The sequence below is a fragment of the Paenibacillus abyssi genome, from assembly GCF_014640295.1.
Lineage (GTDB): Bacteria > Bacillota > Bacilli > Paenibacillales > Paenibacillaceae > Paenibacillus_D > Paenibacillus_D abyssi.
Genome location: NZ_BMGR01000015.1, coordinates 1 through 115,343, shown reverse-complemented (window position 1 = coordinate 115,343; position 115,343 = coordinate 1). Strand labels below are relative to the sequence as shown.

Sequence of the window (115,343 nt, the reverse complement as noted above, 5' to 3'; positions counted from 1 at the left end):
TGCAGCAGCTATGCATCCGCAGCTGGATCTATCGGCGCTGAAGGATGCTGTGCAAAGCGGCAAAAGCGCGGCGACGCATCCGCTCGTTTATAGCGTGATCTGTTACCGGCTCGGCGCTCCGATCGAGCAAGCAGTTCAAGGTTATTTATATAGCTGTATTGTAACTTGCATTAATAGTGCACTAAGGCTTATTTCCATGGGGCAGACAGAAGGGCAGGCCATTATAGCGAAGCTGATACCCGAAGCCATGATGGCCTGGCGGTTGATCGAGGCGTTAGAGCCGGAAGATGCATGGACGAATATGCCGCTCGCGGAGCTCGGGATGATTCGCCATGAAACCCTATATTCAAGGCTCTTCATGTCTTAAATGTTGTATGAATGTTACGAAATCATGAAGCGGAGGAATGACATATGTGCCAAGGTCAAGGACATCATCATCATGAGTGGGAGAAATCGCCGCTCGATCGGTCACGGCCGGTTCGGATCGGTATCGGAGGTCCTGTCGGATCGGGGAAAACGGCATTAGTTGAAAAAATAACGCGCGAATTAAGCGATAAATACAGTCTGGCCGTGATCACAAACGATATCTATACCAAAGAAGACGCCCAAATTTTGATGAGAACCGGCGTGCTGCCGGAAGAACGGATTATCGGCGTAGAAACAGGCGGCTGTCCGCATACGGCGATCCGTGAGGATGCCTCGATGAATTTTGAAGCAGTGGAAGAGCTGGAGCGCCGTTTTCAGCCGCTTGATATTATTTTCATTGAAAGCGGCGGCGATAACCTGGCCGCTGCGTTTAGCCCGGAACTCGTTGACCGGTTTATCTACATTATAGATGTAGCGCAAGGTGAGAAGCTGCCGCGTAAAGGCGGTCCCGGCATTACCCGTTCCGATCTGCTGTTGGTCAACAAGATTGACCTTGCGCCCTATGTGGGTGCCAGCCTGGAGGTTATGGAATCCGATACGAAGCGCGTAAGAGCCGGACGCCCCTATATCTTCTCCAATCTGCTGGGCGGTCAAGGCGTTGACAGAATCGTCGAGTGGATCGAGCATGAAATGGCCCATGCGCACGGGATCGAGCACAGTCATCACCACGCCTGATCTAACAGTTCCAGACAGGCAGGCCTCCATTTTGCGGGCGTCCTTCGCTTTGCGGCATGGAGAAACGGCAATAACGGGCAAATATCACACCGCACCGATCAAAATCGCCAAGACGTTTCCGCTCGACGGGCAGCTTGGCGTGATGATGATGGATGTTTCGCCCGGTCTGCTGGCTGGAGACGGCTATGAGTTAAGCTGGCAAGCGGGCAGAGATACGCGCCTGTATCTCACCAATCAAAGTTATACAAAGGTGCATCCATGTCCGGACGGTACGTCCGCTTCAATGAAACAGCGGTTTCTTGTGGATGACGGCGCTTATATTGAAAATATGATGGAGCCTGTTATGCTTTATAAGGATGCTGCTTATACCAATGAGACGGAGGTATTTCTTGGCCGTGGCTCGGTGTGGATGCAGGCTGAGGTGCTCAGTCCGGGGAGACTGCTCAGGGGAGAAAAATTTCAATACCGCAGATACGATAATCGGATGCGTGTATATTATGAAGAGGAAATGATTTTTGCACAGCGTCAATTGATTGAACCGGCCACGCAGCAGTTGGACGCTCCGGGAGCCTGGGAGGATTGGAGCCATATCGGCAGCTTTTATTGCTTCTCCGATGCGATCGAATCCGTGCATGCAGATACGCTGCGGGCAGCGCTTCAAGCGCTGCCGGAGCGGCTGGGGCAGCCAATCAAGTATGGTGTATCGTTAACGTACCGCCATGGGCTGGCGGTTGCCGTCGCCGGCCATACGGCTTGGCAGCTGCAGGAATTGCTGCAGTCGGCATGGACGGTTATGCGTTGCGAATTAATGAAGCTGCCGCCTATACGCTTTCGTAAATGAAAGGAAAAATATCGATAATAAATAAAGGAACCCGAATGAGCTGATACTAGGCTTAAGGGTTCCTTTATTTAGGTTTGACGAATAAGGCCGGATGTTTTATTATATTTTAGTACTAAAATATTTTGGACTAAATTATATATTACTAAATGAATAGACGTGAAAGCGAGGCTGTTAATGGAGGAGAATAAGGGTAGTACCCCACAGTATCGGGACGACATGATCCGTCTGGAAGAAGCATTCCGGCTGCTTCGCAAACAGCTGTTGGCGGAGTGGGGAAAGGAAAACATCGCAAGCCTTGGCTTGACGCAAGCGAGAGTATTGCTGATTTTATCGGAAGCCGGGCCACAGAAGGTATCTGTATTGGCAGATATGCTGTTCATTACTTCCGGTGCGGTGACAGGCATGGCGGATAGCTTGATTCGTCTAGGGTTAATTCGCCGGGAAAGAGGGGAATCCGACCGCCGAGTTGTAATGCTTGAGATTACAGAAGCGGGACAGCAGCATGTGAAGGCCATTAAAGAGAAACGAATCGCCATTATGGAGCGGATAACAACGGGATTAACCGATCAAGAGATACATGATTTGACTGGTCTGCTTATGAAAATAGTGGACTCCTCACATTAAGGAGCGGGTAAAGAAATGGAGAATTTAGACCATCGCAAGAAGATAACAATTATGGTGGCGGTCATGGCCGCGCTTTTATTTGCCGCGCTGAATCAAACCATTATCAGCACAGCGCTGCCGACGATCATAGAGCGTCTGGGCGGTATGGAGTATTACAGCTGGGTGTTTACCGTTTATATGCTCACATCGAGCATTACAACGATTCTGGTAGGCAAGCTATCCGATATATATGGCCGTAAACCGTTCATCTTAGTCGGCATTGGTGTGTTTGTCGTCGGGTCCTTGCTGTGCGGGCTTTCCGAAAATATTATGCAGCTCATTGTCTACCGGGGGATTCAAGGATTAGGCGGCGGGATGATTATGTCTACCGCATTTACGGCAGTTGGTGATTTATTCGCTCCGCGGGAGCGCGGACGGTGGCAAGGTTTGATGACGGGTGTCTTTGGATTAGCAAGTGTGTTCGGCCCGACACTCGGCGGGTATATCGTTGACCATACGGAATGGCATTGGGTATTTTGGGTGTTTTTGCCGTTTGGCATCATCGCTTTCGTAATGATCTGGATGATGTTTCCCAAAGTTGAGCGCAAACGGGGCGAATCGATCGATTATCTCGGCTCGCTTTTCCTGACGCTGACGATGGTTCCGTTATTGCTTGCTTTTTCATGGGCGGGCACGACGTATGCGTGGGGATCGGTTCAAATTATTGGACTGCTCAGTGGCGCGCTGGCTGCGCTGATTTTATTTATCATCTCCGAGCTCAAGGTGAAAAGCCCTGTTGTTCCGCTTCATTTGTTCAAGAACAGCGTATATTCCATTTCTAACCTTGTGAGCTTTCTTCTCGGAGCGGGAATGTTCGGAGCGATCATGTATATGCCATGGTTTATTCAGGGCGTACTTGGTACTTCCGCTACATTATCGGGGTATGTCGTCATGCCGATGACGCTGAGCTTGGTGCTTGGAAGTGCGATCGGCGGACAAATGATGACAAGAACAGGAAAATACAAGACGCTTGCATTAATCGGAATCGTAATTATGGGGATTGGCATGCTGATGTTATCCAGGATGGATACAAGCACAACGACGCTCACAGCAATTATAAATATGATCGTAACGGGGCTTGGTTTAGGGTTGGCAATGCCTGTCTTTACGCTGACCGTCCAGAATTCGGTAGAGGATAAAATGCTGGGAGTGGCCACGGCTTCATCGCAGCTGTTCCGTTCATTGGGCGGAACGATCGGCGTCTCCGTCATGTCCACCATTATGGTGCACCGTTTATCAAGCAGAATGATGGAAACTTCGGCCGGGATGCAGCGAAACGGACCTGTGCAGATACCGGAGGAAGCAGCGGCTGCCTTTAACTTATTAAAAGATCCTCAAGCACTGCTCGACTCGCAGAAGCTTGCAGCGGCTGCTGAATCACTGCCTGCTGAGCTGCGGACGATGTTCGATCAGGCGGTTTTACTGTTAAGGGAAGCGCTTGGTTATTCGCTGTCCGGGGTGTTTATTTCCGGTGCGGCTGTCATTGGGCTGGCATTTATTTGTACGATCTTCATCAAAGAGATTCCACTTCGCAGCGCCATGAAGAAAGACGGTTCTGAAGAAGTATCCGGCAGCGCGTCAAAGGGTAAGCCGGCAAGGCAAAATTAGAAGGAGCCAAAAAGGGCCCAAAAGGGCCTTTTTTTGCATTCCAGCGGGCTTGGCATACAGCTTTCGATTTATGCTGTGGATTGGCTTTATAGCGATCTGGTTAATGTATAATGTATAATTGATCCATATTATTAATCTTACAGACTGGAGTTGTACTATGAAGTGTTCTTCCTGCAGCAGCGTTTCAACGATTTACGATCAAGGAAATGTATTTCTGAGATCTGCCCGTGGAGACGAGATTTCAATGGCGTATGACAACAAAGAGCAATTGTTTGATCTGCTGAATAAGCTTGAAATCAGCGATGAAGAGCAGTATGTAAGAATTACCGGCCATTCCGATCCGTTTCAGATGGACAGCGATTATATACCGCTTAGCAACTTTAAAACACGGTTGGAGCATTCGGATCTGATTGCGATTATCAGCCGACGGAAATTTTGCTCCCATATGCAGCCGATCATTAGTGCGAAGGATGAAAAGATTTACGCCTATGAATTTTTGCTTCGTCCGCTGCCGGGAGAGCCGGATTTTCAACCGTTTCAATTATTTGATGTTGCCCGCCAATCCGGCCTTCATTCGTTTTTGGACCGTCAAGCCCGGATTAGCGCGATCGAGACGAGTGCAAGAAAACTTCCGCACGGTATCAAACGATTTATTAATTTTTTGCCTTCTTCCATTTATAATCCGAACTATTGCTTAAGCCATACGTTTGAAGCGATAGAGAAATATAACTTAGATCCTTCCGATTTTGTCTTTGAAGTTGTAGAAACCGAAAAAATCGACGATGTGAATCATTTGCAGAATGTGTTTGACGTCTATCGGCAAAGCGGCATTCGGGTTGCTCTTGATGATGTGGGGGCAGGGTTTTCGACAACGCAGCTGGTAGAAGAGCTTAAACCGGATTTCGTAAAAATCGATCGTGATATCATTCGAAACTGTGAGCAGGGGGCAGGAAAGCAGCGAGTCATTCAAGCCATCGTAGACACGGCTCAAAGCTATAACGGCATCGTCTTGGCTGAAGGGATAGAGCGTTTAGAGGAATGGGAATATTTGAAACATGCGGGCGTTGATTTGGGGCAGGGCTTTTTATTCGGCAGCCCGCAGCTAGAGCCGATCGATTATACATAGAATAGGATACATCGAATAAGCCGGATGCGGATCGCATCCGGATTTTTTTCGTTCGGAGCCGTTGCTTTAAGGCAAACGAACATCACAAAATTTCCATTTGTTATTACAGAAAAGCGTTCTGAATCCGATATTATTTTACAACAGATGAACGATTAGAGGTGACCCGGTGTCGATTACCTGGCGGTTTGTGTTATTTGTTAGCGTGACAATTATCATACTGCTTTGCAGCAGTATTATATTTATACAAATGGTGCTTAGAGAGACGACAAATTATTCTTCTGAAATCCTTAGGAATCAGTTAGATGACAGGATAAAGCTGGTGGAACGAAGCGTAGAATCGCAAGTTTCCTACATAACAAAATCAGCGAAGCTGCTTGCCGAGCAATGGGCAACCGACGAGGATGTGATCCTGGGCATACAAACCGGGGATGCGGCATTAATCCATCAAGCGCTCGGTGACAATGCGGCCATTGCCAGAGAACAGCTTGGCATTGATCTGGTCTGGGTTACAAGGCTCACGGATAGAACTCCGGAAGGCAAAACTCCGATTCTGGCTTGTCCGAGCAATCCGCTGTTCGACGGTAATGATCAGCTCTCCTATGATTCTACCAACGAGGCGATGGATGGAGGCAGATCGGTTGTATCATGGGAAGTTAACGATGAAGACGGGAAGCTGCAGATTACGACACCGATTCGAGATGGTGATGGAACGGTAATCGGTGCGATCGTCGTAGGTCAACAAACATATTCCCGGATGCTGAATCAAATCGCTCTAAGCTCAGAAACAGGAATGACCTTGTTTATCGCAACTGGACAAGACGACTTCTACTTAATGTCGGATGTGCAAAATGATGAGATTGGGAATCGGTTGTTTTTTGATTCCCACGAAAAACGGAGAGACCAATCCCTAAATTTGCAGCAGTTAGCTGAACATAATGACGTATATCACACGTTATTGCCGATTCTGCAGGAGGTGCAGCGAAGCGGACAAGCGGCCATGCGGACGATAACACTAGATGGAGTCCCGTACGCGTCTTATTTTACGCCGCAGTTTGACTATAAGGGAGAAATAAGAAGCGTGCTGCTCAGCCGGATTCCGGGTTATGTTGCTACTGAGCAAGAAATTATGCAAAAAACCGAGTCTCTTGTCTGGATGTCGTATACGTTTTTTTTGATTTTATCGATATTCGGGATGATAGCGGCCTTCTTTGCGGCGAGGCGAATTACCCGTCCGCTGCAGACAATTGCGTCACTGGTCAAACGGATCGCCGGAGGGGATCTTTCAACAACGATTGCAGTACATCGTTCGGATGAGGTCGGCAGCTTGGCAAAAGATATTAATAAGATGACAGACAATCTGCAGTCTCTTCTCACGGATGTTTCCTATAAGGGTTCACATGATCTGTTAACCGGATTATACAACCGGTCTGAAATGAATGAATATATCGAGGCGGCAATAAAACAGCGGAAAAAAAATGAAAGGCTTGCATTAATCAATATTGATCTGGACCAATTTAAGCTAATCAATGATGTTTTTGATCATATTGTCGGGGACGAGCTGCTGCGCGAGGTGGCCGGCAGAATTACACAGATTGTTGATAATCAAGGGAAGATCGCTAGATCAGACGGCGATGAGTTCATCGTTATGATACGCCATGTCAAGAGTGTAGAACATCTGGAGACGATGGCATTCACGCTGTTATCGGTCATTGCGGAGCCCTATTTAATAAATGGGAGGCAGTTTATGATTACGGCCAGCATCGGGATCGGGCTGTATGAAAGTCCGGAAAGCGGCCCGGTCTGGTTGAAGAAGGCTGATACGGCGATGTATATCGCGAAGAAACAGCGGAACAGCTATCGTTTATTCGAGTCATCCATGAGTCAGCTGCCATCACGGGAGCAGCAGCTTGAGCGCAGGATGCCCGTCGCATTGGAGCAAGGTGAATTCACAGTCTATTATCAACCAAAGCTGAGTTTGGATTCGAATACGATCATCGGTGCGGAAGCGCTTCTGCGGTGGAAGCATCCGGAGCTCGGCATGATCTCTCCGCAGGAATTCATTCCGATCGCTGAACGGACAGGGTTTATTATCAAGCTGGGGGAGTGGGTCATCCATACCGTCTGCAAACATCTCAAACAATGGGATCTTGAAGGGCTGCCGCCGTTTTCTGCCAGCGTGAACTTGTCCATGATTCAATTTAGGCAGCGGGATCTCATCCAGTTCATCTCGCAATGTATTGAGCAAAATGGCATTACTGCGGAGCGCATTGATCTGGAGCTGACAGAAAGCGTGTTTATGCACAATCCCCATTCTACCATTCAATTGATGCGGGAGCTGAAGAGTATAGGGGTACAAATGTCGTTGGACGATTTTGGAACGGGTTTTTCATCGCTCAGTTATTTGAAAAACATTCCCGTGGACTGCTTGAAGCTGGATAAATCGTTTATCGAACATATTGCGACCGTTGAGAAGGACCAGGCCATCGTCAGGTCGGTGATCGAGATTGCCCACACACTCGGGTTGACAGTCGTCACGGAAGGCGTTGAAACAAAGGAGCAGATGGACATCTTGAAATTGCAGAACTGCGATGCTATTCAAGGCTACGTATTCTGCCCTCCGCTTCCTGCCGGGCAATTTCTGGCGTTCTGTAAGGAGTCGCAGCCTGTATGAGACATACGGATGAGCCTTAAGCGTAGCGAATCCGTATGCCTTCGGTTTGCGCATAGGCGGGATGCCATTTGGGCGGACCGTATTTTTCGATATAACCCAGCTTGTTAAGCTGGTCGTCAATCGGCTGTTCTTCATTGAACTTTTTTAGCAGCTGCCAGCATGCAAGCACATCATAATCGGCGCGATGCCCCTGTTCCAACGCAATGCCGTACCGGTCACACATATCCTTTAAGGTATGCGGATAAGTTTGGCGAAGACGGCTGATCGTTAATGTATCGATAAAATCATTTTTGAACGTCCTGCCGGCAAGCCTCATCAGTGTGTGGTGGAGAAAGCCTAAATCGAATGCGGCATTATGGGCGACGATAATGTTGGAGCCGATCATCCGGTTCAGAATGCGAAAGGCCGTCTCCTCATCCATTCCTCCGATCAGCATATCGGACGTAATGCCGGTAAGCTCCGTAATTTTCGGTGAAAGATAGCCTTCAAAATGGATGAGGGTGCTGAAGTGGCCGACAATTTCTCCGCCATGACAGCGAATGGCACATAACTCAATAACGCGATCTTTTGCAGGATCAAGACCGCTTGTTTCAAAATCGATGACTGTGATGTTATCTAATTTCATTGCTTCACCTCAAAAATATAGATCAGGTATGTATATCCACATGAATTTCGACAAAAAACTGCCTATTTCCTTCTTTCGTGTCTGGCAACTATTTCTAAGCCCAATTGTCCATGTTATAATATTGGATGAGTCTGAGTCATCCCGATCTCATTTTCCTCTCGTCTTATACATTGCGATTAGATACAGATTATCGATGTTGTTCAGCTAAAGGGAGGCATCCATGGAAAGCCGGGAACCTAGAGTGATTTCTTATAAAGAATTAAGTGACTCTCTTACTGTGGCAATGGAAAGAATTCAGAACGGAAGCAATCAAGAACAGCAATTTGCTATTTTTTTGTTGGATATCGACCGGTTCAACCAGATTAATCTTTCACTAGGACATGCATATGGCGATCTCCTGTTACAACAGGTTGAACTGCGACTAAGCTCTGTCACGGATGAAATGGCCGTGTACCGGATCGGGGACGATGAGTTTGCTTTTTTGATCCGGTTTGACCAATTTGAAGACTTGGTATCCATATCCGAACAAATACAGCAGCTGTTTAGATTATCCTTCTGGCTGCAGGACATTGAATGCATGGTAAGCGCAAGCATCGGGATTGATGTTATTTCCAGCGGTGAACGAGGCTTGGAGTGCTCCATCCAGAGGGTAGGAATAGCGCTGTTAACGGCCAAGCGAAACGGAAAGAACAGAGTATGCTTTTATGACGATTCGCTTTCTTCGATGCCGATCGACCGACTGAGGATGGAGACCGAGCTATGTAAAGCGATTGCAACGGAGCAGTTGGTTTTGTATTATCAGCCTCGACTGGAGTTAGCCTCCGGTAAGATTATATGTCTGGAGGCCCTTGTGCGGTGGAACCATCCCGTTCAAGGCATAATTCCTCCCGCTGAATTTATTCCGCTGGCGGAAGAGACCGGCCTGATCGTTGAATTAGGGAATTGGGTGCTGCGGAGCGCATGTGAACAAAAGAAACGGTGGCAGGAAGCAGGGATTATCGGTGCGCAAATCGCCGTCAACATTTCCCCGGTCCAATTTCAAGATCTTTCGTTTGCAGACAATGTGAAGCAAATTATCGAACAGTCAGAATTAGTCCCGGATTTTCTGGAATTGGAGATTACAGAGAGCTCGATTATGCACGATATGGATAAAACCGTTGCGATTTTAGAGCGACTATCGGCAATCGGCATCTCGATCTCGATTGATGACTTTGGGATCGGATACTCATCGCTTAATTATTTAAAGCATTTTCCGATTCAATGTTTGAAAATTGATCGTTCCTTTGTAAAAAACATACATAATGACCAAAGTGATCTGGCGATCACACACGCTATTATTAATCTGGGCCATTCCTTGAATCTGCAAATCGTCGCGGAAGGCGTGGAAGAGGTTAGCCAATTGGAAATATTGAAAGAAACAAAATGCACAACCATTCAAGGCTACCTGCTCAGTCCGCCGATTTCGGCAGATGAGCTTGAAGCGCTTTTTTTGAGTGACCGTTTAGTTTGTTGACAAATTGAAAGCCTGGCGGTGATCTTTCCGTCAGGTTTTTCTTAAAAGATATAGCAGCTAAGAAACTGTTGAATCAGGAGTGAACGAAATTGACTGTGCATTCACAAGCGCTAACACCACAGATCAAGATAGGCATCATAGGAACGGATGCGGTGATCGACAAGATCAAAAAAGTGCTTCCAACCTTTCCAACTTTTTCTCCGATTTTTCGTGACGTACGTAATGAGGAGGAAGCGCCGGCAATTGCGGAGCAATTGGTTGGAGAAGTGGAAGTGCTTTTGGTGTCCGGTGTGCTGTCCCATCGCATCGTCAAGGAGAAGATGCCTGTATCGGTACCGGTGTTTTACGTTCCTTTGACTGGAGCGGGGCTGTACAAAGCGCTGTTTCTTTCGTTACAATCCGATCGGCTGACAGGTGGCATTTCGATCGATACGCTGACCAAAACGATGGTCCTGCGTACGCAAAAGGATCTTGAAATGAGCCATACGAAAGTGGCCGTATATGATGGTCCTGCTTATGCACCCTCGGATAAACTTATCGCTTTTCACAAAAAACAGGCGGAGGAAGGAATATGCTCTGTCGCATTTACGGGTGTGGAATCTGTCGCGCAGGAGCTCTCGAATCTAGGCGTGCCTAACATACTGCTGCTTCCTTCGGAGCAGGATATTATCGTGACGCTGGAGCGGGCGCTGCTGGCAACGGAATCGCGCCGCGGCAAGGAATCGCAGATCGTGGTCGGGATGATTAATGTCGATGAATTCGGCAAGCTGGTGCAGAAGCGAAACAATGAGCATGAAGTACAAAAGCTGAAGCTGGATATTCACCGGATGGTACTGGAATATGTCGAATCACTCGACGGTTATTTAACGCCGCTCGGAGGGGATGAGTACCTCTTTTTTACAACGCGCGGTATATTCGAACGTGAAACGGGAGGTTACAAGACAATCCCTCTGGCGAAGGACGCAAGTAAAACGTATGGCATCTCGCTCAGCCTTGGGGTAGGCTTTGGCGCAACGGCCAATGAAGCAGGCACAAATGCGCGGTCAGCGCTGCAAAAATCCAAAGATGCGGGAGGAAATACTTGTTTTATCGTTCGCGAAGACAGAACGCTAATCGGCCCGTTAGAGATGGCGGACCCGGTTCAGAATGTTTTATCGCCTATGAACCCAGCATTGATCAAAAAGGCGGAGGATGCCGGGATGACCAGCGCTTATCTCAGTAAGCTTCTAAACAATATGGCGCGCTTTGGAAAGTATGAATACAAGGTGCATGAGCTCTCATTTTTGCTTAATATTACAGTTAGAAGTGCTCACCGGCTGGTGCTGCTCTGGATGGATAACGGCTTAGTGGAAATTGCGGGAATGGAAAAAATGCCGAAGGGAAGACCGCGGCAGATTTTTCGTTTTCCGTTTTTAAATGATGTATGAAGGAGGGGGCGATCCAAAAGTCATTGAATGGGCAGAGGGATGGCCCTTTCGACCGGAACGATCTGCGCCGGTTCTTGATCCGCTGAAGCAAGCTATCCTGGAAAACCTCCCGCTAATTCATCCTTCAAGGCTTCCGGAAGAAGGAAAGCTGGAAATCCTCATGCTAATTTTATCAGTTGAGCTGATCATGTCGCTTGAGCGCCGAATTAGCAGGAGAAATTCCAGTTTGGCGGGTAAATTTGTACGAAGGTAATTAGATTTACGGGAGAATTTCCCGTTAGCATTCCTCACTATAGTCCTCAAATGGAGCATTCTGCATATAGCGATTCAATTCCACTTTTTTCACCATAGATTTATACAAACATCACGCATGCTTTTTCCGCACCAGCGCGTCCAAACCGATCTGCGAAAGTTCTAATTCTCATCAATTGGGTTTCCGGACAGCCTAAAAAATCCGTCCCCATCTTCATTTAGAGACAATTAAAAGATTTGTCTTTATATAGTTTGAATCGGTATCATAGAAGCATAACGATTTGGAGAGGGGAATATGGCATGAGAACAGTGGCTGAATTGGAAGCAATATTAGCGGAGCCATCGGATGCATTAGTTCAGGATCTGGCATCTGTGGAGGGGGATATTATCCTGCTTGGCGTTGGAGGAAAGATGGGGCCGAGCCTCGCAAGGTTGGCGATGAATGCAATCCGCAAGGGTGGGCTTTCCAAGCGTGTCATCGGTGTGTCCCGCTTCTCAAACGAGGAGGCCCGGCGGGAGCTGGAGGAGGCAGGCGTAGAAACGGTCTCCTGCGACTTGCTCAACGATGAGGAGCTAAAACAGCTTCCTGACGCGCAAAATGTGATTTATATGGCAGGCAATAAATTCGGTACGACGGGCAAGGAATATTTCACTTGGGCGATGAATGCTTATCTTCCCGGCCGAGTAGCTGAGAAATATAAAGATTCGCGCATCGTTGTTTTTTCATCAGGCAACGTATATCCCTTTATGCCGGTTGGGGGCGGGGGAGCAGCGGAAGATATGGCACCGGAACCGATCGGAGAGTATGCCCAATCCTGTCTCGGACGTGAGCGTATCTTTGAATACCATTCACATAAAAATGGAACGCCGATGGTTTTCTACCGCTTAAACTATGCGATTGATATGCGTTATGGCGTGCTTCTGGAAATCGCCAAGGCGGTCAATGAAGGCCGTCCGGTTAATGTGGCGATGGGCCATGCCAATGTCATCTGGCAAGGGGATGCGAATGCGATGGCCTTGCGCTGCCTAACGTCCTGTTCGAATCCGCCTAATATTGTCAATATTACCGGACCGGAGACGATGTCTATTCGCTGGGCGGCCGCCGAGTTTGCAGCCCGCTTAGGCAAGAATGCGATCATCGAAGGCACTGAATCCGAAACGGCGTTATTAAATAACGCATCCAAGTCACACCAGATGTTTGGTTATCCAAGCGTACCGCTGCTGCAAATGATCGATTGGATGGCGGAGTGGGTGCAGCTGGGCGGAGCGACCTGGAACAAGCCGACACACTTTCAAGAAAGGAAGGGGAAGTTTTAATGAGAACTGGAAAGACGTTAGCTGCTGAGTTAACTGAAGCGCTTCATGAAGGGCTCGTTATACCGGCGCACCCGCTTGCATTGGATGAACAGCGTAAGCTGGATGAAAAGCACCAGCGGGCATTGACGCGTTATTACATGGCTTCCGGCGCTGGCGGAATAGCAGTAGGCGTTCACTCCACGCAATTCGAAATCCGCGACAAGGAGTTTAACTTATATGAGCCGGTCCTGCGAATGGCGGCGGAAGAGATTGAAAAAGCCAATCTGCAGCGGCCGTTTATCAAGGTTGCCGGTATCTGCGGTCCGACGGAGCAGGCGGTTCATGAAACGCAAATCGCTCTGCGTTTGGGTTATGATGCCGGATTGCTGAGTATGGGCGGGCTGACCGGCTGGAGCGAAGAAGATATTTTGCAGCGCACGGAGCGCATCGCAGAGCTGATCCCGGTGATCGGTTTTTATCTGCAGCCTTCGGTAGGCGGACGGATATTCAGCTATGAGTTTTGGCGGAAATTTGCAGAAATCCCGAATGTCGTTGCGATAAAAATGGCGCCGTTCAATCGCTATCAGACCATCGACGTGGCCCGTGCGGTATGCAGCTCCAGCCGCAAGAACGAGATTGCCCTTTATACGGGCAATGACGATAACATTATCAATGATCTTCTCACCACGTACCGGTTTGAAGTGGACGGAGCCGTGGTGGAGAAAAAGGTAGTCGGCGGACTGCTTGGCCACTGGGCGGTATGGACCCAAAAAGCGGTAGAGCTGCTGGAGGAAATCAAGGCGATCCGGGATAAAGGAGAACTTTCGGCAGAGTGGCTGACACGGAATATTCAAGTGACGGATTCGAATGCTGCATTTTTTGATCCGGCACATCATTTCGAAGGATGTATACCCGGCATCCACGAGGTGCTGCGCAGACAAGGATTGCTGAAAGGAACTTGGTGCTTGAATCCGCAGGAGACCTTATCACCGGGGCAGTCGGAGGAAATCGACCGGGTATATCGGGAGTATCCGCATCTGAACGATGATGAATTCGTGGCTGCGCATCTTCATGAGTGGCTGGAGCAAGCATAACAGGCAATGCGGCATCCGGCAGGAAGCGAGGAATCTAACATGCGGTTTAAGGATGTATTCTCCATTATCGGTCCCAGCATGATCGGACCTTCCAGCTCTCACACGGCCGGCGCTGTCCGGCTGGGACGGACTGCCCGGCGTATTCTGGGCTGCCTGCCGGAGCAAGCCGATATTGTGATCTATGGATCGTTCGCTGCAACCTATCAGGGACATGGAACGGATCTGGCGATCACAGCCGGATTGCTGGATTACGATACGGATGATATGAGAATCAAAGACGCCGCTGTCCTGGCAGAGGAAGCCGGATTAAAGGTGAAGTTTCACACTTCGAGCCTGCCGGTTGCCCACCCGAACACCGTAAAGATTATGGTGAGGAATGGGGAGCGGGAAGAGAGCGTCACCGGCTGTTCGATCGGCGGCGGAAATATCGAGATTGTAAGCGTCAATCATTTTGATATTAAATTTACAGCGGGTTATCCCACATTGCTCATTTTTCACAAGGACCGCCCGGGACTCATCGCTGATATCACAGATATTGTGAAGCAGGCGGGGGCTAATATCGGTTACATGGAGGTCGACCGCAAATCGCGGAAAGGCGATGTGCTCACCGTGATTGAGAGCGATGAAGCCATAACTTCAGCGCTGATCTGTCGAATGGAGCAAATACCGGATATTCAGCGTGTATGTCTGATTGATCTTACAAGCAAAGAAGGGATGCCATGAGATTCTCGAGCTTGAATGAACTGGTAGCACTGTGTACTCAAGAATCGGTAACAATCGGAAAGCTGATGGTGCAGGAGCAGGCACAGGAGACCGGAAAAACAGAGCAGGAAATAGTAGAGCAAATGGCATCTTACTACCAAGTCATGAAAGAGGCTGTAAGCAAAGGGCTCTCCGAAAATACAAAATCCCGGAGCGGGCTAACCGGCGGTGACGCCCAGCGCGTGCAAAGCTTCAGAATGAATCATGTACCATCACTTGGCGACAAAGCGTCCAAGGCGCTGGCTTATGCATTAGCGGTCTCTGAAGTGAACGCTTCGATGGGGCGCATTATTGCAACGCCAACGGCCGGATCGTGCGGGATCATACCCGGTGTGTTCGTAAGCGCGCAGGAAACCTTCGGGTGGGAGGATGAGCAGCTGGTTTACGGGCTGTTCACTGCCGGCGCCATCGGTTATGTCATTGCTAATAATTCATTTATATCCGGCGCTGAAGGAGGCTGCCAGGCTGAGGTAGGCTCTGCCATCGGCATGGCGGCGGGTGCGCTCACCGAGCTGCGCGGCGGCACCCCGGAGCAAACCGTGCACGCGGTAGGCCTTGCTTTGAAAAATTCATTGGGGCTCATCTGCGATCCGGTTGGCGGCCTGGTTGAAATTCCCTGCATCGTGCGCAACGGCTTTGGCGCGGTCACGGCTCAGGCAGTCTCGGATATGGCACTGGCCGGCGTTCGAAGCGTTATTCCCTCGGACGAGGTCATTCATGTAATGCTGGACGTCGGCACGGCGATGCCGGAGAAGCACAGGGAAACTGCAAAAGGCGGCTTAGCGCAGACGCCTACAGGCCGGAAAATTATGAAGGAGCTGTATGGCAACAAGGATCAGCCCGCCAGGAACAGGGGGAATGGCAAGTGAGCTTGTTAGAGCAAGGAAAATCATATGCTTCGCAATGGATTGCTTTTCGCAGAGAGCTGCATCGTTATCCGGAATTAAGCTTTCAAGAATCTCGGACGGCAGCAAAGGTAGCCGGCCAGCTGCAGCAGCTGGGCGTGCCTTACAAGAGGGAGGTAGGCGGCCATGGCATCGTTGCGGAGCTGAAGGGTGCAGGCGCTGGCCCTGTTATCGCGCTGCGCGCCGATATGGATGCCCTTCCGATTCAAGAGGAAACCGGTTTGGAATTTGCTTCAGCCTATCCGGGCATTATGCATGCCTGTGGACATGATGCCCATACGGCTATACTGCTTGGGGCAGTAAAGCTGTTAACGCAAGAGACGTTTAACGGTACCGTTCGTTTTCTATTTCAATCTGCAGAAGAGATCAATGCCGGGGCGAAGGCGATGATCGAACAAGGCGCTTTGAACGGAGTGGATGAAATTTACGGACTGCATAATCTGCCGACTTTGCCGGCAGGCATGGCTGCCACGCGTTACGGAGCGTTGATGGGCTCGGTTGACAGAATCGAATTGACGATCACGGGTAAAGGCGGGCACGGTGCGATTCCCGATCAATGCTTCGATCCGGTTGTCTGTGCATCGGCAATCGTTATGGGGCTGCAGATCATCGTCAGCCGGGAGCTTTCTCCCTTCGACCCTGCGGTGGTGACGATCGGCAGCATTCGGGCGGGCGAAGCGAACAACGTGATCCCGCATACTGCGGTAATGACCGGTACAGTCCGTACCTTCGAGCCGCGGGTGCAGGAGCAGATGGCCGGCAGGCTGGAGAGGATCATTAAACATATAGCCGCAGGTTACCGCTGTGAAGCAGAGCTGCACTACATCAGACAGACCCCGGTGCTGGTCAATCATGATGAAAATATGCGGCATGTCGATCAGGTTATCGATGATATACTTGGCGCGGAGCGCAGAATTACAGCGGCTCCGACAATGGCCGGTGAAGATTTCTCCGTTTATTTGCAGCAGGTGCCCGGCTGCTTTTTTTGGCTTGGCTCCGGACCGGCTGAGGGTGCAGGCGAGGCGTATGGGCTCCACCACCCGAAATATTCGTTGAATGAGGATTGTATTCCTTTAGGGGCTTCATTGTTAGCGGGGATTGCGTTAGCGCGGTTATCTGCAGCTCCTGCAGACGGGGCCGGATAAAAAGGAGGAAAATGATGGGTGATTTGCGAATTGGAATTATTGGAACGGATACTTCCCATGCCGCCGCATTTACGCGGCTGTTGAACGATCCGTCGGATCCGCATCATGTCCCGGGTGGGAAGGTGATTGCCGCGTTTCCCGGCGGGTCACCGGATTTCCCGCTCAGCATTAACCGTGTGGAAGCGTATATGGAAAAACTCCGTTCCGAATATGGGGTTCAAGCAACGGAATCTCCCGAGGATGTTGCGGCCCAGTGTGACGCGATCTTATTGGAAGCGGCGGACGGCCGTGTCCATCTCGAGCTGTTTAAGCGTATTGCCTCTTACGGTAAGCCTGTCTTTATCGATAAGCCCTTGGCTTTGACAACCCGGGATGCGGGTGAGATGTTAACAATTGCAGCGGAACAGGGCATCCCGGTCATGAGCTGTTCGGCATTGCGTTATGCCGAACAGCTCACTGCAGTGCTGGAACAAAACGGGCGTACCGGAATTTTAGGCACTGATGTGTACGGACCGATGAGTGTGGAGCCGACGCAGGGCCACTATTTCTGGTACGGGATTCATTCGGTTGAAATGTTGTATGCGGTTATGGGTCCGGGATGTGTGGAACTGACGGCTGTTTCCAATGACAATCACGATCTGATCACCGCAGTGTGGGAGGATGGACGGATTGCAACGGTCAGAGGCAGCCGGGCCGGGAATCCCCGGTTTGGAGCTTTTATTCACCGGGAGCATGAAACGGCTGTAGTGGACATTGGGGCCGGGACGACGCCTTTCTACGCCAGCTTGCTGCAGCAGGTCATGAGTTTTTTTCGGAAGTGCCAGCCGCCGCTGGATTGGTCTGAAACCCTTGAAATTATAAGCTTCTTGCAGGCTGCAGAAAAAAGCAGAATAAGCAAAACGACAGTCCGGCTTACCAAAAAAAGGGGATAACGAGAGGAGAATTTGAACATGTCTACAATTAAAGTTGGTGTTATCGGTGCAGGATCCATTTCGGAGGTCCACTTGCAGTCTTATAAAAATAACCCTGAGGCTGAGATTTACGCGATTTGCGATTTGAATGAAGCGCGGGCCCGTGAGAAAGCGTTTTCATATGACGCATCCAAAGTATTTACGGATTATAACGAGCTGCTTGCGCTGCCTGAAATTCATGCGGTCAGCATCTGTACCTGGAATAATTCGCATGCGGAGATCGCAATCGCCGCATTAGAGGCCGGTAAGCATGTTTTGGTGGAGAAGCCGCTTTGCAAAACGGTTGAGGAAGCCCTTCGCGTAGAAGAGGCCGTGAAAAAGAGCGGCAAACTGCTCCAGGTTGGCTTTGTCAGACGTTATGCCGGCAACACGCAGATTTTGAAGCAATACATCGATGATTCCGAATTGGGTGAGATTTATTATGCCAAAGCCTCCTGTCTGCGGAGATTAGGCAACCCCGGGGGCTGGTTTTCGGATCAGGAGCGCTCGGGCGGCGGCCCACTAATTGATTTGGGTGTACATATGATCGACATTTGCTGGTACTTGATGGGCAAACCAAAAGTGAAATCTGTCAGCGGTAACACCTACAACCGGCTCGGTAACCGTGCAAATGTTAAAAATCTGAAGTTTTATCGAGCGGCCGATTACGATGCTTCGCTGAACTCCGTTGAAGATTTGGCCAATGCTTTGATCCGGTTTGAGAACGGCGCTTCCCTCATGGTTGACGTCAGCTTTACGCTGCATGCCAAAAAGGATGAGCTGTCGGTGAAAATTTACGGAGAGCGCGGCGGGGCTGAGCTTGAGCCGGAATTCACGCTTGTGTCTGAAAAATACGATACGATATTAAATGTGACGCCTCAGGTGGATCACAGTTCATTTGTGTTTCAGGAGGCTTTTCAAAATGAAATCAATCATTTTGTCGAAGCTGTGCTTGGCCGCAAACTAACCTTAAGTCCGGTGGAGGACGGCGTGGAAATGATGAAAATTTTATGTGCCATCTATGAATCGGCGAGTACAGGCCGTGAAATCGAATTCTCTTAGGGGAGGGAAAGAGTCGATGGAGTTAGAAGCTTGTTTCAGCATAGAAAGGAGAGATCAGCTTGAAATTAGGGTTAAGCAGCTATAGCTTGTTCCGCGCGATTCGCGATGGCCAGTTAACTGTTACTGATGCGATTAATTGGATTGCGGAGCATGGAGGAGAGCATATTGAGATCGTACCGATGGGCTTTAATTTGCAAGAGAATCCGGAATTAATCGATGAGATCACGCAAGCGGCTCAGAAAGCGGGCATTGATATCTCGAATTATGCGATAGGCGCTAATTTTGTAACGGACAGTGATGAAGAATTTGCAGCCAAGATTGCGGAAGTGAAGGCTCAAGTTGATATCGCTAATCGTCTGGGTGTAAAGCTCATGCGCCACGATGTGGCATCAAGACCTATAGAAATAGCGACAATTCGGCAGTTCGAGCTTGATCTGCCTCGCTTGGTGGAGGCCTGCCGGCATGTTGCCGATTATGCATCGCAGTACGGCATTACAACAAGCGTGGAAAATCACGGCTATTACATTCAGGCTGCTGACCGGGTGCAGCGCCTTGTTAACGAAGTGGACCGCGATAATTTTAAAACGACCTTGGATATCGGGAATTTTATGTGTGTGGACGAGAATCCGGTTGTATCCGTGAAAAAGAATCTTCCGCTTGCCTCCATCATTCATTTGAAGGATTTCTATTTGCGGCCTGAGGGCCAGAATCCCGGGGAAGGCTGGTTTAGAACCGCCGGCGGCAACTACCTGCGAGGCGCAATTACCGGACAGGGCGACATCAACATGCGCGAAGTTTTGCGCGTGATTAAACAATCCGGTTATGATGGTTATATCTCGATCGAATTTGAAGGCATGGAGGATTGCCTGACAGGCTCCAGAATCGGACTGAACCAAGTACGGAAGCTTTGGAACGAAGTATAATTAATCAAACTATCCCCCTGCCTCTTTGAGTTAGGGGGAAGTTTGTGTGCGAAGAAGAAAAAACGATGTCAATGTGTTCGTTTTCTACCGCATTAGCATTTTCTACAGATGGGGAACCCTTGATAATAAAGGATTTTTAGGCCGTTTCATAATTTGATGTGAAAAACTTAAAACGGATGAAAACGGATGGTTTACGACAAATGAAAGCGCTTTTATATTTGGGGTATGCCAATGGAAATCCAACATCCCCATTGGTGAGATTGCTCAGATCAGAGCAGCTCGAAACGAAAAGGGAGGAAAGAAAAATGAAACGAAAATGGCTTTATCTACTCCTGACGTTTACGCTTGTTTTCTCCGTACTGGCTGCATGCAGCGGCGGTGGAAACAGCAACAACAGCACAGATACCGGGGGCAGCAACACAGGGGCGGTCAATTCAGGCGGAAGCACAAATGGAACGAATGCCAAAGAAGAAACGCCGCCTGCGGACACGAGCGAGCAGTACGGTGACACCGGCGGGCTGCAGCTGCCGCTGGTTGACGAACCAACGACCTTATCCTGGATGTTAGTCAGTGAAAACACAAATCTGAATACAAGCCTGATTGCAACAGAGATTGAGAAGAGAACCGGAATCAAGCTGGATATTCAGGCCTACCCTTCCAGTACGTATAAAGACAAGTTAAAGGTCGTCTTGGCTTCAGGTAATTTGCCGGATATTTTCCATGGCCTAACGATTGCGGAAATTAACGACATGGGCAGTCAAGATGTGGTAACACCGATTAACGAATATATTGATCAGCTGCCAAACTTCAAAAAGCTGTATGCAGAAGAAAACGATTGGGTCATGAAATCGTATTCCGATGATAAAGGGAACATGTATCACTGGCCGATCTTCGGCGTTAACCGCGAGGTCAACCATGGCTTCCTGTACCGTAAAGACGTATTTGACGCAAACGGCATTCCGCTCTGGAATAATACCGATGAGTTCTACGAAGCGATGAAAAAGCTGAAGGAGATCTACCCGGATTCCTATCCGATCGCTTCGAAGACAAAAGAGTTCTTCTTCAGAGACTGGGGTTACGGCTGGGGGGTAGTCGGGGCCGATTATCCGATGTTCTACGACGAGAACGACAAGACATGGGGCCTGACCTTTACGCAGCCGGAATATAAAGAAATGCTGGATTTTGCGAAGAAGCTTTACAACGAAGGTTTATTGGATCCGGAATTTATTACCGATACGGCCGCTTCCTGGACATCGAAGATGACGACGGCCAACCGTTCATTTGTCACATTCGACTGGATCGGCGTACTGGATACGTTCCATAACCAGGTGAAAGCAGAAATTCCGGAATATGACCTGCGTTATGGCAATCCGGTAGGCCCGACCAATACGATCCGGAGCCTGCCTCAAGTATCTGTGTTTGGCCTGACGGTGACCAACAATGATAAGAAAGAAGCCGCACTCAAGCTGCTTGATTATCTCTCCAGCCCTTCGGGCGCCGAACTCGTCATGCTGGGTGTAGAAGGCGTATCGTTCGTGGAAGGAGCTGACGGCAGCATCTCCTATCCAGAGCTTGCAGACGCTGAAAAAGTCGATATCAAACTGCTGGAAGAGAAATACGGACTGTGGTTGGAGGGCATGTATCTCCGTGCCGATGAGCGCAGCGTATACTTTAACTTCACCGAGAAAGAACAGGAAGCGCAGGATAACATGAAGGATAAGAGACAGCCGCTTGATCCGGTCTTGAAATTTACGAATGAAGAGAACACGGCTAAAGCGGATCTCTACAATGCGATTTATCAGGCGGGTGTTGAGTTCAGCACGAAATATATTTTGAACAAAAACCATGGCGATGCAGAGTGGGAAGCATGGCTTGCCCAAGCGAAAAAATTGGGCGAGGACAAGTACGTTGAAGTATACAAGAACGCCCAAGCCAGATTCGACGGGCAATAAGCAAGGGAAGAAGGATAAACGGTGTACCCGGATTAATCCGGGTGCACCGTTACCATATCCGATTAGAGCTTTCCTACAGGCGAGGAGGGAACCGATTGCAGCAGGCTAATCTGGAACAGGCACGGATCACAAAGAGCGAGTCATCAAGGTGGATCAAGATATGGCGCCATATCAAGCGGGACCGCCAGCTTCTGATCCTTTTTATCCCTTGTATTATATTTTATATTTTATTCCGTTACGGACCGCTGTACGGTATGATTATCGCTTTTAAGGATTACAACGTATTTCGGGGCATTCTGGACAGCAATTGGGTTGGGTTGAAGCATTTCCGCAATTTTTTCGACAGCGCTGACTTCTGGCTGCTGTTCAAAAATACGATATTGCTCGGATTCTACTCCTTGCTGTGGGGCTTCCCGTTTCCGATCATTTTTGCCATTTTGTTGAATGAAGTGCGGTTCATTAAATTTAAGAAAACGGTTCAGACCTTAAGTTATCTGCCGGCATTTCTATCTGTTGTCATTATCAGCAGCATGGTTATCGATTTTCTATCACCGAACCGGGGATTGATCAATCAATTCATTGCCTGGATCGGCTTTGAGAAAATCTATTTTCTGATTGCGCCGGAATGGTTTCGCACAATTTATGTCGCATCCGATATTTGGGCGACGATGGGTTACGCAGCCATCATCTATCTAGCGGCCATTGCCGGAATTAATCCGACCTTGTATGAGGCTGCCCGGGTGGACGGCTGCAGACGATGGCATATGATGCGTTATATTACGCTGCCAAGCTTGATGCCTACGATCCTGATCATGTTTATTATTAATGCGGGCAATATGTTCCGGATCGGCTATGAGAAAATATTGCTGTTATACAACCCGATGACCTATGAAGTGGCGGATGTTTTCTCTACCTATGTTTACCGTAAAGGGCTGCTCGAAACCAACTACAGCTATGCATCGGCGGTCGGTATTTTTGAAGCCGTTATCGCTTTGATCATGCTCGCATTAACGAATGTGATAAGCCGGAAAATGGGAGGGAGAAGCATATGGTAGGCGAGAAGAGGCTATCCCTTTTCAGCATCGTTAACACGATCCTATTAACGTTCATTGCGATTGCCACGGTTTATCCGGTTCTGTACATCATTGCCATTTCGTTCAGCGATACGGCATCGATTGTGCAGGGGAAAGTGTTTTTATGGCCGCTCGGCTTTAATATTGATGCATATGTGCAGATCCTGTCCGAGGATCGGGTGCCGCGGGCTTATCTCAATACGATTCTATATACCGGACTAGGCACATTTATCAATCTGGCGATGACGGCGATCGCCGCTTACCCGTTATCGAGAGTCACCTTTTTCGGACGGAAGTTTTTTATGATTGCGATCGTGCTGACGATGTTCTTTAACGGGGGCATGATCCCGACGTATCTCATTGTGCAGCAGCTCGGCATGATCGATACGATCTGGGCGATTGTCATTCCCAATGCGATCTGGACGATCGAGTTATTGATTTTGAAGAGCTTTTATGAAAACATGTCCGATTCCTTGCGTGAATCGGCAGTCATTGACGGCGCTTCGGAATACCGCATTTTATTCAGCATCATCATTCCGCTTTCCAAGCCTGCACTGGCCTCGATCGGCCTGTTTTACTTCATGGGCCACTGGAACAGCTTCTTCATCCCGATGATTTATTTGAACGATGTCAACAAATATCCGCTGCAGGTCGTATTGAGGGATATGCTCATATTTGCTACGGCGGAGCAAACGAACAGCCTGGTCGATCGGGTGACCCTTGCGCCTGAAGCGATGAAAAACGCGACGATTTTTATTACGATGATTCCCGTGTTAATGATTTATCCGTTTGCGCAGAAGTATTTTGCTAAGGGTGTTATGCTCGGATCCGAGAAAGGATAATTGTTCCAAATCATGTATAATGGAAGTAAGTGTTTGATTGAAATACCCCAGTGTTGCGGGGAGGTGGGAAATATTGCAATTCATCCGATTGTTGGCGAACAAAAGCTTCCTGCAAATCTTTTTTGCCCTGTTGTTGGTTGTGCTGTTGATGTTTGTTTCTAATTATATTGTATTTAATAATTCCATCGACGGTATATACGAACAGGTAAAAGAAAACAACAAGCTGGTCGTCACCAATATTGTGCAGTCCTTTGATGATGTTTTTCGTGATATCAACAACCTTGTTTATTCAGTTCATAGTCTTGCTTACAACGGAGCCACGGACAATGGCTCTCTTGACATGTCTAGTGTATATGAAATGCAGCGGGACTTGGCTACCCTTATTAATTCATCTAATGGGAATGAATACATGGAAGACGTGATCGTTTTCTTTGACAATTCGGATCTGGCAATTACAAAATCGGGTACGATTGATTTTAATGAGCTTTTTAATAACAAATATCACCATCGTCTGTACAATTCGGTTTATTGGAGGTCATTGTCGAGCCAAACGCATGCCATGCGGATTTATCCCGCGGAGGATTACGTCGAAAGATTTACAAATAACCTGGAGCGACGAAGGAAATTAATCGTTGTGGCCGGAAATAACCAGCTATCCAATAAAAATGTGTTCATCATCATTGACCTGCAAAAGCTGCTAAGGCATGTCAGACAGTCAACGATGATGCAGGGCTCCTCATTAATCGTACTCGATCAGAACCGGAACGTGATCTTAAGTACGGAAAGTAATTGGAATCTTGTGGAAATGTTAAGCGGACTCTATCTTGATGACGGTAGAGAACGGACACTGAAGCAGAATGATTACGAGTATAATTTGTATAAATCAGAATATAACGGTTTTACCTATATTGATAAAGTTCCCTATCAATTCGCGAATATCAAGTCAGTCACGAAAGCAAACCAGACGATTCTTTACTTTACGATTGCATCGGCTATTCTATTATCGGTTCTTCTAAGTATCTATTTGTACAAACCCGTTAGGGAAATCGTTTTGCTGCTTGGCGGAGGGTACAACCGTCGGGCCGACTATCGAAGCATTCAAAGCGATATCGTCAAGATTCAAGAGGAGAATGAATCGTACCGATCAAAGATGGGGTTTGTCGATGGAGAATTGCGCAGAGGCATGATCTTGGATGCAATCGATGAGAGTCCGATGTCCAGAGAATTTGAACAGCGGATGTTGGAGTATTTCGCCGATCTGTTTGAAAAACGCTTTTTTCTTATGGTCAGCCTGCACCTGCAGCCTAACGGGGGAAAGGATCGTGCCGTACTCTCCACCCAGGAAGTTTCAAAGCTGCTCGAGCATCAAGTGAAATTAAATTGGCCGCATGCGGTGTCCTTCCATGCCGGTAATCTGCGGTACCTGGTCCTCATCGCTTTAAATCACAAATCTGAGCGTACCGGTATTATCGCCGCGCTTCGAAAAACGGTGAAAAAGCCGGATATTATGTTGTTGAACAATTACTTCATATGGGCTGCCGTCAGCGGAGTGTACGAGTCCAAAACGGATCATTGGCGATCAGCGTATAAAGATGTTACAGATGTAATGATGTACAGAAACATCAGTGAGAAAGGTCCGGTCTTTGACATTGAGTCGATTCGCCGGTCAGTTAAAGTTTATTTTCCGTTCGACCAATTCGAGAAGCTGTCCAGCTCTCTTATTCACGCTGACGAAGCGCAAAGCATCAAGCTGGTGGATGAAATTATGGAGGAGAATGCTTCACGCGATATCCATTATCACCAATTCATGGACGTTGCCAAAATGATGTTTTATTATATGGTTAAGCATCTCTCGAATAATGAGACAAGTACGCAGCAATTTCAAGATATGGAGGCCGCTTTCATCAATAAAGTGAAGCATGCCTTGGATTATCGAAGCGTTCAAGATGAACTCATACGCATCGCGAAGTATGTGTGCGAAAAAGGCAAGCAAGTGCCGAAAACGAAAATGGATCAGACATTTATCGCTCAATATATCGAGAAAAATTACATGAATAATTTGTATCTTGACCATATGGCGGCACTCTTAGAGACGACGCCGAAGTATTTCTCCAATTATTTCAAGAAAACGTTTGGGGTCGGGTATGTAGAATATTTAAATAAGGTACGGTTATCACACGCGAGAAAATTGTTGAAGGAAACAGAGATGTCTGTCGCGGAAATCGGCGAGAAGACCGGATATTTGAACTCCTCGACTTTTACAACCACCTTTAAAAAGTATTATGGCATATCCCCAAGCGAGTATCGAAAAAGCTAGTTCATCTAACAACACTAATCTACTATAAGTATCGAGAGGGATCATTATGAAAGCCATTGCTGCCCAGTCAGGAAAGATTGTCATTGCGGAATTAAATAAACCTCAGCCGCTACCCGGCCATGTGCTTATTCGCACTGAATATTCAGCAATCAGCCCCGGAACGGAGCTCGGTTTTGTTAAACGCGCAGCCCATGAGCAGGCCTTATTAGGCTACAGTGCAGCCGGAATCGTAGAGCAAATCGGAGAAGGCGTCATGGATGTAGAGATCGGCCAGCGGGTTGCTTGCTATGGCGCACCATACGTACAGCATGCGGAGTGGTTATTGGTGCCATCCAATCTAACCGCTGTCGTCCCCGTCCATGTATCCCCTCAGGAAGCGGCCTTTGCAGGCTTAGGCGCAATCGCGATTCATGCGCTTCGCATTGCTGACCTCAGGTTCGGGGAATCCGCAGTTGTCGTGGGCCTGGGCATATTAGGAAACCTGATTGCACAGATTAGCCATGCGGCAGCTTATCGGACGTCCGGTATTGATCTGAATCCGGAACGGACGGCGATGTTAAGGCAGCAGGGATTAGCGCATGTCTACAATGACCAGGCACAGTTGGAACAAAGCTTATCGGATGCTTGCGGGCCTCATGGGGCGGATGCCGTTATCCTCTGCGCAAGCGGCAGAGGCGAAGAGCTCATTAACTGCTCATTCTCCTGGTTGCGGGATCGCGGGAAAATTGTCATCGTCGGCGACCTGACCACGGAATTTTCCAGAGGTCTTATGTTCGGCAAGGAAGCCCAAATATTGATCTCACGGGCAGGCGGCCCTGGCCGATATGACGAAAATTATGAGAAAGAGAACCAGGACTATCCAGTCGGGTATGTACGTTGGACGGAGGGAAGAAATATCGGCGAATATATCCGCTTGTTAGCAGAGGGACGGATCTCCCTGAAGCCGTTGATTACCGATATCTATCCGCTTCTTCAAGCGGCCGAGGCGTATGAAAACTACCAGAGGCCGAACAAAACGATAGGTACGCTTATCCAATATTAAACTTCGCTGCCAGCTACTCAGTTTAAATCACCCGTGTTATTATAGTAGATATTCTGAATTGTGTGGGTGAACACGGTGATAGCACGAATCAAGAACAGCATGGACGATCTCATGGACGATCTCAGCCTTACCTATAGAAAGCTCTTGTTGTTCGAAGCATTCTACATGCTAATTACAAGCTTTTTATTTGTTCCGATCATAGCGTTTATTTTCAATCGCATGTTAAGGGCAATGGGAACGAACTTCTTGCTGAATAGCGATGTCTATCAGATCGGTTTGAGTTATAAGGGTCTCATTGGCCTGACTTTGATCGGTTTAGTGTGCGTGATCGTATTATTTATCGAGTTCGGGGTCATTCTTATCATTGCGCAAAAGCAGGTGTTTGGCAAAGAGGTTCTTATTGCTGATGCTCTCATGACAACGCTGCGAGCGATTCCGAAGCTGATAAGCTTTGGTTTTATCCAGCTTATACTGCTGTTTTTATTTTTGATTCCGTTCATTGATACGCCTTTGTTCGGGAGTTTATTCGGCAGCTTTAATATTCCGATATTAATTACCAATCATCTTCACGGATCACAACTGCTTCTTGCTTTATATGCGGTTGTTTTCTTGACTGCTGTCTACCTGTTCATCCGATGGATATTTGCGCTTCATTTTATTATTATTGAAAGAAAATCAACAAGAGAAGCGATCAAAAGCAGTTTTGCTCTGACGAAGTCGTATAAAATAAAAATCTTGCTGCAATTGATTTTGTTGAACATTATTATTTTCTCAGTGGGCTTTGCTGTTCTTTCGGCCCTGTCTTTTATTTTTTCACTGCTGGACATTCCATTTGTTAAATTTGTGATCAATGATTTGTTTCTTACTTTCTCCAGCGTGATCACATTTGTGTTTACGCTGTTATTAATACCTGTGAATATGATCTTTATCACCCGGCTGTTTTATCAGTTTCAGAAGGATCAGGGCGTGCAGATTCAGGATCAACTGAGGGTATATAAGAGCAGGCTTTTCGCTGCTTTAGAACTGAAAGCGAGTACGTATTTTAAAACACGCACAAAGAGGTTTTACCTTATATTAACGTTAATCCTTTATCTCGCAGGAACATTCGTATTGAACCATTCGATTAACAGCAATCTGGTTTATTTGAAGTGGAATGTGTCCGTGGCCGGCCATCGAGGCGATCTGTATCATGCTCCGGAAAACTCAATGAGCAGCATTTGGTCAGCCATCAACAAAAACGTGGATGCCGTTGAAATTGATGTTCAAATGACAAAGGATGGCATTGTCGTCCTCAATCACGATTATACGTTGAATAGAGTCGCCGGCGTTAATTCAAGTGTGCATGATTTAACTTACGCGGAGATTGCGGACTTAGAGATCGGCAGCCACTTTTCGGATGATTTTCAAGGTGAACCGATCCCGACTCTGATCGAGGTGCTTGAGGAGGTCAAGGGAAAGACCAAGCTGATTGTTGAAATCAAGCCGTATGGCGAAAAGGATGAATTAGCGAGGAAAGTGGCAGCGCTCATCGAATCGTATGACATGACAGCCGATTGTTATGTTCAGTCCTTCGATTATCACGTATTGAATATCATCAGAAGTATGAATAACGATATTAAAATCGGCCAGATTTTGTACTTGGCAGCAGGCAATTTATCCGCCCTTGACGTTGATTTCTATACGATTGAACAAAGCATGCTCTCCGATCGGTTCATAGAGCGCGCTCACCGGAACAACCGGGAAGTGTGGGTGTGGACGGTTAATATTGAGCGCAACATCAGAGAGGTGCTGAAATATGACATCGACGGCATCATTACCGATCATCCCGAAAAAGCGCAGACTATGGTGGCATTGCGATAGAAGGAACAGTATAACGTTTGTTTCAACTGCAAATTGCTGCTATTCGTAACTAGGTGTATAATAAGAATAAAATCAAACTTCGTGTGGGAGGTAATTACATGAAAATCTATAAAATAGATGATGTAGACGGTTTTTTGCAATTGCTGGACACCTGTAAAGGTACAGTTGAACTGGTCAGTAAAGAAGGCGACCGGTTAAATCTTAAATCCAAGTTAAGCCAGTATGTCGGCTTAAGCAAATTATTCAGTGAAGCAGAGATTCATGATATTGAGATCATTGCCCATGAGCCGGAGGATGCGCAGCGGATATTCCGATATTTCCTCGACGGCAGATAATTTCTCAATTACTCGTCATAAGCTTAAACGCATGAAACAAGCTGATGCCATGTTCAACAGGCGTCAGCTTGTTTTGTTATGCGGGAGCAGCAGGGTTCTTCCGCAGCCGGATAGACATATCCCCATTTTCATGAATCGTCTAGACCAAGATTGCTTATAGCTCATATAGTAACTTAGCTAAAGGAAAGGGAGGTGCTGAACAATGGGATACGGAATTGGTGGAGTTGGTGGAGTTGGAGTTGGATCATGTGCAGGTGCTGGATTATTTACTAGCACAGGCGTTATCCTTGTTCTTTTCATTCTGCTCGTTATCATTAGCCGCGCTTGGGTCTGGTAATTTCCATTGATTTTCTTTCCTCCAAATGATGATAAAGGCGTGCCTGCACCTTCAGGGTGCAGGCTTAGCTGTTTATACCGGGAGCTGCCGCTCAAGCATGCCATCTTTGACTGCCAATTAATACGCGAATGGACGGTATTCCGGTGGTGAAATGGAAGAGCGCAATGTTATGGAGACGATCCGCCCCGGGCGCAAATTGTGATAAATAGAGGAAATCCGGAAATACAACCTGCTCGGTCATATAAGCGGAAGTAACGCTGCCGGGCCGTCGGAGCTGATTCAAGCGGTTGATGATTCCTTGTGCCGGTAAAATGCCGATGCCGTGCCCGTAATACAAATCATCATCTAGCTTGACCGCATTTTCACCCTGCCATTGCGGCGTTTCAGGAGCGACGTCAGGATTTTTGAAATACAATATATCGCCGGGATAGGAATATTGGCTCCCTTGCTCCTGAATGAGCCGCAGATCGCTGTCATAATGCCAGTCATATAACAGCAGGTTTGCAAAGAGCCGATTGAATTCATGATCTTGTATCACATCCAATACCGCTTTGTACAGCACGATGACGATCGCTGTTGCACACTCAAAGCTATATTGTCTTCCGTTCCTAAAAATATCCCTGATTCCTTCTGCCGGAGTTACAGCCATCTTTAGTTGGAAGCCACCCTCATCTGTCAACTTCCAATACTGATCATTACACTTGGATTTTTCAAATGTGGCAAAGGATACTCCGCTTTGATCCAAGGCGTCTGCGGCTTCAACGATCTTTATCCTTAACGTCATTTCGAATTGTAAATGATAAATGGAATTATAGTTGTATGTACGAGGGCTTGTTCTCTTTTGCTCATAAATATCCTTTGCGAGCTGCGGCCAGGAGGAAACATCGACGGTTCTTTCTTCACCGGCTATTAGTATCATAAGCTGCTCTCGTGCCTCCCCGTAAGCAATTCATGCCATACTCTGTATTTTATGAGGGAGAAGGAACGTCCTATGCGCATTTCCTGAAGTTCTTAATCGAAAACTGCGGGAGAAAGCTGCTTGCGGTGGGTAAGCAGTTCCGATACGGTTACGAATTGAAAACCTCTATTCTTTAATTCAGGTAAAATTTGTTCTAATGCTTCTATTGTCTGCGTCTGACCTTCTACATAATCATGGAACAGAATGATATCACCGTTTCGGGCATTTTTTAATACTTTATTCACGATGGCGTTCACGCCAGGGGTGCTCCAATCCCTTGTATCCTGATGCCATGACCACATGACGATTTGATAATCCGATTTTATGGAAGCACTAACGACCATTTCGTTATAAAAACCGCCGGGCGGGCGGAAAAGGCTTGGCTTTTGTCCTGTGATATTAAAAATGAGCCGCTCGGCTTTTTTAATTTCTTCTTGGATTTTTTCCGCATTTACACCCTTGTTAAAATACATATGATTATAGGTGTGATTTGCAATTTCATGTCCTTCTACGATCTCCCTTTTTACTAATTCAGGGTACTTTTCCACACGCTTGCCAACGACAAAAAAGGTTGCTTTCGCATTATATTGGCCGAGCAGGTCCAATATCGCCGGGGTGTCCATCGAATCGGGACCGTCATCAAAGGTTAAAGCAATTAATTTTTCATCGGTCGGCACTTCCCAGACGATCTCACCGCGCGCTTCAAAGTACTGCCGGCCTTTATTTAATGGTGCAGCAGAAGTAAAGCCGGGATGGCACAGTGCAATCATCAAACAACTTGCAGTTATGATTATACGGATAGCCATGGTTGTTGTATCCCTCCAAACGTATCCATTTTATTATTCTAAATTCGGCCTGTTATTATTCCGGTTCAATTTTCCTGAATCGTCCTCCATGAATTGCAGACACTGAAACGAAAAGAAATAGGTGGGGGGAAATTGATCTTGAATAAGATGAACAAATGGGTGATTATAGTCATTGTTTTCTCAGTCCTATCCATGCTTCACGTCCACATGGTTAAAGCCGCTCCAGTCCAAATCATATTGACAGTGAAAGCATCTCCGGATTCAAGCCGGGCAACAATACTCACGATAAAGGACATTAAATTGGCGGAACGGATTATCCGCAGCGAAACTCGAACAAAGGCGTTGTCCATTCCGGTATCGGATGTTTATTTGACCTTAAGGAATAACGGCTTGGAGGTTACATATCTCCTTGACCACAGAGGAAACCTGTACAATGAGCAGAACAGAGAGCTGATTGAAGTGCATGCGGATGTGAAGAGGGAGCTTATAAAACATGCGGAGGAATGTCGAGCTGCACATTATGGAAAGATCATTTCATGGGTTGAGGCCAAAACATTAATCCCGAAAAAAATGAAGTTTAAAGTGATTGATATGGAAACGGGAATAACCTTTCATGTACAAAGGCGGGCCGGGTCAAGCCACGCTGATGTGCAGCCGTTGACGAAGAAGGATACGGCGGCCATGAAGCAAATATATAATGGACATTGGAGCTGGCACCGGAAAGCGATTTTAGTGCAGACTGATCATGAACTGCTAGCCGCCTCGATGCACGGTATGCCGCATGGCGGCGACGGCATCCCTGACAATGATTTTTCGGGTCATTTTTGCATCCATTTTTTGGGCAGCTCTGTCCACGGGTCCGGCAATATTGACCCTGAGCATCAATTAATGGTTCACAAGGCAGGCGGAAAGCTGCGGGAGTATGTGGACGGTGCATCGCCATACGAAATGGCGGATATCTTTATCAGCGCGTTAAACTTGAAGGAAACACAAATTTTGAAAATGATCTTCCCGAAATCAGAGCATAAGCAGCTTGAGCATTACCTTCAAATGAAGGAGCATATCACCGGCATACGGAAAAGATCAGACCATCATGAACAGGATGTCTCCGACTTATTGGAGATTGAGATACCGGTGGATGTCAGCATTTATCAAAAAGCGCGCGAGGAGAGAGCAAGACTGACCTTTACGTTGAGCAGGCTATCGCTAATAGACCCATGGAAAATTGATTCCATTACCTGATTCTGTTGTAGAAGCGGAGTGGAACTTTTTTGCAGACAACCCTTCTGAAGATGAGTATAGTAAGGATAGATTTACTTTGTCTTCGAAAACCTATAATCATGAAAATGGAGTGATTCCCATTGAAGGACTATGCTGCGAATCAGATCATAGAGGATATCTCGCTCGGTTTCATTATTCTTGATGATAAATCCCGTATATTGTATATAAATCAATTTTCCAGAGAGAAATTAAACTGCCCGCCTGAGGTAGTGGGGCAATCATGGCCGGAGATGTTTCCCCATTTGCTTGAAATCTCAAGATTGACCGAAACTGGCGGGCCCAAAACCGTTTATTTTACGATCGGACAGGAAAGCTTTATCGCCATCATACAGCCTTATTCTAAAAGCGGCGCGTCGCTTGGCTATATGATTATGTTAATGGACGCAAGCCAACTGGATGAAGTGACAAAAGAGCTGGATGCTTACAAAAATCTTCATACGGATTTAAAGGCGATCTTTGATATTTCCTATGATGTTATTTATGTATCGGACGGGAACGGCATCACCTTGCGCGTAAGTTCAGCAAGTGAGCGGTTATGGGGATATAAGGAAGAGGACCTGGTAGGCAAGAGTGTGTATCATCTGGAAAAAGAAGGCGTATACTCCCCCTCGGTAACCCGCATGGTGCTTGAAAAGAAGGATCGGGTGTCCTTCCTGCAGACAACAAAAACCGGACGCCGGCTAATGGTTGTCGGTACCCCAATCAAAGATGAACAGGGAAATATCGTTAGAGTTGTGAACGCTTCCAGGGACATTACGGAAATTAGCCAGCTAAAAAACGAGCTGGAGGAAGTGAAGCAGCTTACGGAAGGGTATAAACAGGAATTGATGAGCCTGCGAAAAAAAAGCGAGGCGGAGAAAAAAATCATCTACCGGAGCGAGAAAATGCGCAGGCTTATCGAGCTTGCCCAGAAAGTGGGAGAAGTGGATTCCACGGTGCTGCTGTTAGGAGAATCCGGAGTAGGGAAGGAAGTGATTGCTTCTTATATTCATAACTGGAGTCCGCGAAAGCAAAATCCGTTTATCATTCTGAACTGCGGATCCATACCGGAGAAGCTGCTTGAAGCGGAATTGTTCGGCCAGGACCTTGATTTGGTTGGAGAGAGGGAAGGCAGACAGATCGGGTTGTTTAAGAAGGCTAAGGAAGGCACGTTATATTTAGACGAAATTACGGAAATGCCATTGTCGATACAGGCCAAGCTGGTAGGAATCCTGGAAGAGTATGATTTTGCAAACCAGCGTACCGGAGAATCGCGTGTCCGAATTGTCGCTTCCTCCAGCAAAAATTTAGAAGATGAAGTAAAGGCAGGCCGGTTCAGGGAAGATCTTTATTATTGGTTAAACGTAATCCCGATCACGGTCCCTCCCTTAAGGGAAAGAAAAGATGACATTCTCCCTTTAATCCTGTATGACTTGGAGTTGTACAATAAAAAATACAAAAAGAACAAGCAGCTTTCCGCTAATGTTCTGGAGAAGCTGCAGCATTACCCATGGCCGGGCAACATCAGAGAGCTGCACAATGTCATTGAGCGTTTGGTGGTTACAATCGACGATCCAATGATTAGCCTGAAGCATGTCCCCGAATACATAAAAAATAATGCGGCGGAAATCAAGGACGTGGAGGTGCATCGGCTGCTGCCGTTGAAAGAAGCGGTTGAAAAGGTGGAAAGGGATTTGTTAGAGATGGCAAAGGTAAGATACATCTCCACCACCCGAATGGCAGAGGCATTAGGCGTTAATCAGTCCACGATCAGCCGGAAGCTGCAGCAGTACGGCATCAGCAGCCAATTGGAAAAGGAAGCCCATTAAGATTTTATGCATAAATGCATAGATTATTATGCGATAATGCATAATCGATGATTGTTTAGTTAATCGCAATTTCATCGTTCTATTTATTCATTTAACCCAATAGAGAGCGGATAAACTATGCAAATTTGCATAGTTTTATTTCATTTACACTATTGTCACGAAATGTTCACAAAGATTAAAATCTAATAAAGAAAGCACTTCCAAGTGAAGGAGAGGAGTGGAACAATTGGTTCCCAGTCAGAATCGTATCATCGCTGCCGCTATACAGATGAACTGTGAACTCGGTCGTGTAGAAGCGAATCTTCAAAAAGCCGAACGATTAATCGGGACGGCTGCAAGCAGGGGGGCCCAATTGGCCGTACTGCCTGAACTATTCAACACAGGATACAGAGTCGAGAAAAAGGACGGTGAGTTATCGGAAAGCATCCCCGGACCGACTGCCCAGTGGATGGCGCAGCAAGCCCAAAAGCATAACATGCATTTGGTCGCGGCGATTTTGGAGAAAGGAGTAAGCGCCGGGCTCGTATATGACACGGCAGTCGTAGCAGGGCCGAACGGCATTTTGGGCACCTATCGCAAAACCCACTTATGGGATAAAGAGAATATCCGTTTTACGAAAGGGGATCAGTTCCCGGTAATTAAAACGGGAGTCTACAATCTAGGCATGCAAATTTGCTATGAAGTGGGATTTCCGGAAGGCGCGCGCATTCTTACGTTCAAAGGCGCGGATATCATTGTGTATCCTTCTGCTTTCGGCAAGGCCCGGTTATATGCGTGGGATATTGCTACCAGGTCCCGCGCGCTTGAGAACGGCGCTTTTGTCATTGCTGCGAACCGTACCGGAGTGGAAAAAGGGGAAACGGAGTTTGGCGGCCACAGCAGAATCGTTGATCCGACAGGCACCGTGCTGGCTGAGGCGGCAGAAGAGGATGACGTTATTATAGCCGAATTGAATCTGTCATTAATCCATGAACAACGGAGAACGATCCCTTACCTGCGTGATTTTAACCGAAGTTTAATATCCAGTGAATATAACACGGAGAGGTGAACGAAAATGGAAGAGAACCGAAATAATAGTTTGGTATCCAAAGACATCGTTCCGATTAAAGCGCATCAAAGAGTCATTTCCGGGTTCGGCTTTTTTAATATTTGGGTCGGTATGGCTGTTATCATCGCCACATTTCTGATCGGAGGCAACGGCATTGACTCTATGTCCATATGGGAGCTGGCGATCGCCATATTCATCGCGAATCTGATCATTGCAATTATCGGCAGCTTAAGCGGCGATATCGGGATTGAACACGGATTGTCTTTCGCAGCCTACCTTAGAGCGCCGTTTGGAACCTGGGGTGTACATATTCCGGCAGTCAGCAGAGGTATCGTCGCGGCGATATGGTTCGGTATTCAAACCTACCTGGGTGCGATTGCCATTAATTATCTGGTAGCAAGCATGACGGGTTTTGACTCCTGGTTTCTATGGTATGTTATATTTGCCGTCGTGCAAATCATCAATACCGCTCTTGGTATCAAAGCCATCGACCGTTTTGCCGTCATTGCGGCACCGGCTATTATTTTGATCTCAATCTGGATATTTATGAAAGTAAACGGTATGGCTGCCGACAAAGGAATCGATATTGCAACCTATTCAGGCACCCAAAACACAACCTCATGGTTTTTGATTATGATTGCCAACATGGGTTTCTGGTCCGCACTGGCCATCGACATCCCCAACATCACCCGTTATGTTAAAGCCCCATCCAATGAAAGAAATTGGTTCAAACGCAATCTGAGCAATTTTATTCCCCATATTACTGCACTGCCGCTGGTACAAACATTTATGGGCGTGATCGGAGCCGTCAGCCTGCTCGGTGCAGGCGATGCGAATCCGATTAACGTAATCCAAGGAACGGCAAGCGGTTGGACGTATGTTATTCTGCTATTGATGATTGTTTTAGCGCAGTGGTCGACCAATACCGCGGCGAATCTCATTCCAGCTTCGTTGACGTTTGTTAATGCAGGAGCAAAATTCCGCTTGAATTTCTTAACCGGCTTAATTATCGCTGGCATTATCGGAACGGTAATCCAGCCTTGGGAAATTCTTAATAACCTCTTTGTTTACTTAGGCTACTATGGGGCCGTACTCTCCGCTGTAGCTGGCATCATTATATGCGACTATTATGTGATCAGACGCCGCAGGCTGCACGTGAAAGACTTGTATCAGCATGAAGGCCAATTCAAATATGACGGTGGTGTTAATCTCGCCGGCATGATTGCATGGATCATTGGCGGCGGCCTCGCGCTTCTGTTTATGGATTACATGTACATCATTGGTTTCCCTGCAGGATTTATTGCCTATTACTTGCTCATGAAGGGCTGGTATCTGAAACGCCACAGGCAGGCTGAAGTCGAGTCGGGATTTTCGGATTCCTATTTGGGAACAACAGTGGGTCGGGATTGGGATATTCCAGTCCATGAGCCGGCAGGCAGCAAGTCGGATAAGGCCGCTGTTCATTCATAATATTAACGGTAAAAGGAGAGGATCTGCGTGTCCCAAAAGAAGGAGATCATTGTAGCTTATGGTATTGATGTCGATGCGGTAGCAGGTTGGCTCGGTTCTTACGGCGGGGAGGATTCCCCGGATGACATCTCCAGAGGTCTGTTTGCAGGTGAGATCGGCTCAGAGAGGCTGCTCAAATTATTTGACAAATACAACTTGAAGACGACATGGTTTATCCCGGGTCACTCCATTGAGACCTTCCCTGAACAAACCCGCATGGTTGTGGAAGCGGGACACGAAATCGGCATTCATGGTTATTCCCATGAAAACCCGATCGCTATGACGGAACAGCAGGAAGAAGCCGTTCTGCTAAAATGCATTGAGCTGGTGGAAAAAGTATCAGGAAAACGGCCGACAGGTTATGTAGCGCCTTGGTGGGAATTTTCTAACATCACCAATGAGCTCCTGTTGAAAAACGGAATTAAGTACGACCACAGCTTGATGCATAACGATTTCCATCCGTATTATGTAAGAGTGGGCGACAGCTGGACGAGAATCGATTATTCCCAGCCTGCGGAAACCTGGATGAAACCGCTGCAAAGAGGCCAAGAAACGGATTTGATTGAAATCCCGGCGAACTGGTATTTGGACGATCTGCCGCCGATGATGTTCATCAAGAAATCTCCGAACAGCCATGGGTTTGTCAATCCGTGCGACATCGAGCAAATGTGGCGTGACCAGTTTGATTGGGTATACCGGGAATACGACTATGCCGTGTTCACGATGACGATCCATCCGGATGTCAGCGGCAGGCCGCAGGTACTGATGATGCATGAGAGACTGATCGAGTATATTAACAGCCATGAAGGGGTGCGCTGGGCGACCTTTGATGAAATAGCCGATGATTTTAGCCGCCGTAATCCCCGCAAAAAATAATCATTCGCTTGGTTAGGGAGCTGCAGTTATCCGCTGCAGTTCCCTAAATTTCATGAAGGAGGGGACAGGATGTGCGTGCTGTGCGGAGGCTTCGTACTTCAGGAGCATTGGACGGAAAAAAGCTCTGATGATGGGGGGGCGATCATGACGGTTGGCGGGGATTCAGGAAGAAACCGTCAGCGTCAAAGGCTGCTGCGAACGAATATGGCCAATCGAATTCTGGGTTATTACGGCCTGAAAATGGAGGATTGGAACGGCAGCAAGTATATACTGCGGGATTCGAAAGGGTCTTCAGAGATCGTATATGATCTGGGTTCCCTTTGGCCTGCGGTGGAAAAAATGATCCGCAAAGCTGCCGATCCGCTCGATCCTCAACTCATTGAGCGGATGCAAGAGAATCCTCGTATTTAAAAGGAGCGCCTAAGCATGCCCAAAATTCCGGTGATCATTCTTTCAGGGTTTTTAGGCAGCGGCAAAACTTCACTGCTGACTAAAGCTCTTAAACAAAATGAACTTCAAAACAGTGCCATTATCGTTAATGAGTTTGGCAAAATCGGGCTGGACCATCATTTGTTATCGAGAGTGGAGGAGCGCACGCTGCTGCTTGGCGGCGGCTGTGTTTGCTGTTCGACGAGAGAGGATCTCGTTGCTGCCATTTTGGCACTGCTTAACGATATGCAATCAGGTGTTCAGCAAAAGGTTGACCGGGTTATCGTCGAAACGACAGGGCTTGCGGATCCGTCGCCGATCTGGTTTACGATCCTGCGGCATCCCGTATTGCAGCATCATTTTGATGTGGATCGAATTTTAGTTACGCTTGATGCCGTTAACGGCATGTTTCATCTCGACCAGCATGAAGAGTCGATAAAGCAAACTGCAGTGGCCGATCAAATCATCATCACCAAAACGGACATCGCTTCAGGCGAGCAGATTGAGCAGCTGCTTGAACGTATAGCTTCCATCAATCCCGCTGCTTCCATTGGGACGACACATGCCGATGACCCGGATGGTTCACGTTTTTTTGTCGGTGATGCACAAGCGGTGAGAACGGTTCAGGCCGTTGACTCCGCCGATTTGGCAAAGGCTCATGCCGGTGATACGTGTTCCATTTCCATTCGATTCGACAGGCCGCTCGATTGGCATGCGTTCGGACTATGGCTCAGCATGCTGCTGCATGCAAGAGGGACAGCTATTTTACGCGTGAAAGGGCTGCTCGACCTGGGCGGGGAGGGGCCGGTCTCTTTGAACGGCGTTCAGCATATCATCCATCCTCCCGAGCATTTGGATCATTGGCCCGAGGGGATCAGGGCATCGAACATCGTATTTATTATGAAGCAGGTAGAGCCGCAGCAGATCTTGGATTCTCTGCTCGCTTTTCAGCACGTTCTGGGAGCAGTACCCTATGCGCTGGAGGTAAAAACAGCGATTTAACTCGAAAAAGTGGCGCAGCGGTTGACCGCTGCGCCACTTTTATTGAATGTTACGGATCTCCCGCCTTCATAGGGCGGCGTCAGCCGTCTCTGTCTGGGTGGAAACATCCTTATCCGTCACTTTCATCTGTTTCCGGTGATGCAAGGTGTAATAGGTGATATACGTTAACGCAACAATGAAACCGCCGGTCAAATACATGGTGCGATAGCTTGACTGCGCTGCGATAACGCCTAATACATAAGAACCGAGCGCGTAACCGGAATCGAATAACACAAAATAGGTTCCCGTGGCGAGCCCGCTGTTGCCCGAGGAGGAAGCTCTGACGGCAATGGTCTGAAAGCTGGGAAGGAGGGCGCCGAAGCCAAGCCCGATAATCGCTCCCGTCAGCAAAAACACGCCAGGCTGGCTGACTTGACTTAGCCCAATCATGCCGATAACGAATAATGCGATCCCCGGATACACAAGCACATGCTCACCCAACCGGTCGAATACTCTGCCCGTGAACGGCCGTGAGATCAATATTGCTGCGGCAAACACCATGAAAAAGTAGCTGGCATACGCTTCTAACCCGATCTCATTCGAATAGACGGACAAGAACGTTGTGATGGCGCCGTAAGAAAAAGCCAGCACGCAGCCCGATAATGAGATCGGCAGCGCTTTGAGCTCGATAAAACTTCTCCAATGCCAGGAGCGCTGAAGCCGTATTTTCGCGGCTCGAGCCGGAATTCGCGTCATCATGCCGAATACCATGGATAAAAATGAGAATGCCGTGCACCAGACAAATAGAACAGTAAAGTTATAGCTTGCTGCAATTGTTAAGCCGACGAATGGGCCCACAACCATAGCCAGGCTCATAAAGAGGCTGAAATAACCGATCCCTTGGCCTTTGCGGTCAAGCGGAACGGTATCAACGGCTATAGCGGATGTTGCTGTGGCAGCCATGCCAAAGCCAATGCCGTGCACAATGCGCAAGGCTAATAACAAGTTGAAATCGGCTATGAACAGATACAGCACACTGCAGATGGTGAAGATAATGAGCCCCGCGAACAGGATTTTTTTGCGAGACCGCTCATCCAGCCATTTCCCGGTTATAGGACGGAATATAATACCTGCGATGACGAAAACGGTGGTGACCAACCCAATATCGGCTTGGCTCCCGTGAAGCTCCTCGACAACGAACTTCGGCAGGGTGACAGCCAGGATATAAAAGTTCATAAAAACGAAGAAACTGCTGATACAAATGGATATAAAATCCCTGCTCCATAAAGCCTGCTTCTGCATTGCTGGATCGCTTCCTTTATGATTGCCGTATTAACTGGCGTCAACGGCATCATTAATTTTCAGTAGTGTGTTCCTTAAGACAGCCTCTTCTGTCTCAGAGAGTGACGAAGTCATGGCTTGCACAAACAATTGCTCCTGTGGAGCGAGCTGTTCATTCAACTTCTTTCCATTCTCCGTAACAAAGATAAGGAAGGACCTTCTGTCCTCCGGGTTATTTTCCCTTCGAATGCAACCTTTCCGCTCCAGCTGATCCAAGATTCTAGTCACATTAGCCGGATCCTTCTCCGATCGTTCCGACAATTCACGCTGCGATATGCCATCCTTCAGGGTGAGCTTGTTCAATACCGACCACTGCTCCGAGGTAATGTCATAGGCTTGAAAGCGGAGCGTTAGTTTCTGGCTCAGCTTTCTTCCAATATTGCTAATCATAAAGCCGATCGATTCGTCTTCACGCATCCGGGTCAATTCTCCTTTGTTTGTATTGTATATAATATTAGCATGGCAATAGTTCGTATATCAATCAATTATTCGCGAAAGAATAAGCTGCCGTAATGTATACAGTGACAAAGCCCTTGACTTTCCATGGAGGAAAGGTCAAGGGCTTTGTTGTCGGTTCGGATGACCAGCAGGTCCTAATCACGATTCATCATGGTGATTGGAGTGCTCTTCTCCGCATCCATCTTGGGTTGTATTTGATTGAGATTGTCAATGAACTTCTTCGTTAACTCAGGATCCCACTGGGTGCCTTGGCCTTCCTTTAAGATGTACAGTGCTCTCTCCACCGTCATTCCTTTCCGGTAAGGACGGTCTGAAGTCATCGCGTCAAACGCGTCCGCTATTGCAATAATCCTGCCCATCAACGGGATGTTGTCGCCCGCCAGCCCGTCCGGATATCCACGGCCGTCAAAGCGTTCATGGTGAGACCGAACCCCCGGCAATATATCGAACATGGCATCGGCGGGTTCGATTTGCCGCAGTATTTTTTCCCCCAGCAGTGGATGAAGTTTGATCATCTCGAACTCTTCCTCGGTCAGCCGGCCTTCCTTCAGCAGAACGGTATCCCTGACTCCGATCTTTCCGATGTCGTGCAATAACGCGGTTTTTTTCAATATATCCAGCTCCTGCTCGTGCAGGTTGGCTAACCGGCCGATCTCAAGGGAATAACGGGCTACCCGTTCCGAGTGACCTGCTGTATAGGGATCGCGGGCATCAAGTGCGGCTGCAAGTGTTGTAAAATAGCTTTGAATGAGCAGGTTATTCATACTTTCCCGCGCTTTTAATCCACTCACCATATGATTAAATCCGGCGACTAATTTGGAAAATTCATCGGAATAAATGTCGGCTGTACGGACGTCGAAGTCCCCGGTCTGCACGCTGCCCATCGCTTTGTTAATACTGCGGATCGGATGTTCGATCTCTCTTGACAGCACCCACGCACCCAAGGATGAGAAGGCGATGCCCACCAATAGGATGATGCCCGCCCAATTCCAGTAATCGACCGCGTTTTGATGCGCGGTCACATCTTGACGAATGTATCCGCTCAAAATAAACAGTAACAGAGGGAACGTTCCGATTAAAAAAGCGCTGAACTGAAACTTTCGCTGAATCGAAACAAGCACTTGGCCGTTAAGGGATAAATCGATGCCGTACAAATCTAAGGAAAGCTGTCTTATATACATAACGAGCGGTCGTATGGATTGAGACGTAAGGAAAAACTCCATAAACGCATGCATGCATGCGACGAGCGGTACGCCAACTGCCGCGAGAAACAAATAGGAAAAGGGAAGAGAGAGCAGCTCTTGCTGAACACCGATTAATAACATGATCGCAGCCGGTATGGAAAGACCAAATAAATGGGGCCCGAAAATACGTTTTATTGCAAAAACCGGAAAACGGTGTGTATGTAAATAGACCGATTGGAGCGTTTCAATCGACGGCTGGCTCTGATGAAACATCTGGCGGATCGGCCGCAGGTGGCGATAAAAAACAAACAGCTCCGCAATCATCATGATCATCAGCGAGATCAACAGAATGGCCAGCAGCATGATGGCTTCATGGCCTGGCACCTGTAATGCAGAAAATATAAAAATGCTGCCGACGCCTAACACGGCTGCGGTCGATCCGATGATGTAGTCTCGAATAAGTCGCCTAATGAAGTCCTTGTATATATGCAAAGCCATACCTTCTTCGTTGTCGAATTTGAATGAATGATTGAATCGTTTAGTTTACTTTCAACAAAAACAGCTACAAATCCTGTTCCTTCGATAATTTTTTTGTCAGGGATTATGTTATGTCAAAGGTTTTCAGAAAACTTGACATATTTCAATAATTATTTCTATAATGCCTAGTATGATTATAGGGTTTATTTTAATTTTAGGGGGAACATGCATCATGTTAAGAAACATCCAAGGAAAAAGCTTAAAAGGGATCACGGCTTTGTTGATGGTTCTTGTACTGCTGACAATTACAGCATGCGGAGCTAATTCAAACCAAGATTCATCCGGCGCAGGAGAACAATCTGCGGATTCATCGGAAACTGAAAAAACCGACTTTGTCGTTGGCTATCTGAATGTTATGGACGATGCGCAGGCCATGCTTGCATATGAGGCTGGTTTGTATGATAAACACGGCTTAAATGTAACGATGCAAAAATTCAGCAGCGGTACTGATTTGATTAAAGCTATGGTTGGCGGACAAGTGGACGCTGGCGTGCTTGGATTTACAAATGCAGTATCCTGGGCGGCCAAAGGCGCAGGCTTGAAGGTCGTCGGCGGCGCGCAAATGGGATTCCACAGCATCCTTGTCAAAGAGGACAGCGGGATTACTAAAGTTGAGGATTTGAAAGGCAAGAAGCTTGCGTCGCAAGGGCAAGGCAGCACGGCTGATATCGTACTTACCGGCGTGACCTTGAAAGATGCAAACCTGACGAAGCAAGATGTGCAAATGGTTTATATCGATCCGGCGCAATCGCTCCAGTCGCTTGTTTCCGGAGCAGTGGATGCGGCATTTGTATTTGAGCCTTATGACAGCATCGCCACCCAGACGCTCGGCATGAAGCAAATTTACGAGATCGGTAAAGTGTGGCCGTTTCCTTGTATGGTTGTGATCACAACTGACGAGCATTTAGAGAATAACCCTGAAGCGGTGGATAAACTGCTGGATGCACAAAAAGAAGCGATCGAAATGCTGCAGCAGGATCCACAGCAATCCGCGGAGCGAATTCTTAACTACTTCGTGGATACAGATACAATGACGACGCATCATGGCGGCGAGATCGAGTCGGTGGAAGTCGTCAAACAAGCGATCGAAACGCAAATCTTCCATTGGGACATTACGCCGGAGCATGTCAGCCGGATGCAGGATATCGCAAATCTTATGATGGAACAAGGAATATTGGAGAAAGAAGTTAACGTGGAAGAGATTCTGGATCTTAGTTGGCAGGAGAAACAAGAACAATCGTAATGGTTTAAATCTTTGGATATATTAAAATCACATTTCAGTAAGGAGAATTTCGATGAGCCAACCAGCTCCCACTTCATCCGCTCAGATGAAACCCAAATCGAAACCCTTATGGCGAAAAGTGCTTCCCTTCCTCTCTGCGGTGGGGAGCCTTCTTGCTATTTGGCAGATAACGGCATTCTTTTTGCCCGCTTATTTAATGCCTGACGTGCCGGCCGTTTTTAAACGGCTGTTCAACAGTTTGAGTAATGATGATTTTATGAATGGAATTGCAAAAAGCTTGTATAGGCTGGGGTGGGGATATCCGCTGGCCTGCCTGTTTGGTGCTGCGTTGGGCTTACTCGCCGGCATCTCGCGCGCGTTTGCTGTCTATCTGCGCAGCTTGATATCTATATTGCAGGCGATCCCGCCGATCACTTGGGTTCCATTATTTAGTATATTGCTCGGCTTTGGAGATGCAACGATCATCACCGTTATCGTCATTGCAAGCTTTTTCCCGATGGCACTTTCTGTGCTGAATTCAACCGAGGGTGTTAACAAAACGCATCTGGAGCTGGCCCGTGTAATGGGAGCCAACCGGTTTCAATTGCTGACAAAGGTATTCGGCCCTGAATCGCTTCCGGCATTTGTTACTGGGGCACAGGTTGCTTTTGGTAACGCTTGGCGTTCATTGATTGCTGCGGAGATGGTAGCCGGAGTCACAATCGGGCTGGGTTATTATTCCCGCTGGCGGGGTGAAGTGGCCGACATGGAAGGCGTACTGATGAGTATACTGGTTATCGGTACGATCGCGTGTTTCCTGGATCTGGTCGTTCTTGAATGGTTGAAGCGGCGGCTGCTTCGTTATCGTTATGTAAAGACAGGAGGCGCTGAGTAATTATGCAATCCATTCAGGTTGATAATATTTCCAAACGGTTCGGAAGCCTTGAAGTACTGAAAAATGTTACAATTGACTTGAAGCAGGGCGAGTTTGCCGCCATTGTCGGACCTTCCGGCTGCGGCAAAAGCACGGTACTGCGTATGATTGCAGGTTTGGATACGCCAACCGAGGGCCACGTCACTGCTAATCAAAAGCCGATAAAAGATCCGGATCCAAGCCGCGTTCTCATCTTCCAGGAGCATGCCCTGTACCCGTGGAGAACGGTGGAGAAGAATGTGGGTTTTGGCCTTGAGCTTGCAGGCGTCCCTAAGCAGAAACGCAAGGAGAAAGTGGGTGAGCTGCTGGAGAAGGTCGGATTGGGCGGTTTCCAGACTTATTATCCGCATCAGTTATCCGGGGGGATGAGACAAAGAGCCTCCATCGCCCGCGCGCTGGCTATGGAACCGGAGGTACTGTTGTTGGACGAGCCCTTTGGAGCCTTGGATGCCATCACAAAAATTACGATGCAGAACGAGCTGCTCCGACTTTGGGAGGGCTCCGGCAAAACGGTGCTGCTGATCACCCATGATATTGACGAGGCCATCTATCTTGCGGATACGATCCATGTCATGAGTCCGCGTCCGGGACAAATCGTGGAAACGGTCCGTTCGACAATTCCGCGGCCCCGGAACCGCAATGGAGCGGATTTTGTTCAAGTTCGCGAGAAAATCATGGCCCATTTGGATTTAACCAAATAAGGAAATGTTAGGCGAGAAAGGAGAGAAAGAATGGGCGTATATAATAATATAACGGAATTGATCGGCAATACGCCGATCCTGCATTTGCAGCGGATTGTACCTGAAGGTGCTGCGGATGTATTTGTGAAGCTGGAGCGGTTCAATCCGTCCGGAAGCGTCAAGGACAGGGCGGCTTTCAGCCTGATCGATACAGCCGAGAAACAAGGGTTAATTGGTCCCGGGGCTACGATCATCGAGCCGACCAGCGGCAACACGGGAATTGGACTCGCGATGATCTCCGCCGCTAAAGGTTATAAAGCGATTCTGATCATGCCGGATAACATGTCGAAGGAACGGATTAATATACTGAAAGCTTACGGAGCCGAGGTTGTACTGACGCCGAGCGAGCAAAGAATGCCTGGCTGTATTGCTAAGGCGCTGGAGCTGAAGGAAAAAATCCCGGGCAGCTTTATCCCGCAGCAGTTCGAAAATCCGGCCAACCCGGATATTCACCGGACAACGACCGCACTGGAGATTTTGGCGCAGATGGACAATAATCTGGATGCTTTTGTAGCGACGGCAGGCACGGGCGGAACCATTACCGGAACCGGCGAGACGCTGCGTGAGCACCTGCCAAACCTGCATATCGCAGTCGTTGAGCCTAAGGGCTCGCCCGTATTGTCGGGGGGGCAGCCGGGACCGCATAAACTAGTGGGTACAAGCCCGGGCTTCGTTCCGCAAATTCTGAACACCAGTGTATACAATGAAATCATTCAGATCGCGGATGAAGAGGCGATTAATACAACGATCGATTTAGCGAAGAAGGAAGGCCTCTTGGTTGGACCGTCCTCAGGAGCCTCCGTTTATGCGGCAATTACGGTTGCCAAAAGGTTAGGCCCGGGCAAACGGGTCGTATGTATTGCTCCGGATACCGGGGAGCGTTACCTCAGCATGAATTTGTTCTAAAGCATGATGAAATCCAAATAACCTGTTGTTACTCAACCGAGTAGCGACAGGTTATTTTTTGCGCGGGAAGAAATGGGAAGATCAGATTATCTATCTGATAAAGCGGCTTTTTCATGTGAAAAACGAAATCAAATATTCGTACGAAAGCACAAAAAATTAAACATAATGACAATTGGGCGGCAAAGTACAATTAGTTATGAAAACGCTGTCTAAAAAGTGAATGAATCATTAGTGCTTGGAGGAAAGGGGGAGTCATGGTGAAAGATAGTGGATGGCCTGTGAAAAGAAGAAAATGGAATGCCGAAATGTGGGTGGGGTACGGATTTATTTTTCCGACAATGGCTGCATTTCTTGTGTTTTCGCTCATTCCGACAATCGGAGTGATTATTCTCAGCTTCTTTGATTGGAATATGATCAACACTCCGGTCTTTTTGGGATTCGAAAATTATATCGAAATGTTCAGCAGATCCGAGTTTTGGCATTCGTTATGGGTGACGGTGCAATACGTACTCTACAGTCAGGTCACGAAGATCATTCTGGCTTTAAGCATTGCGCTGGCCTTGAACCAGAAGCTGCCTGGTATGAAACTCTTTCGAATTCCGATTATTATGCCGTGGATCGTGATGCCGATTGCGGTTGGAATTGTGTGGAAATGGATTTTGAGTCCCAGCACAGGGCTGTTGAATTATTATATACAGCAGGTCGGCCTGCCTACAGTAACGTGGTTTTCACCGGGCAATGTTCTGCAATCCATCGCTTTGGTTGATGTGTGGCAGTATTTCGGGTTTACAACTGTACTATTCTTAATCGGCTTGCAGGGCATTTCACCCATGTATTATGAAGCGGCGAGCATTGACGGAGCAAACAAGTGGAGAAGCTTCTGGCACATCACACTGCCGCTTTTGCGGCCGACGTTTTTGTTTGTTTTGGTCACGGCCGTCATCGGTTCCTTTCAAGTGTTTGATATTGTGTATGCAACCACGCAAGGCGGGCCCGGCGCGTTATCGAAGGTGTACTACTATCTCATTTATGAAAAAGGGTTCCAGCAGCTGCAAATGGGTTATGCGTCCGCGCTGTCTGTATTTTTATTCGTTGTATTAATGATCATGACGATGATCCAGTTACGTGTCTTTCGAGATAATCAGTAGAGAAAGGAGGGCTTGGTATTGAGGACAGCAGGCAATATGATCGCCTATCTTGTAGGCATCATGGCTTCCATTTTCGCCATCTTCCCGTTCCTGTGGATGGTGAGTACAAGTCTGAAGCCGCAGAACGAAATTTTCAAGTTTCCACCGGAATGGATTTCCAGTGAAGTGACGCTTCAAAGCTTTTTGAGAGTATGGCAGTCCATGCCCTTCGATCGTTATGCTTTTAATACGTTTATCGTGACCGCCGTCATCCTGGCAGGAACGTTAGTTTTTGCTTCGATAGCGGCATACAGCTTTGCCAGACTGCGTTATCCCGGGCGCGACAAGTTATTTGTCGTCCTTTTAGCCAGCATGATGATCCCTAAGATTGTCACAATGATCCCGGTGTATATCATGATGAGGGAACTCGGATTGATCGATACGTATGCGGCGATTATTCTTCCGTTGGTATTTGCGGAAGCTTATGAAGTGTTCTTGCTCCGTCAATTCTTTGCAACGATACCGGGTGAAATGGAGGAATCTGCAAAAATCGACGGAGCCGGCATTATTAGAACGTTTCTGACGATTATTGTCCCGATGTCCAAACCGATACTTGCTACCCTGACCGTACTCACTGTAGTCAAAAGCTGGAATAACTTCCTCTGGCCGCTTATTGTGACCAGCTCGGAAAGCAAATACTTGTTAAGTATCGGATTAGCCAACTTGAATGGCCAGAATACGTCTGATTGGGCTGGGATTATGGCGGCCTCATTTATCGCCCTGCTGCCGATACTTGCGATTTTCGCCGTGGCCCAGAAATATTTTGTGGAATCAATCCAGCTCACCGGATTGAAATAAAAAATTATTCAGGAGGAAATAACCATGAAAAAACCGATTATTTTAATGCTGATGACAGCGCTAGTCATCTCAATGCTAGCGGCCTGCAGTTCCGGCTCAGAGGGCAGCAATGCCGGCGGATCGTCAGCTGAACCATCCGATACAGGCAGTGAACAAGTTGAATTGCGTTATATGATTTGGGACACGAACCAGCAGCCGGCTTATCAGCAAATAATCGATGAATTCGAGAAAGAAAATCCGGATATCAAAGTGACCATGCAGGTCACGCCATGGAGCAATTATTGGGATAAATTAAATACCGAAATAGCCGGCGGCACGGCTCCGGACGTGTTCTGGAATTACATCCCCTACGTTGCGAGCTTTGCCAGCAAAAATGCCTTGCTTGATATTGCGCCTTATATCGAGCAGGATCATGTCGATTTAAGCAAGTTCAACGAGTCATTGCTGGAAGGTTTTGCGGATGGCGAAAAACGGTATGCGATTCCAAAGGATTGGGATACAATGGGATTATTCTACAATATGGATGCGCTGAAAGCAGCGGGTATTGAAGAATTCCCCGAGAGTTTGGAATTTAATACGGAGGATGGTGGTTCATTCGTCGAGTTCCTGCAGAAGCTTACGATTGACCGAAACGGAAAGCGTGCAGGGGAAGAGGGCTTTGACCCGAATAACATTCAGCAGCACGGCTTTATGTTTATTGACAGAGGACAAATTTCGTCCGGCCACCTTGCGGGCTTCGCCGCCTCCAACGGCGCAACAGTCCTTCAAGACAGCAAATTAGCGCTCGATGACAAGCTGCAAGACACGTTTTCCTTCTTGTATGATCTGGTTTATAAGTATAACGTGCATCCAAGCTATACGGATATCCAGACGAGCGGCTCGGACGGGAAGTTCTTCTCCGGACAAGTCGCCGTCTGGATGCAGGGTTCCTGGATGATGAAGCCGATTCAAGACGGGGCAAGCTTTGAATGGGGTATTGCGCCTATGCCGGAAGGCCCTGAGGGCAGAGTTGTAAGGGTCAACGGTCTGGGCGATACAATCTACGCCAAAACGGAGCATCCGGAAGCGGCTTGGAAATTCGCTTCCTATATCGCCAGCCCCAAAGGCCAGGATATCCTTGGAGAGACGGGATCCGTATTCCCCGGCAATGCCGATTCCATCGATAAATTTGTTGAATTCTATAAAGGAATCGGAATCGATCCGAGCATATTCGTCGAGCAATATAACGGGGGGACTACACTATCTCCTGCCCATGCCAATCAGAATGAATGGGAAAGTATTTTCGTGAAATATTCCAGCTTATCCTTATCAGGTGAGATGGATCCGGTAGAAGCGATGAAGAAGATTCAAGAAGAAGGCGATGCGATCGCGCCTGGACAATAAAGGTTAGCAACCATTTACGGAAAGGGATGAATCATATGGATAAAAATTTGCTAGGAACGAATGTCGTCACACAAATTGGAATTTTAGTTCATGATATCGAAGCGACAACCAGAGCTTACGCCGAATTTTTCGGTGTGGATGTGCCGGAAATTATCATAAGCGATACGGTAGACAAAACCAATATGGAATATAAGGGTAAGACGAGTCCAGCAAGATGCAGGCAATCTTTCTTTCATGTCGGCGGCGCCTGCATGATTGAGCTGATTGAACCGGACCATGAACCAAGTGAGTGGAGAGACGCGCTGAACAAAAACGGTGAAGGCGTACACCATATTGCATATGAAGTTGAGGGAACGGATGAAAAGATTCGGCTTCTGGAGAAGAACGGGATGCCGCTGACGCAGAAGGGGGACTATACGGGCGGGCGTTATGCTTATATCGATTCCACCGCTGACTTGAAAGTCATGATCGAACTGCTGGAAAATTTTAAAAAATAGTTAAAACCTAAAAAACGTAGAACGGCTCTGTCGCAAACGATGCGAACAGAGCCGTTTATTGTATTTTTATATGCGCGCTCAAACGTCTGGTCAAGCAATTGACGGCATCATTTGATTTCGATTAGGAGCTCCTGCCCCTAATACGGCGACAGCTTATCCGTTTCCTTCTCTCTATAGGCGCGGGGAGTTGTGCCGTATCGCGAGCGAAAGCTTCTGAAAAAGTAGGAATACGTACCGAAGCCGCATGTTTCCGCAATTTGCTCCAGCGTCATTTTGCTGTACATCATCCGTTCAACGGCAATCGATAAACGGACCTCCATCGCATACTGCATAATTGTTTTTCCGGCGGCCGATTTAAATAATGACACGGTTCTGGAGACGCTTAGATCAACATGATCAGCGACATCCTGCAGTGCAAAATTTTCGGTCGCATGCTCCTCAATATAATTCCGCATCCGGGTAACGAGAAACGAATGCATCCGGGGATGCGGTTGACTGCCGCTCAATGGATGGCTTCGATCAATATTCAGACACAATACCCGTAGCAAATAATCCACAATTTCCTTATTCTCCGACTGCCTTCGTTTCTCTAGGTTGATCTGCTTCCATATATTCAGCATCGACGGATCCATTAATAGCTTTATGATTTTATTTCTCGGGTGACTCGACCACCATTCCTTTATCCAATCTCCGCTGCAATAAATATAAAAATCGCTGACCGGCGTACTCCCGTCCCTCCGGCCTTCGATCCTCAGCTCATAACCATCCCCGGGAGCGAGCAGCAGCAGCGTGCCGGGCTCTATGAAATGCTCCCTGCCATCCACGACGGCAGCGCAGATGCCTTCGTATTGAAGCCTCAGCAAATAAGTGTCCAGATTGAACGTCGCTTCGTATTTACGGGTATGGGATACAAAATCGGCAGTGACGACATGGGATAGGGCGGCTGCCATGGGCCCACCTCCTGACAGAAGAGTTAATCTGGATTCATAATAGCCTACTCAATAGGCGTTAACAAGATATGATATAGATTCTGATAAAGATAATAAGCATATTGGAAAGGTTACTGGGATTTTCGAAATTCTGCGCAGCAGCAGATTTTTCTATAATGATTACAAGTCCGGTACAGTAGAAGAAATTGGAAGTGTTAAATTCGAAATGAAAGTATACCGGAACAATCACTCATTAAGGATGTGAGCTCAATGATGACATGCGGTGGCTGCAGCAAGGCGGATCGTTGTGAAGCGAGGGAGGAAGACAGGAGCTGCAAGGGGATCCTGGACAGGCTTGACAGACAACCATCCGAACCGATCGACGGCACGAGTCAAATCTTTGTACGAAAGAACAAAATATTAAACATCCTGACGCCAAGCAGCAACAGTACAATAAATTCATGAAAGCGTTATTTCATATTACGCTCGAATGAAAGGATGATGGTTGTGAAACCGATTAAAATTGCCATCGCCGGTTGCGGCATTGTGGCTCAGCAGGATTATTTTCCGATCCTGGCGCTTAATGAAATCCGGGAGAAGATTGAAGTGACTGCGGTATGTGACGTTGTGCCGGGAAGAGCGCAGGAAATGTGTCTGAAATATGGTTTCGGCAGCGCTTATACCGATTATGAAGCAATGCTGCAAAATGCCGATGCGGATCTGATTGCCATTCTGACGCCAATCCCGCTGCATTACCGGCAGGCCCTCTCTGCACTGAATGCCGGCAAGCATGTCTATGTTCAAAAAACGATGACGACGACCTCAGAGGAAGCGTTGGAGCTCACTCGCATAGCCAAAGAGAAAGGGCTGATCCTGGGGGCTTCACCTGGGCAAATGCTGGACCGGTATCATCAGGAGGCAAAACGGATCATCGACAGCGGCAAGATCGGCAAAGTCTGTTTCGTACGCGGTCAAGGACCGCATCCCGGTCATGAATTCGAGGATTTGAAAGGGATTGATCCTTCCTGGTATTACAAACCGGGAGGCGGTCCGATGATGGATGTCGCCGTGTATCCGCTTACGAGCATCACCGGCATTTTGGGACCGGCCAAACGTGTGACTGCCTTATCGGGCGTTGCTGTAGCAGACCGCTGCTGGGAGGGTAAGAAGCTGGATGTGCAGATGGATGACAATACGGTCGTTCTGCTTGATTACGGCGATGGCGTCTTCGCCAGTGTGCAGGGAAACTATGTCACGCGTTCGTTCAATACGCCGCAATTCGAATTTGTTGGTTCGAAGGGTACGCTGGTTATAGGCGGTTGGATGCGCAGAGACGTGCCACTGGAAGTATTCACGCCGGAAGAAGGATGGACCCGGCCGGAAGTTCCGGAAGACGGGCAAATGCAAGACGTACCGATGATGCATACGATGGTCGATCTGCTTCACATGGTAAGCTGCGTGAATGGGGACACGGATTTGCAGCTGGGAGGCGAGCGTACGGCCCATGTCATTGAAATTATTGAGAAGGCGTACGAATCGGCGCGAAGCGGATCGGTCAAGGAGCTGAGCACTTCATTCCTTTTACCGGAGCCTGCTGCAAATCGGTGATTCGTACAACGGGTTGGAGGCAGCTTAGGGAGGAGGTACAGATTGGATAGATTGAAGGTCGGCATTATCGGGACGGGATTTTCAGCCCAAGCGCAGATGGAAGCGATTAAACGGCTCCATAACGCCGAGATTACGGCAATTGCGGCAAGCAGCATGGAGAAGGCGGAGCAAATGGCTAAAGCATGCGGCATACCGGCTTGGTATGATGATGCTTATGCGCTGATTAACGATCCGGAGGTCGAAGTCATTCACAATTGCACGCCCAATTATTTGCATTTTCCGCTGAATAAGGCGGCACTGCTTGCCGGCAAGCATCTGTTGTCCGAGAAACCGCTTGCCCTTAACAGTAAAGAATCCGCCGAGCTGGCTGAATTGGCGAAACACGCAAAAGGCGTGAGCGGGGTTTGCTTTAACTACAGACATTATCCGCTTGTCGCACATCTTAAAGAGGCCATTTCCACCGAGGAATACGGCAAATCGTTTCTCGTGAGCGGAGGATACTGCCAGGACTGGCTGCTGTATAACACCGACTGCAATTGGCGAATGCAGACCGAGCAAAACGGCGTATCGCGTGCCATTGCCGATATCGGTTCGCATTGGTGTGACCTTCTCCAATATATTACGGGCCAGAACATTGTGGAGCTGTGCGCTGATCTGCAAACAGTGCACCCTGTACGCTATCAAACGAAACGGCTGGCAGACGGCAAAAAAGCAGTAGAGCCGGTTAGTGTCAGCACAGAGGACTTTGGCAGCGTACTGGTCCGGTTTGACGGAGGATTGCGCGGAGCGTTCACGGTTTCTCAGGTCAGTGCCGGACGCAAAAACCGGCTGCACTTTGAAATTGCTGCGGAGAAGGCGTGCCTTGCCTGGGATCAGGAGGAACCGAATCGGCTTTGGGTAGGAAGACGCGATGAACAGAACGGTGAACTGGTCCGGGATGCAGCTTTGTTATCTCCGTTTGCGGGATTGCTGACCCATTATCCTGGCGGACACCAGGAAGGCTGGCCGGACGCGCTTAAAAATCTGATTCAGCAATTCTATGACGCCGTTATTCGAAAAAAAGCAGGTACAGTAAACGCGGAAGCATCGCATGTCGCTTCATTTGAGCAGGGCCACCGGATTATGCAGGTGGTGGATGCCATTATGGAGAGCAGCCGGACCGGAAGGTGGGTTAGCATCCCCGCGTTTGCGACGGCCCAACAATCATGATTTTATAAAAAAAGCGATAAAGAGAGGATGTTAAACGATGAAACTTAGCCCAGAGGAATTGAAAAATGGAAGACTTGATCCGGAAACCGTGGAGAGTGCAGTTGAGCAGGTCAGACTCAATGGTTATGTGTTATTTGAAGGTGTGCTGGATTCAGAGCAGGTAGAAAAAATGCGCAGCGCCTTTATGAATGCGCTTGATGAAGCGACTAACCGTTCTCCGGAATCAACGGAAGTGAACACGACGGAATTCCGTAAAAACCGTGTAAGAATGGATCTGCCGTTCGATGAGCCGTTCATTGATCCGAGCGTGATCACAAGCCCATTCGTACTGCCTGTTGTGGAGAAGCTGATAGGAGCGGACTGCGCCTGCATTTACCTGTCGGCGGATGCTCCGCTTCCCGGCTCGGATTATCAGGTTGTCCATTCCGACCAAACGCCGTTTTTCCCGGAATCGACGGTTTCGCTGCCGCCGGCCGGAATCGTGCTGAATATTCCGCTGGTGGATGTGACGGAGGAGAACGGTCCGATGGAAGCCTTCCCGGGAGGCAACCATTTGATGCCTGAGAACCGGAATCATCCGAAATATATCGAAGAGGCGGCATCCCATCTGACGCCTGTACGTATGACGATGCCCAAAGGCTCTTTGCTGATCCGTGATCTTCGGATGTGGCACAGAGGCACACCGAACAACTCGGATCATGTCCGCCCGAACGTGGCGATCATTTATGCCAGACCGTGGTGGCGCGGTGGATATCAGGAAACGCTGGGTATTTCGCGCGAGAAATTCGAAGGCTTGTCCGACCGGGCCAAGAAGCTGTTCCGTCTGGAGAAAATCAAGGAAGAACAGCCAAGCTGATATACGAGGGCAAGGAGCTGGGGTGACCTCAGCTCCTTGCTTGTTCTACCCCCTGCTAACCTCTCGTCTTCCCCGGTACTCATTGGGCGTCTTGCCACAATGCTTCTTGAACACCTGGCTGAAGTACCGGCCGTCGTTAAAGCCGACGCGCTCGGCAATTTCCTGATTGCTCAGCCAATGCTGCTGCTCCATCATCTTTTTGGCTTCCTCTATGCGAAGCTGAGATACGAATTCATTAAAATTGATGCCGGTGGCCCGGACGAAAATACGGCTGAGATGGCTGAGGCTAATATGGAATTTTTCCGAGATGGCGCTCAAATGAATATCTGAATGATGATAATGCTCTTGAATATACATCACGATCTTTTCCGGCAGACTGGCAACGGCATAGGTTTTTTGTGTGACGATCCACTGACAGAGCGAGGTGACAGCGTTGGCAAGCTCCTGCATCAGCGATTCAAAGGTGCGATACTGGTTCATGTTGTTCATCAGGGGGAGAAAGTCCAGCTCTTTGTTCCATTTCTCGGAAATCTTGGAGAGCCGGATTAGGATTTCGGTACAAACGCTGTAGACAAATTCCTTCTTGCCTATTTTCCGCAGGCGGGTTGTAAGGGATGCCAGATAAGCCGCAGCTGCTTCCACATTGCCGTTCTCAATGGAATCGTAGAAAGCCTGCTCGATCGCAAATGGCGTCTCATCTATGAGAGACAGGGTCCCGCCTGCTGAAGGAAGGGTATCATCCGACCAAAAATACTGCTGCTCCAAAGCTTGCGCCGCCGTTTGATAGGAGCCGTGAAGCTCTTCAACCGACTTGAACACGGTGCCGATTCCAAGCGACTGCTTCGATTTTAAGTGCATTCGTACGTTTTCCAAGCCTTCCCGGGCTGCTTCAAGCACCCGTTTCTCCCATAACGGCAGTGAAATACCCGGTGTGAACTTGGCTACGACGACACACCGGTCTCCGACATGAAAAACAAGCGGAATGCAATGAAACCGTTCGAAGGTTTCGAGCAGGATATTTTGGACGGCATACTGATAGACAGGAAGCCATTTGTCTTTTTGCGGATCGCAAATGCTGTGCAGCTCATAGACGACGACCTGCCCTTTGTTCAGCTCCAGGCCGAGCCGGTTCATTTTTCCCTGCAGTGAAGGAAGCTCCTTGTTGCCGTTCATGATCAGCTTCATCAGTATACCGGACTCCGTTAGTTCACTGCTGTCTTCCCATCTTTTCTCGCTTATTTCGTCTTCACGCTCACGCTCAAGCCGCTGCTGAAGTTGAGCATGAGCTTTCATCATTGTTTTCTTGAATTCATCGATATCGAGCGGTTTCAGCAAATAATCGAAGACTTGATTCCTCATCGCGGTCCGGACAAAATCGAATTCATTATAACCGCTTAACATGAGGACCATTGTTTTGGGGAAATGCTCCAGAATATAACGGGACAGCTCCAGCCCGTTCATGCCCGGCATTTTCACATCGCTCAGGAGGATATCCGGCTTATGCTGACGGACGAGCTCTTTGCCCTCGAGTCCGTTTTTTCCCACCCCGACAACTTCACAGTTCCATTCCTGCCAATCGATTTTCTCCGTCAGCCACCGGCATACCATGGGCTCATCGTCAACGATCACTACGCTAAACATGCCATTTCCCCCTAGGTAATAAAATTTCAACAATTGTGCCGAAGTTCGGCGAGCTTTGTACCGTTAAACCATAGGCTTCTCCGCATAATAAATGAATGCGGTTCTGTACATTGGTCAGACCGTTGCCGGTACCGGAGTTTCCCGGTCCTGATTCCCGATGTTCGTTGAACAGCGACTGTACCGTTTCTTCTGTCATGCCAATTCCATCGTCTATGATTTGAAATTTCAAGGCATGCTCCAGCAGAAATCCGTTGATATACAGCCGGCCGTTATCCATCTTGCTTTCCAGCCCGTGCTGGTAGGCGTTCTCAATGATCGGCTGCAGAATGAAGCGGGGCAGGAGGTGATCCATCATCGATTCATCGACGGTCACTGATACTTCTACCTTATCCTGAAACCTCATCTTCTGAATGGTCAGGTAGGATTGGATAATGTCCAGCTCTTCCCGCACGGAGATGATGTCTTTCTTCTTATCGATACTGGTCTTCAGCAGTCTTGCCAGGGCGACCGTCGCTTTCTCCGCATCGGCGTTGTTCCCGAATGAAGTTAGCAGCCGGATCGTTTCCAAGGTGTTATACAGAAAATGCGGATTGATCTGCGCTTTCAGCGCCTTGAATTCGGCCTCCTTCTGGCTGAGCTCCTTCTGATACACCTCGGAGACCAGGTAATTGATCCTGTCCATCATCCGGTTGAAGCTTCTGCCTACAAATCCGAATTCATCTCTTCGTTTGATATCCACCCGAACATTAAAATTATCCTGTTCAAAACGGTTCATCGCCCGGATCAGATCCTTCAGCGGCCGGAATAGGAAGGTTGAGCTGATCCATATAAAGAGGATGCCGATCAGAATGCCGGCGAGTCCGATTTCGATAATCCGGAACCCGATTTCCCTTGTTCCCTGGGTAAGCTCCTGAACCGATACCAGGGAGGAAACCCGCCACAGTGAGTTCGACTTATAGGTGGTGAGCAGCATCCTCTCGGATGAAGGGAGGGTAATATTCGTCGGCGTACCGTCTTGGATTTGCTTTGATTTGACCAGAATATAGACGGGATTGGCTTTGATATCAGGCCGATTGAGCGCAACAGGCTGCTCGGATTCGTTATAAATGAATGTGTAACGGTTCGTCGCGGTTTGAATCCGGGATTCTAAATATTTGTTCTCCACCATCAGCGTGATATATCCGATGATCTCCAGATTCACCCGATCGCGTATGGCGCGATGGATGTACATATAGTCATTCTCCACCTTCCACACGATTCCGCCTTCTGGATTATAGATCCGTTTGTTCAGCTCCAGAAACCGAGTATCGTAGTCGCTGTATAGATTCATCCGATAACGCAGCTTCGACGTGTCATAGATGAAGACGTTGAGAAATTTGTCCGGTGAGACGATATTTTTAAGCGATACGATTCGTTCCAGATCAAAATTTTGATTCATTTCCTCCAATCCGCTCCGGTAACCGGCCTTAAGGATATTTTGCACTTCGCTATCCATCGTGAGCGCGCTTGTCAGCAAATTGTACAGCGACACGGTTTCTTCTACGCGTTCACTGATCGCCTGCACCTCCTGCCGGTTATATTCAATAGCATGAAACGTCTCCCGGGGGATAGCGACCCGGTAAATAAAGATTTCAATGATAGCGATTACAATAACGAGAATAAGCGTTGTAAAAAGAATCAGCTTATGCTTTACGTTAGAAAACAAGTAAACGAAAAATCGATGGAGCATATGGCCAGACCCCTTACGCTTCTTGAGTTAAATTCATCATACTACACTTAAAAAGGATGTGGTACGTACCGCAGCAAGTTAGCAAATATTTGTACGAAACCACAAAAAATTAAACATTGAGAGGCAGCAGGCCACCATTACAATAGAAAGATAAAAGCGTTATTTTATGAGATCACAGATTACGTATTGGATTGGAGGAATTGAAATGAATCATGATTTGTCCGGTAAGATTGCTCTGGTAACAGGTGGCTCGAGAGGTCTTGGCCGTTGGATCTGTTACGCGCTTGCGGTAAGTGGGGCGTCTGTCGCCGTCAATTATGCGAACAATGAGCGGGATGCGCTGGAAACGGTCCGATTGATCGAGGAAATCGGCGGTAAAGCAATAGCAACAAGAGGAGATATTACCCGGGAGGAAGAGGTACAGCGTATTGTCAGTGAGGTTACGGAGCATTACCAGGCCCAGGTCGATATCCTCGTTAACAATGCGACAGGTCCACAGCCGATGTATGCCATTGAGGATAGCACATGGGACATTTATATGGACCAGCTGGTGTTTTTCGTCAAAGCGCCGCTTCTGCTTACCAAAGCCGTACTTCCGGGTATGAAAGAGCGCGGGACAGGCAGTATCATTAACATCGGCAGTGAAGTGGTACAGCTCGGAAATCCGAATTTCTCCAGCTATGTAAGCGCTAAATCTGCTATGGTAGGGATGACACGTTCCTGGGCTAATGAGCTTGGCCACTCTGGAATTCGGGTTAACCTGATTGCCCCGGGTTTCATTCCGGTGGAAAGAACAGAAGGGCTTGATCAGAGCGTCTTTGAAGATTATACCGAAGGGGTGCCACTCGGACATATGGGCAAACCGATGGATATCGGCAAGGCCGTTGTATTCTTCGCTTCGGACGCATCCGAGTTCATCACCGGACAGTGCCTGGCAGTCAACGGCGGCAAAACAATGGGAATTTAATGGTACGGCTCCCGGCTCTCCTTGTCTTGTCGCTGGCACAGCTCCGTTACGTGTCTTGAAACAATATAAGGGGTGTTGATTATGAAGAAACTTCCATGCGTTTTTACGGTAATCCTGCTTGCTATACTGCTCGCCGGCTGCAGTAACCCGTTTCACTTTGGATCACGTACGGTCGGCAATGAGCTCGTCGATACACCGCTGAAGGATGTTGTAACGCTGAGGTATATGATTTGGGATATCAATCAGGTGCCCGCTTACGAGAAAATCATTGCTAACTTCCACGAAAGCCATCCGAATATTAGCGTTGATATCCAAGTTGTTCCCTGGAACAACTACTGGGAGAAGCTGATGACCGAAATCGCCGGCGGCTCTGCGCCAGACATCTTCTGGGGATTTATTCCCCAGGTCCCAAGTCTGGCGGACAAAAACGCACTGCTTCCGATCACGGACTACATCGAGTCGGATCAGTTCAATCTTGACAGCTTAAATGCCGAGCTGGTCAAAGGTTTCGAGTATAATGGCGAGCAGTATGGCATTCCCAAGGACTGGGATACGCTGGGGGTCTTCTACAACAAGGAGCTGCTGAATAGAGCAGGCTTCGATCATTATCCGGATAATCTGAGCTGGAATCCGACAGACGGCGGCTCGCTTGTCGAATTTTTGCAAAAATTGACGATTGATGCCGGCGGTAAACATCCGGGCGAGGAGGGCTTCGATCCGGATAACATTGTTCAGTACGGCTTTAACTATACGGACCGCGGAGTGTGGGACCCGGGGGACCTGATCGGATTTGTCGCATCCAATGATGCGGAAATTTTATCGGGTGGACAGTTCAAGCCAGAAGACAAGATGTTTGAAACCTTGCAATTTCTGCATGACCTTGTGTTCAAATATCATGTGTCTCCGGTATATACGGATGTGAAGGTCGCCGGCTCGGATAAGATGTTCCTCTCCGAGCAAACCGCGCTGTGGGTAACGGGATCGTGGCAGATCATACCGATCCAGCAAAAGGCAGGATTTGAGTGGGGGATCGCCCAATTCCCGGCCGGTCCGAACAATAAACGCGTCGTTCGGGTTAATGGGCTTGCCGATCATATTAGCGCACAGACCCGCTATAAAGAAGAAGCATGGGCATTCATGAAATTTATTAACAGCCCGGGGAGCCAGGATATTCTTGGCCAGACCGGAACGGTACTGCCGATGAACCAGGATTCCATCGGGAAATTTGTGGACTATTACAAAAAACAGGGGATCGATACAAGCGTTTTCGTCGAAGCGTTTAACGGGGATACCGTCACCATGCCGGTAACGAAAAATTACATGGAATGGGTGCAGATTTGGTACAAAACGATGGGTCTTATCTTCTCCGGTCAAATGGATTTGGAGGAAGGACTTGAGAAGATTCGAACAGAAGGCAACCCGATTACTACCGAGTAAATATCAAACTCATTTATAGGAGGAATACAGATGTTATCCGTTGCATTGCTGAGCAAATGGCATGTTCACTGGGTCGATTACATGAATGAAGCGCTGCAAAACCCGGACATTGAAATTGTACGGATCTGGGACGAGGACCCCGTCCGGGGAGAAGCCTGGGCGAAGGATCTTGGCGTCCGGTTTGAGGAGGAGCTTGACCGCCTGCTGGCCGATCCGGACATTGATGCGGTCGTGATCACGACACCGACGAATATGCACAGGGATCTGATCATTAAGGCAGCCGAAAGCGGCAAACATATTTTCACGGAGAAGGTACTGGCTTTTACCGTTGAGGATTGCAGAGCAATCTATGATGCTGTGGAACGGAATAACGTAGAGCTGATGGTATCGATGCCGCGTCTTGTTGAGCCATATTATCTATACGCGCAGGAGGCCGTGAACGAAGGCTTATTGGGGGAGCTCAATACCGTTCGATTCCGGGTAGCCCATGACGGAGCAGTATCAACCGAGCAGCATCCCGAAGGCTGGCTTCCACAGCACTTTTACGATCCGGTACTGTGCGGAGGCGGTGCGTTCATCGATTTGGGCGCCCATCCTATCTACTTGACCAATAGGCTGGGTGGGAGGGCCAAGTCGGTATCGGCGCATTTTGTCATACCAGAGGGTTATGAAGTCGATGTGCACGCCCTGGCGACTGTGGAATATGAGTCCGGCGCGCTGGGCATTCTTGAAACCGGCTTCACATCCGGCGCGAATTTCTTTCAGATGGAGCTGCACGGTACCAAAGGGAGCATTATGATTGAAGACGGCCATGCGCGTCAAAAAATGGCGGGCGGACAATGGGAAGAGGTGAATCTTCCGGGACGGCTGCCAATGCCGATGGAGCAGTGGGCGATGGCGATTCAAGGCGAATACAAGCCTGAAATCAGGAAGCAGGACGCCATACTGCTGACGCTGATCAATGAGGCGGCGGCCGAATCCTGGCGCTCGGGCCGCAAGATTGAGCTGAGCAGTATACTGGGCGAGTAAACGGCTGTACACAAATTGTATAGGGGGAAAAACAATGAAATGGAATGCCAAAAAAACACTAGCAATTCTGTTGACCGTAATGATGATCGTCGTCGCAGGATGCTCTTCCGGCGGCGGCAACAATCTTTCACAAGCCGGTAATACAGGGGCAGGGCAGGAGACTGCGAAGCCGGAAAAGCTGACCATGATCGTTGATACGACCTTCGCGCCGTTCATCGAACGCATCGGAGCCGCCTTCGAGCAGGAGCATGGTGTGAAGGTGGAATTTATAACGACGGACTACAATAGTCTCCATGACAAAGTAGTGACCAGTCTGGCAGGCGGCAATGCGAACGTAGATATCGTATTGGTCGATACGGTCTGGACAGCCGAATTTGCAACAGCCGGATTTATTGAGCCGCTGAACTCTTATGTAGAAGAGGGCTTGAAGGATCAGATCGTACCGATCTCCTATGATCAGCGTGTTATTGATGACAATCTATACGCGTTACCCGTCAGCAACGAAGGCAAATTTTTGTATTACAATGAAAAAATGCTGAAGGATGGCGGTTATGATGCACCGCCGCAAACGTGGGATGAATTGAACGCGATCGCGAAGGATCTGAAAGCGCAGGGCATCGCGAAATACGGGATCGTATGGGGCTGGACGCAGGCGGAAGGACTGATCTGCGATTATACGCTGCTGGTCGAATCGTTTGGCGGACAGTTTCAGGATGAGGAAGGAAACTGGGTATTTAACGAAGGCGGAGCGCTGGAAGCGCTTGAGTTCATGGTTAACTCGCTGAATGACAAGGATTTTACGGACCCGTCCTCCTTGTCGTTAAATGACGGTACCGTGTTGAATGCTTATGCTGCAGGCGGGATCCCGTTCATGATGAACTGGTCGTTTGCTGTTAACGCTTTGAAAGATAATCCAGACATTAAACTGGCCTTTATCCCGGGTGTAGAAGGCAAGAGCGAGAGTGCCACGGTAACCGGTGGCGGCGCCCTGGGGATTGCGGCAACTTCAAAGAACAAAGACTGGGCATGGAACCTGATTGATTTCATTAATGAAAAGCGAAGCGAGATTATCGTCAACGATTATATCGGAAGCCTCCCTGTATGGAAGGATCTCGTCGATAATGAAGAACTGCTAGCGAAATATCCGGACCTTGGCATGATGACCGAGCAATTTGATTATGCGGTCAACCGGCCTAACATTGCGGGCTATTCGGAATGGTCCCACATTATGCAGTTTGCGGTTACTTCCGCGCTGGTAGGGGAGAAAACGCCAAAGCAAGCGCTGGATGACGCGAAGCAAGAGATCGACAGCAAAGAGATCAAATAATTCATTCCGGTATGAATAACGAGGGGGGCGCTGCCCCCCTTCTTTAAGGAGGAATCCTGTGCGCATAGACACTCATAAAAACCCATTACGTATTCGAACCGCAGAATCACAGGAGCGCCGGTTGGCATGGGTGCTGGTACTTCCCAGCATCCTCCTGATCTTCGGGCTTACCATTTATCCGGTGCTTTATTCATTTTGGCTCAGTTTGAACAATGTGAGTCTTCTCAATCCCGTCCGTTCGTTTGCGGGATTAAATAATTATATTGAAATATTATCCAGCCAGGCCTTTTGGGCCGCACTGGGGCGAACCTTCTATTTCGTCCTGATCTCCTTGAGCGTCCAGACTGTTGCCGGGCTGACGTTTGCCCTGGTGCTCAACCAGCCTTTCTACGGGCGGGGATTCGTTCGCGCCCTCATCCTGCTGCCTTGGGCGATTCCAAATATCGTCAACGGGGTCATGTGGGAATGGATTCTGAATTCCAGCTATGGCGCGTTGAACGGGATACTTCTGCAGATAGGTATCATCAGCGAGCCCATTCAGTGGCTTAGCAAACCTTGGCTGGCGCTTAATATGGTTATTCTAGCCGATACCTGGAAGGTGATTCCGCTCTATGTGATCATGTTTTTGGCAGGGCTGCAGACCATTCCCAAAGATTTATACGAGGCCGCCCGAATCGACGGATCCGGCGTATGGCGAAGCTTTTTCAGCATTACGCTGCCTTTGTTGAAACCGATTTTGCTGGTCATTCTTGTGCTGCGCACAATGCAGTGCTTCGGCGTGTTCGACATCGTATACATTATGACCAAGGGCGGCCCGGCAGACGGAACGATGGTCATCTCGTTCTTTACTTACTTCCAGACGTTCGGCAAGCTGAACTTCGGCATGGGGTCGGCGATTTCATTTTTGGTCGCGTTTGTCGTCCTGTCCATTTCGCTCGTATACATGCGCTTATTAAAAACAGATGAGGCTGATTAATATGGTACGATCACGAATGAAAAAACAATGGCTGTACCGGATTGGACTGTACTTGCTTGTGCTGTTCATTATTCTCGAAACGATTCTGCCGTTCGCTTGGTTGTTTATTTCCAGCATAACCCGCAACGAAGAGCTGATCATGACGCCGAAGCGATGGATTCCGGAGCAGCCGACGTGGGACCGTTACAATTCCATCCTGTTCGGCAAGGAAATCAGCTTCCGGGGGGCGTCTCTGACAGGTCCGGCGAAAATGTTTCAGAAATCGCTCGTGAACAGCCTGTTGATCGCAGGCAGTGTCACCGCATTGTCGCTGTTCTTCGGCACCCTGGCCGCTTATGCTTACGCCAGACTCCGTTTCCGGTTTAAAAACGCACTGCTCATGCTGGCGATCGGGGTGCAGATGCTGCCGCCAATAGCCATTATCATCCCGCTGTATTTGCTGCTGCGTGACCTGCAGATGAGCAATGCTTTTATCAACTTGATCCTGATTTACTGTTCAATTACCGTCACGTATGTGATTTGGATTATGGCGGGTTTCTTCACGACGCTGCCGCGAGAATTGGAGGAGTCAGCGCGCATTGACGGATGCTCAAGGCTTGGAGCGTTGTTCCGTGTTCTGCTGCCGATTTCTCTTCCGGGTCTTGTGGCAACCGGCATTCTCAGCTTTCTGACGATCTGGAATGAATTTCTGCTGGCGCTAGTCTTCGTCAATGACGGCACCGCCAAGACGATCTCGCTTGCGATTGGGGAATTTTCCACCCAATTCAGCGTCGACTACGGCATGATGTCCGCCGGAGGTGTGATCATCAGCATTCCGCCGATTCTACTGGCGCTGCTGTTCCAAAAGTATATTGTGGCTGGGCTGACGAACGGGGCAGTGAAGGGATAGGCATGGTGCGATTCATGTAAATAAACCCATCCGACCGTACCAAATGAAGACACCGCTGTCGGTGTCTTCATTTGAATTATCGAATGGATTTCCGCCGACAAAGACTTGGCAGTCGTTTCAATTAGTTTAGCTCCAAAAAGTCCATGTATTTCATCGATTTAACCCCTCTCTTATGTTGAAGCGCCTTTTCTGAGAAAAAAAGGATAAAAAAGCGTTTACAATTATAAAACGTCATGTTAGTATACAAATATACAACTTGAATTCAAGTTGAATACAATTGTAACTCAACTTAAATTCAACCTATAGAGAAAAAGATCACAACTTTTATTCAAGCTAGGAGAGGGCCATATGAAAAAAGTTCCATTGAGTGAAATCGCTTATGTAAAAATCAAGGAAAAAATTATGAGGGGGGATTTTGGCGAGGAAAACTATACTTCGCAGAATCAGCTGGTTGAAGAGCTGAACATGAGCCGTACGCCGATCGTTGCTGCGCTGCAGCGCCTTAAGCAGGAAGGCTTTGTGAAGATCATTTCCAATCAGGGCATTGTGATTCAGGAGCCCACAATTAATGAGATTAACGATTTTTTTGATATGCGACTGGCGATTGAGACGTTTTCAATGAAGCAGCTGGGCGATTTGTTGACGGAAGAGGATTTCGAAAATTTGGAGGAGATCATCCAAGACCAGCTTGAATGTGTGGAAAATAAGGATTACTTATCCTTCGCGCAGCTCGATGCCGACTATCATCAATATTTGATCCAGGTCGGAGGCAACGGGCTTTTCTTCCAAACGATGGCCAATATCAGGGAAAGACTCTTCTTAAAAACGACTTACAATCTGAAAAAGCGGCAAGGAATGGCTCTCGCGATTGAAGAGCATGTAAACATTTTGGAGGCGCTCAAGCAAGGTAATCTCGAGTTAGCTGTCGCAAGGCTGGATGAACATATCCAAAACGGAAAAATCATAAAGTGATGCGGAGGAATGAGAAATGAGCAAAAGAGATAGCTTGTCAGATATCGTAATTGTCGATCTGGATGTCCATGTGAATGATACGCCTACCGAGCTCGCCCCTTACATGGATATGCCTTGGCGAAAGTCGCTCGAGCACGTCAGCAATGTTCCATGGCGGTACCTATCCATCCCCGGTTACTCTCCCAATTTTGCGGAGAATCTCCCGCTTTGGCCGGGGGGCAATGACCGGTTGACGGTCGAGACGCCGGCACAGATGAAAAAAGAGCTCTCAGACATGAACATCGATATCGGGATCTTGTTTCCCGATCACCTCCTCGGCGTCGCTGTCCTGCCCCAGAAAGATTATGCCTCAGCATTAACCCGCGCCTACAATGCCTACATCGTAGATAAATGGTGTGATAAGGAACAAGGCTTGAAAGGCCTTATCATGGTTGCCCCACAAGATCCGGAAGGCGGGGCAAAGGAAATCGAAAAGTATGCCAATGAAGAAGGCATTGTCGGTATATATCTCCCTTGCTCCGGACTGGATACGCTTTGGGGACACGTGAAATATGACCCTATCTTTGCCGCTGCCGAAGCTGCGGGTTTGCCTGTTCTGCTTCATGCGGCGACCACCTTAGTTCCCCACTTCCCTTTTAACCTTCACCAATACGAAACCTTTTTCGCCCAACATTCACTCGTTCATTCCTTCTCCATGATGGCCAATATGCTGAAAATGATTGAAACCGGCGTGCCCGTCCGATTCCCGAAACTGAAAATTTGCTTTACGGAAGCCGGGGTATCCTGGGTGCCGTTCATTATGATGCGGCTGGATAAGGAATACGTGGAAAATCGACGGGACATCCCGTTCCTCGAGCATCCGCCAAGCCATTATATCAAAAAGTTTTACTATGCCACACAGCCGATCGAAGAGCCTGAGAATGCAAAGCATCTGATTCAGCTCATGGAGATGTACGAAGGCGAGAATACAACCATGTTTGCGTCTGACTGGCCTCATCACGACTTTGACCATCCACGTAAAGTGTTTAATATGCCGTTTTCGCCGGAGGTAAAACGTAAAATCATGGGCGAGAACGCCTTGCGGTTTTTCGATATCGATGCCACTGGCCGACGCAACAAATTTAAGGTAGGAAGCACAGCGAAATAAAGCCGTTTTGCATAATTGGTTCAGATCCTAAAATACATTGGCGCAGAAAGGATGGCGGGAATGGAGAAAGTAGCGAGGGAATATGTGGTAGGCACAGTTGAGGAATTTCCGGTTGGCTCTCACAAAGTGGTCAAGGTGGATAACAGGGAAATCGGGGTGTTTAATGTGAACGGAGAGTTCTATGCTCTTCCCAACCTATGCCCACATCAGGTCGGCCCCCTTTGCCAAGGGAAAGTTTCCGGTACGCTTGTAGCGAATAAAGATACCGATTGGAAACGCACATGGGACCGCGAAGGCGAAATCGTCTATTGTCCATGGCATAGATTGGAATTCGATATCAAAACAGGCGACTGCCTGGCTTTTCCGGATATTAAGATAAGGTCGTACAATGTGAAGGTTGAAGAGGGGCAAATAAAGGTATGGTAACTTGCCATAGAAAGCGATTCGGGTGAGCGCTATGAAGCAAGAGCTGTTGAAAGTGATTGAGTTTCCGGAGGAATATGTTGTCGTCTATGATGATTCCGAAGAAGATTGGGTCGCCAAGTTTGATAAAGCCTGGCCGGAGGCGCGGGAATGGGCTTATCATATGGTGGATATTCACAATGAACGGCGTTCATGAAGCAAAGTGGGATGAAGGAGGCAGCGATCAATGGTTGAAGGGAAAGTGGCAATTGTAACCGGTGCGGCCATGGGGCTGGGAAGAGAATTTTCGCTTGAGCTGGCCAAGGGCGGTGCAAAAATAGTTATCGCTGATCGGGAAGAAGAAAAAGGGCTGGAGTTTGAGCGGGAATTGAAAGATTCCGGTAATGATGCCTTATATGTAAATGTAAACGTTTTAAAAGAAGAAAGTGTAGCTCTAATGATAGAACGCGTGCTTGAGCACTATGGCCGGATCGAAATTCTGGTCAACAGCGCCGGCGTCACGCAGGGCAAGCCGATGGAAGAAATCAGCGTAGAGGATTGGGATCTCGTATTAAATGTCAATCTTAGAGGTCCGTATCTCTGCACGAAATACGTACTGCCTGTGATGAAAAAACAGCGATTTGGCAGAATCATCAATATCTCCTCCATCGCTGCCATGATGGGCGGCGGGTTTGTCGGAACTTCGCATTATGCCGCCAGCAAAGCGGGGATCGTCGGTTTTACGATTGCGACGGCTAAGGAAGGCGCTGCTTACGGCATTACCGCCAATGCGATTGCCCCCGGGCCTTGCCGGACTCGAATGAGCTCTTCCTGGTTAGCTGATCATGAAGAGGAATTGGCCAGAACGATCCCGGTTTCCAAAGTAGGCGAGCCCGAGGATATTGCCAATGCGGTGCTGTTCTTCGCTTCAGAAAGATCGGATTTTATTACAGGGCAAACGTTGGCGGTTGATGGAGGCTTAACGACGATCGGCAAGGTTGTCTAAATTCATACGAGGGAGGCAAGGTTATATGGGAACGGAACAGCGCTTTTGGTCGGCGGAAGGGAAATCGAATCGGGTGATAGCAGCCAGAATATTGCCTGGGAGCGATGTCATCTTGGGGATCATTGAGGTATGCCGGAAATATAACATCAAGGCCGGAGGGATTGCCAGCATGATTGGCAGCTTAAAGACGGCGCAGTATCAGGCCATTCAACCGGATCCCAATTCGAAGACAGGCGCAAGTTTTACCGATAAAATGACTGCCGAAGGACCGGTGGAGCTGTTATCCGGCCAGGGATTGATCTGCCAGCGCGAGGACGGCATGTTTATCCACCTGCATACGGTGATGGTCGATAAAAACCAGAAGGTGTTCGGCGGACATATTGAACGCGGCTTTTGCACCGTGTTGAATACGCTTGAAATCATAATCGTGGAGAGCGAAAACATCGTGCTGCATCGCGAGCATGATGAAGAAACCGGTTTTGTGCAAACCGTCCCCAAAAAAGTTGGATCACGCTTTTTTTAATCGAGCAGAGGGGTGACGTCCTTATAAACGAAAGGAGTAAAACGCCATGGAAAGCATCAGTATTTATATGTCGGGAACGAGAACGCTTGATACAATTACCCGGCAGTTAGAGCTTGCGGAGGATGAAATCCTCGTGAAGATGACGCAAGCATCCATCTGCGATGCGGATTTAAGGGCTTGGTCCGGAATGCATATGCCAAGCGACCTTCCGAGCTTTGCCCACATCGGGCACGAGGGTGGCGGTGAAGTCGTAGAGATCGGGAAGAAGGTCAGGGAATTTAAAGTCGGAGATAAGGTAATGGCGTTCGGGCCTTTGAATACATTCTCCCATTATTTTAAGGGTCCCGTGCAAAATTTCATAAAAGTTCCCGATGGCTTGGATATGGAAATCGCCTGCCTCGGGGAGCCGATCTGTGTAGGGATGTTCGGTGTATTTCACAGCGGTGTCCAGTTAGGTGATATTGCGCTCGTTGCGGGATTGAATTTTCAAGGGATGATCGCGGTGCAGGGCCTAAAAAAACGCGGTGCGCACAAGGTCATTGCCGTTGATTATTCGGATGCACATCTGGCACTTGCGAAAAAAATCGGTGCAGACTTCGTTTTGAACACAAATACCCAAGATGTCAGAGAAGAAATCAAGGAATTAACGAAAGGAAAAGGTGTCGATACGACTTTGCATTCATGTGGTTACTGGAATCCCCGTACCGAAGATTATTTTAATATGTGTATTGATATTACAAGGGATGAAGGGGTTTTAAGCTCGCTGCCGGATATGATGTCCCCCATCAATGTGGGTCTTCATCGTTTACATCATCATGCGATTGACATCCGGTTTAATGCCCTCATGCACCATAGCCCGGAGTTTTTGAGAATTTGGGTGCCGCTGTTGATGCGGCCTGTGGTCCAGGGCGATATCGATATTAAAGCGTTAATTACGGATTCCTATCCGTTGTCCCAAGTAAATGAAGCGATGAAGAAATTCAGCGAAGATGAAGATCAGGTGAAGATTCTGCTCAAACCATAATAAACAAAAGGGGAGCATACGAATGTTTAATAGAAGGTTGATAACGGTTACCACCGCGATGGTCATGGTGCTTGTGCTTATTGGATGCTCAGCGAGCGGCAGCAGCGGGGGCGGTTCGGGTGCGTCAGGCTCCTCAGAGAGCTACACGATAAAACTGGGGCATCTGCTTGCACCGGACAGCCACTGGAATCAAGGTGCTGAGAAATTCAAAGAGATAGTTGAAGAGAACTCGGAAGGAAGGCTGAAGGTGGAGATTTACCATAGTGCACAGCTGGGCGGAGAACGGCAGGTCATCGAAAGTGTGCAAAACAATATCGTGCAAATGGTGATCACTGGTGGCACATACGGGGTGATCGATGAAAGATATCTCGTTTTAGAGCTCCCGTTTGTTTTTAAAGATCCTCAGGATGCTTATGACAAGCTGGACGGTGAGCTTGGCGACACCTTATTCAGTTTTCTTCCGGAAAGAAATTTGAAAGGGCTTGCATATTGGGAGAATGGGTCCCGCTACATTACCAATTCGAAGCACCCTATTGTAACTCCAGACGATCTGAAAGATTTGAAAATCAGGGTTCCGGAAAACAAGGCATCCCTGAAAACCTTTGAAGTATTGGGAGCTAACGTCACTCCAATGGGATTTGCTGAGCTGTTCCAGGCCTTGGAAGGCCGGGTGGTGGACGGACAAGAGAATCCAGTTCCTAATATTCACAGCTCAAAGTTCTACGAAGTTCAGAAATATCTTTCGCTAACTGGACATCAATACTCGCCGTCTCCTGTCATGATCAGCTCGAAATTTTACGACAGTCTGCCCGATGATTTGAAGACGGTTATCGAGGAAGCGGCGATTGAAGCAAGAGACTTCCAGCGAGAGGTGAGTCAGGAAAATCAGGCGAAGCTGTTGGAGGATTTAACCGCTGAGGGAATGGAAATCACGGAAGTCGATCAGGAGGCGTTCCGGGCCAAAGTGGAAGAAGTCTACACTTACTTTGAACCGACCATCGGCAAAGAATTAATTGATATGGTTCGAAAATAAACAGGATGGAGGGGGAAAGTAAGCATTTTCCCTCTCTTATTTCTATCAATCTATGTCCCAATATATGTGAGCGCTTACATTTAAGTTTCAGCAATATAAGGAGGAGACAGAGTGGTGAAACGGCTATCTAAGTTTCTATTGACACTATTGAATTCAGCCATGGCAATCATCTTGGCGTCTATGGCCATTCTTGTATTTGCAAACGTAGTCTTGCGTTATCTGTTTGACTCGGGAATTACTTGGTCAGAGGAAATGTCCCGGTATCTGTTTGTATTTCTTATATTTCTAGGGGCAATAGGAGCACTGAAAAACAATGAGCATCTTGGCGTCGACTTGCTTATAAAGAATCTGCCCAAGCAAATCAAACGCGTTGTTTATATCTTCACCAATCTGCTTCTGCTATTCATCCTCTACTTAGTTGCCGACGGCAGCTTGACGCTGGCGCTCCTAAATCTGGATAGCCGTTCGTCAGCAACGGGCATTCCGCTGTCCGTCAACTATGCGGTCGGCGTTTTCTTCAGCGTGTGCATGGGGCTTATTATTTTGCTCAATTCGATTCGCGCGATGTTCGATAAAGACGCCATTGATGAGCTCACTGCAGGGCGCTCGGCGGAAGAAGCAGCGCTTGAAGAACATAACCAACACCAATCTCTGCAAGGGGGAGGGCACAAATGACATTATTGCTCTTTATAGGATCGTTGTTGGGAGGGATGGCCATCGGAATGCCGATCGCTTTCGCTTTGCTCTTTAGCGCGGTCATCATGATGCTCTATTTAGGTAATTTTGATAGTCTGATTATCGCTCAGAACTTGATAAACGGTGCGGATAATTTTCCGCTCATGGCCGTTCCCTTTTTTATTTTGGCAGGCGAGCTCATGAATGCAGGCGGCATTTCGCAACGGATCGTTAATTTTGCGATGTCGATGTTTGGACATATCAAAGGCGGATTAGGATACGTCGCGATAATCGGATCTCTTTTCTTTGCGAGTCTTTCCGGCTCGGCAGTAGCGGATACGGCAGCAATCGGTGCGCTGTTGATTCCCATGATGATAAGGAATGGATATAACCGCAATCGTTCGACGGCATTGATTGCATCAGGCGGTATTATTGCGCCTGTCATTCCACCCAGCATTCCGATGATACTGTTCGGCGTAACGAGCGGGGTTTCGATCACCAAGCTGTTTCTAGCAGGCATTGTTCCGGGACTTATAATGGGCTTGGGCTTATGTGTGACCTGGTGGCTAATCATGCGCAATGAGCAGGTTACGGTCCTGCCGCGTAAACGGTTTAAGGAAGTTCTGATTGCACTCAGAGAAGCGATCTGGGCACTTTTCCTGCCGATCATCATTATTGTCGGGCTTCGCTTTGGCGTGTTTACGCCTACCGAAGCGGCGGTAGTAGCGGCTTTCTATGCTTTCTTTGTCGGCTTCGTCGTGTACCGGCAATTAAAACTTCCCAAACTGTTCGAGGTGTTAGCAGCTTCCGCCAAAATGACGAGCGTCATTATGTTCCTTACAGCCGCGGCGATGGTAACCGGTTGGCTGATCACGGTTGCGAATCTGCCGGGTATGGTATCTGAGATGCTTGGCCCGCTCATTGACAGTCCATTGCTTCTTATGACGGTCATTACCTTATTGGTGTTGGTTATCGGCATGGTTATGGATTTGACGCCTAACATCCTCATTCTCACCCCGGTCTTAATGCCGGTTATCATACAGGCAGGCATTGATCCCGTCTATTTCGGACTAATATTCATACTCACGCTATGCATTGGCTTAATAACGCCTCCTGTAGGCAACGTACTGAACGTGGCTTGCTCGATCGGCAAAATCGGGTTGGTAGATGTATTGAGAGGGATCTGGCCTTTCTTACTCGTCTATTTTGTTATTCTGTTCTTGCTTATTTTGTTTCCGGCGATCGTACTTGCTCCGCTGGAATGGCTCTCTTAAGGGGGATTGCAAATGCAAAAGGTTGGTTTTATCGGGTTAGGTTCAATCGGCAGCCGGATGGCGAAAAATATTGGCAGGGCGGGATACGAATTAACCGTTTATGACATTAATGCTGAGGCTATGAACGAGCTGGAACGAGAGGGTGCGACCAAAGCGAATCATCCGAAGGAAGTGGGAGAGCGTTCGAATATCGTCTTTTTGATGGTACAAAATTATTCGCAATGCGTAAGCTGCCTGCAGGGAGACGAAGGTCTGCTGGAGGGGCTTCGCAATGGCATTGTTATCGTATCGAGCACCGTCTCTCCGGATGAGGTCAGAGCCATTGAAATCATGTGCCGGGAGAAGAGAATCAAGGTGCTCGACGCTCCGGTGAGCGGCGGAACCAAGGGAGCGAGCGGGGGTACGCTGACTTTGATGGTCAGCGGAGGAGAAGAGGCCTATCGGCAATGTTTGCCTATCCTTCAGAAAGTAGGATCCCGTATAATAAAAGTTGGTCATGAAGAAGGGCTGGGACAGGCAATGAAAGCGGTGAATCAGCATTTGGTCTCCATCCACTTGGTGTCGATGGCAGAAGCGATGGTCTTGGGCGTGAAAAACGGGCTGGATCCGGAAATGATATACGAGGTGATTAAGAACAGCGCAGGGAACTCATGGATGTTTGAAGATAAAGTGCCGGGTGTGCTGAGCCGCGACTTTTCTCCGCGCAGCTCCCTTGCGATTCAACACAAAGACCTTAACATCTGCCTGGACATGGGAAACAGAACCCGCTCGCCTCTTTTACTGGGAAGCGTCTGCAAAGAGATTTATAAATTGGCCGATGCCAGAGGCTTGGCGGGTGAGGATTCTTCTTCGGTGATCAAGATATATGAAGAGATGGCAAAAATAATGGTTGATAAACATCATCTTTTACAAGATGATGTTGGAAACGGATCGGAGAGCGGGATATGAAGGTATTGATAGCGATCGATTCCTTTAAAGGAAGTATTTCATCCCTTTTGGGCAGTGAAGCCATTGCTTTGGGGATACAGGATGTGTATGCCCTAACGCGATAATCGTTGCCTTACCATTAGCTGATGGGGGAGAAGGCACGGTAGAAGCGCTGATTAAAGCAACCGATGGATAATTGATTACAGCCGCAATAAGTGGACCGTTAAAGGATCATGACCAATCTCGAGTTGTAAGGTTCCTGCGATGTGAATAATCCACTCCACGGACCGCGCGGTGCCGCTTATATCTTCGGTCCACAGAAGGGAGCGACGCCCGAAATCTTAGCAGAGTTCGATCAAGGACTTAGGAGCTTTTTGCCCAAGTGGTACTGCAGGAGCTGGACAGGATACTCAGCAAATTAACGGAGCAGGTGCTGCGGAGGCTTGGGGGCGGCATTCGCTGGTCTCTTAAACGGGCAGCTGCAATCCGGAAACGAACCTATTCTTGACATTATCGGCTTGGAAAAAATGCAAGGCGTCGATTTTGTCGGCAGCATCGGGGCAGAGACAGCAGCATTACACGAGGCCGGCATCAGTTCATGCTTTTCCATCGTGAATCAACCGATGGCGCTTGTTTCATTTGATTCAAGCAGTTAGGTAGCGGAAAGACCAACAGATTAGGGAGGCACACATGAAGTCATCGGATACGGGGGAGGAGCAAGCCGCTTTAATTAGAGGTTGGCATAATCCTTTACGTGATCTTAATTCCAAAAATATTTCGGCGGGGGTCATTGCTTCTACGCTAGGAATGACCGGCCCGCCGATTCTGATCCTCGAAGCAGCGGCTAACGGCGGATATACACATGCAGAAACCATCGGCTGGGTGTTTGCCGTTTACTTTTTCGGAGGAGTTCTTAGCATCTTTTTACCGCTGCTCTATCGAATGCCTATCACTTGCGCCAATTCCCTCTCGGGAATTGCGTTTCTGGCAACGGCATCTCCTCATTTCACCTATAATGAAATGACAGGCGGTTTTTTGCTGAGCGGCATTCTTATCTTTCTGATCGGGATAACAGGCGCTTTTACCTTCATTATGAAGCTGTTCCCCAGGGAAGTGATCGCCGCCATGCTGGCCGGGCTGGTCACTTCTTATGTTATCCGCATGATAACGTCCATCGAAGTGATGCCGCTGGTAGGGGTATCGGCCTTGGCAAGCTACTTCCTTCTGATGAAATGGGGCAGACGAATACCGCCTGTTGTTGGAGCGATTGTTGTAGCGCTCCTTGTGTTATTTCTTACAGAAGGGGTTCATTTTCCAAACGGGGACCTTCCCTTTGCTTGGCCTGACCTGGTTCAGCCTGAATTTTCCTGGATGCAATTGTTTACGTTAGCCATTCCACTCTGTTTAATGATTTTGAGCAATGACGCGGTGCCGGCGATCGGGGCGCTGGAAACCTATAAATACAAACCGCCAACGAAACAGATCATTACGATGAGCGGCATTACTTCGATGGTGGTTGCCCTGTTTGGCGGCCAAAGCGCTAATGTAGCAGGGATGATGACGGCTGTGAGCGCGGAGGATGGTGCGGGAGAGAAGCATAAGCGTTATATCGCTTCGGCTGTATCCGGAGTGATGCTTTTGCTTTTCGGCATATTCGCTTCAAAGACGGTTCCGTTCATGCAGGCGCTGCCGGTCGCCGCCGCCGCCCTGGTGGGAGGATTTGCATTAATCGGCGTACTCGGTTCAAGCCTCCATACCGCTTTTTCTGACAGCCGATACCGTTTCAGCGCGATCTTTGCCTTTGTCATTGCGATGTCTCCCCTTTCATTCTTCCATATCAGCGCTCCTGTCTGGGCTTTAATTGTCGGAGCAATCATTGCAAAAACGATTGAACATGAAAAACCGCCAGCCTGAGCGGAAGCTCAGGCTGGCGGTTTTTCTTTGATGGACGGCTACAGCGGTTTCAGCTTCGGCTCAAAATTCATGCACGGCTTGCCCGAGGAAGCCAGCACAGTGATGCTTGGCATGGTATGCGTCTTAAATCCGAATGCTTTGCAGCCTCTGGGAAAGTTAGGATCCCACGTCACATAAAAATGTTTGCATTTCATACAGTCGATACGCTCGGGACGTTGTAATTCAGTCATTTTAAATCCCTCATAGCAATAAGATAATTCTATTATAAGCTAATTATAAACCAACTTGTCTATTTTACACGATTACATTCGAAAACTGCAGAAAACAGGCTTCTTTTCGATGAGCAGGAGCGAGTCATTGGCAGATGCCGGAACGAATGAGCAATCAACAAAACCCCGACGCCTATGGATGGGCTGGCGAATTATATCATCGCGGATAACATTGCCAAAGAGCTAAGCGCAATAGCGGCCGATTAAATTGTAGCGACAACGAAAATGGCGGGAGGAACCTACAGGGTCCACTCCTGCCATTTTTGATTTCAAATAAAATTTACGTAAATAAATGAGGTTATGATAGAAGATATGCGAATGATTAGAGAATAATTTGATTTATTTACGTAAATAATTTAAAAGAGGTGAAGTTAGGAATAAATAGGTGTGTTATGCGAGGGAAAATGTGTTTATTTCAGGGTAAAATAAATTTTTAAACGGAGAAAACGATTACAGAAATAGATTGACGTCTAAAAGTTCATATGTTATAAAAGATATATCGCTAGAATATTTACGCAAAAATGAAAATCTGGTGATGGAAGTTTGACGGAAAAGAGAGGTGGATCGAGAATATTACTCTTGTATCCGTTTTCTTTACGTAAATAACACTGGGTGTGAGAGAGAATGAATATTAAAGAGATAGCAAAGAAAGCGGGAGTATCGGTGGCGACCGTATCTCATGTCGTGAATAAAACGAGATATGTGAGTCCGGAGCTAACGGATAGAGTGTTGGCTGTCATTAATGAATTGGACGGACAGCCAGGCTTTGTATTGCGCAGCATGAAAGCCCTTAAATCGGATGTCATATTGTGTCTGGTGGAAAATCTGGAAAATTACTTTTATGTCAATATGATCAAGGGCATCAGAAGCAAGGGAGACCAATACGGTTATAGCGTTGTCGTATTAAATTCCGAGAACAAAAGCAAGATCCGGGCATACATTCGAATGGAAAAGCCTCGAGGCATCATAGCGATTCCCGACAAAAACAGCGATGAAGATGTATTCAAGATGAAGGAGTTAAACATTCCGACCGTAAGCATCGGCCATTTCGGCAAATCGGAACAATTAGGGAACATATTAATCGATTACTATGGGAACGCATATAGGGCTGCGCATCATGTTATCAAAAGCGGACACGATAAGATTTGTTTTATCGACAAGCAGAGCGGCTCGAGTCACAAGCAAATGCTTGACGGGTATAAAGAAGCGCTGCAGGAGAACGGCATTCCATTCGTACCCGGGCTGGTCGTCCAAATCGATGCCGAAGGCCATTTTGATAAAAATTCTGTTGTAAGAATGTTGAAGGACGACAACAGACCGACAGCAATGCTCTGTGCGGACGGTCAAGCATTAATAGAGTTGTTAAAGCTGTTTCACACGAACAACATCAAGTGTCCCGATGATATTTCTCTGGTCAGCCTTCATGAGTTTGAGCTGAGTCCTATGCTGAATCCCGCAATCACAACGGCAGCATTCGATCCTGTAGACATCGGGGTTAAGGCTATCGAGAAATTGATGGACAAAATAAACGGCTCCGGGAACAGTGCGGAGGATACAGTAGTCTCGAGCAAGCTCATCATAAGAAACTCGACACAAAGCATTGGCAGAGGCCCGTTTGGAGAAAAGGCGGAAAGTCCAGAAATACTGGAAATGAGTTCCTCGGAAATTGAACAGATTAGAGCAGGTTCCTATACGGCAGCTATTTCTTTCCATTATGGAGGAATCGCTTGGACAAGATTGCATGAGAGAGCAATCAAGGACGTATTTTCAGAGCTTGGCATCAGATTGCTTGCCGTTACAGACGCCCATTTTGATCCGGAGCTTCAAAACAAACAGCATGCCAGCATTCTTGCGATGAATCCTGATGTCCTTATCAGCATTCCCGCCGACGAAATTTTGACGGCACCGAGCTACAGGGAGGTTGTCGATGCAGGGACAAAGCTAGTTCTGATTAATAACGTCCCCAAAGGCTTCGATCGCGAGGATTATGTGACCTGCGTTTCGGTCAATGAAAGGGAGAACGGGCAAATTGCAGGCAGAATTCTCGGAGAGTATCTTACCAAAAACGGCAAGAAAAAAATCGGGCTGCTCATGCACGGCGCTACTTTTTTTGCCACACAGCAGCGGGATGCGGCAGTCGAGCAAGTATTGAACGAAGAATTCCCCGAACTGGAAATCGTAGCTGTAGAAAGCTTTATTAATAAGAAAAGAGCCTTCGACAAGTGTTACGAAATGATCAAAAATCATCCCGACATCGAGGGTCTCTATGTATCGTGGGATGCTCCGGGATTAGAAGCACTGAGCGCTTTGCGTGAGCTAAATCGTGAAGATATCAGTATCGTAACAGCGGATTTGGACAGTGAAGCGGCTTTAAACATGGCTATGGGAGGCTCCATCAAAGGTCTGAGCGCTCAGCGACCTTATGAGCAGGGAAGAGCGATGGCAATGGCGGCGGCCAATGCGCTGCTGGGCAAAAAGATTCCGTCCTTTATAGGCGTAACCCCCTATAAGATCACACCTGATAATTTGTTGACCGCTTGGCAGGAGGTGCTGAGAGAAAAGCCGCCGATTCAACTGATCAACGCATTGAAAAAGAACGAAAATTCATAGATTTTGAATAAAGGAGGAATTTTAAAATGGCAGTCAATATGGAAACAAGGGATTATAGTCTTACAGGGCCGCGAAACAAACAGGCCCAGGAACTCGGGATTGCCTCGGCTGAATGGTACGCTTCCCCGATTCCTCGTCAACGAATGAAAGAGCTGATGAAGCGAAAGGACGGACCGGCGATACGCGATACGATCATCTGGTTCGCAATTCTGGGTATTCTGGGTTATCTCGCATACCTTTCCTGGGGAACTTGGTGGGCGATTCCGGCTTTCGCCGCATACGGCGCTGTGTATGCGCTGCCCGGCAATTCCCGGTGGCACGAAGCCAGTCACGGTACGATGTTTAAGACGGGTTGGATGAATGAAGTAATCTACCAAATCGCCTCGTTCATGAACCTATTCCCCGCAACGCCTTGGCGGTGGAGCCATGTCCGTCACCATACGGATACTTATATTGTAGGCCGTGATCCGGAGATTCATGCACCGAGGCCGCCGGTATGGCGCGTGCTGCTGGGCGAACTGTTCCATGTGTATGGGGGGATTGCTGATCTCAGAAGAATATTCCTGCATGCCTTCGGCAAAATGGATAAAGAGGAAATGGATTATATTCCCGCCTCCGAGTTCAAAAAATGTTATTGGGAAGCGCGCGTATGGATTCTGATCTTTATCGCGGTCATCGCGGCGTGCATCTATGCAGGAAGCATCCTGCCGGCGATGTTTGTCGTACTCCCTACCTTTTACGGTTTTTGGGCCGTTATGCTGATCGCGTGGACGCAGCATTTGGGCTTAAATGACGATGTACTCGATCATCGCTTGAATACGCGCACTGTTTATATGAATCCGGTTATTCGCTTCTTGTATTGCAACATGAATTATCACATTGAGCATCACATGTTTCCAATGGTACCGTATCATGCACTGCCGGCTCTTCATGAAGAAATGAAAGCGGACTGCCCGAAGCCGAGCCCTAGCGTTTATGCGGCGCTTAAAGAGATATTCGCGGCGCTGCGGAAACAGCGCAAAGATCCGACCTATACCATTGTACGTCCGCTGCCAAGTACGGCGCGTCCGTATCGCTACGGTCCTGCTCCTTATGGCACTGTCATTCAACAAGACGAATTGATTGTAAAAAAAGCGGAATAAAATCCGATATATACGTTAGAGCAAAGTGAAAATGAGCGAAATGAAAGCGTTTCTAAAATATAAAATAACTTACATCATGGAGGTACTTTATGGCTACTTGGATTGAAACGGTTGAAATCGATGAGATCGATACGGAGGATGTCGTAAGATTCGATCATGGCGACGAAACCTATGCGCTGTACAGGAATGCAAAAGGGGATTGCTTTGCTACGGCCGGACACTGCACGCATGAGAAGGTTCATTTGGCGGACGGCCTTGTTATGGGCAACATCATTGAATGCCCGAAACATAACGGGCGGATTGACTTCACGACCGGTGAAGCAAAACGCGCTCCGATCTGCGAGGCCATCAAGACGTATCCTGTAAAAATTGAAGGTGGCAAGCTCTTCATCCAGATCGACTGAGGAGGATCATTATGACAGATATCGGAATGGTCATTATCGGCGCCGGCGAAGCCGGGGCGCGTGCCGCCGTGCAGCTTCGGGAGGAAGGCTGGTCCGGCCCGATCACTTTGATCGGGGAAGAAAGGCTTTCCCCTTATGAACGTCCGCCGCTTTCCAAAGGCACACTGCTTGACAAGGATGAACCTGCGCCCGTATGGATCCTGAACGAGGAGAGGCTGGCGCAGCATGACATCACTTTTATATCCGGCTGCGGCGCGGTAGACATTGATAGAGAACGGCGTACCGTTCTGCTGGAGGACGGCAGGTTAATCCCGTATTTCCGGCTGCTGCTCACGACGGGAGCACGTCCACGCAAGTATAAGCTGGAGGGCTCCGAGGACGCGGATGTTCTTTATCTTCGGACCTATGCCGATGCGATGAAGCTGCGTGATCGTCTTCACTCCGGCATGCATGTGGCCGTTATCGGTGGAGGCTTTATCGGGCTGGAAGTGACAGCGAGCGCAATCGAACGCGGCTGCACCGTATCGCTGATCGAGCTTGGGCCTCGCATTTTGTCGCGGGGTGTTCCCAAGGAAATCGCCGATGTCGTAGAGGCAAGGCATCGCAAAGCCGGGGTGGATTTCAAGTTTGGCGTACCGATCGAGAAGATAACGAAGAACGGGGAACGGCAGACGATCGTACTCGCAGACGGATCAACAATCGAATGCAACGCGATTATTATCGGTATCGGTGCGATTCCGGAGTCATCGTTGGCAGAGAAGTGCGGGTTAGAGATCGATAACGGCATCCGTGTCGATGAGATGCTCCGTACAAGCGACCCTTTCATATATGCCGCCGGAGACTGCTGCTCTTTCCCTCATCCATTCTATGGTGGCAGACGAATTCGTCTTGAAGCTTGGCGCAATGCACAGGATCAGGGCACTCTTGCGGCACACAACATGATGGGTGCAGATAAGGTTTATAAGGCTGTACCTTGGTTTTGGTCGGATCAATATGAGCTGACGCTGCAGGTTACCGGCCTGACAGATGCCGGTGAAACGATCGTAAGCCGCGATATCGGCGAAGAAGGAAGGTTTTATTTCCATCTTGCCGGTGATGGAAGCTTGGTTGCGGCCAGCGCGATCGGGCCGATATCCAAGATTGCGAAGGACATCCGGTTCTCCGAAATGCTTATTCATCAGGGAGCAAGACCGGATCCGGAAGCACTGGCGAACCCAGATGTGAAGCTGAGATCGCTTGCTATGGTGGTACAGTGATGAAGATAAAAAGCTTTAAATCACTATGGGGAATGGACGGTCCGTTGGAGAGTCAGATCGAGCGGATTGCCGCTGCCGGTTACGACGGCATCGAAAGTCCGCATCCGGCGGATTTGTCGATTACCGGAGGGACTCCGGTCGACGACCAATATTTTCTCCGACTGCTGGAACAATACAAACTGGACTATATTGCCATGGTATTTACGGCCGGGGACAATCACGCCGAGTCGTTCCGCGAACAAGCCGAGCGCGCAGCGTCAATGCGGCCGATTATGATCAACTCGCACAGCGCACGGGATGTTATGACGTTCGGCGAACAGGCGGCCTATTTCGAACAGGCGCTTGCCGTTGAACAACAGTTACGCATTCCGGTCGGGCATGAAACCCATAGGGGGCGCGCGATGTTTACGCCATGGACGACGGCGGCGCTCCTCCGCAAATACCCGGAACTGAAGCTTACAGCAGATTTTAGCCACTGGGTATGTGTGTGCGAATCGCTGCTCGAGGATCAGGTGGAGGATTTAGCGCTCGCAATAGAGCGTACGATTCATATTCATACACGGGTAGGTTATGCCCAGGGGCCGCAGGTTCCCCATCCAGCCGCGCCTGAATACGCGACGGAGCTGGAGATGCACGAAGGCTGGTGGAAACGGATCGTTGAAGCGAGAGTAAAAGATGGTACTAACCTGACGTTCACACCGGAGTTCGGGCCTGCTAATTATATGCCGATGCTGCCGTTTACCAACCAACCGGTATCGGATTTATGGCAAGTATGCCTGTGGATGAAGGAACGGTTTGAACATTCGCTGCGACCGTGATGAAGGATGCTTGACGCCGCTAAGGAGGTTGGCGTCAAGCATATCGTGGCTTTTAATCCATTAATTTGGTCTTTTTGGTGGAATGTCGTAAACGGACCGTTTTAAATTGAAAATAATAATAGCGCTTACATGGAATTGGCAATAAAATTGAAAGGGGGGATCTCTATGTAACCGGTGATTCGTTTCTTTACCGTTGTGACTTTAGAATGAAAGAAAATGCGTTGCAACCGAATTTCAATTTATTATTGGGGGTAAATATCTATGAAAAAGCTTTTTTCCGGATTCTTTCTTGTCATTTTGATGTTCAGTATTGTACTTGCCGGCTGTGGAAGCACGAATGAATCGAATAGCAATGGCAATGCATCGGCAGGCGCATCGGAAAACAATGCCTCGGCCGGTACGAATAACGCAGGTGAAAACACGGCGGAGCCGGCTGGTAACGCGGAGGGCTCCATTACAGTCAACATGAATCTTCCGGATAAAGAAATTTTGAGTAAAGGACCGGATGGTGAAAGCGCAGTATCCGCCAAAACGCTCGAGCTGACGGCTGAAGATGTAGCAAAAATTAAAGAAGGCAACTACAAAGCGGCAATCGCATTGCATTATGCAGGCAACGACTGGTCGACTGCTCAGGTGAAAGGGCTTAGAGATACATTTGCAAAAATGGGCATTCAAGTCATCGCCACGACGGACGCGAATTTCAAAGCGGAAACGCAAGTTGCTAATATTGAAACAATCATGGCGCAGCAGCCGGATATTATCGTGAGTATCCCTGTTGATCCGGTTTCAACCGCAGATGCTTTCAAGAAAGCAGCCGCTCAGGGCGTTAAGCTGGTATTTATGGACAACAAACCAAGCGGCATGGTGCACGGTGAGGAATACGTGAGCGTAGTTTCCGCAGACAACTACGGCAATGGCGTAGAAGCTGCGCATATTTTGGCGAAAGCAATCGGCGAGGAAGGCGATATCGGCGTGATCTTCCACGATGCGGATTTCTTCGTAACCAAACAGAGAACAGAAGCGTTTGAAAAGACGATTACAGAAGAGTATCCGAATATCAAGATTGTCGATCGCGGCGGAATCGCGGGTCCTAATGACGGTGAGAAGGTAGGCTCCGCCATGCTGACGAAGAACCCGAACCTGAAGGGCCTCTTTGTTGTATGGGACACACCTGCTGAAGGAGCATTGGCTGCTGCGCGCGCTGCAGGCAGAGAGGACCTGGCCATTACTACAATTGACTTGGGCTCCAATGTTGCGCTGAATATTGCACAGGGCGGCATGATCAAGGGCCTGGGCGCACAGCTGCCTTACGACCAAGGTGTTTCTGAAGCGATTCTGGCCGGTTATGCATTGCTCGGCAAAGAAACGCCTTCCTATGTAGCTGTACCGGCTCTCCAAGTTACACAGGAAAACATTCTGGAATCCTGGAAAACGGTGTATAGTGCCGATGCGCCGAAAGTAGTACAGGATGCTGCAAAGAAATAACTTGAACGGGAAGACTGTCGAGAAAAAATCTCGGCAGTCTTTTTTTGTGTACGGCGTGCCCAGAGGCACGCATTCTCCAGTTGGTGAAACTCTGTCTCTAACAGATACTTTCGTCGATACGGTTTTTTTTCGTAGCAAGTTGCTCTATAAGCCAAAGGGTGAAGTGAGCTACTAGGCTTATGTGACAGGGGTATTTTGAAATGGTTCGTTGACAGAGGAAAATTTTGTTATGTATAATAATATTTGATGCAGCGAATGATCTTTAGTATAACTTAGGCGGTATGATGCTTTAGCAAACTGTTATGGATGGATGAATGACAGAATAAAAAAGTAACAGTTAAGTCTAATGAGAGAGTAAGACAATTCGGAATATTCATTTGGCTTTCCATTTGGAATTGGAAGACAAAATAAGCAGAAATTTTAGGCAAGCAGGTGTACTCTAGATAAGGAGAATGAAGCATGATCCATTCCAGCAGATCCAGGATGAACGAAGCACTGTTAAATATTTTAACCATACGCCACAATGTCATTACCGATAATATAGCCAATGCCGATACGCCCAATTATAAAACGAAATCGGTTGTTTTCCAGGAAGAGCTAAAACGTAAACTTCTTGCGGAGCATAACCAGGATCAGATAACAATGAAAAGGACCCATCCGAAACATCTGCCGCAGCAAGACATGAATTTGTCAGAAATTCCTTTCAAAATCACCGAGTCGACGGATAAAGTTATAAATAATAATGGAAATAACGTCGATATCGATGCAGAAATGGCGAAGATGGCAGAGAACCAATTGTTCTATAATTATATGGCAGGACGTGTAAGCGGTCACTATACGAAAATGAAAACGCTGTTGCAGGATTTAAAATAAAACCGTCAAAATAAAATTGAAATGAACTTAGCCGGGTCGAGTTTCATAGCAGATCACTTCAGAAATGTTGATTAAGGTGAAATTTATTATTGCCACTTCTATAGAGCATCAGCTTGGTCTCGAATTCAAAGGATCACGATATGAATTTTTCAAGGAAGCGTTCGGTGTGCCGTTAATAACAATCTAGATTGCCCATTGTGACTCAGGTGAGTATACAATGGGTTTATTTGCAATCGGAATCCGAAAGGAGTAATGGCTGATCTGTACGCTCAATTAAGATGGATTTAGGAAGTGAGTTTGATGAGTAACAGAAAGAAAAGAAAAAAGTCAAATCGGGATGTTAGCGTGAATAAACCATTTATACCACCTCTAGCCGAAAGAGAGTCTAATTCAATATGTGGAGTGTAAAATGCAATCGCATGAAATGTTTATCAATATACAACGAACAGTTATAATTAAGAGGCTTAGGTAAAACATAAACTACAAACATCAATGGCTGCCGTCATATATCTAACGGGAGTCTTTTTTATTGCTTTGAGAAGACTACTCATATCTAACATGTAGCTTTGAATATGCCAATAACAATGAAGAACGATGGAGTTAAATGGCCGATTGCCCCTTATGCAATAGGATGCTTCAGGCAGATTAATAATAAGAACATATGTTGCCTGACAGCTTGTTGTCCAAAAGCTGGTATATATTTATTTTAAAGTTTCAAAAGTAAACAACTGGGAGGGATAAAATGATGTACATCGCCCATATCCGCGAAAGCGACAAACAGATTCAAAGCGTTGAGGAGCATTTGCTTGGAGTCAGATCGTTGGCGGAATCATACGGGGAAAAGATTGGCGTCAAGCACATAGCAGGTCTTGCGGGCATGCTTCATGATATGGGCAAGTACACCCATGAATTTAGAGATTACATCTTAGAGGCAGTGAGAAATCCGGACTCTCCACCCAAGAGAGGCAGTGTTGACCATTCGACAGCGGGTGGAAAGTTATTATACCAATTGTATCATTCGGGGAATCCCTCCATGCTCAATTGGATTCTGGCCGAAGTTGCAGGAAACGCAATCCTGTCGCATCATTCCTATCTTCATGATTTTTTAAGTCCGGATATAGAGTCGCCTTACTTAAATCGCGTACGGGATAAACAACTAAATGAGTTTGATCGATCGATGAAGTGCTTTTTTGATCATGTCATCAGTGAGGCGGAATTTCAGCAATATATCTCAAAAGCATTACTAGAATTAGAGGCTTTTCTAATGAAGCCTTCTACAGAGAGTAGTGAAAGCAAGCTGATGTTTCTGACCAAGTTTATATTCAGCACTCTAATCGATGCTGATCGAACAAATACGAGGCTATTTGAACAAAATACGTCCGAAGAACCGGAACAAAACCGCAAGGAGTTGTTCGACGCTTATTATGAGAAGCTCATGGCAACCATCCACTCCTACCAAACCCAAGGTGCTGCAGATACACAAATTAATGTGCTAAGAAGTGAAATGTCGGAACAGTGCGTCCGTTTTGCCGAGAAGCCGTCTGGGATTTACACGTTATCAATTCCAACCGGAGGCGGCAAGACATTGGCCAGTTTAAGATATGCGCTGAAGCATGCCAGTCTGCACGGCAAGAAACACATCATCTATGTAGTGCCGTATACAACAATTATTGAGCAGAACGCCGAAGCAGTCCGTAAAATCCTCTCAGATGACAGACACATACTGGAGCATCATTCGAACGTCATCGAGGATGTCGATGATAATGACGAATATGAAGATGGCCTAATTAATACACTGCAAAAACTGAAGCTGGCCAAGGATAACTGGGATTCTCCGATTATTTTTACAACGATGGTGCAGTTTTTGAACGTGTTCTATGCCAAGGGCAGCAGGAATATTCGAAGGCTTCATAATTTAAGCGAGTCGGTGATTATTTTTGACGAGGTGCAGAAGGTTCCCGTTTCATGTGTATCGTTATTTAATCAAGCACTGAATTTCTTGAAAACCTACGGAGGTTCCAGTCTCATTCTTTGCACTGCTACTCAGCCTGCATTGGATTCTGTTGAGAAAAAGCTGGCCGTGAACGCAGAAGCTGAAATTATTGATAACTTGGATCACGTGATTGAGGCTTTTAAACGGGTGGAAATTATTGATAAAGCAACCGATGAAACGTTTAACAATGACAAGCTTGCCGATTTTATTACGGAGAGAATGGGCGAGGCTCAGAGTGTGCTTGTTATTTTGAATACGAAAACAGTTGTGAAGAGATTATACCGGCAAGTGGAGGGCAGTGATGTCCCCATTTATCACTTGAGCACATCGATGTGCGCCGCGCACCGGAATCACATATTGGGACAAGTGCGGGAACATCTTGAGAAGAATGAGAAGGTCATATGCATCAGCACACAATTGATTGAAGCCGGGGTGGATGTAAGCTTCGATTGTGTGATTCGCTCTTTGGCGGGGCTGGATTCGATAGCGCAAGCTGCAGGCAGATGCAACCGTCATGGAGAGCGGGAGATCCGGCAAGTTTATGTTGTTGATCATGTGGAGGAGAAACTGGATCATTTGCAGGAAATAAAGGTTGGGAAACATCTGTCCAGACGGATCCTGGCCGATCTCAAGCGTGACCGGAACCACCATGGCGGCCATATTTTATCTGCTCAGGCCATGAACAGGTATTTTAAGGAGTTTTATATGGAATTCAATTCGAGTTTAAACTATTTTGTTCCAAAATTAGAGAAGGATATGACAGCGTTATTGGCTTCTGACAGGAAACACAACTCGTATAACCAAGCCTACATGCATCAGAGGAAAGAAAGCTTGCCGTTATTTATTGTCAACAGTTACCGAACGGCCGCAGAAAACTTCCATGTGATTGATGACCGTTCAACCTCCGTTATTGTTCCTTATGATGATGAAGGCAAAACCATTATAGCAAGGCTGAATGGGAATGAATCAATCGAGGATCTGTCACGTTTATTGCGACAAGCTCAGCAGTATACGATCAATCTGTTTCGTTACGAACGGGATCAATTGGCGCAGAACGGGGGACTGGTAAGTCTGCTTGACGGTAAAATATTCGCACTGAAGGAAAGCGCCTATAACAAGGAATTTGGCCTTGATCTAGATAATGACAGCCAATTTGAATTGGGGATGTTTTGAAAAAGGACAAGAAACCTATCTGATCGATCGGATAGGTTTCCACATGACACACTATATTTTTCAATCCACGCTTTATTTAAAAAGCGACGATTTATTATAACATGACCTAAGTCTAATTAAAAAATTCATATAATGTGTTATGATAAATATTTTTGTTTACAAGGCTTCAATTCTGGAATATTATATAATTATAGTAAATTTTATCTAAAATTAACTGGGAAAGGGAGGTGAAATGATGAGGAACTCGATCGAGTTTGTCGTACATGGTGCATATGCATTATTCACGGATCCTTTAACTAAGCTAGGCGGGGAGAAACTCTCTTACCACGTGCCAACATACCAATCTCTTAAAGGGATTGTCGAATCAATTTACTGGAAACCGACATTGATCATGTTCGTTGATGAAGTGCGTATCTTAAATCCCATCCGAATGGAGTCCAAAGGCATTCGTCCGATGGATTATGGCGGTGGCAATACACTTGCTAATTATACGTATTTGAGAGATGTTCGTTACCAAGTGCGAGCATATTTCGAATTCAACATGAACCGGCCCGATATGGCTTATGACCGTAATGAGAACAAACATCATAACATAATGAAGCGATCTCTAGAGGCTGGCGGTCGGAGAGATATTTTCCTTGGTGCCAGGGAATGTCAGGCTTATGTAGAACCTTGCGTATTTGGTGAAGGGGATGGGTTTTATGACAAGTACGGCGATATACATCTGGGCAGCATGGTCCATGGCATCAATTATCCGGATGAAACGGGCCGCGACCAATTGGAAGTGCGTCTATGGAATCCGGTTATGAAGGACGGCATTATTCAATTTATAAGACCTGAACAGTGTACACAGGTTCGCACGATTACGGACATGCAGCAAAAGCATTTCAATGATTCAAATGTCGAATCAGCAGATGATCTGTTCGTGCGACTGGAAGAGGGGGGGAATCTATGAGCTGGTTATTAAATCTGTTTGAAACCTATGAAGCTAACTTGGATCTCATCGGCAAGATTGAAAAAAAACATAATGAACAAGAGTACACGCTGCTGCCCGTCTCTCATACTACTCAAAATGCGCACATTGAAGTGGAGATAACGGCAGATGGTGAGTTTCATTCGGCAACTGTGATTGAGAAGAGCAATGCGAGTACATTAATTCCATGCACCGAAGACTCTGCAAATCGCGCAGGTTCAAAGATTGCACCATACCCTCTTCATGATAAATTGAGTTATGTTGCGGGAGATTATGCAGCCTACGGCGGTGAAATTAAAAAAGAAGAGCCTTATACATACTATATTAAACAACTTGAAAACTGGGCTAATTCTCCGTATGCTGCTGATAAGGTGAAGAGCATCTATCAATATTTGCGCAAAGGGCGGCTCATACAGGATTTAGTTGAGCAGAAGATTTTAGTTGTAGATGCCGATGACCGACTAATTGATAAGTGGGACAAAAAGTATGAGGCGTTATACGGCCCAAAGCCGGAAATATTCTCAGTTATTAGCGGCGAGCAAGCGAGTGCATTCGTTCGGTTCAATGTCTATTCGCCTAATAAGATTTTAACGAAAGTATGGAAGGATCAGGAGATGTACGATTCCTTCATCCGGGTTTACAGCAGTCAGTTAGGCGAAGAGGATCTTTGTTACGTTTCTGGAAGAAGGCTTCCTGCCACGGACAAACATGCCAACAAAATTAGAAATGCGGCGGACAAGGCCAAATTAATTTCGGCCAATGACACCAGCGGCTTTACGTTTCGAGGGCGGTTTAATCTAAGCAATGAAGCGGCAAGCATTAGTTATGACGTATCCCAAAAAGCGCATAACGCATTGAAATGGCTCATAAATCGTCAGGGAAAAATCATTGATGATCGTGTGTTTCTTGTATGGGGCAATGATGATCTTGATATTCCGGGAGCTAGTGAGGATCTATTTACGATCGCACCTGCGCCAATTGCCACTAAAGAGAGAATATCGTATACCAATAAGGAGTTTGCTAGCGAAGTTGCCAAAGCGTTCGATGGTTATCGAAATCGTTTGTCGGCTTCGTCTGGTGACAAGGTGAATATTTTAATTCTGGATTCGGCTACAACGGGACGCATGGCGGTGCTGTATTACCGGAATATGGACAAGGAACTCTACCTGGACAGACTTGTGAAATGGCATTCCACCTGTGTGTGGCTGCATCGGTATCGCAAGGATGATAAAGGTGTCTACGTGCAATTTTACGGAGCACCGGCTTCGAAGGATATCGCTTTTGCGGCTTACGGGCCAAAAGCAAATGAAAAGATCGTCAAAGGGTTAATGGCACGAATGCTGCCGTGTATTATCGACGATCGAAATATACCGTTGGATATAGTCAACAGTGCTTACTACCGCGCGTCAAATCCCGTATCGATGGAAAAATGGGAATGGGAGAAAACGTTGAGTATTACCTGCGCTCTAATCAAAAACAGACAGGAGGGATTCAGTGTGGCATTAGATGCAGACATTAATAACCGCGATTATTTATTCGGCCGCTTGTTAGCTGTCGCCGATGTTTTGGAAAGACGAGCGTTAGGCGCTGAAGAAACCCGTGCTACCAATGCCATTCGTTATATGAATTCGTTCTCCAGGCATCCGGCAAGAACCTGGAAAACCATCCAGAACTCCTTGCAACCTTATCAAGCCAGGCTTGGGACGAAGGGGACTTATTATTCCAAGATTATAGATGAGGTAGCCTCTCGCATACCTATTGCCGAATTTAATAATAAGCCATTATCCGAGATATACTTACTGGGTTTTTATAGTCAAAGGCATGAACTTTATCAGAAGAAAGAAATTAATGATGCAGCCGCTGTATCTGAGTAAAAAGGAGAGATGAGATATGACTATTTTAGATCACAAAATTGATTTTGCAGTTGTGCTGTCCGTAACCAAGGCTAATCCTAACGGTGATCCACTGAATGGTAATCGTCCGCGGCAAAACTACGATGGCTATGGCGAGATTTCGGATGTCGCGCTCAAACGGAAGATTAGAAATCGTCTGCAGGATATGGGAGAATCTATCTTTGTTCAATCCAATGACCGCAAATCAGATTCGTATAACAGCTTAAGGGAGCGCGCCGATGCGAATGCTGAGCTGGAGAAAATTTTGAAATCTAAGACAAGCTCCGGTGATGATTTTGCCAGAATTGCTTGCCAGGAATGGTTGGACGTCCGAAGCTTTGGCCAAGTATTTGCGTTCAAAGCGGATAAAGGGGCTGGTGTCTCCGTCGGTGTAAGAGGTCCAGTGTCTATTCATACGGCAACAAGTATTGATCCTATTGATATCACCAGCATGCAAATTACAAAAAGCGTCAATTCCGAGCCCGGTGCAGCAAGAGGCTCGGATACGATGGGAATGAAGCATCGTGTAGATTCGGGTGTCTATGTCTTTTATGGCAGTATTAATACGCAGCTGGCCGAGAAGACAGGATTTACGAATAGGGATGCCGAGAAGATTAAGCAAGGGCTCGTTACCTTGTTCGAGAACGACGCGTCATCCGCCAGACCGGAAGGAAGCATGGAAGTCCACACGGTATATTGGTGGGAGCATAGTTCCAAACTGGGTCAATATTCTTCCGCCAAGGTACATCGTTCATTAACGATTGAAAAACTTATCGATGAACCGAAGACGTTCGGAGATTACAAATTTACTGTTCATCCGTTGGAAGGATTGAGAGTAGAGAGAATCGATGGGCAGTGATGGAGACGACGATTATTTAATGTTGTCCGGCATACAGCATTTTCAATTTTGCAAACGGCAGTGGGCGTTGATTCATATTGAACAGCAATGGGAAGAGAACGTCAGAACCGTTGAAGGGGAGCATCTTCACCGGAAGGCCGATCAACCGTTCGTAAGAGAGAAGCGAGGTGATAAGCTAGTCGTTCGCGCAATGCCTATAAAATCGGAGACCCTTAAAATATCAGGTATTTGCGATGTGGTAGAGTTTATAAGAGACGATAGCGGTGTTGAAATTAATAGTGCTGAAGGTAAATACATTGCTTATCCAGTTGAATATAAACGCGGAAAACCGAAGCAAAACGATGAGGATATTTTACAATTGGCTGCACAAGCCATCTGTTTGGAGGAAATGCTGCTGTGCGATATAGATACAGGTTATTTGTTTTATAATGAAATCAAACATCGGGTCGAAGTCCCGCTAACGGCAGCTATTAAGAAAAAAGTAAAGCTTGTGGTTGCCGAGATGCAGGACTATTATAAGCGCAGACATTCGCCCAAAGTGAAACCAGGGTCTTTCTGCCGAAGCTGTTCCCTTCAACATATTTGCTTGCCGGAGCTTATGAGTAAACGGACCGTAAAAAGTTATGTTGAAGGGAGAATCAAAGAATGAAAAAGCTGCTGAATACGTTATTTATTACGACACCCGATGTTTATTTATCTCTGGATGGAGATAATATTGTTCTGCTTAAGGAAGAGGAGAAGCTCGGCAGGCTTCCGTTGCACAATCTGGAATCCATTATCACTTTTGGTTACACAGGTGCAAGTCCGGCACTTATGGGATATTGCGCGGAGCGCAATATCTCATTCGTATTTTACACGATGAACGGCAGGTTCCTTGCTAGAGTGATTGGGGAAAGCAAAGGCAATGTCGTCCTAAGGAAGAAGCAATATGCCGTATCGGAAGATAAGGTCCTTTCGGCGAAGATTGCGCGTAATTTTATTATCGGCAAGATGTATAATCACAAATGGATTATTGAAAGAATGACCAGAGATTATCCTTTGCGCATCGATGTTGCCCAGTTCAAAGTTATTTCGCAGCAGCTATCAGCTATAATGCTGGATGTAAGGGCGTGTGAAGATTTAGAACGTTTAAGAGGGCTGGAAGGTCAAGCGGCTATTAGCTACAATAAACTGTTTGACCACATGATCTTGCAGCAAAAAGAAGATTTTTACTTTCACTTGCGTTCCCGAAGGCCGCCGTTGGATAACGTGAATGCGATGCTGTCGTTCGCTTATTCGCTGTTAGCGAATGATGTGGCCTCTGCACTGGAAGGTGTCGGGCTGGATGCATATGTTGGATTTCTACATCGTGACCGTCCGGGGCGCGCATCCTTGGCGCTGGATGTAATGGAGGAACTGCGAGGTGTCTATGCAGATAAATTTGTGTTGTCACTAATTAACAAGAGGATTCTAAGTAAAGAGGATTTTATGAGAAAAGAAAATGGCGCCGTTATCATGAGGGATGAAGCGAGAAAGAAGTTTTTAACCGCTTGGCAAAATAAGAAGCAAGAGAAGATCACGCATCCCTATCTTGGTGAGAAAAACTCGTGGGGGCTAGTCCCGCACGTGCAAGCCTTATTGTTAGCCCGGTATTTGCGTAATGATTTAGATGAGTACCCGCCTTTCTTATGGAAGTAGGTGATAAGTTTTGTTGGTATTGGTTACCTATGATGTTAGTACGAGCAGTAGTGAAGGACAAAGAAGACTGCGGCAGGTTTCAAAAGTATGTCAAAGTTACGGCCAGCGTGTTCAAAATTCAGTGTTTGAGTGCGTTGTCGACGCTGCTCAATTTACTGTTTTAAAATTAAAGCTCCTTGACATTATTGATCAAGAACAAGATAGCCTGAGATTCTATCAGTTGGGCAATAATTACAAGAATAAGGTAGAACATATCGGTGTGAAAGAGTCAATTGATTTAGAAGGTCCATTGATTATGTAGTGCGAATGTGAAGCGCACATGAATTTCCGGGGACATTCGCACCGGAAAACCAGTTGAAAATGTAATCTTATTACACTTTTATCCATGCTATTTCAGAAGTTTATTAATTTACGCGTATTTTTGATCATAAATATGGAGTTTCGGGCATATTTGGATCAAAAATCGCCGTCGCATCCTACGCGGATGCGTGGATTGAAAGGTGTTTACGCAATTACAGGCGGCTGACGGCAGTTGTCGCATCCTACGCGGATGCGTGGATTGAAAGCCCTTTAGTTGTGTACTACGGAATAATCCGCGCAGTCGCATCCTACGCGGATGCGTGGATTGAAAGTTTTCGACAGTATCGGAGCCGAAAGTCAATTGGCGTCGCATCCTACGCGGATGCGTGGATTGAAAGATCACGGGTGAATTTCCTTGACTCTATGAATTGAGTCGCATCCTACGCGGATGCGTGGATTGAAAGATCACGGGTGAATTTCCTTGACTCTATGAATTGAGTCGCATCCTACGCGGATGCGTGGATTGAAAGCTCCGTGTACACTTACAGCTGCTCTGGCGATCTCGTCGCATCCTACGCGGATGCGTGGATTGAAAGGTCTTCTGATCCGGCGAAGTCCGGGACATTTCTGGTCGCATCCTACGCGGATGCGTGGATTGAAAGTTCCAACGCTTCAATGCAGCCTCCAAAAGCTCTAGTCGCATCCTACGCGGATGCGTGGATTGAAAGCACTTGGCAAACGCACTTTATTTATCGCCACATGTCGCATCCTACGCGGATGCGTGGATTGAAAGCCCAACGTCGAAGTTCTTTAGGACTGCGATAAAAGTCGCATCCTACGCGGATGCGTGGATTGAAAGTTAATAAGCAACTCATAAGGAATTTCGAGCGCCGGTCGCATCCTACGCGGATGCGTGGATTGAAAGTACTACGCCAAGATTGATTTGACAGCCAAGACAGGTCGCATCCTACGCGGATGCGTGGATTGAAAGATTTCCAGCTCCGTCAACCGCTGATGCTTGAAAAGTCGCATCCTACGCGGATGCGTGGATTGAAAGTCGTCCGAAAGGAAATATTTCTCTGGCACGCTCTGTCGCATCCTACGCGGATGCGTGGATTGAAAGAACGATAGGGGGAGCTTCACTCTTCCAGCGGGGAGTCGCATCCTACGCGGATGCGTGGATTGAAAGGAGACTATACACCTGAAACACAACGAATCTTAAAGTCGCATCCTACGCGGATGCGTGGATTGAAAGCAGCTTCCGAACCAGCCAATCTTCTGACCTCGCGTCGCATCCTACGCGGATGCGTGGATTGAAAGATTTCGCTGTTGACGGATCGCCTGTCCGAGATTAGTCGCATCCTACGCGGATGCGTGGATTGAAAGCCCGCACTTCGTCATAATACTCCTTGGCTGCTGGTCGCATCCTACGTGGATGCGTGGATTGAAAGCTCCAAAGATGGCAAAGCCATTGACATATATGACGTCGCATCCTACGCGGATGCGTGGATTGAAAGCTTGAAAGCGCCGGCACGATCCAACACAACAAGCGCACGCCGTAACTGGAGCGCCGATTGACGGTCGCATCCTACGCGGATGCGTGGATTGCAATAACTGGAGACCTCGTATTTGAGGAGAAGACCTGATCGCATCCTATACGAAAGTAAGTGTACTCAGCTACTTTCTTTCGTCGCATTGATCGGATGCAATCTTGTTAATATAAGAAAGCTGCATTTCAATCTTGAGCGGTGGGCTTTCCCACTATAAAGCATTTGTAATAGGGACTGTCACATAAGGTACACACTTAGATTAGCTTAGAATTCACCGTGAAACTAAACAGATCCATCCAAAGGACGGCGAAGCTGTTTCTGCTTGGTCTAACGAAACATGGGCATTACATTTGGTTCGGTGATGTCCCGTACATGAAATTGGAGGAGTGTTATGACGATCCTCGATCCGATTGCTTCTAGAAGGGGGAATATCGTGTGGCGTTAAGCGCACGTAGGCGTTTATTCAAATGCAGTATCGGGAGGTATGCGTTTTCGATTGACGGTGATCAAGACAAGGCGCTGCCAAATTTTGCGGCGGAAGATTTAGATCTATGATATGGGGTGAGGGCCGTAGGCTCCGAATGACCCTGTTTGGCCCTCAGGCGAGGTAACTGAATGCTCTAATGGGCCTTTGGTATCGCTTCAAGGCATCAATATTCGCAAACCAAACACGAACACCTCCTTAGCGGGAAGGAATCGTTGGAGATGTATTGTCGCCAATATTAAATAAACCAACAGCAATTGATTATTAATCAATTGTCTGTTGGTTTGTTTTTTTAAGGCCTTCATTACGTTCTTTTTGCATATTCAGCTGTGGCTGTAAAAAGCACGTCCGAGGATGAGTTAAGCGCTGTTTCAAACGAGTCCTGCAAAACACCGATGATGAACCCTACACCAACGACTTGAATCGCAATTTCATTCGGAATGCCGAATAAGCTGCAAGCCAAAGGAATGAGTAAAAGCGAACCGCCGGCAACACCTGATGCGCCTGCGGCAGCTACTGCGGAAAGAATGGTAAGAATAAGCGCCGTACCAAAATCCACTTCAATCCCAAGCGTATGAACCGTTGCGAGAGTTAAGACAGAGATTGTTACCGCTGCGCCCGCCATATTAATCGTAGCACCTAATGGAATAGATACGGAGTACGTATCCTTGTTCAGCCCCAATTTTTCGCATAATCTCATGTTGATTGGAATGTTTGCCGCGGAGCTCCGGGTGAAAAATGCGGTAATACCACTTTCCTTCAGGCAGCTAAAAACAAGCGGATACGGATTTCTGCGAATCGCCAGATACACAATCAATGGATTGGCAACCAGTGCTATAAATAGCATACAACCAATAAGAAGCAGAAGTAATTTTCCATATTCAAGCAAGGTGGAAAGGCCGTTTGTTGTGATGGAATCAAAAACAAGTCCCATAATTCCTAACGGCGCCAGATTGATTACCCACTTGACGATTTGCGATACGGCATCCGAAAAATTGGAAAGCAAGGTTTTTGTATTGTCATTGGCATTTTTTAAAGCAACACCTAGAAGGACAGCCCAAGCCAATATCCCGATGTAGTTGGCATTCATTAGGGCATTAATAGGGTTGTCAAAAACCTGAAACAATAACGTCTCAAGTACTTCCGCAATTCCTTCAGGGGGAGTCAGATCTTCAGCGCCCTTTACAAGAGACAGGCTCACCGGAAATATAAAACTTGCAATAACCGCGATAAGGCCCGCCAGAAAAGTACTTAAACCATAGAGATAAATAATGGTTCTCATATTCGTTTGAGTACCTTTTTTGTGATTAGAGATGGCGGACATTACCAGGAGCAAGACCAATACGGGCGCAACCGCTTTTAATGCGGATACAAACAAGGAACCGAAAATGCCGATCACTGCTGCATTAGGAATCGATAAAGCCAGGATAATACCCGCTACGATACCGATAAATATTCGCGTTACCAGGCTTAATCGGTTCCAATTGTGTATTAATGTTTTCATGTATTTCCTCCGCTTTCAATATAGAACTACAACTAAGCTTATCCGAAAGGTTTAGAATTAGACGGGTTTATTAGTTTACGTGAGTTCATCACGAAATTGTACATCAAATCCGGTTCGATTTCAATGAGGAGGACAGTACATAATGCTGGAATCAGGGAACAAAAAAACGCCACTTGATGAGTGGCGATTTCGTTTATGACATCTATTAAGCAAGGAGTCTCCACTGGGATAATTTGATAGTTCATGGAATTCAGTCTTAATTATTAGTACCTGCCCAAACCTGACTAGGTGGTCATCTTCTCCTACTCCCTGGGATAGTTTCCGATCAACGGCGCATACGATCCGCTGCTTACGCCGGGGTTCAGCTTTGAATTTATTTAAAGCGTGCTGTATTATGCGGCGCTGCCGATTCTTACTTTCGTTGTCACGACAATTGGGGGCTGGGCGCTTATGATGAAAGGAAGCGCGGTATAACCTTTCATTCGCGCTTATACTAAGCGCTTGGAGCTGGCCCGGCTTGACCCGGGCGGTGCGCTCGCATATCCTTTCGTTAAAGGAAAGAGATTTTATCGTCATCTGCCGGGTCATGGGCATGAGCAATTTTCATATTATTTTCAAGGAATTGCTGCCTAATATCACGTCTTACTTATCGATCAATTTCATTATGATCATGCGCGGCTCATTCGGCGCAAGCGTAGACATCATGCTGCTTTTTGGACTGCATGACAGCACTTTGAACCAAGTGACTCTCTTGCGGGTCATTTCTTTTTTAATCAGACTACTTATATTTTCTGACGCGCTTTAAGCCAATCGCATAACCCTTCAAGGTGTTATGTTTTAGTTTATCTATAATATTAACACTTTGATCTTTATTTCGCTCAGAAATGATACTTTTTACAAAACGGGATCCCTTTTTCAATGCTATATTAGAATTTATAATAAAATTGAAATTAAGGAAGCGCTTACAATTATTTTGAAAGGAGAGCATAAAAATGAAAAGGAAACATCCGGTCCTAAAGTTTATGGTCATTATTTTGCTTATTTCAAGTTTAATGATTGGTTGTTCGAGTACGAATTCAGGGACTGTCAGCCGTGAAAGCAATGAAAGCGGTGAGAGCAGCAACACGAGTTCTTCAAGTCAGCCGGAAAAGGTTACCCTTCGCTTCAGCTGGTGGGGGGCTCAAGAGCGTAATAAAGCTACCCTGGACGCTATTGAGCGTTATATGGAATTAAATCCTCATGTGACGATTCAAGGGGAATACATGGATTATTCCGGTTTTTATGAGAAGCTGGTAGCCCAGCTTGCGGGGGGGACAGCTCCAGATGTTATGGCTATTGTGGACCGTTGGTATTTTGATTTGGTGACTCAGAATGAGTTTTTAGCGGATTTGGGAGAATACGAGAACATTATCGATTTTAGTACAGTGCCTGAGAATTTTATGGAAACGCAATTATTTAATGGAAAGAAAATAGGGTTTCCTGCCGGGCTGCAGGGCGACGTCCTGATTTACAATAATGATTTCTTTGAAAAATATAATATCCCTGCCGATACACAATGGACTTGGGACAGCTTGATTGAGGTGGGCAAAAAAGTACATGATGAAGATCCGAATGCATACCTGCTCTCGCTGGATGCTGCGGAGTTAAACTTTGTTCTAAGGGTTTACCAAAAACAATTAACAGGAAATCAGTTTATCAAGGATGATTATACGTTAGGATTTACTAAAGAAGATATGATAAAAATGCTGACTTTTGTAAGAGACATCTTTGAACAAAATGTAGCCGAGCCGCTTGCCAGCGCAGTATTATATCCAGATGTCAGCCAGCATGAGAATCCAAAATGGAGGAACGGAGAGATGGGCATCACGCATAAGTATACATCTTTAATTCCGGTCTATCAGCAGGTGGAAAATTTTAATTTAGGAGTTGGCGCATTGCCTTTAATGGAGGGCTTTAAGGATCCGGGGACGTTCACAGGTTCTACACTAGTCTATGTTATGAACAAAGGAACAGAGTATCCGGAGGAAACAGCGAAGTTTTTAAATTGGTTAGTGAATGATCCAGAGGCGATCAAGCTCATGGGAACAACACGGGGGGTTCCAGCGACAAAAGTAGGTCAAGAAGTTCTTGGGGAAGCGAATCTTATTGATCCGTTGGTACAAAAAGCATTGGATCTTGCACTTGAGAACTCCAGTAAAGTGCTGCCGGACAATGCGATCAGTCAGAATCAGGAATTAACGATCATTTTTACGGATATCATTGATCAAGTCGGATTTGGGGAGTTGACTCCGGAACAAGGAAGCGAACAATTGATTGCCTTGTTGGAAGATAAGCTCGCGCAGATGAAATAATCGATGCATCGACTAAATAGGCATGATAGCAGCACTTCAAACAGAAGTGCTGTTGTTGTATTTATTGAAGAGCCTCTAAGTATTATAAAGCTAGCAATACAAAAAAATGATACCTTTTCTAATCATCTCCCCCTTTTCTGTATGGCTCAATGTCTTTAAGATAAAGATAAGAGTGTTTATTGGCACAAATGATCAATGTTTTGGAAGCGCTTTTATTGAGGTGTGCATGGTAAGACCAACAATCGAATTGGGGGGAACGCATAAACATGCATAAATTACTAATCATTGAAGATGAAATAGAAACCAGGGACGCGTTATGCCACTATTTCCCTTGGAATGAGCTGGGGTTTGAGGTGGTTGGTCAGTATGACAATGGAAGGCAAGCTTTGGAATATATCAAAACCGATCCACCGGAGGTTGTGTTCAGTGATATCAAAATGCCGGTTATGAATGGCATCGAGCTTGCCGAGGAATTATTTCAGATGAAATGCAGATCAAAGGTCATTTTCCTGAGTGGTTATGCTGATTTTGAGTTTGCGAAACAAGCTATGGTGTATGGCGTTAAGGATTATATACTGAAACCAGCTAAATATAAGGAACTGATTGAGGTATTCTCCCGAATCAAAAAAGAACTGGAAGCGACTGATTCTGAGCAGTCTTCCGGACGTAAAGCCGATCGGAATGAAATAAGGGAATACAATTATGATGAAGAAGTCATATCCACCATTAAACAGTATATTGAAGTGCATTTCAAAGTCGCCACCCTATATGAAGCCGCCACATTAGTAAGAATGAATCCCAGCTATTTAAGCCATTTCTTCAAACAAAAAACAGGTCAAAATTTCTCTCAATTTTTATTGAATGTGCGTATGGAAAAAGCGGCAACGCAATTGATGGATGTTCAACATAAAATTTATGATGTAAGTGAAAATGTAGGCTACAGCAATCCTAAAAATTTCACAAGGACGTTTAAAAATCATTTCGGTAAAACACCGATGGAATTCAGAAAAGGTACCGAGCATGAGAACTGAGGAGTATAACAAGCACAAAATCCTGTTACAGCACTTAAAGAGTTTGCTGCTCTTGATCATATTGCCTTTATTGCTGCTTGGAACGTTATCGATTATCGTTACTCAAGCCTATATTAAGGATGAAGTGAATAAAAATAATTTGACTATTCTGAAGCAGGCCAGTCAACAGATGGACCTGATCATTAGCGAATTGGAAACGCTAAGCTTCAGTTTCAGCAAAAATTCAAATATGATCGTCGCGCTGAAGAATGTATTTAATAAAAAGGAATTGACCTACGTCGACCACAAACTGTTTACAACGATCAAAAGCTATATTGATTCTACTTCCCATATAAAGCCTTATGTTCATTCCTTATATATTTACTACGATAATTCTAACAACCGGTTGATTTCATCCGGCGACATGGGATTAACGAGCTTGGACGCCTATTACGATTATGCCTGGTATGAAGGTTATTTGAAGGAGAAATCAGCCAAAGGGGTAAGAAGTGAATTAAGAGAACTGCAGCGCTACCCTTCCTCTAGGCCTGAATCCATATTAACCATTTATAATAATTTGTTTACGATCAACCCTGCAGAGGCGGATGGAATCATTGTATTGAATATTAAACCTGATTATATAAAAGATCTGAAAGACAGCACGGTAAGTTATCCTGACCAGGGACTTATTATCGTCAATGAGAGTCATGAGCCTGTCATTTCATATAAGCTGGCTTCTGAAATTAACAAACAGGATATTTCCAGCTTTTTGAATAACGATCAAAATTTCTTCAGCTACACAAAGTCTGAGAATAAATATACCGTATCCAAGTACGTTTCAAGTCAATATGGGTGGACCTATATTTCAGTCATTCCTAATCAATCGCTGTATGCGGTTCCATTCAGGCTGCTTCATATCTCCGTTACCTTAATTGTTGTATGCTTGATTATGGGATTACTGCTTGCGTTATATATGACGCGCAATAACTATTTAAATTTCCTGAAGCTTGTAAAAATATTGGAATCGGCCCAATCCGGGCAGCTGCTGCCTACAGATTTAACAAAAGTTAAAGATGAGCACAGCTATCTCATTCGCAGCATGATCAAAACCTTCCTCGAGCAGAACTATTTGAAAATGCAGTTGTCTGAAAGGAAATACAAAATTAAAGTCATGGAATTATTGGCGCTGCAATCTCAAATCAATCCGCATTTCTTATATAACACACTGCACACCATTAGTTGGAAGGCGATTGCCCTGACTAAGAAACCTAATGAGGTCAGTGAGATGATCGATAATCTTTCAATCATATTAAAGTATGCCATAAGCAATTCGAGTGAAACGGTCCCGCTGGAGGAAGAGTTATACTATACCCAGTGTTATCTCAATATCCAGTTGGTTCGTTACCACAACAAGTTTAAGGTAAATTGGAGATGCGATGAAGATATCCTGCACATTCATGTTATGAAGCTTTTGCTGCAGCCGCTGATCGAGAACAGCATCTATCACGGGATCAAGGAAAAAGAAGTATTTGGAACTATTTCCATCAAGATTGTAAAGGACCATTCTTTTTTGAAAATATGGTTGGTAGATGATGGGTTGGGGATGAAGCCGGAGACTTTAAAGGCCATCAGAGAAAAATTAAAACATGGTGAGGACAGCTTGACGAATGAACACATCGGACTCTATAACGTCCATAAACGGTTAGTTCTGATGTACGGGGATGAACATTACGGTATTCGGATTAAAAGCAAATATAACAAAGGCACCGCGATTTATATGCGAATTCCGATACCGGTGACAACGATGCTTTTGCCTTAGCCCTGATGGGCTAAGGTTTTTTATGTTATCCAAAATATGAATACCCCTGATTGTTTTTATCCGAAAAATGATACTTTTTACAAAATGATATCCCTTTTTAGTCCAAACGCCCCCTTATATAATAAGTTTGAGCATGAAGGAAGCGTTTGCATAACTGAAATGACACTTGGGAAGGCAAGCAATCTATGCCAAAGAAGATCGGCTGCTGCCGTTTCAAAATGGAATGAAGGTGGTGAGAGCAACACATTACTATTTCTTAAGCATTAGGGTAAGGAAAATAAAAAAAAGAAGGTGCTGTCGTTGAATAATCGAACGCAAACTCAACATTCTTATAAAACGAGAGCAAAACGACTGCCCAAGTTAATTTCCGGTAACAGGCAATGGGTGGGGCTCCTTTACATTTCGCCTTGGTTAATCGGCTTTCTGATTCTCGAATTATACCCGTTAATGGCCTCTCTCTATTACTCTTTTACTGATTTTACATTGTTAAGAAAACCGGAATTTGTGGGGTTGAAGAATTATATCCAGATGTTCACGAAGGATCATAACTTCTGGAATTCCGTAGTCGTTACATTCAAGTGGGTAATTATAGCGGTTCCCTTAAAGCTAACCACTGCTTTACTGGTTGCCCTGCTGCTGAATAAGAAATTAAAGCACATTAACTTTTACCGCACAGTATATTATCTTCCGTCGATCTTTGCAGGCAGTGTGGCGGTTGCGATTCTATGGCGTTTCTTATTTATGCGTGAAGGCCTGGTCAACCAAATCTTAAGTGCTGTTCATATTCCGCCTGTTGATTGGCTTGGTAATCCCGATATTGCCCTTTATACATTGAGTATGATTAACGTCTGGCAGTTTGGAACCTCGATGGTTTTGTTTTTGGCGGGGCTGAAGCAAATACCCGGTGATTTGTATGAAGCGGGCCGAATAGACGGCGCAAATAAAATTCAACAGTTCTGGTCGATCACCTTACCAATGCTTACGCCAATCGTTCTGTTTAACCTGGTCATGCAGACGATTAATGCCTTTCAAGATTTTACGGCACCATTCGTTATTACTAAAGGAGGTCCGGCGAAATCGACTTATCTGTTTTCGATTATGATTTATGACAACGGTTTCAAGTACTTCAGCATGGGGTACGCCGCAGCACTATCCTGGCTCATGTTCGCAGCCATTATCACACTGACCGCTGTTTTATTCTGGAGTTCCCGCTACTGGGCGCATTATGAGGATGGTGGTAAATGATATGAGATTTCTGAGAAAATCGAGTGTTTACGCTTTATTGTCTGTACTGGGCTTTATCTTGGTCTACCCGTTAATCTGGATCTTCTTTGGCTCCTTCAAAACCAATAACGATATTCTGGGCTCTATCAAACTGTTGCCTGCAGAATTTGTGCTTGAAGGCTATCGGCTTGGTTGGGCGGGCAGCGGCCAATTTACGTTTGGACACTTTTTCCTGAATACGTTTCAGATGGTCATCCCAACCGTACTGCTGACCACCTTTTCCAGCTATGTCATTGCTTATGGCTTTGCCAGATTTCGCTTCCCAATGCACAAAATTTTATTTGCGCTTATGCTTTCAACCTTAATGCTGCCGCCTACGGTCGTCATCATTCCAAGATATATCCTGTTTAATAATTTAGGCTGGTTGGACACGTATTTGCCCTTTGTGGTTCCAGCGCTGCTTGGCTTTTCACCCTTCTATATTTTTATGCAGTATCAATTTCTACGCGGATTGCCGAAGGAATTGGATGAGTCGGCGGTTATGGATGGATGTAACTCCTTTAAGATCATGACTCATATCCTGCTGCCTTTAAGTAAGCCGGCACTTGTTGCAGCAGCTGTATTCAATTTTATGTGGGCGTGGAATGAATTCTTCAGTGTATTGATTTACATCAGCAGTGTAAGCAAGTATACCGTCTCACTTGGCTTGCGGATGATGATGGATATTGATGCGGCGACCACTTGGAATCAAATTATGGCCATGTCGGTACTCAGTATGCTGCCTTGCGCACTATTTTTCTTCTTCGCGCAGAAATTTTTCGTGGAAGGCATCGCGAAGAGCGGAATCAAAGGTTAGCCTTTTATTTTTATAAAGGAACATCAACTTAAATTAGGAGGAATTTCAAATGACCCAACAATTCCAAACACGCAGTATCGAAATTCATGACACGGCAACGATGTGGAACCCGGAAAAGATGGAGAAGATCATAAACTTTATGGTACGCCACGACATGAATACGCTGATTTTTCACGAAAACGACATTGCCGACAAGCTGGTCTTCCCATCGATTCTATACGGCGATGATATCAAAGAGAAAAATATCTACGGCATTTTCGAAAAAATCTATGAAAGAATTTACGACAAAACCCCGAGTCCATTTGTATTTATTGATGAAAAGGCGATCTTGATGGAATTGATGCGATCCATTGTCCGCATGGCTTCCCGGAAAGGGATCCGCGTCTTTTTCCAGACCAAAGAAATCTGGTATGCCGACCTGTTATTTAACAGTGAGATGATGAAGGGCGATGCAGTATGCCCGAGCAACCCGTTCTGGTGGGAGACCTATCTGCCCAGAAAATATGAAGAGCTGCTTCAAAATATCCCGGAGCTGAGCGGAATCGTGACCTCTACGGGGACGCGTGAAAGCCGTGCTTCCCTGGCGCATGGCAAATGTAAATGTGACGTATGCAAGAACTTCGACCTGCAGGAGTGGCAGCAAAACATCATTATGTCCATCTATAAGCCGGTTAAAGCAGCCGGAAAGCAGCTCGTTGTGCGGGACTTTACTTACTATGCGGATGAACAAAGCGGCCTTCGTGCCGGTGTGATGAGTATGCCGGGAGATATCGCCGTTTCGATCAAAAATACACCTCAGGATTTCTATCCAACGTTTCCGGATAATGCATTAATCGGTCAAGTAGGTGACCATGAACAATGGATTGAATATGAAGTGCTTGGCGAATACTTCGGTTTTGGCGTCGTCCCCTGCATCTTAATTGAAGATATTCGAGCCCGTATGAAATACGCTTTGGCTAGAGGGGCCAAAGGATTTACGGCACGCGTGGATTGGGAAGCGCTCCCGAATTTCTCGGCTTTTGATACGGCCAACATTCTTAATGTGTACGCAACAGCCATGCTCGCCAAGAATCCAGACCTGCCGGGCTCAGAGATCTACCGTACGTATCTAACCGAATATCAATTGTTTGCAGAGGAATTAAGCGCAAAAGAACAGGAAGCCTGCGTCCAAAGGGTGATGGATATTCTTGAACGCACCTGGTCCGTAATGGCGAAAACCCCTTATATTAAAGACTTCTTGTTCAGCTCCAACAGCAAGATCCCGGCGAATATTGAGCATGGCGAGTTTTTGGCCAAGGAGCATCACGGGTTGCAAAAATGGTTCCCGGAGCGTGCAAATGACCATGACATGACCCCGGAAAATGTGGCGGCATTCCTGGAAGAGAAGAACGAAGCGCTTGCCGAGGTATGCGAGCTGTATGACTTCATTAAAGCTTATAATCCTGGATTAAAAGAAGATTTCTATGCGCTATTGGTCTCGCAGTTCGAGATTTACAGATTCTATGTAGAGCAATTCAGAGCTGTCGCTAATGTGTACATTCTGGTTAAAGCAGCAAGTCCCGGCGGAGACGGCAAAGCCGTATTGGAGGCCCTTGAAGAGCTTCGCGTGTTCGAAGGCCGGCTGCAAAATTATCGTTTCCCGGTCTATGAATATCCGGCAAGCGTACTGCTGTGCTATGAGAAGGTGCACTATTACCGTCTGGATGCGATAAATAGGGTCTCCAAATTGCAGTTTAAGTAACCGGCAGGCATAGATTGACATGAACTAGACAGACAAGGAGGCGGCATGGTGAGTCTGAATGATATCAGATTATTGAATGAATCCATTGATGTCAGTCAATCGTTTCATAAGACGGAAAATCTACACTTTCATTTAAACCGGGTGACAGTGCTTGATGCCCATACAGGCCGGGGCAGTATTGAATGGCAGCGGCATGGCTACAAGATAAGAACATCCTTTAATCAGGTGATGCTTCCGTTTGAACGGACGGGTTCCTGGGAATTCCCCCCGGAATACGAGCAGGATAAAGTGCTGCCCTTTGACATCTCCTTTGTTTCGGATCGTGTGGTAAGGGTGAGGTTGTCCGGGAAGGGCCCGCTTGGCGACGCACAGGCGGCTTCCCCGATGATTGAACGGCTTGGAGAAACAAAGTGGTCCGCAAAGGAGGAAGAAGGGACGGTTGTTTATGAGAGCGCCCATGGCTCGTTGACCGTTGAGCGGGACCCGCTGCGCTTTGTATTGCGCGACCGCTCAGGAAGAGTCCTTACCCGGACCAAGCAAATGGCGGATGTCGCCGGTCTGCTGAATAATGAGCCGAGGCCAACCTCCTTCGTACGCCGTTCTGCGGATTTAAGAAGATATATGGCCTTGTCGCTTGAGCTTATTCCCGGCGAGGCGATCATTGGAGGCGGCGAGTCCTTCACACGATTGAACAAGCGCGGGCAAAAATTAAATCTGTGGATGAATGATCCCAAAGGGGTCATGAACCGTGACATGTATAAGCCGGTTCCTTTCCTGATGAGCAGCAACGGCTATGGGATGTTTGTTCATACTTCGGCCCCAGTAACACTGGACATCGGGCATAGCTACGATGGCGCGCAGACGGTATATGTCGGCGACGATATGCTGGATATCTTCTTCTTTTTGGGCGGCCCGCATGAGATTCTTGGCGCATATACGCAGTTGACCGGCAGAAGCCCGGTGCCGCCCTTGTGGTCGTTCGGATTATGGATGAGCCGGATCACGTACAACACCCAGGATGAAGTCCTGGATGTTGCGCAAAAGCTTCGCGAGCATCAAATTCCATGTGATGTCCTTCACCTGGATACCGGCTGGTTTGACGTGGAATGGCGATGCAACTACGAGTTCTCTCCTTCAAGATTTCCGGATCCCAAGGCCATGCTGGACCGGCTTAAAGCGCAGAATTTCCATTTAAGTCTATGGCAGGTGCCTTATTTTACGCCTACGAATACATTGTATCAGGAGGCCATAGACAAGGGTTATGTCATCCTGGATGCAGACGGAAAGCTGCCCACAGAGGATGCTATTGTCGATTTCAGCAATCCGGAGGCGATTGAATGGTTTAAAGGACTAATTACCCGACTGTTCGACTTGGGAATTTCGGCGATCAAGGCGGATTTCGGTGAAGAAGCACCGCTTCACGGCGCCTATGCTTCAGGCAAAACAGGGAGATTTGAGCATAATCTTTATGCCTTGCGCTATACGGGCGCTGTTTACGAAGCGAGCCGTCGCGGCGACGATCATCCTGTAATATGGGCGCGCAGCGCTTGGGCCGGCGGGCAAAAGTACCCTGTGCACTGGGGAGGAGATCCAGAAGCTACTGACGGCGCTTTTGCGGCCAGCATCCGCGGGGGATTGTCCCTCGGCGCCAGCGGATTTTCATTCTGGAGCCATGATAATGGAGGTTTTGTAAAGCGCAGTCCGGAAGAGCTGTATTTGCGCTGGCTGGCCTGCGGCATGTTCTCCTCTCACACGCGCTGTCACGGCCAGCCGCCAAAGGAGCCATGGCTGTTTGACGAAGCGTTTATGGACCGGTTTAGAGCGATTGTAAATATGCGTTACCAATTGATGCCTTACATTTACGCGCAAGCTGTTGTCTCTGCCGAGAAGGGGCTTCCGATGGTTCGCGCACTGTGCATTGATTATCCTGAAGATCCGCTCGTTTGGGAGATTGATGACAGCTATATGTTCGGAGACAGCATGCTGGTTGCTCCATTATTCCACAGCGGTCATTCCGCCAGAAAGGTTTATCTGCCGGAGGGGGCATGGATCGATTACCAGACTCACAAGGCATATGAAGGCGGGAAAGTCCATAACATCCAGGCAGGAGCCGTACCGCTCATTGTGCTTGTTAAGGATGGAACGCTGATTCCGCATATTCCACTCGCTCAATCTACACAGGAAATGGACTGGGAGGCCTTGGAGTATGTTGCTTATGCTGCGGATGCGAAGCAGGCAGCCGGTGTCGTATGTTTGCCGAACGGCCGTCCTGAGTTGATAAACTATGAGCTCTCTCATGGGGGACAAGACAAAATAAGCGTTATTCGTTCACAATAGTGCCGGATTAAGCGATCCAAACCTTTGAATTAGAGAAGAAGTGGAGTCGAGTAAGGGGGAGATGCCGTATAGAGTTCAAAATCGGGATTGCTGGCGCGGATTATACAATCGATCATATCACGACTAGTTTGGTCAAAGCGCGCCTGAACAGCCAGGTTTCCTTACATCAGCATCCGGTGTTCCATCTTCTCTATATTTTAGAAGGCAAGGGCAAGGTAACGGTGGGCGAGACCACCACGGTCGCAGAACCGGGAATGCTCTATGTGATCAGTCCGAACGAGCCGCACCGGTTTCTGTTTGGGGATGGAGAGCCGCTGACTAATTTTGAATGTACCTTCCGATTACTGGACCGATGCAGAAACTCAGTTGTCGTCCATTTCGGTGAAGCGGCCGGGAAGCTGGAAGCGGGACCGGATATGGATTGGAAGGAGCCGATCCGTGTCCCCTCACGGCTTAGACCGCTTGTTAAGGAAGGCTTCGAGCGAATTCTTGAGGCTATGAATAGTCCGCTGCTGCGGCAGCATTCGGGGATACTCGTTGCAGAGCTCATGGCAAGGGTAAAGACGATCGCCAACATTGCAGTTCGTGCCGATCAGCCGATCGTACCCCACGAGGAATTAATTGAGGGTGTGAAGCATTTTCTGTTCACAAACCGCAGCCGGGCGGTGTCGTTAAGCGAAGCGGCAGGTTTTGCCCATGTCACGCCAAATTACTTATGCCGCATTTTTAAGGAGCACACGGGCGACAGTCCGATGGGATATCTCCAGACGGTCCGGATGCGTGAAGCCGAGAAGCTGCTGTCCTTTACGGATCTTCCTGTCTACACCATTGCCGAGAAGCTGGGTTTCGATGAGCCGTCCTATTTTGCCAGAGTGTTTCGCAGTGTGTACGGCTATTCTCCGCAGGTGTACCGAAAAAACCTGCTTCAAGAAAACAGGATAAAATAGTCCGTATTGCCGTCAATTCTGTGCCTTCAGAGATTCCGGTCCGTTATCTATACTTAAATTGTAGTGATGAATCTTATTCTTAAGGAGGAATAGCATATGGGCTTGACGCATGAACAAATTGTTGATTTTCAAACGAACGGATATTTGATTGCCGAGGACGTGCTTACCGATGCTGAATTGCAGCCGGTGATCGACGAGATCAACCAAATTATCGACGAGCGTGCCCGCAGGCTGAAATCGGAAGGCAAAATAACGGAGCTGTATGAGAATGAGCCTTTTGAAAGGCGGATTATCCTGCTTAGTGAACAGTCGAAAGAGATTACAAAAAACCTTGATATTATGTTTACTTTGGGTGAAGCGATGTTTGATTTCTTACGAAACGATCGTTTGCTTAATGTCGTTGAAAGCTTGCTGGGCCGGGAGATTTCCTGTAATCCAATCCAGCATATGCGCGCAAAATTGCCTTGGCGGGGGGTAGGGGAGCAGCCTGCGGATGAAAATGTGCCTTGGCATCAGGATGCCGCCGTTACGTCCGAGGATTCAGAGGCATCCGAGATCATTACATTCTGGATGCCTCTGGTAGATGCCACAGCCGAAACAGGCTGTATGGAAATCATGCCCCAAGTGTTCAAACAAGGGTATTTGAAGCATATCGGAGGAGAAGGAACAACGATCAGTCCGGAACTTCTTCCTTCCGCTAAACCCATTACCGCAGAGTGTCGAAAAGGCAGTATCGTGATTATGAATAAGTACACGCCGCATCGGGGAACATCGAATTTGTCCAACATTGTCCGCTGGTCTCTCGACTTAAGATACCATAAAACAGGTGCGGCGTCCGGCCGTTCCTACCATCCTTCCTTCGTGGTCCGCAGCGCCTCTAATCCGGACAGCGTATTGACCGATCATAATCAGTGGCGCACGATGTGGAAGGAGGCTATAGAGAAAAAACAGAACTATGCTCACAGGGTATAGATCTTAACTGAGGCCAGGCTATTGTTTTTGTACTTTACAATGACAATAGCCTTTTTATTTTTGCAGGGAGTAAGAGGATCAAATTGTGCGTATAACAGAGCATTGCATACATTCCGGCAAAGGATCCTTTTTTGTGCTTAGATCAGTAAATTTCATGTGCCGTTAATAGGATTGGTGAAATCATGGAGGTGTCCGCATGTTAGCAGTTGGATCAAGAGATTATCGCTATGAGGTTGTAGAGGGATGGGCTAAGCTCCCGCCATCTATTACCTTTGGATATACCCATGGCATCGAGACCGATGCAAAAGGGAATGTTTATGTGTTTCATACGGGGAACCCCTCTGTCGTGGTGTTCGATGAAGATGGGAACTATCTTACATCGTGGGGCGGACAGTTCGAAGAAGGCGCGCATGGATTCTATTTACATGAGGAAGCGGACGGAGCGTATCTCTATGTCACGGACATAAATTGCGGCTTAATGGTCAAGCTGACGCTTGATGGACAGGAGATTCTATCCATTGGAACACCCGATCGCCCGGATATTTATAATGACGAGAAGAAATTCATTCCTACAGATGCGGCAGTCGCGCCAAACGGTGACATTTATATCGCAGATGGCTACGGTGAGCCTTATATTCATCACTATACGAAGGAGGGCGTCTATATCAGATCCTGGGGCGGGGCCGGTCATGAAGCAGGGCAACTGTTAAGGCCCCACGGGATATCAGTTGACCTTCGCAGAGAAGAGCCGGAGCTATATGTTGCGGATCGGGGGAATTTCCGCATCCAGGTCTTCACATTGGACGGAAAGCATAAACGGTTTATTACAAACGATGTGGATCGTCCCTGCAGCTTCTATTACACCGAACATGAGCTGTTTATTCCCGATTTAAATAGCCGGGTAACGATATTCGATCAACAAGATCAACTGATTACACATCTTGGTGAAGATCAGCAAGCGTACAAGCAAGAAGGCTGGCCTAATTTACCCAAGAGCTGCTATCGCCCAGACCGCTTTAGTTCACCGCATGGGGTTTGCGTCGATAAGAAAGGCAATGTTTACGTTGCCGAATGGATCTCAGACGGCCGTGTGACTAAACTAAAACGAATAATAAGGTGCACGTGTGGCAGCGGCTGCGGGTAAGGATGATTTCTTGAGTAGACGCTTTCCTTTATACAAACTTATTTATCGAAGCATTGTGAACTCGAAATGAGGACGCAATGCTTTTTGGTTTAAAGGATTTGCATAACGCGGATGAAAAAGAATCGGCCTTTTTCCCGTACATGCACTTCTAGGCCCACGCCCACATACAATGTAGAACAGTCTTCAGTGTTCTTTCGGGAAGGGAAAGTGAACTCCCCGACATTTCAATATGGGGGTGGCCGATTCATGCCAGGATTGTTTGCGGCGATCGCGCTGTTCATCAAACAGCTGTCGCTATTGGTTTCGTATGTCAAGAACAATGCCTTTCCGCAGCCGCTGCAGGAGGATGAGGAAGCGAAGCACCTGAAATTAATGGCGGAAGGCAATCAGCATTCCCGTAATCTTCTCATCGAGCATAACCTGCGGCTGGTGGCGCATATCGTCAAAAAATTCGATAATACAGGGGAAGATTTAGAGGATCTGATCTCGATCGGAACGATTGGATTGATCAAGGCGATCGAAAGCTTTCAAACAGGAAAGGGCACGAAGCTTGCGACATTTGCGGCCCGTTGTATTGAGAACGAAATTCTCATGCACCTTCGCTCGCTCAAGAAAACGCGTAAAGATGTGTCCCTGCATGATCCAATCGGAACCGACAAGGAAGGTAACGAAATTACGTTGATTGATATCCTCGGTACGGAAGCCGACGATGTCGTGGATAAAGTGCAGCTTAAGATCGAGAAGCGGAAAATCTATAAAAACCTGGATATTCTTGATGATCGGGAGAAGGAGGTTGTGATCGGGCGTTTCGGCCTGGAAGCAGGCGGAGATGAACGGACACAACGGGAAATCGCGAAAGAGCTTGGCATCAGCCGCAGCTACGTATCGCGCATCGAGAAGCGGGCACTCATGAAGTTGTATCATGAGTTTTATAAGCAGAAGAAGTGAGAGGTAGAATGCTCATTGAGGAAAAGAAACCAATTAATTTCTTCTGAAAATGCTGAAAAGCAGCGGCCTATTGGTGCCTAATGGTCGCTGCTTTTGTTGTGAGTTACATATAAAATTAAAGCATTTTAGTTGATCGTTGCCATGACTTCCGCAGGCTTGCTTCATCGATCTGGGTGGCCGATTTTTCTGATGACGAGTTCAGGGATCACAAGCAGCAGCACGATGGAGCCGTAGACGCCAATGGTATAACTGGCAGCGTAACCGAGACCCAATCCTTGATGAACAAGCACGGTGATTAGATGAATCAACATGTTCGTAAAACAAAAGGCATAACTTCGGATCATCCAGCTCCGGTGCCGGATCATCGGTTTCTTTTTGATTTCCATATCAAATTTAGTGCGTTAAACCCCATGCTGATAATTTTTCCTCCGGTAGCGTAAGGGTGCACTCAGCAACAAGTCCATTGACCTTATGTTATTACTCCGGAAGCCGATTGACAGTCTGAGTCCGCTTACACGGAAAAACGCATCTCAATCTCGAATAATGCTGCAGATGAGTTGCAAGCAATCATTTGAATGGGGGAGCACTGCTGGCGGGTTGGATACCTGTAGGGCTGCACATAAACACGGAATATATAAAGTAAATCCGAATATAGTTGTGAGTGAGATTATTTCATTCACTGCTGCTTAAATGGGTTAAAAAAATCAATTGAATGTACTTGACAAATTATAAACATAATATAATATTATTAATAGTCCTAGATACTCTTTTAAGGGAGGAAACCGCATGTTCCATGTGTTCAGGTTGGGCTATGTTGAATTTAATACGAGGGATATTGAAGCTCTTAAGAGATATTACACAGAAGTGATGGGCTTCAGTCTTGTAGAAGAAGATGCTGATGGGAGGGTTTACCTAAGCAGCTCTACAGATCATCATAATATAGTTCTGGTTCCTTCCACACTGTCGGGATTCGCTCGTTTTGGACTCCAATACCAATCGGATTTTTCAGCTAAAGATGTCGTGAAGCAATTAGCCGAGATTGATATTAAAGCAGAATTGAAAACGGATACAAAACCAGGTGTGCCGGAAGTTATCGGATTTTCGGATCCGGACGGTTATGAGGTACAGCTGTTTTCTGAAATGGGCACGGCGGCCTCTGGATTTAAGCACGTTGGAATCATTCCTAACAAAATCGGCCATCTTTCCTTACGAGTTGAAAGCGCGAAAAGATCGGTACAGTTTTATGAGAAACTGGGATTCATTAATACGGATTGGATCGAAGAGTTTTTCGGATTTACGACATGTAATACGGATCACCATGTGTTGAATTTTTGCGCTTCCCCGAGAAAAGGATTACATCATCTCGCTTTCGAATTGAGGAATTACAGCCATCTGGCACATTGTATGGATTATCTGGGGAAACACCAAATTCCGATCTTGTGGGGGCCGTCCAGGCATGGTGCCGGGCATAATATCGCTACTTACCATTATGACCCCGATGAAAATATGATCGAGCTGTTTACCGATGGCGATAAGTACGTAAAGGAATTGGATTCCTTTGAGCCAAGACCTTGGCATAGAGATAACCCGCAGAAACCGAAAGTTTGGAAAACGGAAGACTGCATCTCCCAATGGGGAACTTCTTTCGAAAAAGCGCTGGTATAGCTGCAAGGTGCAACAGAGAGTTTTAGGGCCGGGCCTGCTCTAAAACTTTTTTTGTTATGGCGTGCCCAGCTAAGCACGCATTCTCTAGCCGGTGAAAGTCCGGTCACAGGAGGGGCCAAGCCCCTGTGCAGCTAGGATACCTGCGTATGGCGAAATCTGTGCGTAGAAGCGTATCGACGAAAGTACCCGTCGGAGATGGGGCGAGCAATGTACCAGGCCGTAACATAAAGTGAATTCTGCCGCGTCGTCAAAAAGGCCTCGCAAGAGGAAAGAGAGGATGCCGAGTCCCGCATTTTTGGACGAAGGCCATGGAAGCTGCTCAGAACTTGGATCGGCAGTGAAGAATCCTCCGGCGTAAGGGAAACGGCATGGTATGAAAGAGGAGGCAGTGAACTGGGGAGACCCTCCCCTGCACGAAACAACACTTCGTAAAAAGACCCTCTATAAGCCCTCAAGGTGAAGTGAGAGGTCTGCAGGAAGGGAGTCCGAGGGGCTCATACTACCGTGGAACGCAGGACAACACAACCTGCGGGAGGGAAGGAGCTTTGCTTTGTTCATGTTTCTTAAGGAGGTACGAATCAGTGAATGCCAAACGGCTAACAACACCAAAGGAAAACGTTCAACAACTCCAGGAGAAACTAGGTCATGCGGCCAAGGAAAGCAAGAAGCGAAGATTTCACGCGCTGTACGACAAGATCTATCGGCTAGACATCCTGTGGGAGGCATGGCGAAGAATACGAGCCAATAAGGGCTCGGCTGGAATTGACGGAGAAACGTTAGCAGACATTGAAAAGCAAGGAGAAGTACTCTTCGTGCACGAATGTCAACGGCTTCTTAAAGAAGGCGAGTATCATCCGCAACCAGTAAGACGCCACTACATCCCAAAGAAGGATGGCAAGCAACGGCCGCTAGGGATTCCTACGGTGAGAGACCGCGTCATTCAGATGGCAACCAAACTAGTCATCGA

General features: G+C 47.2%; 102 protein-coding genes, 3 pseudogenes and 1 CRISPR repeat array (1 of these 106 running past the window's edge). Of the genes and pseudogenes, 93 read left to right on the top strand and 12 right to left on the bottom strand.

What is annotated here, in order from left to right; genetic code table 11:
- The 7 genes from IEW11_RS20300 to IEW11_RS20270 all read left to right on the top strand — a co-directional run.
- Positions 1-367, top strand: partial view of an urease accessory protein UreF gene (locus tag IEW11_RS20300; protein WP_229725509.1) — the 3' portion only. 326 nt of this gene lie to the left of the window's left edge; 367 of the gene's 693 nt are visible here — the last part of the coding sequence; the start codon falls outside the window, past its left edge; its stop codon occupies positions 365-367.
- 44 nt (positions 368-411) lie between these two features.
- The gene (gene ureG / locus IEW11_RS20295) at positions 412-1,101 is read left to right on the top strand and encodes an urease accessory protein UreG (protein WP_188532896.1); all 690 of its coding nucleotides are present in this window, start codon (positions 412-414) and stop codon (positions 1,099-1,101) included.
- Positions 1,052-1,942, top strand: coding sequence for an urease accessory protein UreD (locus IEW11_RS20290; protein ID WP_229725507.1), 891 nt, complete (start codon positions 1,052-1,054; stop codon positions 1,940-1,942). Before ureG ends, IEW11_RS20290 begins: the two co-directional genes overlap by 50 nt.
- A gap of 174 nt (positions 1,943-2,116) precedes the next feature.
- Positions 2,117-2,566 carry a MarR family winged helix-turn-helix transcriptional regulator gene (locus IEW11_RS20285; RefSeq protein ID WP_188532895.1) on the top strand — a complete coding sequence of 150 codons (450 nt, stop codon included), beginning with the start codon at positions 2,117-2,119 and terminating at the stop codon, positions 2,564-2,566.
- 15 nt (positions 2,567-2,581) lie between these two features.
- Positions 2,582-4,213: an MDR family MFS transporter gene (locus IEW11_RS20280; RefSeq protein ID WP_188532894.1), complete on the top strand. Its 1,632-nt coding sequence runs from the start codon at positions 2,582-2,584 to the stop codon at positions 4,211-4,213.
- Between the two features lie 157 nt (positions 4,214-4,370).
- Positions 4,371-5,339, top strand: a complete 969-nt coding sequence (locus tag IEW11_RS20275; protein WP_188532893.1) for an EAL domain-containing protein — start codon at positions 4,371-4,373, stop codon at positions 5,337-5,339.
- A gap of 166 nt (positions 5,340-5,505) precedes the next feature.
- Entirely contained in the window at positions 5,506-8,010 is a 2,505-nt protein-coding gene (locus tag IEW11_RS20270; RefSeq protein WP_188532892.1) for a bifunctional diguanylate cyclase/phosphodiesterase, read from the top strand.
- 16 nt (positions 8,011-8,026) lie between these two features.
- On the opposite strand, the gene IEW11_RS20265 is transcribed toward IEW11_RS20270, so the two are convergent.
- Positions 8,027-8,635 carry a 3'-5' exonuclease gene (locus IEW11_RS20265; protein ID WP_188532891.1) on the bottom strand — a complete coding sequence of 203 codons (609 nt, stop codon included), beginning with the start codon at positions 8,633-8,635 and terminating at the stop codon, positions 8,027-8,029.
- Positions 8,636-8,855: 220 nt separating this feature from the next.
- Here IEW11_RS20265 and IEW11_RS20260 point away from each other — a divergent pair, with 220 nt between their 5' ends.
- The 18 genes from IEW11_RS20260 (at position 8,856) to IEW11_RS25020 (ending at position 29,722) form a co-directional block, all read left to right on the top strand.
- Complete coding sequence (locus IEW11_RS20260) at positions 8,856-10,148, top strand: putative bifunctional diguanylate cyclase/phosphodiesterase (RefSeq protein ID WP_188532890.1); 1,293 nt, start codon at positions 8,856-8,858, stop codon at positions 10,146-10,148.
- 89 nt (positions 10,149-10,237) lie between these two features.
- On the top strand, positions 10,238-11,575 hold the full coding sequence (locus IEW11_RS20255; RefSeq protein WP_188532889.1) for a GGDEF domain-containing protein: 1,338 nt from the start codon (positions 10,238-10,240) through the stop codon (positions 11,573-11,575).
- A gap of 552 nt (positions 11,576-12,127) precedes the next feature.
- Entirely contained in the window at positions 12,128-13,144 is a 1,017-nt protein-coding gene (locus IEW11_RS20250) for an NAD-dependent epimerase/dehydratase family protein (RefSeq protein ID WP_188532888.1), read from the top strand.
- Positions 13,144-14,217 (top strand): dihydrodipicolinate synthase family protein, encoded by a 1,074-nt coding sequence (locus IEW11_RS20245; RefSeq protein WP_188532887.1) that lies wholly within the window; start codon positions 13,144-13,146, stop codon positions 14,215-14,217. Before IEW11_RS20250 ends, IEW11_RS20245 begins: the two co-directional genes overlap by 1 nt.
- Before the next feature lie 39 nt (positions 14,218-14,256).
- A complete protein-coding gene (sdaAB, locus tag IEW11_RS20240; protein ID WP_188532886.1) occupies positions 14,257-14,940 on the top strand; it encodes an L-serine ammonia-lyase, iron-sulfur-dependent subunit beta in 684 nt (227 codons plus the stop codon).
- Positions 14,937-15,848: an L-serine ammonia-lyase, iron-sulfur-dependent, subunit alpha gene (gene sdaAA, locus IEW11_RS20235; RefSeq protein WP_188532885.1), complete on the top strand. Its 912-nt coding sequence runs from the start codon at positions 14,937-14,939 to the stop codon at positions 15,846-15,848. Before sdaAB ends, sdaAA begins: the two co-directional genes overlap by 4 nt.
- On the top strand, positions 15,845-17,029 hold the full coding sequence (locus IEW11_RS20230; protein ID WP_188532884.1) for a M20 metallopeptidase family protein: 1,185 nt from the start codon (positions 15,845-15,847) through the stop codon (positions 17,027-17,029). The genes sdaAA and IEW11_RS20230 overlap by 4 nt, the downstream gene beginning before the upstream one ends.
- A gap of 14 nt (positions 17,030-17,043) precedes the next feature.
- Entirely contained in the window at positions 17,044-17,961 is a 918-nt protein-coding gene (locus IEW11_RS20225; protein ID WP_308422757.1) for a Gfo/Idh/MocA family protein, read from the top strand.
- Between the two features lie 18 nt (positions 17,962-17,979).
- The gene (locus IEW11_RS20220; protein WP_188532882.1) at positions 17,980-19,041 is read left to right on the top strand and encodes a Gfo/Idh/MocA family protein; all 1,062 of its coding nucleotides are present in this window, start codon (positions 17,980-17,982) and stop codon (positions 19,039-19,041) included.
- 59 nt (positions 19,042-19,100) lie between these two features.
- Positions 19,101-19,964: a sugar phosphate isomerase/epimerase family protein gene (locus IEW11_RS20215; protein WP_188532881.1), complete on the top strand. Its 864-nt coding sequence runs from the start codon at positions 19,101-19,103 to the stop codon at positions 19,962-19,964.
- A 305-nt stretch (positions 19,965-20,269) separates the two neighbouring features.
- Positions 20,270-21,916 carry an extracellular solute-binding protein gene (locus tag IEW11_RS20210; protein WP_188532880.1) on the top strand — a complete coding sequence of 549 codons (1,647 nt, stop codon included), beginning with the start codon at positions 20,270-20,272 and terminating at the stop codon, positions 21,914-21,916.
- 110 nt (positions 21,917-22,026) lie between these two features.
- A complete protein-coding gene (locus tag IEW11_RS20205; RefSeq protein ID WP_229725522.1) occupies positions 22,027-22,971 on the top strand; it encodes an ABC transporter permease in 945 nt (314 codons plus the stop codon).
- Entirely contained in the window at positions 22,965-23,831 is an 867-nt protein-coding gene (locus tag IEW11_RS20200; RefSeq protein ID WP_188532878.1) for a carbohydrate ABC transporter permease, read from the top strand. Before IEW11_RS20205 ends, IEW11_RS20200 begins: the two co-directional genes overlap by 7 nt.
- Positions 23,832-23,904: 73 nt before the next feature.
- Entirely contained in the window at positions 23,905-26,148 is a 2,244-nt protein-coding gene (locus tag IEW11_RS20195) for a helix-turn-helix transcriptional regulator (protein WP_188532877.1), read from the top strand.
- Between the two features lie 46 nt (positions 26,149-26,194).
- A complete protein-coding gene (locus tag IEW11_RS20190) occupies positions 26,195-27,190 on the top strand; it encodes a zinc-dependent alcohol dehydrogenase (RefSeq protein WP_188532876.1) in 996 nt (331 codons plus the stop codon).
- Positions 27,191-27,265: 75 nt separating this feature from the next.
- On the top strand, positions 27,266-29,050 hold the full coding sequence (locus IEW11_RS20185) for a glycerophosphodiester phosphodiesterase (protein WP_229725505.1): 1,785 nt from the start codon (positions 27,266-27,268) through the stop codon (positions 29,048-29,050).
- 98 nt (positions 29,051-29,148) lie between these two features.
- Positions 29,149-29,385, top strand: a complete 237-nt coding sequence (locus IEW11_RS20180; protein ID WP_188532875.1) for a polya polymerase — start codon at positions 29,149-29,151, stop codon at positions 29,383-29,385.
- Positions 29,386-29,587: 202 nt separating this feature from the next.
- Positions 29,588-29,722 carry a YjcZ family sporulation protein gene (locus tag IEW11_RS25020; protein WP_229725503.1) on the top strand — a complete coding sequence of 45 codons (135 nt, stop codon included), beginning with the start codon at positions 29,588-29,590 and terminating at the stop codon, positions 29,720-29,722.
- 91 nt (positions 29,723-29,813) lie between these two features.
- Here IEW11_RS25020 and IEW11_RS20175 read toward each other — a convergent pair whose 3' ends face one another.
- Positions 29,814-30,641: a protein-glutamine gamma-glutamyltransferase gene (locus tag IEW11_RS20175; RefSeq protein ID WP_188532874.1), complete on the bottom strand. Its 828-nt coding sequence runs from the start codon at positions 30,639-30,641 to the stop codon at positions 29,814-29,816.
- 92 nt (positions 30,642-30,733) lie between these two features.
- Positions 30,734-31,486: a polysaccharide deacetylase family protein gene (locus tag IEW11_RS20170; RefSeq protein ID WP_188532873.1), complete on the bottom strand. Its 753-nt coding sequence runs from the start codon at positions 31,484-31,486 to the stop codon at positions 30,734-30,736.
- 138 nt (positions 31,487-31,624) lie between these two features.
- Between IEW11_RS20170 and IEW11_RS20165 the strand changes: the two genes are divergently transcribed.
- The 7 genes from IEW11_RS20165 to IEW11_RS20135 all read left to right on the top strand — a co-directional run bounded on the left by IEW11_RS20165 (position 31,625) and on the right by IEW11_RS20135 (position 39,439).
- Entirely contained in the window at positions 31,625-32,728 is a 1,104-nt protein-coding gene (locus IEW11_RS20165; RefSeq protein ID WP_188532872.1) for a hypothetical protein, read from the top strand.
- A gap of 119 nt (positions 32,729-32,847) precedes the next feature.
- Complete coding sequence (locus tag IEW11_RS20160; RefSeq protein WP_188532871.1) at positions 32,848-34,575, top strand: sigma 54-interacting transcriptional regulator; 1,728 nt, start codon at positions 32,848-32,850, stop codon at positions 34,573-34,575.
- A 226-nt stretch (positions 34,576-34,801) separates the two neighbouring features.
- On the top strand, positions 34,802-35,623 hold the full coding sequence (locus IEW11_RS20155) for a carbon-nitrogen hydrolase family protein (RefSeq protein WP_229725501.1): 822 nt from the start codon (positions 34,802-34,804) through the stop codon (positions 35,621-35,623).
- Between the two features lie 6 nt (positions 35,624-35,629).
- Positions 35,630-37,093, top strand: a complete 1,464-nt coding sequence (locus tag IEW11_RS20150; protein WP_188532870.1) for an NCS1 family transporter — start codon at positions 35,630-35,632, stop codon at positions 37,091-37,093.
- Between the two features lie 27 nt (positions 37,094-37,120).
- Positions 37,121-38,008, top strand: a complete 888-nt coding sequence (locus IEW11_RS20145) for a polysaccharide deacetylase family protein (protein WP_188532869.1) — start codon at positions 37,121-37,123, stop codon at positions 38,006-38,008.
- A 69-nt stretch (positions 38,009-38,077) separates the two neighbouring features.
- Positions 38,078-38,419 carry a hypothetical protein gene (locus IEW11_RS20140; protein WP_188532868.1) on the top strand — a complete coding sequence of 114 codons (342 nt, stop codon included), beginning with the start codon at positions 38,078-38,080 and terminating at the stop codon, positions 38,417-38,419.
- Positions 38,420-38,434: 15 nt separating this feature from the next.
- Positions 38,435-39,439: a CobW family GTP-binding protein gene (locus tag IEW11_RS20135; RefSeq protein ID WP_188532867.1), complete on the top strand. Its 1,005-nt coding sequence runs from the start codon at positions 38,435-38,437 to the stop codon at positions 39,437-39,439.
- A gap of 66 nt (positions 39,440-39,505) precedes the next feature.
- Here IEW11_RS20135 and IEW11_RS20130 read toward each other — a convergent pair whose 3' ends face one another.
- From IEW11_RS20130 to IEW11_RS20120, 3 genes are all read right to left on the bottom strand, one after another.
- The gene (locus IEW11_RS20130) at positions 39,506-40,720 is read right to left on the bottom strand and encodes an MFS transporter (RefSeq protein ID WP_188532866.1); all 1,215 of its coding nucleotides are present in this window, start codon (positions 40,718-40,720) and stop codon (positions 39,506-39,508) included.
- A 30-nt stretch (positions 40,721-40,750) separates the two neighbouring features.
- The gene (locus tag IEW11_RS20125) at positions 40,751-41,176 is read right to left on the bottom strand and encodes a MarR family winged helix-turn-helix transcriptional regulator (protein WP_188532865.1); all 426 of its coding nucleotides are present in this window, start codon (positions 41,174-41,176) and stop codon (positions 40,751-40,753) included.
- A 176-nt stretch (positions 41,177-41,352) separates the two neighbouring features.
- On the bottom strand, positions 41,353-42,900 hold the full coding sequence (locus IEW11_RS20120) for an HD-GYP domain-containing protein (protein ID WP_229725499.1): 1,548 nt from the start codon (positions 42,898-42,900) through the stop codon (positions 41,353-41,355).
- A 211-nt stretch (positions 42,901-43,111) separates the two neighbouring features.
- Between IEW11_RS20120 and IEW11_RS20115 the strand changes: the two genes are divergently transcribed.
- From IEW11_RS20115 to IEW11_RS20080, 8 genes are all read left to right on the top strand, one after another.
- Positions 43,112-44,182, top strand: coding sequence for an ABC transporter substrate-binding protein (locus IEW11_RS20115; protein WP_229725497.1), 1,071 nt, complete (start codon positions 43,112-43,114; stop codon positions 44,180-44,182).
- A 52-nt stretch (positions 44,183-44,234) separates the two neighbouring features.
- Positions 44,235-45,056 carry an ABC transporter permease gene (locus IEW11_RS20110; RefSeq protein WP_229725495.1) on the top strand — a complete coding sequence of 274 codons (822 nt, stop codon included), beginning with the start codon at positions 44,235-44,237 and terminating at the stop codon, positions 45,054-45,056.
- Between the two features lie 2 nt (positions 45,057-45,058).
- Complete coding sequence (locus IEW11_RS20105) at positions 45,059-45,796, top strand: ABC transporter ATP-binding protein (protein WP_188532863.1); 738 nt, start codon at positions 45,059-45,061, stop codon at positions 45,794-45,796.
- Positions 45,797-45,826: 30 nt separating this feature from the next.
- A complete protein-coding gene (cysK, locus tag IEW11_RS20100) occupies positions 45,827-46,741 on the top strand; it encodes a cysteine synthase A (RefSeq protein ID WP_188532862.1) in 915 nt (304 codons plus the stop codon).
- A gap of 257 nt (positions 46,742-46,998) precedes the next feature.
- Positions 46,999-47,889: a carbohydrate ABC transporter permease gene (locus IEW11_RS20095; protein WP_188532861.1), complete on the top strand. Its 891-nt coding sequence runs from the start codon at positions 46,999-47,001 to the stop codon at positions 47,887-47,889.
- A gap of 18 nt (positions 47,890-47,907) precedes the next feature.
- A complete protein-coding gene (locus tag IEW11_RS20090; RefSeq protein ID WP_188532860.1) occupies positions 47,908-48,726 on the top strand; it encodes a carbohydrate ABC transporter permease in 819 nt (272 codons plus the stop codon).
- 24 nt (positions 48,727-48,750) lie between these two features.
- Positions 48,751-50,109 carry an ABC transporter substrate-binding protein gene (locus IEW11_RS20085; RefSeq protein WP_188532859.1) on the top strand — a complete coding sequence of 453 codons (1,359 nt, stop codon included), beginning with the start codon at positions 48,751-48,753 and terminating at the stop codon, positions 50,107-50,109.
- A gap of 35 nt (positions 50,110-50,144) precedes the next feature.
- Complete coding sequence (locus tag IEW11_RS20080) at positions 50,145-50,606, top strand: VOC family protein (RefSeq protein ID WP_188532858.1); 462 nt, start codon at positions 50,145-50,147, stop codon at positions 50,604-50,606.
- Between the two features lie 137 nt (positions 50,607-50,743).
- Here IEW11_RS20080 and IEW11_RS20075 read toward each other — a convergent pair whose 3' ends face one another.
- Positions 50,744-51,556 carry a helix-turn-helix domain-containing protein gene (locus IEW11_RS20075; protein WP_188532857.1) on the bottom strand — a complete coding sequence of 271 codons (813 nt, stop codon included), beginning with the start codon at positions 51,554-51,556 and terminating at the stop codon, positions 50,744-50,746.
- Between the two features lie 249 nt (positions 51,557-51,805).
- On the opposite strand from IEW11_RS20075, the gene IEW11_RS20070 reads away from it, so the two are divergent.
- Genes IEW11_RS20070 through IEW11_RS20055 form a run of 4 tightly spaced genes read left to right on the top strand, consistent with a single transcriptional unit; the run spans position 51,806 to position 55,208 of the window.
- On the top strand, positions 51,806-52,000 hold the full coding sequence (locus tag IEW11_RS20070) for a hypothetical protein (RefSeq protein WP_188532856.1): 195 nt from the start codon (positions 51,806-51,808) through the stop codon (positions 51,998-52,000).
- Between the two features lie 42 nt (positions 52,001-52,042).
- Positions 52,043-53,143, top strand: a complete 1,101-nt coding sequence (locus IEW11_RS20065) for a Gfo/Idh/MocA family protein (protein WP_188532855.1) — start codon at positions 52,043-52,045, stop codon at positions 53,141-53,143.
- Between the two features lie 42 nt (positions 53,144-53,185).
- Positions 53,186-54,352, top strand: a complete 1,167-nt coding sequence (locus IEW11_RS20060; protein WP_188532854.1) for a Gfo/Idh/MocA family protein — start codon at positions 53,186-53,188, stop codon at positions 54,350-54,352.
- Positions 54,353-54,389: 37 nt separating this feature from the next.
- On the top strand, positions 54,390-55,208 hold the full coding sequence (locus tag IEW11_RS20055; protein WP_188532853.1) for a phytanoyl-CoA dioxygenase family protein: 819 nt from the start codon (positions 54,390-54,392) through the stop codon (positions 55,206-55,208).
- A 45-nt stretch (positions 55,209-55,253) separates the two neighbouring features.
- Here IEW11_RS20055 and IEW11_RS20050 read toward each other — a convergent pair whose 3' ends face one another.
- On the bottom strand, positions 55,254-56,849 hold the full coding sequence (locus tag IEW11_RS20050) for a response regulator (protein ID WP_188532852.1): 1,596 nt from the start codon (positions 56,847-56,849) through the stop codon (positions 55,254-55,256).
- On the bottom strand, positions 56,842-58,578 hold the full coding sequence (locus IEW11_RS20045; RefSeq protein ID WP_188532851.1) for a sensor histidine kinase: 1,737 nt from the start codon (positions 58,576-58,578) through the stop codon (positions 56,842-56,844). The genes IEW11_RS20050 and IEW11_RS20045 overlap by 8 nt, the downstream gene beginning before the upstream one ends.
- Before the next feature lie 205 nt (positions 58,579-58,783).
- On the opposite strand from IEW11_RS20045, the gene IEW11_RS20040 reads away from it, so the two are divergent.
- The 21 genes from IEW11_RS20040 to IEW11_RS19940 all read left to right on the top strand — a co-directional run bounded on the left by IEW11_RS20040 (position 58,784) and on the right by IEW11_RS19940 (position 76,100).
- Entirely contained in the window at positions 58,784-59,545 is a 762-nt protein-coding gene (locus tag IEW11_RS20040) for an SDR family oxidoreductase (RefSeq protein ID WP_188532850.1), read from the top strand.
- Positions 59,546-59,626: 81 nt separating this feature from the next.
- Positions 59,627-60,982, top strand: a complete 1,356-nt coding sequence (locus IEW11_RS20035) for an ABC transporter substrate-binding protein (RefSeq protein ID WP_188532849.1) — start codon at positions 59,627-59,629, stop codon at positions 60,980-60,982.
- A gap of 30 nt (positions 60,983-61,012) precedes the next feature.
- Positions 61,013-62,011 (top strand): Gfo/Idh/MocA family protein, encoded by a 999-nt coding sequence (locus IEW11_RS20030; RefSeq protein WP_188532848.1) that lies wholly within the window; start codon positions 61,013-61,015, stop codon positions 62,009-62,011.
- Between the two features lie 34 nt (positions 62,012-62,045).
- Positions 62,046-63,338 carry an extracellular solute-binding protein gene (locus tag IEW11_RS20025; RefSeq protein WP_188532847.1) on the top strand — a complete coding sequence of 431 codons (1,293 nt, stop codon included), beginning with the start codon at positions 62,046-62,048 and terminating at the stop codon, positions 63,336-63,338.
- Between the two features lie 58 nt (positions 63,339-63,396).
- Entirely contained in the window at positions 63,397-64,314 is a 918-nt protein-coding gene (locus IEW11_RS20020) for a carbohydrate ABC transporter permease (RefSeq protein WP_268237423.1), read from the top strand.
- A gap of 1 nt (position 64,315) precedes the next feature.
- Complete coding sequence (locus IEW11_RS20015) at positions 64,316-65,203, top strand: carbohydrate ABC transporter permease (RefSeq protein WP_188532846.1); 888 nt, start codon at positions 64,316-64,318, stop codon at positions 65,201-65,203.
- A gap of 348 nt (positions 65,204-65,551) precedes the next feature.
- Complete coding sequence (locus IEW11_RS20010) at positions 65,552-66,175, top strand: GntR family transcriptional regulator (RefSeq protein ID WP_188532845.1); 624 nt, start codon at positions 65,552-65,554, stop codon at positions 66,173-66,175.
- Between the two features lie 16 nt (positions 66,176-66,191).
- Entirely contained in the window at positions 66,192-67,322 is a 1,131-nt protein-coding gene (locus IEW11_RS20005) for an amidohydrolase family protein (RefSeq protein ID WP_188532844.1), read from the top strand.
- 60 nt (positions 67,323-67,382) lie between these two features.
- Positions 67,383-67,748 carry a Rieske (2Fe-2S) protein gene (locus tag IEW11_RS20000; RefSeq protein WP_229725493.1) on the top strand — a complete coding sequence of 122 codons (366 nt, stop codon included), beginning with the start codon at positions 67,383-67,385 and terminating at the stop codon, positions 67,746-67,748.
- Between the two features lie 31 nt (positions 67,749-67,779).
- Positions 67,780-67,941, top strand: coding sequence for a hypothetical protein (locus IEW11_RS19995; RefSeq protein WP_188532842.1), 162 nt, complete (start codon positions 67,780-67,782; stop codon positions 67,939-67,941).
- A gap of 30 nt (positions 67,942-67,971) precedes the next feature.
- A complete protein-coding gene (locus IEW11_RS19990; RefSeq protein WP_188532841.1) occupies positions 67,972-68,730 on the top strand; it encodes an SDR family NAD(P)-dependent oxidoreductase in 759 nt (252 codons plus the stop codon).
- 25 nt (positions 68,731-68,755) lie between these two features.
- Complete coding sequence (locus tag IEW11_RS19985) at positions 68,756-69,253, top strand: PPC domain-containing DNA-binding protein (protein WP_188532840.1); 498 nt, start codon at positions 68,756-68,758, stop codon at positions 69,251-69,253.
- 46 nt (positions 69,254-69,299) lie between these two features.
- Positions 69,300-70,277 carry a zinc-dependent alcohol dehydrogenase gene (locus IEW11_RS19980; RefSeq protein ID WP_188532839.1) on the top strand — a complete coding sequence of 326 codons (978 nt, stop codon included), beginning with the start codon at positions 69,300-69,302 and terminating at the stop codon, positions 70,275-70,277.
- Positions 70,278-70,299: 22 nt separating this feature from the next.
- Entirely contained in the window at positions 70,300-71,310 is a 1,011-nt protein-coding gene (locus tag IEW11_RS19975; protein WP_188532838.1) for a TRAP transporter substrate-binding protein, read from the top strand.
- Positions 71,311-71,421: 111 nt separating this feature from the next.
- Positions 71,422-71,985: a TRAP transporter small permease gene (locus IEW11_RS19970; RefSeq protein ID WP_229725491.1), complete on the top strand. Its 564-nt coding sequence runs from the start codon at positions 71,422-71,424 to the stop codon at positions 71,983-71,985.
- Positions 71,982-73,259 (top strand): TRAP transporter large permease, encoded by a 1,278-nt coding sequence (locus IEW11_RS19965; RefSeq protein WP_188532837.1) that lies wholly within the window; start codon positions 71,982-71,984, stop codon positions 73,257-73,259. Before IEW11_RS19970 ends, IEW11_RS19965 begins: the two co-directional genes overlap by 4 nt.
- A 12-nt stretch (positions 73,260-73,271) precedes the next feature.
- Complete coding sequence (locus IEW11_RS19960) at positions 73,272-74,207, top strand: NAD(P)-dependent oxidoreductase (protein WP_188532836.1); 936 nt, start codon at positions 73,272-73,274, stop codon at positions 74,205-74,207.
- A gap of 100 nt (positions 74,208-74,307) precedes the next feature.
- Positions 74,308-74,382 carry a glycerate kinase gene (locus IEW11_RS25380; RefSeq protein WP_188532921.1) on the top strand — a complete coding sequence of 25 codons (75 nt, stop codon included), beginning with the start codon at positions 74,308-74,310 and terminating at the stop codon, positions 74,380-74,382.
- A gap of 70 nt (positions 74,383-74,452) precedes the next feature.
- On the top strand, positions 74,453-74,608 hold the full coding sequence (locus IEW11_RS25375) for a glycerate kinase (protein ID WP_188532835.1): 156 nt from the start codon (positions 74,453-74,455) through the stop codon (positions 74,606-74,608).
- A 21-nt stretch (positions 74,609-74,629) separates the two neighbouring features.
- Positions 74,630-74,842: a hypothetical protein gene (locus tag IEW11_RS19945; RefSeq protein ID WP_188532834.1), complete on the top strand. Its 213-nt coding sequence runs from the start codon at positions 74,630-74,632 to the stop codon at positions 74,840-74,842.
- 34 nt (positions 74,843-74,876) lie between these two features.
- Positions 74,877-76,100, top strand: coding sequence for a benzoate/H(+) symporter BenE family transporter (locus IEW11_RS19940; RefSeq protein ID WP_188532833.1), 1,224 nt, complete (start codon positions 74,877-74,879; stop codon positions 76,098-76,100).
- A 38-nt stretch (positions 76,101-76,138) separates the two neighbouring features.
- Here the strand turns inward: IEW11_RS19940 and IEW11_RS19935 are convergent, their stop codons facing one another.
- Positions 76,139-76,330 (bottom strand): uracil-DNA glycosylase, encoded by a 192-nt coding sequence (locus tag IEW11_RS19935; RefSeq protein WP_188532832.1) that lies wholly within the window; start codon positions 76,328-76,330, stop codon positions 76,139-76,141.
- Positions 76,331-76,993: 663 nt separating this feature from the next.
- Between IEW11_RS19935 and IEW11_RS19930 the strand changes: the two genes are divergently transcribed.
- The 14 genes from IEW11_RS19930 (at position 76,994) to cas2 (ending at position 93,825) form a co-directional block, all read left to right on the top strand.
- Positions 76,994-78,979: a LacI family DNA-binding transcriptional regulator gene (locus IEW11_RS19930; RefSeq protein ID WP_188532831.1), complete on the top strand. Its 1,986-nt coding sequence runs from the start codon at positions 76,994-76,996 to the stop codon at positions 78,977-78,979.
- Positions 78,980-79,005: 26 nt separating this feature from the next.
- Entirely contained in the window at positions 79,006-80,121 is a 1,116-nt protein-coding gene (locus IEW11_RS19925) for a fatty acid desaturase family protein (RefSeq protein WP_188532830.1), read from the top strand.
- Positions 80,122-80,210: 89 nt separating this feature from the next.
- Positions 80,211-80,525, top strand: a complete 315-nt coding sequence (locus IEW11_RS19920) for a MocE family 2Fe-2S type ferredoxin (protein WP_188532829.1) — start codon at positions 80,211-80,213, stop codon at positions 80,523-80,525.
- An 11-nt stretch (positions 80,526-80,536) separates the two neighbouring features.
- Positions 80,537-81,781: an NAD(P)/FAD-dependent oxidoreductase gene (locus IEW11_RS19915; RefSeq protein WP_188532828.1), complete on the top strand. Its 1,245-nt coding sequence runs from the start codon at positions 80,537-80,539 to the stop codon at positions 81,779-81,781.
- Positions 81,781-82,599, top strand: a complete 819-nt coding sequence (locus IEW11_RS19910; protein ID WP_188532827.1) for a sugar phosphate isomerase/epimerase family protein — start codon at positions 81,781-81,783, stop codon at positions 82,597-82,599. Before IEW11_RS19915 ends, IEW11_RS19910 begins: the two co-directional genes overlap by 1 nt.
- A 261-nt stretch (positions 82,600-82,860) precedes the next feature.
- The gene (locus tag IEW11_RS19905; protein WP_188532826.1) at positions 82,861-84,084 is read left to right on the top strand and encodes a substrate-binding domain-containing protein; all 1,224 of its coding nucleotides are present in this window, start codon (positions 82,861-82,863) and stop codon (positions 84,082-84,084) included.
- 459 nt (positions 84,085-84,543) lie between these two features.
- The gene (flgB, locus tag IEW11_RS19900) at positions 84,544-84,957 is read left to right on the top strand and encodes a flagellar basal body rod protein FlgB (RefSeq protein ID WP_188532825.1); all 414 of its coding nucleotides are present in this window, start codon (positions 84,544-84,546) and stop codon (positions 84,955-84,957) included.
- Positions 84,958-85,699: 742 nt separating this feature from the next.
- A complete protein-coding gene (gene cas3, locus IEW11_RS19895; RefSeq protein WP_188532824.1) occupies positions 85,700-88,123 on the top strand; it encodes a CRISPR-associated helicase Cas3' in 2,424 nt (807 codons plus the stop codon).
- Between the two features lie 235 nt (positions 88,124-88,358).
- A complete protein-coding gene (cas5c, locus tag IEW11_RS19890) occupies positions 88,359-89,078 on the top strand; it encodes a type I-C CRISPR-associated protein Cas5c (RefSeq protein ID WP_188532823.1) in 720 nt (239 codons plus the stop codon).
- Positions 89,075-90,970 (top strand): type I-C CRISPR-associated protein Cas8c/Csd1, encoded by a 1,896-nt coding sequence (cas8c, locus tag IEW11_RS19885; protein WP_188532822.1) that lies wholly within the window; start codon positions 89,075-89,077, stop codon positions 90,968-90,970. The genes cas5c and cas8c overlap by 4 nt, the downstream gene beginning before the upstream one ends.
- Positions 90,971-90,986: 16 nt before the next feature.
- Positions 90,987-91,847 (top strand): type I-C CRISPR-associated protein Cas7/Csd2, encoded by an 861-nt coding sequence (gene cas7c / locus IEW11_RS19880; RefSeq protein WP_188532821.1) that lies wholly within the window; start codon positions 90,987-90,989, stop codon positions 91,845-91,847.
- Complete coding sequence (gene cas4 / locus IEW11_RS19875; RefSeq protein WP_188532820.1) at positions 91,837-92,496, top strand: CRISPR-associated protein Cas4; 660 nt, start codon at positions 91,837-91,839, stop codon at positions 92,494-92,496. Before cas7c ends, cas4 begins: the two co-directional genes overlap by 11 nt.
- Complete coding sequence (gene cas1c / locus IEW11_RS19870) at positions 92,493-93,524, top strand: type I-C CRISPR-associated endonuclease Cas1c (RefSeq protein WP_188532819.1); 1,032 nt, start codon at positions 92,493-92,495, stop codon at positions 93,522-93,524. The genes cas4 and cas1c overlap by 4 nt, the downstream gene beginning before the upstream one ends.
- Before the next feature lie 10 nt (positions 93,525-93,534).
- Positions 93,535-93,825, top strand: coding sequence for a CRISPR-associated endonuclease Cas2 (cas2, locus tag IEW11_RS19865; protein ID WP_188532818.1), 291 nt, complete (start codon positions 93,535-93,537; stop codon positions 93,823-93,825).
- A 167-nt stretch (positions 93,826-93,992) separates the two neighbouring features.
- Positions 93,993-95,436: a CRISPR direct-repeat array (repeat unit 32 nt; unit sequence GTCGCATCCTACGCGGATGCGTGGATTGAAAG).
- Between the two features lie 726 nt (positions 95,437-96,162).
- Here the strand turns inward: cas2 and sstT are convergent.
- Positions 96,163-97,362: a serine/threonine transporter SstT gene (sstT, locus tag IEW11_RS19860; RefSeq protein WP_188532817.1), complete on the bottom strand. Its 1,200-nt coding sequence runs from the start codon at positions 97,360-97,362 to the stop codon at positions 96,163-96,165.
- 481 nt (positions 97,363-97,843) lie between these two features.
- Between sstT and IEW11_RS19855 the strand changes: the two are divergent.
- The 12 genes and pseudogenes from IEW11_RS19855 to sigK form a co-directional block, all read left to right on the top strand.
- Positions 97,844-98,167 (top strand): annotated as a pseudogene (locus IEW11_RS19855) (ABC transporter permease subunit); the annotation flags it as partial.
- Between the two features lie 187 nt (positions 98,168-98,354).
- A complete protein-coding gene (locus tag IEW11_RS19850; RefSeq protein ID WP_188532816.1) occupies positions 98,355-99,713 on the top strand; it encodes an ABC transporter substrate-binding protein in 1,359 nt (452 codons plus the stop codon).
- A gap of 266 nt (positions 99,714-99,979) precedes the next feature.
- Positions 99,980-100,744, top strand: coding sequence for a response regulator transcription factor (locus IEW11_RS19845; RefSeq protein WP_188532815.1), 765 nt, complete (start codon positions 99,980-99,982; stop codon positions 100,742-100,744).
- Positions 100,734-102,542 carry a sensor histidine kinase gene (locus IEW11_RS19840; RefSeq protein ID WP_188532814.1) on the top strand — a complete coding sequence of 603 codons (1,809 nt, stop codon included), beginning with the start codon at positions 100,734-100,736 and terminating at the stop codon, positions 102,540-102,542. The genes IEW11_RS19845 and IEW11_RS19840 overlap by 11 nt, the downstream gene beginning before the upstream one ends.
- A gap of 300 nt (positions 102,543-102,842) precedes the next feature.
- Positions 102,843-103,787 (top strand): carbohydrate ABC transporter permease, encoded by a 945-nt coding sequence (locus tag IEW11_RS19835; RefSeq protein ID WP_229725486.1) that lies wholly within the window; start codon positions 102,843-102,845, stop codon positions 103,785-103,787.
- Between the two features lies 1 nt (position 103,788).
- Positions 103,789-104,622, top strand: a complete 834-nt coding sequence (locus IEW11_RS19830; RefSeq protein ID WP_188532813.1) for a carbohydrate ABC transporter permease — start codon at positions 103,789-103,791, stop codon at positions 104,620-104,622.
- A 49-nt stretch (positions 104,623-104,671) separates the two neighbouring features.
- Positions 104,672-106,363, top strand: coding sequence for a hypothetical protein (locus IEW11_RS19825; protein ID WP_188532812.1), 1,692 nt, complete (start codon positions 104,672-104,674; stop codon positions 106,361-106,363).
- Between the two features lie 48 nt (positions 106,364-106,411).
- On the top strand, positions 106,412-108,700 hold the full coding sequence (locus IEW11_RS19820; RefSeq protein ID WP_188532811.1) for a glycoside hydrolase family 31 protein: 2,289 nt from the start codon (positions 106,412-106,414) through the stop codon (positions 108,698-108,700).
- Positions 108,701-108,828: 128 nt separating this feature from the next.
- Complete coding sequence (locus tag IEW11_RS19815) at positions 108,829-109,647, top strand: AraC family transcriptional regulator (RefSeq protein WP_188532810.1); 819 nt, start codon at positions 108,829-108,831, stop codon at positions 109,645-109,647.
- A 96-nt stretch (positions 109,648-109,743) separates the two neighbouring features.
- A complete protein-coding gene (locus IEW11_RS19810) occupies positions 109,744-110,619 on the top strand; it encodes a phytanoyl-CoA dioxygenase family protein (RefSeq protein ID WP_188532809.1) in 876 nt (291 codons plus the stop codon).
- A 196-nt stretch (positions 110,620-110,815) separates the two neighbouring features.
- A complete protein-coding gene (locus IEW11_RS19805; protein ID WP_188532808.1) occupies positions 110,816-111,763 on the top strand; it encodes an NHL repeat-containing protein in 948 nt (315 codons plus the stop codon).
- A 246-nt stretch (positions 111,764-112,009) separates the two neighbouring features.
- A complete protein-coding gene (gene sigK, locus IEW11_RS19800) occupies positions 112,010-112,711 on the top strand; it encodes an RNA polymerase sporulation sigma factor SigK (protein ID WP_188532807.1) in 702 nt (233 codons plus the stop codon).
- Between the two features lie 161 nt (positions 112,712-112,872).
- Here the strand turns inward: sigK and IEW11_RS19795 are convergent.
- Positions 112,873-113,153: pseudogene (locus IEW11_RS19795) on the bottom strand (DUF2306 domain-containing protein); the annotation flags it as partial.
- Between the two features lie 344 nt (positions 113,154-113,497).
- On the opposite strand from IEW11_RS19795, the gene IEW11_RS19790 reads away from it, so the two are divergent.
- Positions 113,498-114,376 carry a VOC family protein gene (locus tag IEW11_RS19790; protein ID WP_188532806.1) on the top strand — a complete coding sequence of 293 codons (879 nt, stop codon included), beginning with the start codon at positions 113,498-113,500 and terminating at the stop codon, positions 114,374-114,376.
- Positions 114,377-114,957: 581 nt separating this feature from the next.
- Positions 114,958-115,343, top strand: a pseudogene (locus tag IEW11_RS19785) (group II intron reverse transcriptase/maturase); the annotation flags it as partial.

Excerpts from the sequence above, each read along its gene's own strand:
- IEW11_RS20225 (WP_308422757.1), top strand. The coding sequence starts at position 17,044 with ATGGGTGATTTGCGAATTGGAATTATTGGAACGGATACTTCCCATGCC.
- IEW11_RS19825 (WP_188532812.1), top strand. The coding sequence starts at position 104,672 with ATGACCCAACAATTCCAAACACGCAGTATCGAAATTCATGACACGGCA.
- IEW11_RS20075 (WP_188532857.1), bottom strand. The coding sequence starts at position 51,556 with ATGGCAGCCGCCCTATCCCATGTCGTCACTGCCGATTTTGTATCCCAT.
- cas7c (WP_188532821.1), top strand. The coding sequence starts at position 90,987 with ATGACTATTTTAGATCACAAAATTGATTTTGCAGTTGTGCTGTCCGTA.
- IEW11_RS20120 (WP_229725499.1), bottom strand. The coding sequence starts at position 42,900 with ATGGCTTTGCATATATACAAGGACTTCATTAGGCGACTTATTCGAGAC.
- cas5c (WP_188532823.1), top strand. The coding sequence starts at position 88,359 with ATGAGGAACTCGATCGAGTTTGTCGTACATGGTGCATATGCATTATTC.
- IEW11_RS20275 (WP_188532893.1), top strand. The coding sequence starts at position 4,371 with ATGAAGTGTTCTTCCTGCAGCAGCGTTTCAACGATTTACGATCAAGGA.
- IEW11_RS20245 (WP_188532887.1), top strand. The coding sequence starts at position 13,144 with ATGAGAACTGGAAAGACGTTAGCTGCTGAGTTAACTGAAGCGCTTCAT.
- cysK (WP_188532862.1), top strand. The coding sequence starts at position 45,827 with ATGGGCGTATATAATAATATAACGGAATTGATCGGCAATACGCCGATC.
- IEW11_RS20010 (WP_188532845.1), top strand. The coding sequence starts at position 65,552 with ATGAAAAAAGTTCCATTGAGTGAAATCGCTTATGTAAAAATCAAGGAA.
- IEW11_RS20025 (WP_188532847.1), top strand. The coding sequence starts at position 62,046 with ATGAAATGGAATGCCAAAAAAACACTAGCAATTCTGTTGACCGTAATG.
- cas1c (WP_188532819.1), top strand. The coding sequence starts at position 92,493 with ATGAAAAAGCTGCTGAATACGTTATTTATTACGACACCCGATGTTTAT.
- IEW11_RS20210 (WP_188532880.1), top strand. The coding sequence starts at position 20,270 with ATGAAACGAAAATGGCTTTATCTACTCCTGACGTTTACGCTTGTTTTC.
- IEW11_RS19920 (WP_188532829.1), top strand. The coding sequence starts at position 80,211 with ATGGCTACTTGGATTGAAACGGTTGAAATCGATGAGATCGATACGGAG.
- IEW11_RS19940 (WP_188532833.1), top strand. The coding sequence starts at position 74,877 with ATGAAGTCATCGGATACGGGGGAGGAGCAAGCCGCTTTAATTAGAGGT.
- IEW11_RS19910 (WP_188532827.1), top strand. The coding sequence starts at position 81,781 with ATGAAGATAAAAAGCTTTAAATCACTATGGGGAATGGACGGTCCGTTG.
- IEW11_RS19965 (WP_188532837.1), top strand. The coding sequence starts at position 71,982 with ATGACATTATTGCTCTTTATAGGATCGTTGTTGGGAGGGATGGCCATC.
- IEW11_RS20220 (WP_188532882.1), top strand. The coding sequence starts at position 17,980 with ATGTCTACAATTAAAGTTGGTGTTATCGGTGCAGGATCCATTTCGGAG.
- IEW11_RS20005 (WP_188532844.1), top strand. The coding sequence starts at position 66,192 with ATGAGCAAAAGAGATAGCTTGTCAGATATCGTAATTGTCGATCTGGAT.
- sstT (WP_188532817.1), bottom strand. The coding sequence starts at position 97,362 with ATGAAAACATTAATACACAATTGGAACCGATTAAGCCTGGTAACGCGA.
- IEW11_RS20040 (WP_188532850.1), top strand. The coding sequence starts at position 58,784 with ATGAATCATGATTTGTCCGGTAAGATTGCTCTGGTAACAGGTGGCTCG.
- ureG (WP_188532896.1), top strand. The coding sequence starts at position 412 with ATGTGCCAAGGTCAAGGACATCATCATCATGAGTGGGAGAAATCGCCG.
- IEW11_RS20055 (WP_188532853.1), top strand. The coding sequence starts at position 54,390 with ATGAAACTTAGCCCAGAGGAATTGAAAAATGGAAGACTTGATCCGGAA.
- sdaAB (WP_188532886.1), top strand. The coding sequence starts at position 14,257 with ATGCGGTTTAAGGATGTATTCTCCATTATCGGTCCCAGCATGATCGGA.
- IEW11_RS20280 (WP_188532894.1), top strand. The coding sequence starts at position 2,582 with ATGGAGAATTTAGACCATCGCAAGAAGATAACAATTATGGTGGCGGTC.
- IEW11_RS19915 (WP_188532828.1), top strand. The coding sequence starts at position 80,537 with ATGACAGATATCGGAATGGTCATTATCGGCGCCGGCGAAGCCGGGGCG.
- cas3 (WP_188532824.1), top strand. The coding sequence starts at position 85,700 with ATGATGTACATCGCCCATATCCGCGAAAGCGACAAACAGATTCAAAGC.
- IEW11_RS19805 (WP_188532808.1), top strand. The coding sequence starts at position 110,816 with ATGTTAGCAGTTGGATCAAGAGATTATCGCTATGAGGTTGTAGAGGGA.
- IEW11_RS20290 (WP_229725507.1), top strand. The coding sequence starts at position 1,052 with ATGAAATGGCCCATGCGCACGGGATCGAGCACAGTCATCACCACGCCT.
- IEW11_RS19845 (WP_188532815.1), top strand. The coding sequence starts at position 99,980 with ATGCATAAATTACTAATCATTGAAGATGAAATAGAAACCAGGGACGCG.
- IEW11_RS25020 (WP_229725503.1), top strand. The coding sequence starts at position 29,588 with ATGGGATACGGAATTGGTGGAGTTGGTGGAGTTGGAGTTGGATCATGT.
- IEW11_RS19995 (WP_188532842.1), top strand. The coding sequence starts at position 67,780 with ATGAAGCAAGAGCTGTTGAAAGTGATTGAGTTTCCGGAGGAATATGTT.
- IEW11_RS19980 (WP_188532839.1), top strand. The coding sequence starts at position 69,300 with ATGGAAAGCATCAGTATTTATATGTCGGGAACGAGAACGCTTGATACA.
- IEW11_RS19990 (WP_188532841.1), top strand. The coding sequence starts at position 67,972 with ATGGTTGAAGGGAAAGTGGCAATTGTAACCGGTGCGGCCATGGGGCTG.
- IEW11_RS19850 (WP_188532816.1), top strand. The coding sequence starts at position 98,355 with ATGAAAAGGAAACATCCGGTCCTAAAGTTTATGGTCATTATTTTGCTT.
- IEW11_RS20265 (WP_188532891.1), bottom strand. The coding sequence starts at position 8,635 with ATGAAATTAGATAACATCACAGTCATCGATTTTGAAACAAGCGGTCTT.
- IEW11_RS20000 (WP_229725493.1), top strand. The coding sequence starts at position 67,383 with ATGGAGAAAGTAGCGAGGGAATATGTGGTAGGCACAGTTGAGGAATTT.
- IEW11_RS19975 (WP_188532838.1), top strand. The coding sequence starts at position 70,300 with ATGTTTAATAGAAGGTTGATAACGGTTACCACCGCGATGGTCATGGTG.
- IEW11_RS20175 (WP_188532874.1), bottom strand. The coding sequence starts at position 30,641 with ATGATACTAATAGCCGGTGAAGAAAGAACCGTCGATGTTTCCTCCTGG.
- IEW11_RS19790 (WP_188532806.1), top strand. The coding sequence starts at position 113,498 with ATGTTCCATGTGTTCAGGTTGGGCTATGTTGAATTTAATACGAGGGAT.
- IEW11_RS20260 (WP_188532890.1), top strand. The coding sequence starts at position 8,856 with ATGGAAAGCCGGGAACCTAGAGTGATTTCTTATAAAGAATTAAGTGAC.
- IEW11_RS20035 (WP_188532849.1), top strand. The coding sequence starts at position 59,627 with ATGAAGAAACTTCCATGCGTTTTTACGGTAATCCTGCTTGCTATACTG.
- IEW11_RS20130 (WP_188532866.1), bottom strand. The coding sequence starts at position 40,720 with ATGCAGAAGCAGGCTTTATGGAGCAGGGATTTTATATCCATTTGTATC.
- IEW11_RS20015 (WP_188532846.1), top strand. The coding sequence starts at position 64,316 with ATGGTACGATCACGAATGAAAAAACAATGGCTGTACCGGATTGGACTG.
- cas4 (WP_188532820.1), top strand. The coding sequence starts at position 91,837 with ATGGGCAGTGATGGAGACGACGATTATTTAATGTTGTCCGGCATACAG.
- IEW11_RS19925 (WP_188532830.1), top strand. The coding sequence starts at position 79,006 with ATGGCAGTCAATATGGAAACAAGGGATTATAGTCTTACAGGGCCGCGA.
- IEW11_RS20140 (WP_188532868.1), top strand. The coding sequence starts at position 38,078 with ATGTGCGTGCTGTGCGGAGGCTTCGTACTTCAGGAGCATTGGACGGAA.
- IEW11_RS20200 (WP_188532878.1), top strand. The coding sequence starts at position 22,965 with ATGGTAGGCGAGAAGAGGCTATCCCTTTTCAGCATCGTTAACACGATC.
- IEW11_RS20105 (WP_188532863.1), top strand. The coding sequence starts at position 45,059 with ATGCAATCCATTCAGGTTGATAATATTTCCAAACGGTTCGGAAGCCTT.
- IEW11_RS20110 (WP_229725495.1), top strand. The coding sequence starts at position 44,235 with ATGAGCCAACCAGCTCCCACTTCATCCGCTCAGATGAAACCCAAATCG.
- IEW11_RS20115 (WP_229725497.1), top strand. The coding sequence starts at position 43,112 with ATGTTAAGAAACATCCAAGGAAAAAGCTTAAAAGGGATCACGGCTTTG.
- cas8c (WP_188532822.1), top strand. The coding sequence starts at position 89,075 with ATGAGCTGGTTATTAAATCTGTTTGAAACCTATGAAGCTAACTTGGAT.
- flgB (WP_188532825.1), top strand. The coding sequence starts at position 84,544 with ATGATCCATTCCAGCAGATCCAGGATGAACGAAGCACTGTTAAATATT.
- IEW11_RS19905 (WP_188532826.1), top strand. The coding sequence starts at position 82,861 with ATGAAAAAGCTTTTTTCCGGATTCTTTCTTGTCATTTTGATGTTCAGT.
- IEW11_RS19830 (WP_188532813.1), top strand. The coding sequence starts at position 103,789 with ATGAGATTTCTGAGAAAATCGAGTGTTTACGCTTTATTGTCTGTACTG.
- IEW11_RS20080 (WP_188532858.1), top strand. The coding sequence starts at position 50,145 with ATGGATAAAAATTTGCTAGGAACGAATGTCGTCACACAAATTGGAATT.
- IEW11_RS20180 (WP_188532875.1), top strand. The coding sequence starts at position 29,149 with ATGAAAATCTATAAAATAGATGATGTAGACGGTTTTTTGCAATTGCTG.
- IEW11_RS20250 (WP_188532888.1), top strand. The coding sequence starts at position 12,128 with ATGAGAACAGTGGCTGAATTGGAAGCAATATTAGCGGAGCCATCGGAT.
- IEW11_RS20085 (WP_188532859.1), top strand. The coding sequence starts at position 48,751 with ATGAAAAAACCGATTATTTTAATGCTGATGACAGCGCTAGTCATCTCA.
- IEW11_RS19930 (WP_188532831.1), top strand. The coding sequence starts at position 76,994 with ATGAATATTAAAGAGATAGCAAAGAAAGCGGGAGTATCGGTGGCGACC.
- IEW11_RS19810 (WP_188532809.1), top strand. The coding sequence starts at position 109,744 with ATGGGCTTGACGCATGAACAAATTGTTGATTTTCAAACGAACGGATAT.
- IEW11_RS20045 (WP_188532851.1), bottom strand. The coding sequence starts at position 58,578 with ATGCTCCATCGATTTTTCGTTTACTTGTTTTCTAACGTAAAGCATAAG.
- IEW11_RS20050 (WP_188532852.1), bottom strand. The coding sequence starts at position 56,849 with ATGTTTAGCGTAGTGATCGTTGACGATGAGCCCATGGTATGCCGGTGG.
- IEW11_RS20285 (WP_188532895.1), top strand. The coding sequence starts at position 2,117 with ATGGAGGAGAATAAGGGTAGTACCCCACAGTATCGGGACGACATGATC.
- IEW11_RS19840 (WP_188532814.1), top strand. The coding sequence starts at position 100,734 with ATGAGAACTGAGGAGTATAACAAGCACAAAATCCTGTTACAGCACTTA.
- sigK (WP_188532807.1), top strand. The coding sequence starts at position 112,010 with ATGCCAGGATTGTTTGCGGCGATCGCGCTGTTCATCAAACAGCTGTCG.
- IEW11_RS19985 (WP_188532840.1), top strand. The coding sequence starts at position 68,756 with ATGGGAACGGAACAGCGCTTTTGGTCGGCGGAAGGGAAATCGAATCGG.
- sdaAA (WP_188532885.1), top strand. The coding sequence starts at position 14,937 with ATGAGATTCTCGAGCTTGAATGAACTGGTAGCACTGTGTACTCAAGAA.
- IEW11_RS20170 (WP_188532873.1), bottom strand. The coding sequence starts at position 31,486 with ATGGCTATCCGTATAATCATAACTGCAAGTTGTTTGATGATTGCACTG.
- IEW11_RS20070 (WP_188532856.1), top strand. The coding sequence starts at position 51,806 with ATGATGACATGCGGTGGCTGCAGCAAGGCGGATCGTTGTGAAGCGAGG.
- IEW11_RS20030 (WP_188532848.1), top strand. The coding sequence starts at position 61,013 with ATGTTATCCGTTGCATTGCTGAGCAAATGGCATGTTCACTGGGTCGAT.
- IEW11_RS19935 (WP_188532832.1), bottom strand. The coding sequence starts at position 76,330 with ATGACTGAATTACAACGTCCCGAGCGTATCGACTGTATGAAATGCAAA.
- IEW11_RS20150 (WP_188532870.1), top strand. The coding sequence starts at position 35,630 with ATGGAAGAGAACCGAAATAATAGTTTGGTATCCAAAGACATCGTTCCG.
- IEW11_RS20125 (WP_188532865.1), bottom strand. The coding sequence starts at position 41,176 with ATGCGTGAAGACGAATCGATCGGCTTTATGATTAGCAATATTGGAAGA.
- IEW11_RS19960 (WP_188532836.1), top strand. The coding sequence starts at position 73,272 with ATGCAAAAGGTTGGTTTTATCGGGTTAGGTTCAATCGGCAGCCGGATG.
- IEW11_RS20135 (WP_188532867.1), top strand. The coding sequence starts at position 38,435 with ATGCCCAAAATTCCGGTGATCATTCTTTCAGGGTTTTTAGGCAGCGGC.
- IEW11_RS20190 (WP_188532876.1), top strand. The coding sequence starts at position 26,195 with ATGAAAGCCATTGCTGCCCAGTCAGGAAAGATTGTCATTGCGGAATTA.